The following is a 115,343-nucleotide window of genomic DNA, read 5'->3' as shown; positions in this document are numbered from 1 at the left end:
CAGGGCAACATCCCAGTTATCTCCCTGGTAGGTCAGACGAGCATTGACCAGTTCGTAGGCTGTGGATTTTTCGTCGTGGCTGTTTGAGAAGTAGAATTCGTCTTTACCCTCAAGCTCCAATCGCAAGATCAGGTTGGGAAGCAGATCGATTTCTGTACCGGTGAAGAACTGGTAGTTGGGGGCGTGAGCGATATCGCGGCCATCCAGATCAACCGCTGCCAACACTGTTCCTGCGTAGTCATCGCGGGCATCGACGTGGGAACTGCTTTCGTAGTCTTTAAATTCCGCATTCAGCCAGCCAGCAGAGGCGAAAAAGCGCAGGGCTTCGGTAGCCTGATAGTTCAGTTCCACCTCCAAACCAGTAGTACTTCCGCCGACTGCGTTGGCAAGGTAGTCACTAAACGAGTAGTCGGCAGGGTTAAAGATAGAAACCTTGGCCTGAACGTCATCCCGGTCCTGGTAGAAAGCCGCAACCTGGGCTTGCAAACGATTCTCCAGCCAGCTGCCCTTAATACCTAATTCATAGTTGAGCATATGTTCGGTATCGAACTCGAACATGTCACTGTTGATCTCAGTATTGCTTGTTGATTCTGAGATGATTCTGCCGTTTACACCGCCGGCTTTATAGCCCCGGGAAACCGTAGCGTAGAGCAGGGTGTTGTCGGTGTAATGGTATTGCAGGGAGATATTGCCGCCCCACAGGTTTTCTCCATTATCTGCATCGATGCTATAGGAATCAGAGTAATCGGCCTCGCGTCTTTCCAATCTCAGGCCGGTGATCAAGTTGATCGCTGGGGTGATTTCCGTAGAGAGCTGGCCGTAGATGGCAGAGTTTTCAGTATCAAAAGTGCTGCGGAAGCTCTGGTTGCGATTTAGGTCCTCGCGCTCCGTGCGGCCATAAAGGCCCACAACCCAGTGGCTGCGATCCCAGAATAACTTGGACTCTTCGGTAGAGAGTACGCGAAGGTCAATACTGATATTGTCTTTATCGCGCTGGTAATTATCCGTTGAGCTGTATTCCCAGGAATGAAAGCCGACATAGCTCCAATCCTCATCGTAGCCATATTCAGTATCTGAATCGGCGAGGCTGAGGGTGCCTTCAAGGGTAAAGTTCTCGTTACCAGACCATTGAGCAGTCAATGCGCCGGCAAAGGTTTCCTGGCGATCCCAGCCGGGCTGGTCAGATTGGGTTTCACGGGTATTATAGAGAGAGAAAGCATCGTAGCCGTTATCAACGTCGATATAGAAGAGGGTAACGCCCAGCTTTAAATCGTCGGACGGGGAGTAGGCCAGCTTACCGCGCAGTACAGACTCATCAATATTGCTGGTGTCATCGCGGTTGAGGTACACATTCTCGGTATAGCCGTCGGATTTGCGTTTGCTGGCAGCCAGTCGATAGCCAAGAGCATCGCTCAAAGAACCACTGGTAGCTGCGGACAGACTCTGTCCATTGTACTCACTCAGCTCGGCGGACACCTTGGTGGTCGACTCACTGGTGGGCGCTGCACTGGTCATGTTGATCAGGCCGGCCAGGGCATTAGCGCCGTACACCGTGCCCTGTGGGCCCCGCAGGATTTCCACTTGATCGATATCCAGGGTGCTGGCTGCGAGCCCCAGGCCAGTAAAGTCGATACCGTCGATGATCAGGCCAACTGAGGGGTTTACTGGATCGATAAACTGGCTGCGCTCACCAATGCCGCGAATCTGTACAAATCGTCCCCTGGAGGCGCCAGACGAAAAATTCACATTGGGCGCCATGTTCAAAAGCTGGTCCAGGTTGGCCGCGCCCCGCGCATCGATCGCGCTTTCATCCAGTACGGTAACACTGGAAGGTAGCTCCAAAAGGTTGGTTTCCCGTAGCTGTGCCGTAACCACCACTTCCTCAAGCCCGGTTTCTGCGGTATTAGCGGTGGCGATACCGGCGAACAGGCTGCTGGCAAGGCTGACAGACCAGGCAATAGGGTGGGTGGGAAACTGTTTTTTCATGGTTCTCTCTCGAATAACGGCAGTGAAAGAGACCCGGAGTGCGACGTGGGGAGGTTTTGCTTTGTCTACCTATTCCTACGCCGGTATTAACCGGATCAGGTTCAAGGGTTTGTCACGACAGACCAATTTGATCCCCGGACATCTCAGGCAAGGCCACCCCTTAGGTTTTGCGGGCGCGATGATAGCAGAAACTGGGGTATAAAGTGGTAAAAGCAAGGAAGGGAAAGCGCTTATGGATCAGGTATCTTACTTCAGTGGCAAGACGGCACTGATTACCGGTGGTGCTTCTGGAATCGGTGCGGCCTTGGCCTGTCGACTGGCAGCATTTGGGGCTCAAGTCATTATCGCGGATATCCAGCAGGACCTCGCTACGCAGGTTGTCAGCCAAATACAGGAGTCCGGTGGGAGAGCATCGTTTGTTCACTTGGATGTTCGTAACTATGATCAATTTTTTCAGGTCATTAGTGAAGTATCTCCGTTAGATTTCCTTTTTAACAATGCTGGCGTAGGAGTTGGAGGATATTTTTCCGATCATAATGTTGAAGATTGGAAAGCGGCGATTGATATCAATTTGTTTGGCGTTATTCATGGGCTCCAATGTGGTTTCCAGGCCATGAAGCGCCAGGGCTCTGGCCATATTATCAATACTGCCTCGATGGCGGCTTTAGTTCCGTCGCCAGCAATGGCTGCCTACTCAGCTTCCAAGAGTGCTGTGGTAGCAATATCAAAGGCTATTCGCCCTGAGGCCGAGTCCTGCGGTGTACGAGTGAGTGTTTTGTGTCCCGGGGCAGTATCAACGCCGATTTTGCAGGGAGGTGGCGTCAATGGGCGGATGCCAACTCCCATTCCTCCTCAACAGCAGGCAGAAATGTTCGAGCCTCTGGGGCCAATATCTGCTGATGCTTTTGCAGAAAAGGCTTTGTCTCAAATTGCAAAGAACAAAGAAATCATTGTTGTGCCAGCAAAACTTAAGTTGCTGTGGTGGCTGGAAAGATTGTTTCCTTCTTTGTTGTGTCGCCTTTCCTTTAAGCAGATGGAAAAAATACTTCAGCCTTTGGGACTAAAATAATTGTATCTTTGGAAAGGTGGAGTAAATTGGGAAATGATAATTTCCTGTGACCACTGTGGTGAAGTTTGGGAGTTTTCTGCTGAGACCCTGTCGAACATTCAAGGAATAGCACGGAATTTTCCTGAGGGGCGCATTACTGCAAGCTTACTAAAGGCGCTGAGAAGGGAACTTAAGCTGCCCATGCTCTACAGCAAAAATTTTGCTAATCATTTGACTATGAGAGAGGGATGCTGTTTTTACTGCCAGGAGCCCCTGGGCATAGAAGAAGCGTTTATAAAACACTGTCGGGGCTGTGGTGCCTTGAATTTGGATCGCAGATTTGCTTAATGGGGAGCAGCTTATTTAGAAGCACCCGGCGTGCCGAATTATCAGCATGCCGGGGTGGGGGCGGGGCAGCTTTATGCCGCTAATAGCAGAATCTAATATCCTGGTTTGGAGAAAGTATATCTATGAAGGGACTGGTGGTTGTATTGTACGACAACAATATGAAGCTCTGTTCAAATTATTCACAGATTAAGTATTATTTCTTTGCTAATAGAGCTGGCGGCTTACGCTTCCTATTTGGTACCCCCCTCAGAACTTGATTCGATTTTCTGTTTTTCTGGCTCTGAATGATAAATTGCTATTTTTCAGGGGCACAAGTTAAGTACTATCTAGTCTAGGCATCATGCCAGTACAGTCTCTGTCTCCAGCTACGCCAAAACCATTCACTTTTTTGTGTTAATAATCAGGGTAAGTAAAAAGGAATTTATTTTATGAGCAAGTTTAATTCTCTACTGTATTCGATTGTTTTAATTGTGGCTTCTCATTGTGTGTCTGCCGGTGCTATTAAGAAAGAGGTGAACAGCTTTGAGGACGTCCAGAATATAATTGAAGAATCAGCTACCCCAATAAATACGTTACTGGTTATGGATAATGATGACACCTTGAGTATGATGCCTTGCGCTGAAAAGTCTCAATGTCAATATCTTGGTGGCGCAGCTTGGTACTCATGGCAGGAAACTTTATTGGAAACCGATCCTAATTCAGGTTTCCTTGTGGCAAAAACAAAAGAGGAGTTGATTAATATATCCGGTTTGCTCTTCTCTGTGAGCAATATGGTTTATACAGATGACAATATTGTGCCGGTACTTGACAGTTTGAGGCAAAGTGGGGTGCGATTGATGGTTGAAACTGCAAGGGGTGATGCAGATGTTTCAGCTACCGAGAGACAGTTCAAACGCTTGCCAACCCCGAATACGTCCTACCAAAATTTATTAGAGCTTATTCGGTCAAATACTCTCAACTTCAGTCCAAATAATCAATTTAGCCTTGCAAGTCCGTTTAAGCCCTGTGATTTAAGTGAGGCAAGGCCAGTAAGCTATCGGCAAGGTATTATGTACTTAGCAGGGCAAGATAAAGGCTTTATGCTTGACTGCTTGCTGCGATCCTACAATTCTTCGGCTAATAGTAGTGAGCACTACCTAATTTCCAACATTATCTTCATTGATGACAGTTTTGAGAATGTCGAAAGTGTTTACCAGGCATTCAAGGACAATAAGAAATATGAGGTAATAGCCCTGCACTACACCCGTCTAAGTAAGCACAAGCAGGATTTTATGGACGGGCCTCAGAAAAAAGCATTACAAGAAACTGCGAAAAAGAGATGGGAAACCATCATGGCGAGTCTTAATAGTGCGCTATTAATGCCGGCTGTTGAAAACTAGTTTAACTTCCTTGTAACTAAGCTCAACGGCTCCATGTCTAAACTGTCATCCAAGTAAAAAGGGAAGTGTATACGTCTACCTCCAATATTTAATCGATTTTGGAGGTGCCGAGCACTCAGAAGAGATGGTAGTCGTTGTATAACGATTAATCGGTTATAACTCAGTTGAAGAGGGAGGAGCATTAACCGGCTGTAATTTCGCGAGCCACGCGCCTAGGTCTTTTTGGCAGAGTGCAGGCTTGCCGCACCATTGCTACTGAATCGATTTTTTAAGTTTTGATAAAAATAGAACACGTTATTTGCGGATGGACGTTTCTGTAAAAGCTTTGAATTTTTCCAGTGAACAATAACGTATATCTCCACCAGAAAGGTATCCAGCAAGCTATGACCTTAGCTGGATACCCTTGTGATTGGTTAGGTTATGGTTTACAGCGACTGTAAGAACTTGAGTAGCGAGTTTCGCTCTGAAGCCGACAGATCAATATAGTTCTGTTGGCTCTCAGCAGCTTCTCCCCCGTGCCAGAGAATGGCTTCTTCAATAGACCGGGCGCGACCATCATGCAACAAATTACTGTGACCATTCACTGCGCTATTAACACCCAATCCCCATAAGGGAGGCGTTCTCCACTCGCGGTTGTACTCCGCGCTAATCGTTAAGTTGTCTGCCAAACCTTCGCCCATATCATGCAGGAGTAAGTCTGTATAGGGGCGAATGACCTTGCCTCTCAACTCCTCAAGAGGGTGAGCGTGATTGGTGTTCATCTCTGGCCGGTGACAGGATGAGCAGTTGATCGATTCAAATAGAGCTTCACCCTGAGCCACGATGGATTCATTGATTAAATCGGGATTTCTGGGCGGTGCGCCCAGTGCCTGAAGATAAGTAGCTAGGTCGTCCAGGTGAGAATCAGTGAGCTCTTCGTCGTGATTACTGTGCTTTTTACATTCCAGCTGTTCGATACCACAGTTTGCATTGGGTTCCAGTGCTGTGTTCACGCCAATATCATTGTTCAACGCATCTGCTGAGAAGCTGCGCAAGCTCGGTTGGGTAGCTTTCCAACCAAAGCGTCCTACCTGGGGAAGAGGTGTTGAGCCCGTATCGACTAGTGATACTCGCCCAGAGATACCATCGCTATTGGAATCGTTAGGGTCGTGCCACTCAAGGATTTCTGTTTCGTCAACCGCCTCAAGTAAGCCCAAGCCAGTGATGTTTTGTGGCATACGTGGCGAAAAGTAATCAGCGGATGTGTTTTCACCTTCATTGGTTGTTACTACATAAGTGGGGGACTGTAGGGTGTAGCTATCCCCATTGGCATAGCTATCTTGAATGGGGCTATAGGTGACTTGAATAGATCCTTCTGGAGCTATGTCACTATTGAGTGAATGGGTTTGGAGGACAGGGCCAAAGTAGTGGTTTGGCAGGGGTTGTCCTGCTTGGGTTATTGCACCGGACGACAGCTTAAAGACCATCGAATTGGGAACACTAGCCTCTGAGGGGGCCGGGCCCCGGCCGTTATTGATATGGCACGCCAGACATGATTGCTCAATGGTTAAGCCTGCTGATAGGTTTGCCATTTGGTTGAAGTCTGGGTTCCCGAGTTCCTCGTGCTCTCCGGTATTAAACCGGGTGTGGAATATCCTGCGACCATCTAGAAACTCGTTGTGCGTCTCCCACTGGATGTTGAGGGCTTCTCTGAAGTAGGCTGTCCAGTCGGCGATTCCGCTATCCACGATGTAAGTATCATAGACATCAATACCATCCAGTATTGGGTAGGTGACTTCAACTGCATCAGCGTCGGAAGCCGTTGCCCATTTACCATCGCTGCCTGCGTAGTAGGTAAGAGTATTATCGTCAGTATTTACTGAAATGACTTCTGAAGCGGGTACCGGGTCAGTAGCCCTGATGTATGCTGCGGTTGCTTCACCGGCACTTTCAACAGCGGTCTCAGTTTCCAGGTCTGCAACCATATGAATACCAGGTTGGCCCAGGAGAATGCGGTAGGTGTCTGTGTAGTAAACTGTCTGCCCACTGACATTCTCATCGCCCTCCTCAATGCCAATGAATTGCTGAAACTCCACCTCCATCCATTCGCCGACTTCCAGCTGCCCGTCATCACCATCGTGAGCATCGTAGGTGATACGACATACCCAGACTTGGCCACTCCCATCTTCATCAGCTTCCCGGTAAGGGGTTTCATCAAATCTGGCGTTGCTATTAAAGTCAGCGCGGTGTTCATTTGAATAAGAGGAGCGGCATTCGGGTGGCCGATAAAGCGCGTATTCGGCAGAGTAAAAGATCTCAATCAGGTTCTCACCGGCGGGCGTATGGTCGTGAATCTCTATGCCAAAGGTTCTGTGTTCAAAGTAGAAGGTCGGGAACTCGTAAAAACTATCCTCGGATTCATGTCGCAGACGTGCTCGGCCACTTGCCAGTGTTACAATGGTGCCATCTTCCTGAATATACCAGTGTTGAGACTCTTCTTCTGGCTGCTCAGTATCAAATAGAGGGGTATATTCTATGGACGCGGTTTGATTAATTTCCTCTGCCGCACGATCAAAAACCATCAGTTCCCACAAACTATATTGCGAACTCCCCTCACTGAGTTCAGTTCCGTTTAGCTGGATATAGCGATACTCTCCACCAATTAGGTGAGAATCAATGCGTTGGCCATATTCTCCTGAATCAGCTGTTGCCAGGGTGGTCCATGTTGTGCCGTCGCTTGAGCCCAGTACCTCGTAAGATTTTGCGTTGTGGTCGCCCCAGTCTATGACCACTTTGCTGAGCAAGTGTGTAGATTTAAGGTCAAGGGTGAGGCTTGATGTGCTGGCAGTATCACCACTTTCCCAAAGTGTCCTTCTTAAGTCATCAATGGCAAGGACCCCGTTGCCAGAACTGGAAGAGATAGTTCCACTACCTGCAATGTTTTGTCCAACCTCTTTATCGGACTCAGCTGGATCACTGTTTGAATTTGGTGTCTCTTCGTCGGACTCATCCGGGTCACCGCTTGAAGTCGGTGTTTCATCAGTGGAGCCGTTGCCCTGAGAGTTGGGGGTAGCTTCTGTGGGGTCTTCATCAGAGCTATTATCCCCGCCTCCACCACCACATCCGGACAATACCATTATGAATAAGGCGAAAAATGCTGTTAAACAGATTTTTGCCAGTGGATTGATTGTTTTCTTGAAATACGGATCCATATATTTCTCTTTTTATCAACAGCTATTTATAGTAATAGTGATGAAATGAACTTTATCTGTAATTTAAAAGGAGAATTTTCAAAATTCCTGTTGAGGGTGCTTGGTTCGGGGTAAAAATAATTTAACTATTATTTTTGGTGTGTGTCCTTTTGTTTGTATGTGCTGCTGTCTTTTGGTGATGATTACTCTTGGCCAATATTGGATATGAATTTTCTAGCTTGATTTGTAGGACGACATAATAGTTATATTTTTTATTTGCATCGTTATGCTGCGTCCAGAAGGGATGAATTTAAGTTAAAAAGGACAGCGATATGAGCTTGTTCTCAGCTTTCTGTTTTACTTCGCATGAAGTATGTGATAAGGCGCACCTTATGTCTGTGATTTAGATCGGTGTATTTAATAGGTCTGGCTTATAGATTGATATCGTGTGTCAGTTGTGATGCTGGGTGCGTTAAACAGTTAATCTTAGGTCTTGTGTAAGATTTGGTACAACTAAAAATAGTTGTTTAAAGGTTGGTATTTAGTTTTCTACCCACAGTTACCTTTATTCCCTTGGGTGTTTTTATTAATTAACAAACTCACCAGCACTAGGTGTCACGCTCTAAGGAGCCTCTGAATAACTCCGTAATGCCTCTGCGGGTCTTGAAGGCTGCAGATGTTAGGCGCAGCTCGCCGTGAATGGCCGTAGTCCTTTGCAAGAGCTGCAACGCAGCAGCTGTGGCCTTCAAGGCCCGCCCTTCGGGGCTTGCAGAGCGATTCACACTCCGCGTTGCGACTTCTTGAAAGGTCTAGACATTCCTGCGAAGCCGCGCCTTGATTGTGAACCGCTCTGCATGCCAGAGGTATCACGGAGTTATTCAGAGGCTCCCTAAGTCTTGATAATTAATTTTTTATACGCGAAGGTGTTATGTATATTGAAAGGTGAGCCGTACTTTTTTATGAATGGTTGTCGAACATTGAGCATCGCTACGTCGAGCCTGCTTCGTGTAAAAAGCCCAAGCTTACTGGAGTGGCTGGTTTTGGCCATTGATTAATACAGCAATGACTTGAGCAGGGTGTGTAGATTATTTAATGGTGCTCATCGTTTGGAAAGTAAGCCGAAATCTCTTCGGCTCAGATAATATCGAGAAATGAGTATAGTTTTTAATAGCTACTTGTATTGCTGAGCTTTGAATCTTTATGGTGATTTTATAAATGGACTTAGGAAGGGCTCCAGCGTTCAATAGGATCAGAATGCTGGAGGCCTTCAGCTAGTGAGGCACTACTTCCTCACTAGCAATAACCCGGTTTCCGTATGATCTGTATAAGGGAACTGATCAAACAGAGCAAATCGTTCAATGCGATGGGTTTTGGTCAGCGACTCCAGGTTTTCCAATTGGGTTTCCGGATTGCAGGAGATATACAGGATTCTCGGGAAGCGGGCGACCATCGCACAGGTGTCTTCATCCAAGCCCGCTCGGGGGGGATCAACCAGGACGGTGGAGAAGTCGTAGCTATCCAGATCTATATCCTTAAGGCGACGAAAGGGGCGTACCTTATCGATGGCCTGGGTAAACTCTTCACTGGATAGACGTACGATATCCAGATTGGTGATCTGGTTGTTGGCGATATTCTCCTGGGCCGAATTTACCGATACCTTGGAGATTTCAGTGGCCAGGACCTTGCGGAATTTCTCGCTGAGCGGGATGGTGAAATTGCCATTGCCACAGTAGAGCTCCAGCAGATCGCTATCACTGTCTCCGCAGGCACTTCTCGCCCACTGGATCATGGAACGACAGATCTCTCCATTGGGTTGGGTAAAGCTGCCTTCTACCTGTTTGTACTGGTAAGTTTTCCCATCGATATCCAGTTTTTCGGTAACGAAGTCACGCTCCAAAACCACTTTTTGCTTGCGCGAGCGCCCCAAAATCGGGAATCCCAGCTGAGCCTGGAGTGCTTTGGCTTCCAGCTCCCAGGCTTCGTCCAGTTTCTTGTGGTATATCAGCGTAATCAGCGCATCACCACTCAGCGTGGTAAGAAACTCGGCAGAGAACAGGCGCTTGCGCAGGACTTCGCTATTATTGACAGCAGCCAGCACCTTCGGCATCAACTGGTTCATCAGCTCAGAGCCGACGGTAAACTCATCGATGATAAAGGGCTTCTTGTACTCACCCTGGCGGTACATGGCGTAATTGGCTACACCTCCCTCATGCCACACCTTGAATTCGGCGCGCAGGCGGTAGTGAATGGGTGGGGAGGGGAAGAGTTCCGGCTCCAGGTCAGTGAACTTGCTGTAAGCTTCTCGCAGGCGCTCGGCCTTGCTTTGAAGCTGTTGTGGGTAGTCGTCAGTATTAACGCGGTACAGTGCCATATTACAATGCGGTGTCAGTACAAAAAGCGGGCGCGAATTATATAGGAAACCGTATGGCAATAGGTGAGATAAAAATTCCGGTTCATGGGCAGGGGCTTCACGAGTTTACCGGCAGTGTAGTTGATTGGGTCAGTGAACAGGCTCCCGATGAGGGCCTGTGTACACTTTTCATACAGCACACCTCTGCAAGTTTACTGATCCAGGAAAATGCCGACCCCAGTGCGCGCCGTGACCTTGAGAACTGGCTCAATCGACTGGTGCCGGAAAATGACTCGCTTTATACCCATACCCTTGAAGGGCCAGATGATATGCCGGCCCATATCAAATGCAGCCTTACCGCGACCAGCTTGTCCATTCCAGTGCAAAAGGGGCGTCTGATGCTGGGTACCTGGCAGGGGATTTACCTTTGGGAGCACCGCCATCACCATGGGGCTCGGCACGTTATCCTGCATATCTGATTCAATACACCGCGTTGGTGGCGATAGCTAGACGGCTACGCTAACTGCCTGGCAGTACTGGTCGATCAATGACTGGGTTGTGCGGGCTCTTTCGATAGCCTGGATACGGTCAACTTGATTATCTGGTCCTGATAAGCAGCAGAAGTTTTCGATCATCTGTACCGTCTGCGATTGCTCTATTGGGACTTGTTGGTGCTCGAACTTATCTGGCGATGCCTGACCCCTGCGAACCACAAATTCTGGCGTATATTCAGGATTGTAAAAGGCAGCGCTGTCTCTCCAGTCGAGTACAAAGTCGTCTAGCTGGATCAGGCCGCTTTCACCCAGGATGTCCAAGTCCATTTGCCAAACGCCTGAGTCATATCCGAATTCAAAAGTTGAAGTCTGCCCGCTGGCAAATTCAATCAGGCCCGCACCGCTAATAATGGTCCCTGTTTGTGGGTCCCGCTTTATCGCTCCTGAAATTGTCTTTATTGCTCCTGTGGGGCGCATATATTCGACGATTGCACGCATGTTGTACCAGCCGATATCCCCGATTGCGCCAGTGGGTTCTTTTTGTGAATTGAAGCGAATATTGTTGTGGTCCATCATCGAGACAAAAAAGGCGCTGTGAATTCTGTTAACTGGGCCCAGATTCTTTTTTTGTTGCTGAATGATTTTGGCCGTGCGGGGGTGGTGGGTGAAATGTGTGGCATCCATAAATGCCAACCCTTCAGACTGAGCCCGAGCGGCAATTTTGTCGACCGAGGCAGTATTGAGAAAAGGTTTCTCGCAGAGAAGATGCTTATGGTTGGCCAGTGCCGCGAGGCAGATTTCCTCGCGGCTGGTGGTGGGGCTAGCCACATAAATGGCATCCGAATCTTGCGCTTCTAGCAGGGATTTCCAATCCTCGTAGGTATTGGGAATTTGATGCTCATGGGCAAACTCCTTGGCTTGCGAATACCGTCTGCTGGCAACGGATGAGAGGCAGGCATTGTTAGCACGACTGATTGCCTTGCAGGTAAAGTCGGCAATTGCGCCACTGCCGACTATTCCAAAGCGCAGCTTTAACATTGGATGACTCCTGGTGAGATTTAAAATTGAGAGCGATAGATTACGCTTCTACCAGAGTCTAGAGCAGGTGATTGATGGGGGCGGTCAGCCGGATATTTAGAGGGGAAATTGACCAGGCTGTTTCAAAGTGCGCCTGGCCGGCGGAGAAATTTACAGGCAATTAGTTGGTTTAGGTAAGCCGGCAACTTTACTGGCCACCCTTGCTGGGCTTGGGGGGAAAAGTTGCATCAAATAGATACTGCGGCCCTTTTCTGCGCCTAGATGCTGGCCAATATATTTCACCAGCGGGCGCATCGCGGGGGAGAGTTCAAACTCGCGGTAGAATTCTTGTAACAGCTCAATAACTTGCCAGTGTTCCTCGGTTAACTCGATGCCCTCAGCATTGGCTAGCTGAAGGGCGGCGTCCCGGCTCCAGTCGCTGAGGTTGCGCAGGTAACCCTCCTTGTCCAAAGGGATTTCCTGGCCATTGACTACTAGGTTGCTCATTTTTTGTTACCGAAACCAGCTGACTATGGGTTGATGCTGGGTACAGAGCTGTACCCAGCGCGCATCATCGATCATTTCCACTTTATCCATATTTGCTGCAAGTTGCTGCTGGCCACGGGCAGCGGTGTCTGCTTCAAGGCAGAAAATTTGAGTACTTGGCACCGTTTCCAGAGCCTTGTGCCTCAGCGCATAGACACCATCTTCAATAAGCAGGAACGAGTCATCCTGAGTAAAAGCACCCAGGCATTCCTTAAGGGCACTGCTGGTATAGGGGGATTTACTGACAATATGCAAAGTCATATCAGAAGCTCAATACGGTGGGGTAGGCGGCGATCAGTGAGCCAGTATCTTTTACGGCTTTAGTCTCGGCGCCGGCAACCTGGATCTGCTCCAGGGTGATATTGCGTTCAGCAAGGCTTTTCTCACAAACGAAAAACTGTTCAATGCCAAACATCGGCAGAGCCTGCAAATTGCGTCGCAGGCTTTTCTGGCCGATATCCGCAGGTGATTGCTGGTCCAGCAACTGGAATACCCCATCGCCGAGAAATAGCAGGTCCATGTCCTGTTCCATCGCGGCCGCTGCCAGTACGGCTTCGATACCTTCCCGCGCCAGGGCATTGCCGTAGGGGGCGGTGCGGCATAGGGCCAATGATTTAGTACTCATGCTTAGCCTCCAAAGGTAATCAGGCGATCGGAAATTAGAAATTATTCTGGACACCCATAGATTGGAGAAAGGCGTTAACAGTGTTGCTAGCGCTAACCCCAGTATCTATTTCTTTCTGTTTGCTAGGGAGCCTCTGAATAACTCCGTGATGTCTCTGGCATGCAGAGTGGTTCACAATCAAGGCGCGGCTTCGCAGGAATGTCTAGGCCTTTCAAGAAGTCGCAACGCGGAGTGTGAATCGCTCTGCAAGCCCCGAAGGGCGGGCCTTGAAGGCCGCATCTGCTGCGTTGCAGCTCTTGCAAAGGGCTACGGCCATTCGCGGCGAGCTGCGCCTAACATCTGCAGCCTTCAAGACCCGCAGAGGTATTACGTAGTTATTCAGAGGCTCCCTAGTTAAGTTGAGATGAAGTGCTGAAGGTCAATGCTGGCCTTAGGAAAACTGCGCTTATGGGCAAGTAAGGAAAACAGCATCGAGAGAATCGGGGGGGCTAGCAGGGTGTTGCAGAAAGGTGTAGCTGAGAATCGCCTATGCTGCGTACCTAGTTTTATTGAGTCACCTGCAAGCGTGTCGTACGGCCTCTTCTGTCGCTCACCGCCTACAAGTGGCAGTAGCTTTTTGGGTTGCACTTCTAAGATTACTGCACGAATACGCTGTAAAATGGGAGTGTGATCAGGATTTTCTGAAGTTTTTGCCATATTGGCTCGGATGAGTTTGAGGTCGATATAGCCCACACAGGCGGCAAGAGCCTTTTCATTCAATAAAGCTTGGGATTTAACGCGTCCTTCTCAGATGTGCTCCGTGCACTTATCTTCAGCGATAGACTCGCAGGGATCAAGAGTATCGCTGTTTAGATAGCGCTGGGCCAAATTAGGGGCCTTGAATATTCTTTGCCAGCGATCAATCACCTCGAAAAGAGACCACTTATCAGCAGTTTTTTTATCAATGTAGAGTACCACTTGGTAATGATTGCTCATTATTGCATAGGAGGCAAGATCCAGGGCAAAACCTCAGTCAAATTATGCATGCGATTTTCAATTCACTCGCGTCGATGCTCGTAATCTTTCCTGGATACACTATTCCGACCATAAAGAAATGCTCGCCGTACACAGCGGGATACGCAGTGGTAATAAGGTTTGCGTCAAGAGATATCTGGGTGCTTCGCGGTAGAGTCATCGGCTGTACGAGTATTAGTGTTTTGCAGATTTGTGCTTCTTTATCAATAATGTTAGCGATCTATACATTATGCTTGATGAGCGCCTGATAACTTGATGCTTAAATTATTATTTCTTGTTGTGTAGAACAGTGAACACTGCCACCACCAGAGGCAATTCCATCAATTGCTATTTGCTCAATATTATGATTTGGAAAGGCCTCTTGTAAAATAGCTCTGGCTTTCGCGTCTGCGTTTTTATCACCAAATTTTTGAGAGATTATTGCACCGTTACAAATATAGTAACCAATATAGCCTGCGGCAAAGTCTCTAGTGCCAAATCTTTCGTTAATAATTTCTGGTGTATCCAAAATATGTAGTTTAAGTGGGTTTTCATCTGCGTCGACACTATTGCTTAATGTTTTGATATTTTCACGAGTAACCCAATAGTCATAGGAGGATTGATAATTATCCCGGCTAACTATCACTTCACCTGGCTTAATAAAGCGTGCATAAAAATCGGTATGGCCATCTGTGATATCCTTACCCTTAATACCTTTGAGCCAAATAATCTTCCGTAATCCGAGTAGTACCTTGAGTTCCTCCTCAATATCAGACTTTGACCATCCTGGATTGCGATTCTCATTGAGAATGCAGCTCTCAGTCATTATTGCGGTGCCATTGCCGTCAACTTCAAAGCATCCACCCTCCAGTACGATATTTGCTCTCTCATGGATTGCTCCAGATCGATTAGCGATATACTTGGCGACATGTTTGTCTAGTGAGTGCTCCTGTTTGTTGCCCCAACCATTGAAATTGAAGTTTAAAGCGATTTTTTCTCCATAGTTGGATCTTACGAAGATAGGGGCAGTGTCACGGAGCCACAAGTCATCGATTTCAAAAGTGTGTAGCTCAATTTCATAATTTGAACCATCTAAATCCAGTAGTGTTTTCGCTTCATGTAAGTCCTTTCTGCTCACCAGGATAGATACAGGCTCATAATTGGCAATTGTATTCGCAATTAATGCCAGATTTCTTTTCACCTCAGGAATTTGCTTGTGTGACCAAATGTAATTGTTTGCAACAAAAGCCATCCATGTTCTTTTGTGTTGGCCACTTTCATCAGGCATGTGAAGCGAGCTATAGGCTAAGCTCTGCGAGGCTATTGTTTTTTTTGTGAGTAAGGAGCCTCCGAACAAAAGGGAACTCATCTTAATAAATAGTCGTCGGTCAATCATGATGGCTTACTGCAATTTTGAATGGTTAATTTCTGAGGTTTATTGGTTCAAGTCTAATGTCATTTTGCATTTAAGGCTATAAGTTCATGTGAAGTTTGCAGTCTAATTGCTATATAAAAATTATATTAAAATATATTTTCTTTTTAAGTGGGGTTGTCGTGTGTTTGAAGAGGATTTGTCCTATTTGAGTGCGCTCTATAGAGCCTTAATCTATCTTGTTGTTTAAAAGTATAATTAACTAATATTATATTAAATAATTTGTTTACATTAAGAGTGCCCGGTTGTTGCTGGGCGATACGACCTGTAGAGAGATTGTTGGGGGAAGCTTTACTGGCTAAGGCTCCAGCGACCCGTGCACTTGTCTTCAGCATTAGCTCGGTAAGCGATAGGCTCGTTTAAACAGCGCATGAACCGGCTGACACCTGTTAAGCGTTCTCGCCATATCGAAGCGACATGATCTAGTGTCTTAAGCTCGTAGCGTTCAAACTATGGCCGTTTAGATAGCGCCGGGCCAAATTAGAGGCCTTGAATATTTTTGCTAGCGATCAATCACCTCAAAAAGAGACCACTTATCGGCAGAGTTTTTGTCAATGTAGAGTGCCACATGGTAGTGGTTGCTCATTACTGTATAGGTGGCAAGGTCCAGGGCAAAAATCTCAGCCAAATTATGCATACGATTTTCAATCCACTTGCGTCGGTTCTCGCCGGATACACTATCCCGGCCGCAGAGGAATGCTCGCTGTACTTAGCGGGATAGGCAGTGGTAATAAGGCGTTGCGCCAAGAGATATTTGGGTGCTTCGCGGTAGAGTTATCGACTGCAAACGTATTGATATGGGGGGAATATCCAGTGTTTTGTGGACTTGCGCTCTTTTGTCAATGGTGTTGGTGGTTTATACTTTATGTTTGATGGGTGTCCAAAAATGTTGTTTGCCACTGCAGTTTTGATGCCGCTCAAGGGGCGCTCGAAGACGTAGGCTCTGAATTAATAAAAGAAGCATCTGAAGAATTTATCTTAGAAGGCTAAAATGTTCGAGAATTACCAGTTTAAAACCGAAAGAAATGCTCAGTGGGAAAGAATTGAGGTCTCTAAGCGGGAAGATGGAAGAGCGGAAGTTTATAATCAAAAAGATAAGGCGTTTTTCTATAACGGATTTGATGAAACTGATTGGCGTAAAGTTGAGCCTCATCATGTTGGCAACCTTGCGCTGTATCCAAAGAAGACGATTGCCGGCTGGAAAGACTACTTTAGCTATTTTAAAGACAACCCATTAAAGCTGTATCAGGTTGCTGACTTGCAACAAGCTTTATTGGAGGGGAGGGTTGGGGAGTATGCTCACCCTCAAGATGATGCCTATTATGTTTGGAACTTTTGGGGTGATACTTGGCTCCCAGATTCAATTATAGACATAGAGATTCCGATAAAAGAACCGATAGTCCCGCTTGACGCAAGCTTTGCCTATAGTTGTGCTATGCGAAACCTTACGGGCTGGTTAAAAGATACGGACAATAACAGTGTTGGAAGCTATTTAGAATATCTACCACGCTTTATGGATGCCATGCCGCCATTATTAGACGCCCGGTTATTTGATTTCAAGAATTATAAGATCAGGCAGACACTATCCCCTGAGTTGCCGGTGCGTATTGGGCCGGCTAAATCCCGTATGAAACAATTAATCCGTAATGCCCATGGTCTGATAGATCCGACCGATAAAAAACGTGATTATAAAGTGACAGTGGCTAAAAACTTTTTTGACGTATTTGATGCTCATAGTGACAAGCTGGGTGAAGATTTCCCGCGCTTTATCGCCGAAGCCTTGGAAGAAGAGTAGGGAGTTAGGTTGTGGAAGCTGATGGAACGCTGTTAATACTGAATCCTAAAGTGGTTTTACCCAAGCTATTGGTAACTTTCAATTGTATTAGCTGGTCAGCGCTGACCGAGCTTTATCAATTAGCGGGGCTTAAAGAACCGTTAGAAGAATTAGACTATTCCCTCCTCGTTAATGAACCACTGCCTACGCAGGGTGCCGAGGAGGTATTGGGTGGCGTAGCAATTTATAGCCTGTCCGATGCCTGGATGTACTTTGCCAAAAAGCTTGTAGAGCAGGGGAAAGGTATAGAGCTTTATGGCGTGATTGAGCGGGATGGCGGCAATATTGAATACTATGCCGTGCGAGATGGTCTGCGCTTTTGGGGGGAGTTTAGTCGGGAAGGTGATGATGAAAATACCGCTTTGGCTGAATGGTTAGCTGAATTGCCAAATGACGTGCGGGAGTATTTTTTAACTCAGGTTTCGGTGGGATGTGAAGAAGACTAATGCCAGGTTTTATCGAACGAAGTGATTAGTAGTTTAGCCAGTCTAGGCTTTGATGAAGTTGCTGATGTGGCCGTTGCAGAGGATTAGAAATGTCGAGCCAGCCTGATTTAGAATTCACCAAAGATTCTGAGTGGAATAACCAAAGAGAAAGATATTGGAAGCCACTTGAAACAGACTTAAAAGAGAATAACCGCAGTGCAAAGGTTGCTCAATTTAAGCAGCTATATATGACAGGAACTTGTGATGACATTCCAACGCTTAGAAATGCAGAGCGAAGTGGCGCCATCGTTATATATTACCCTTTGCAGACAGCTGAAGGTTGGGATTTTGCATTTCAAAATGAATACTTGAAGCCTGATCTCTTTAAGAAGTTTTTTTATGATTCGTTAGAAAATACTTATATAAACTGGATGCCAAGTGAAGAGGTTCAGCTTCGCTTCTTTGATTACTTTCACCCTGAAATCTATCAGCATGTGGTTAAAAGTCGTGTCCCTATAGGTCGAGATCAAAAAATTATAGAGTTAGAAGTTGATCTATGTGACTTATTGGGTAGGCAGCTGTCCAATTTGATTATGTATGTTAATGATGATTATTACACTCCCGTAATTGATAGGAGAGCCTATTTTTTCTCCTGCTTAGATAAAGTGGGTGATGTTGGACCTCATGCGGAAGAGCCGGCACCAAAGTGCGGGAGAATCATAAAGCGTCTATTAAAAGCTAGAGTTCAATTACTTGGCCAAAAGGTGGGTGAAAAAGAAGATAAAAAACTTGAGTTTTTAGATGAGCTGTACAGTCATATTGCTAATAAACCCGTAGACCCTAGTATTAAAAAAATCTGGCAAGAAGTGGTTGCTGAGTATGAGTGAAAATCAATTTGCTATTGATATCAGTGTCCCGCAGGCCCAATTGTCAGACTGGGTAGTTTTAATTCAAGGTTTGTGTGATGGACAGTTGGGCGCTTACCTCGAAGAGCGGTTGGAAGCTCTTAACCCAGACTCCCTGGCTTTAATGGATAAAGTGCTGGACGACTGGTGTAGCTATAGTCGTCCTACTTTTTATGAATTTGAACAGCAGGGTAATCGGCTACGCTGCCACGCTGAAGGCCCAACCGGATTTCACCGCGGTCTTGAAGTTTTTCGTGAGGCTTTGGTACTTTGTGGGGCAACGGTTAACGTGGATGATAAGAGTTTGTTGGAGCTTTAGGGATACACGATTTGGACACCCCGTGCGCCTAGTTAAATCGGCAAAAGATTGGAGATGGAAGCCCTCTGCCCGGTAAGGTTTAGCAAACCGCTGGGACCCTGAGTCATGGGCGTTGTTTGCAGCACATATGGATTTGAGCCTAAGGGGCAAATAACTCAAGAAAGAGAGCTGGCCTTATAGGTTGGTTAGATTAAGTTCACTTAGGTGGTCTGCCGGCCAGGTTGTTTCTAGCTTACCTGGCCAAGTGTAGTGAGGGGATTATAAGCAGTTGGTCGGCTTAGGTAAGCCGGCAATTTTACTGGCCACTTTCGCTGGGCTTGGGGGGAAGAGTTGCATCAAGTAAATACTGCGACCCTTTTCTGCGCCTAGATGCTGGCCAATATATTTTACCAGCGGGCGCATAGCGGGGGAGAGTTCAAATTCGCGGTAAAATTCTTGCAGCAGCTCAATAACTTGCCAGTGGTCCTCGGTTAACTCGATGCCCTCAGCACTGGCTAACTGAAGAGCGGCATTCCGGCTCCAGTCGCTGAGGTTGCGCAGGTAACCCTCTTTGTCCAAAGGGATTTCCTGGCCATTGACTACTAGATTGCTCATTTTCTGTTACCGAAACCAGCTGACTATGGGTTGATGCTCGGTACAGAGCTGTACCCAGCGCGCATCATCGATCATTTCCACTCTATCCATGTTTATTGCAAGTTGCTGATGGCCTCGGGCAGTGGCGTCTGCTTCAAGGCAGAAAATTTGGGTACTTGGCACTGTTTCCAGAGCCTCATGCCTCAGCGCATAGACACCATCTTCAATAAGCAGGAGCGAGTCATCCTGGGCAAAAGCACCCAGGCATTCCTTAAGGGCACTGCTGGTATAAGGGGATTTGCTGACAATATGCAAGGTCATATCAGAAGCTCAATACAGTGGGATAGGCGCTGATCAGTGAGCCGGTATCTTTAACGGCTTTAGTCTCGGCGCCGGCAACCTGGATCTGCTCCAGGGTGATATTGCGTTCAGCAAGGCTTTTTTCACAAACGAAAAACTGCTCAATGCCAAACATCGGCAGAGCCTGCAAATTGCGTCGCAGGCTTTTCTGGCCGATATCCGCAGGTGATTGCTGGTCCAGCAACTGGAATACCCCATCGCCGAGAAATAGCAGGTCCATGTCCTGTTCCATCGCCGCCGCTGCCAGTACGGCTTCGATACCTTCCCGCGCCAGGGCATTGCCGTAGGGGGCGGTGCGGCATAGGACCAATGATTTAGTACTCATGCTCAGCCTCCAAAGGTAATCAGGCGATCGGAGTTGGCGACAGCGTCGGTTAGTTGGCCGAGTCCAGCCAGCTCAAAACCTTCAGCCAAGTTGGCGGCGGGTCTTTCCAGGCGCTCGGCCTCTCTCTGATTCAGCACACCGCGCCGTTGCGCAGCGGCAATACAAACTACCAGGTCCAATTGGTGCTGGTGGCCCAGTGCCTGCCACTCTGAAGTCAGATCAGTTTCGTCCTGGGGAGGGGCGGCAATGGCATTGCTGTTTTGCACGCCGCCGCAGTAGAAAAACACTCGATAAATTTCGTGGCCTTGCTCTAGAAGGGCTTTGGCAAATCGGAGTGCACTGGATGAAGACTGGGTGCTGTGGGGGGCTGAGTAGATGGCTAGGGAAAACTTCATAGGGGGCCAAATAGTAAAATGCCCCGCAGTGCGGGGCATTGTGACTTGCTCAACAAAGCTGATGCTTAGTCGTCAGAAGATGCGAATCCAAAGATGTGCAGCAAGCTGGTGAACAGGTTGAAGATATTCAGGTACAGGGAGGCAGTCGCCATCAGGTAGTTGGTCTCGCCACCGTTGATGATGCGGCTGGTATCGTACAGGATGAAGCCAGACATCAGCAGGGCAACAACGCCGCTCAGGGCAACGCTAAACAGCGGCATGTGGATGCCGAAGAAGCCAGCGATGATAACGCCCAGGAAACATACCAGTACTGCGATCAGGCCAACAGCCAGGAAGCCGCCCATAAAGCTGAAGTCTTTGCGGGTAGTCAGTACGTAGGCAGACAGGGCAAAGAAGATCAGGGCAGTGGTGCCCAGGGCTTGCATAACGATCTGGCCGCCGCCAGCCATGCCCAGGAAGTGGTTAAGCATTGGACCAATGGAGGCACCCAGCAAGCCGGTAAATGCGAATACAACACCAACGCCTGCGGCGGAGTTTGCTGTGCGCGGTAATACGAACCAGATGAGGGCCAGGGCTCCCAGGGAGCAGATCAGGCTCATGCCACGACCCATGCCAATAGACATGGAAATGCCGGCGGTAATGGCACTGAAGAGAACGGTCATTGCCAGTAGGGCATAGGTATTGCGCAACACCTTCGCCGATTCCGAGCGATCCAGTGCGCGGGTTTGAGTATAAGCTTGCGGTTGCATTTAGCGACTCCTGCTATTAAGTGATAGAAGAATCATATAGCTCGCAGTGGGGACCTTCAAGTCGGGAAAACCCTTTTAGCGTCCGTCTGCCAGTCTCTATGAATTCACAAAAACCCTATATTTTTAAAGGATTTATTCAAATATTCTCCGCTTATTGTGGGGGCTGTGGGGCATTTTTCAAGTGTTATCGCTCGGGTTGGAGGGTGCGAAGAGAGTGGGGCTCGATAAACCGAGATCGATTACTTTCCACCCTTGATGGGTAGGTCGATATCCACGATCAATGGCAGGTGATCTGAGGCTTGGCGGGTCAGCGATGTCCTGGGCACCCGTACCCGTTTCACATTGAGCCCCGCACTTAGGAACATGTGATCAATACGGACCTTTAGGAAGGTCCCTTTGGGGTTGTGGCGGGGCGCCTGTTCCTGGGCATCCCTGAGATAGCCTCCGAGTCGCTTGCACTCGGCAGAGTTGGGTAGCGCGTTGAAGTCTCCCAGTAGCACTCGCTCTCCGGTGCAGCGGGGGTTGCTGAGCCATTCGGGGCCGAGAAGGGCATCCACCTGGCGCAGCCGCTCTGCACGGGATAACCCCAGGTGGGTGTTGATAATCTGGATAGGTTTGCCATTGGCTTCGATTTCCACCCAAACAGCTCCACGCGGTTCGTCTGCAGCGGGGTTAAAAAGTCCCCCTTTGCCAGAGGGAGGGCCGGGCAAAATCCCTTTCTTGATGAGCCGGGCGGGGAGATGGGTGAGGATCGCATCACCGTAGCGCTCCTCTTTCATATTTATGGTGGGCTGGAAGTGCAGGTCCATTGCCAGTAGACGAGCAAGTCTTTCGGCCTGGTCGAGGCCTCCGGTGCGTTTGCGCATGACATCCAGTTCTTGTAATGCCACCACATCCGGGCGATAGCGGGCAATTACCCGGGCAATTCGCTGTGGGGAGAGCTTGCCATCCAGCCCTCGGCAACTGTGCACGTTGTAGGTCATGATGCGCAAAACAGTTTTTGGCATCCTGTGGTTATCTACCTTCATGGGGCGGGCGCCACGGAGGTAGGCGCGGGCTGTGGAGCGCAGATCCTGTGGGCGCCAGTAGCCCCGACTGGGGTCTGGGGGCTGGATATCCTCTGGCATCAGGGCGAAGGCATGGGTTTCATTGGGGCCGGAGCCGCCGTGACTGCCATTTTCCATGGCGAAAGTCATGGGTTGCCGCATACCGGCACACCAGCCGTACATCATAAAGTCGCCAGAGTCCGGGTGCCGGCACAGGCTGGCCATATCCTCTGCGGCTTCAACCGGGTAGGGGTGTTCGTCCCCCATCAATTTGCGGCCGTCTTCAGGAAGCTTGATGGCGCCATCTTTCCACCACCCATGCACTGGTGAGGAAGCGGGGGAGGATGGGTCTTCCAGATAGAGTACTAGGGGCACTTTGGCTTGCTCCACCATCCTTTTGGCGGCATCTGCCCGGCTGGTACCGTTCAGATCAATGTTGTACAGCATCGCGATTGGGCCCAGGGCCGCTATGGCAGTGGGCGTTCTATCGCCCTCATGCGTGGATTCCTCTTCGATGCTGCTTTTGTCCATCCACTCACTGCCGAACAGTCGAGCTCGCTCGAAACGGACTTTTTTGGGGATGGTGGTAGATTTGATCTGCGGGGCTGAAGGTAAATTAGATAGAGCTTCCGAGAGAGCATCGCCAAGACTGCGGCCATTGACCTCTTCATAGGCCACTGTTTGTTCCTGGCCGTGGTCTGAAAAAATCCATACGTCGTAGTGCCGTCGCTCAGAGCCGTGAGCGGCCTTCCAGATTTTGGCTATCGCACTGTCTATCCCCTTCAATACCCAGTGGGCAAAGGCCGATTGCGGCCCGCGCCGGTGGGATTGTTCATCGTAACCGAGCAGGTTGATATAAATAACCGGCAGGCCGCGGGTGATATCAACTTTCACCCCCATGGTGCACAGCTCTCTAGTGAGAATGGTGATGGCGACCCTTGTGGGAATAAACATCAATTCCTTAATCAGGTTTTGGCCACCGATTATCCCGCGTACGCAGTCGACTAGAGATAAAACCAGCTCAATCAAAATTAACGCGGTAGTGCGAACAAGACTCCAAATATTGGTGACAATCAGAATGGCGATTGCCATGGGGCTGGCTTCGCGTAGGGCTGGGCCCCATCCCTGGTCGGCGGGGCAGAAGTGCGCTTCACCGGTTTTTGTTCCGGCTTTAAATAGGCTGAGATAACAGCTGCCCCCACGCAACAGTGGATCGCGGTGTTGAGTCTTAATTCTTTTTTCGACCAGGGCGGCAACCTCAGGATCGTACATCCGTCCGAGTTTTTGCGTTTCGTGGACGAGGAAGCCAAATGCAGGTACGGCCTGGCGCACTCCATAAAAAAGTTCGGCCTGTACTGCTGGAGTTGTCGATGGGACTCCCGGGTACATGTGCTCCAGGCGATAGTGCTCTTTTCTGATTAGCCGCTTCAGAAATGGCATTCGCCCTCGGGCCAGTGCTTTGAGAAGTTCGGGGTAGGCCAGTCCGTCAATCTGGATCAAAATTAGCCCCGGAGCATGGGGGCTATTTGGGTTGGTGGATAGTCCGAGCAAGCGAGTAATCCACTCGCTGCGACTGAGTCGGCGGCGCCAGCGTCTGATTGATAGTCCGATACGGCTTAACATAGTTTCTGGACTAACGCTTAGGTGGTTGATTCAAGGCTGCGCCTGCGGCTTCTGTGAAGCCCTCGAAAATCTCCCACTGTATGGTGATTAATTTTCCAGTGCGTATACATCGCGCATAAATAGAGTTATCAAGCGGCCAGTTGTAGTGCACGAGGGGTTGATAGAGATCCAGTGCACGTTGGGCACAGCTATTCATGGAAAAATCCTGGGCCGTAATTCTGGCTTCCTTGATCATCTGCTGGCGGCGGTCATCAGGCAGGTTGTGGAACCAACGTATCGCCGCCACAAAATCATTCAGCGATTCTTTGGTTACCAGGCAGCCGTTAATACCTTGCTTCAATATATCTCTCGATCCATTGGCTTCCAGGGCGATCACGGGAACTCCAGAGGCCATTGCCTCAGACAGCACTAGACCTTGGGTTTCAGTAGTGGAAGTAAATAGAAAGGTGTCCATCGCGCTGTAGACATCACGGCGGGCATCACCAATGACTTTCCCTGGCATATGTACACGTTGTATTAATTTTTTGTCGGTAAAAAACTGCTGGAGCTGATCTTCCAGTGGGCCGCTGCCAGCGAGAAGAAAGTGTGCGGATGGATATTCCTGTAAAAATTTGGCGACGGCCTGACAAAGAAAAACCAGGTTTTTTTCCTTCCCGAAGCGGCCCAGATGTCCCAACAAGAATGCTGATGCGGGTATTTTCAGTTTTTTCCTGAGCTTATTGCCTTCTCCATGGGCGTATTGCTCTGGGTGCACTCCCGTAGGGACTTCCGCGATTGGAGTTTGTACCCCTCGCTCCCGGAGAAGTCTCACAACACTCAGGCTTGGGGCTAAGACCAGATTTGCTTTATTGGCGAAGCGGGTGGCAACTTCCATTACAAAGCGTTTGAGCGCTTGTGAATCTCCCATCAAATTGTGGGTGTAGTGCTCGTACAATGTGTGATGGGTAAAAACGAGCGGTAGCTCGCGCTCCCGCGAAAGACGTAGGGCTGTCAGTCCCAGGAGAAAAGGGTGGTGGGCATGGAGGATATCCGGACGGAATTTATCCAGGGCATCATTCAAAACCCCTGAAAATGGCAGTGCCATGGAAAAGTCGGTGCCATTAAAATTCTGGATTGAGTGAATTCTCAGAACATGTTCTTCATCGTCAGACTTTTGCGGGAACTCAGGTGCGATCACCAGTACTTTGTGCCCACGTTTGCGATATTCCTTACTAAACGCGGCGACGGAGTGCGCAACGCCGCCCACGTGAGGCAAGTAGGTGTTGGTGAGCATCACGATATTCACTTGGGGCTCAACTCCGCACTCTGCGATTCGTCGGTGATCAGCACTGGCCGGAAGCCGATGGCCTTAATGGCGATAGGTGGGGGCTTACCATGCCAATCGGCAGCCCAAGAGACCGTTGGCGTGGAGCCTGGTTGAATCTCCAGGGTAACCAAGCCAAACCGGGTTGGCGCGGGCCCAAAGCGGATGGACTGATCTGAGTCAGTACCTTTGAGCCACTCGGGGGGAAGCCCGGAGATGAGAACCAGAGCGTCCTGCTCTTCGCGGACAAAGCAATTGCGTTGCATCGCCACCCACTCAGCCGCTGCCCAGGCGTGCTGTCCATCCCCCATGCATCCGCCGAGAGAATGGGGGTGGATGGCTTCCGGCCATTGCCCTGTTGGCGATGCCAGTTCTGCCACACTGCGCATAAGGTCAATACAACGGGCATCTCCAGCGCGAAGCAATACCTGGGCAATGTGGAGAGTGAGGTAGGCGTTAATGCCGGAATGGATCATGTCCTGGAAAAACCCGCCGCTTACAAAGCACTTTTCCATCAGGTATTCCGCCAGGTCTACCAACCTCGGGTCCTCTGGTGGGTAGAGTTGCAAGGGATAGCCTGCGGCGATCGACCCTACGGCACCGGCATCCAGGCGCCGGTTTGGTGAGGCTGGCATCGCGGGGCGGCCCAGGCGGCCCTGTGCATCCTGCAAGCTTTGATCAATAGTGCTCTGGAAGTCGCTGGCCGCGGTATTGAAGCGATGGGCGTTGTCATCCATACCTTCGCGCGTGCAAATACTGGCGGCACTCTGCAGGCCGGCGACGCCCCAGAAGTCGTCCCAGTAGTAGCAGTCGTTGGGCCCCAGGTGTTCTGCACTGAATCCCGCAGGGAGCAGGCCCCCACAGGGGCTGCCATCATTCGGCAGGCGCTTGTTGATAATCCATTTGGCACCCCTGACGACAGGCTCGCACCACGGCTGCTTTAAGGGTTTGCCGGTTAATTCACAATAGAGATTGAAGATCCACAGGGCTTCACCATTGGAGTCCCATTCGCCGTCCTGGGAGTGAAAAAAACCATCCCGCTTTTGCCGGTGGGGAAATTGCTCCAGAGCTCTTTCTGCGCGGTCTGTCAGTCCGGCATATAGCAGCGATTGAATCATAAATGCCGCGTCCCGAAACCAAAACCGTTTGTAGGTGTAAGGGCCTGGGTAGACATCTTTGGGAGAGTGGAGAATAAGGGTGCGTATTGCCGAGTCGTAGAGAAACTGAAACTTTTCGTCGGGAACGGTCAGGGCGCAGTGACCTTCCAGGACATGTTCCCAGCAAAGGGGAGAGCGCTGCTTACTCTCCTCTGTGACCAGGGGAATAGCAACCTCAATCTTGCGGGGTTTTCGGTCTTCGATGCGAAACATAGCGGCAGCGGAGGCCATGCCAATATCGCAGAGCCCCTCGCGATTGCTTTCTTTGTCCCGGAGATGGAGGTAGATATCGCCACGTTTGTAATTGGATGCCAGGTGTTTGTCTACCGGCTGACTGAACTCTACGGCGGCCTTGTCTTCAATAAGCCAATTGCGCCCGCTATCGCCCAGACGAACCTTGTGAACAAAGCTGACGCCTTCAGGATTGCAGGGTCGCAAGACCACCATTAGCCAGCCGCCTCCCGGGCATTGGGCATTGAGTTCAAGCACACAGCGGGGGTGGCCTTGGAGCAGGCTCGCTGAGGCCCTATTGTGCAACTTAAGACCCCGGCGATGGGATTCGGTAACTATTGCAATATCATCTCCCAGCTCCTGGTGCTGGTTGCAGAAGCCTAGGGTGGAGGGCATTAGCTCCTCACCGCTATCACCGATGACCCAGACATCGATAGACCAACCATCGTAGTGGGGTGTAAGCAGGCCTCGGGGATCGACAATCGGCAGTTCTTCGCAGTCGGGTATACCTACAGCAGTCCAGTTGCGGTGGCTCAAATTACAGTGGCTAATGGAAAAAGCCCGGGGGATAAACGACTTGTCATAGGGATCGAACTGGCGCTGAATCCAGTAGGGCCACACCCAGTCCAAGTTGTGTTGTATGACTTTACTGTTGATCAGTGCTCGAGCGTGAAATACCGCCCCTGCGCGTAGCAGCTCGATGGGTTCACTCACCTCTGAAGGCTCGGCAAAGCGCTGTAGATGCGCCATCAATGTGAGTGGATCAAGGAAACCGTGAGCGGTGGCAAAGCGGCGTACGAAGAAGCGCCAAGGTAGCCATTTCATCCAAGGCATCAGAGGTCCTCTTCTTTAATAATTCTTTTCAATGCACGACGAGCCATTCGAGTGAGCCCGATGAGTGCGATGACGGCCAGGGCGAATCCGGCAATATAAAATCCCCACTGAACTGGAGTGCGTTCCTCAACCTTGCCCAGGGAGGTGAGATCTGCTGCGATGGAGCCGATGTAAACGTTGTGCAACGTAAGGGGGATAATTCCCAGGGCATTTCCGATTACAAAGTCACGCAGTCGAACTGGAGTCAGTCCAAAGAAGTAGTTCGACAACTTGAAGGGAAATAGGGGCACCAGTCGGGTCAACATAATCATTTGCCAGCCCTCGCGACGAATCACTTCGCCAACAGTCGCGGGCTTGATATGAGACATAACCCACCGAGAGGGCTTCTCGCCGAGAAGGTAGCGGGCGATAAGAAATGCGAGGGTTGCTCCAAGTACGGTGCCGGCAATAACCAGTAGGGTTCCTTTTATAACGCCAAATACAAACCCCGCCCCCATGGTAAAAATGACGCCAGGGAGTAAAAAGACGATTGCTGCGGCCACAATTAAGATAAATAGCAAACTTGTCTGCCAGCCCTGCTCATTGAGCCACTGCATCAGCTCAATAATCTGATCATCCAGGTCAAAATAAACCAATAAGCTCAACACCCCAGCCACGGCGATAGTGCAAACCGCGAGAATCAATAGAGGAATAAACTTCACCGCCATAGGGTTTTCCACGGAACCAAAGAAATACGGTTTTGATTGCCGCCATTAACTAGCCTAGCTAAAGGATCGCGACAGGTGATGCTTCTTTATGGCGTCTACACAGTTTCTGTTCGGAAAACTGATGGGGGGGGCTGTCCGCTCTAAGAGGTGATGGTGTTTTCAAAAATGAATTTCTAGTCGCGAGTCGTTGGAATATAAATTTATTGAGTTATTAAAAATGTGAATATTGTCCAAGGGGACAAATAGGAATCCGCCAGTCTGGGGTCAGCAGTCCGGCCAGTGGCTGTCAACAGATATACTTACTCGATCCTAAATTTATTTGCGCAGTGAGCAGATTTAAATTGTTGCTGGAAATAGAGGTGGCCGTTGTTCGAGTGCGCGCTCGCAATACTGCTGACTGGCGGCGGAGCCTGGAGCTATGCCAGCGAGCCTGTTTTGACCCTGGAAGATGCCGTCGATTTGGCAGTGACAGCTAATTTACGGGTTCAGGCGGCTGCGCTGGAAGTTAATGAGGTTTGGGATGACGTCGAGGCATTAAAAACAAAGCGCTATCCCCGGCTGGAAATGAATGCAGGGATAATCGATAACTTAACACGCCAGAGGTACACCTTTGATCGTGGCGTTTTTGTGCAGAATTCTCCGATAGGCCCTATCCCCCCTAGGGATATAGAGATCACATCAGAGGAAGGTGTGACCAAGACCTTCTCTGTCAGCGCGACCCAACCTATCACACAGCTATACACAATAGAGCTAGAGATTTGTGAGGGGTATGTTGTCACTGAAATGGCGGAGGAAAAGGTTCGCTTGGTGCAGCAGGATATAGGCTACCTCACCAAGATCCAGTATTTTGAAATTGGCAGAATCCTTGGTGATTTACAGGCCGTGGATGAAGCCATTATCTTCCTTACTTCTTTGAGTGAACTTGTAGGGAATTATGTTGCACAACAAGTTGCCCTTGAATATGAACTTTTGGATGTGCGAGCACGCCTGGCCCAGCGCAGGCTGGAGCGCCAGCGCCTTACCGATGAGATGGCGACAGCGAAGGAGCGTCTCAATGCGTTGATGGCCCGGGATGTTGAGACCCCCTTCAATATTCAGAGCCTTCCAAACCCACATCATTTAGCGTTCGATGTCGAAACTTCTTTAGGGCTTGCCTTTGAACAGCGTCCAGATCTCGCTGAATCAGAGTTGTCTATTGAGCGGGCTGAATATAGTTACGATGTGAAGAAGTCTGAGTACATTCCCGATATCGATTTGAATATTGAGTACCTAAAGCTCTATGACGTCAGGTTGATACCTGATGCTGAAGCTTTTATCGCCCTGGAAATGCGCTGGGAGTTTTTTGATTGGGGGCGGAAACGGGATGAACTGTCCAGTCGTGCCAATAAAATTCTTGAAGCGGAAAAAAAGTCTGAGGAGGTTCGAAACCGAATAGAAATAGAGGTTCGTGAGAGTTTGCGTCGCTTGCGTACTTCTCAGGAGTCTGTGGGGGTTGCGCGGGAATTACAGGCAGCTTATCGGGAGAAAGTGCGGGTAATGACAAATCGTTACCGCGAACAAGCTGCCGTTCTGAGTGATGTCCTGGAGGCGGAAAAACAGCTTTTTCGGGCGAATAGCGACTACAACCGCGCGATACTGTCTGTATGGGGGTCCCTGGCGGAATATGAAAGGTCGGTGGGGGAGGTGTGATAAATGCGCGTTATCTGCCTCTGTATTATCGCTATATTAGTGGCCGCTAGTGGTTGCCACCGCCAACCTCCGGAGAGAAAACCCACGCCGGTAGAGGTTTTTGTTGCCCGCTCGCAAGACGCAGCAGCTGGTTACCCATACTCTGCAGTCGTCAATCCTTATACGCAAGTTGACGTAGCTTTTCGTACAGAAGGCTATGTACGTGTAATTCCCTCGCGAAAAGCGCTGGGGCAGACTCGTTTGCTGCAAGGAGGGGACTACGTTAAGCGTCACGAAGAATTGGCTAAGATTGATGACGAGCAATACAGAGATCGCGTGGTAGAAGCCGCTGCAAATGTGAGTAAAGCGGAAGCAGAACGGCGTAAAGCTGATCTCAATTACAAACGGGCAACTGCGCTTTTTGCCACGGCCAGTATTACCGCCCCTGATTATGATTCAGCCAGGGAAGAGTATGAAATTGCGCAAGCTGCGGTGGTCGGTACCAAGGCTCATTTAGATCGGGCAGAGGAAGAGTTGCGGGATACAGTGCTGCGCTCTCCACTTACGGGCATTATCCTGCAACGCAATATCGAAGTGGGTACATTGGTCCACTCGCAGTCGGTTGGCTTTGTTGTGGCCGATATTAGCCGAGTGAAAGTTGTGTTTTCAGTACCTGATATAGTTTTGAGTTACGCCCCTCTTGGCAGCGTGGTGTCGCTGCGTACAGAGTCATTACCGGATCTTACATTTAAGGGCATGATCACCGAAGTTTCTCCTATGGCAGATCCCCGCACCAGGGTATTTGCAATCACGGTTACCGTTGATAATCCCAAGGCGCAATTGCGGGTAGGAATGATTATGTCTCTGGCCTTGGACAAAATACCGATACCTCCAGATAGGGTTCTCATACCACTTTCCTGCTTAGTTGCTCACCCTGGAAAATCCAAAGGATTCGCTGTATTTGTGCTGGAGCGAGATAGTGAAGTTTTACGAGCAAAACTAAGAAAAGTGCTCCCGGGACAAGTAGTTGGCAATAATATTGTCATTATCCAGGGGTTAACTGAGGGCGAGGAGGTTGTATCAACGGGTGCTGCCCAGCTCAGTGATGGGAAAGCTATAATTGTCGTGCCTTGAGGGCTAGGGAATGACAGATCAGGAAGAAAAAAGACAGGCGGAAATTATTGAAGCGGAGAGCCACCATCGCTTTAATACTGCACGCTTTTTTGTAGACAACCCGAGTATTTCTGCTGCATTACTGGTTACTGTTCTGGTATGGGGGGTAGTTGCTTATCTCTTTATGCCGAAAAGCAAAGATCCAGATATTCCTGTGCGTATTGCTGTAGCAACAACTCACTGGCGTGGGCAATCTGCAGTAAGAGTTGAAGAGTTGGTAACTCGAAAGGTTGAGGAAGCTATAGCGCAGAGTGAATATCTTCACGAGCCAGACTCACGGACCTTTGCAATAAAGTCCCTTACATTAAATGGTGTCTCTATCGTACAAGCGCAGTTGGCACCGAAAACCGATGTTACAAAAGCATTTAATGATCTAAATCTGAAGCTGATTGATGCTCAGCAGCAATTGCCATCTGGAGCTAGCAAAATTTCTCTGAACTCGGAGTTTGGTGATACTGCAGCTATATTACTCAGTGTTGCTAGCCCCCGTGCTGGGCCTACTGAAATTACACTACGTGCGGAGGATATTAGGGAGGGTATTTCAGAGGTTCGAGGGCAAGAGTCAAATAGTAAGGGACGGGTGAGTATCGTTGTTGCCCTTCCTTTATCTTTAGCAGATACGTACTCTGCTACAGGCCTATGGATCTTTGCGAATTGGCTTGAAGCTCAGGGCTATGGAACAGGATTTGAAGTTTTAAATGGGGCCGGTTATTTGGGATTGGATTTTTTATCTGATAAAAGTAATAGTGAATTACTAGCGGCAACAAAAAGATACCTATCCGATAAGCTAAGTGCCCAGAGATTCTTTCCCGATGCTTGGGACCCTTTTGTGGTTCGTAATCTGGCCAATACTCGCGACCATTTAATGAAAGTGGCAGGTGCGAAATATAGCTATCGTCAACTTGATGATTTCTCTGATCTTATTGCAGCAAATATAAGGGCCATTCCGGAAGTAAAAAGAGTGCTAAGAACTGGTGTGCTGACTCAGGAAGTAAAATTACTGTATTCGCAGGAAAGGCTGGCCTCCTATGGGTTGCGACCTGACATGATTGCCCCTATTCTCAATGCCCGCAATACAACTATTCCCGGCGGTACCATTATTTCGGATGATTTGGGTATCGCTATTATGCCCAGTGGTGAATTTAATAATCACGAAGAAATTGCCAATGTTCCGGTGGCCTTAAGCGATACAGGAACGCCGGTATATTTGCGCGGAATTGTCGATATTATTATGGGGTATCAAGCGCCACCGCCCCTGTTAAATTACTACGTAAATAAAGATGAAAATGGAGACTGGCAGCGTAGCCGCAGCATTAACCTCTCTGTGCAGATGCTGGATGGCAAACAAATAGGCGAGCTTGGTCGCAATGTTAGCACAGTCTTGGAAAAGGTTAAGGTTGATTTACCCAAAGACCTTATTATTGAAAGAGTTTCTGATCAGCCGCGTCAAGTGCGAGAGAGTGTAAGCCTCTTTCTAGAAGCTTTGATAGAGGCGATTATTTTAGTTGTGATAATTGCATTTATCGGGTTTTCAGATTGGAGATCTGCTGTACTGTTAATGATATCTATACCAGTAACATTAACGATGACCTTTGGATTTATGCAGTTGCTGGGAATAGATATTCAGCAGGTGTCAATTGCTGCGTTAATAATAGCTCTGGGGCTTTTAGTCGATGACCCAGTAGTTGCGAGTGATGCGATCAAGCGGCAAATGGCATCCGGTAAACCCTCTATCATTGCTGCTTGGTTGGGGCCAACTTTGCTGGCTAAGGCGATTTTTTTTGCGACACTGACAAATATTGTTGCGTATTTACCGTTTTTATTGCTAACGGGGAATCAGGGGGATTTTCTACATAGTCTTCCTATCGTGATGGTTTGTGCATTGGTTGCATCCCGTATTGTCTCCATGACATTTATCCCTTTTCTTGGGAATACGTTACTACGTCCTCCGGAGCAAGCAGAGCGAAGTTTGGAGGTGCGGAGGAGAGAAGGGCTTACCGGACGCTACTATCGAGCAGCGGACTGGGCTATTAGCAACAGAAAAATTGTTATATTAATCGCTTTGGGTATTCTTGTATTGGGTGTGGTTATAAAAAGCCAGCTGAGGAATGCATTCTTTCCTGCTGATGTTCAGTATTTATTTTATGTTGATATCTGGTTGCAAAATGATGCGAGTATTGATGCAACGGATAGTGTGGCAAAAGTCGCTGAGGAAATAATTAGAGAAACTATTGAAGAGTATCAACGGAAGCATATAAAAAAGAGTGATGGACCCATTTTGGAGGGGATTAGCAGTACCTTAGGCGGTGGGGCACCACGCTTTTGGTACACATCTAATCCTCAACAAAAGCAATCTAATTATGGACAAATAATCGTTCGATTAAGTGATAAGTATCTGACTCCCATTCTGGTTCCAATTATCCAGACCGCTCTTTCTGAACGAATTCCTGGGGCGGAGTTGGATGTTCGCCAGCTACAAACGAGTACTGTTGATCATCCTGTCGAGATAAGAGTCTCGGGACGTGTGGCAGTAGGGTCTTTGGAGGAGGAGAAGGATATAGCACTTCTGCGAGAATATGCTGCAAAAGTTAAAGAAATTGTTGAGAAATCTCCCTATGCTCGAGTGGTTCGCGCTGATTGGGCTGGAAAAAGCCTAGTAATGAATATGAATGTGTTAGAAGATCGAGCTGAGATGTCGGGCGTTACCAATGCTGATATCGCTCTGGCATCGTCTTCTGGTTTTACTGGATCTACAGTGGATACCTTGCGTCAGGGAGATAAGGAAATACCTATTGTTGCTCAGCTTCGATTGGCGGAGCGTGGGCAGTTGGAGGATGTCAATAATCTATATGTATTCGCATCTGATAGCGATATTCATATTCCATTGAGACAAGTGGCAACCACTTCCATTCTCTTTTCGACAGAAAGAATATATAGATTGGAAAAGTTTCGAACGATTACTGTTTATGCATTTCCATATTCCGGATTTATTTCATCAGATATTATGTCTGGTGTTCAAAAAGAGTTAAAAGAACTCTCAAATTCTTTGCCTGCTGGATATCAATTGCAGATATCTGGAGATGCAGCCAGTACTCGTCATGGATTCCTGCAATTACTAATGATCATGGCTGTTTCCTCCAGTGCAATATACCTTGCTTTGGTATTCCAATTTAGTAGTTTGATAAAGCCTCTGGTAGTGTTCGCCACGGTTCCATTAGGTATGGTGGGTGCACTAGTAGCGTTGTTTATATCTGGTCAGCCATTTGGCTTTATGGCGTTTTTAGGGATAGTGAGCCTAATAGGCGTCATTGTCAGTCATATTATTGTCCTATTTGATTTTATTGAGATGCGTCATACTGCAGGAGATTCGCTTCGTCAGGCATTACTTGATGCAGGTATTCTTAGACTGCGCCCCATTTTAATCACTATTGCAGCGACGACCTTCGCCTTGATCCCCTTAGCTATTCACGGAGGCCCCCTCTGGCGGCCATTATGTTTTGCGCAAATTGGCGGCCTTATCTTGGCCACTTTTGGAACACTATTTTTGGTGCCGGTCATCTATACAACTATGGTAGAGGACTTAAAATGGATTAAGTGGATTGAGCGTAAGCCAAAGAAAGGGAGCGATCCCAGTGACTTGGTGACTACCTAAGTCATGTTTTCTCTTCCCTGGGGCATGCTGTAGAGATTCGATGGCGCCTTCAGGTAGTAATACTATTGGCCGGAAGGAAAAGGCTACTTACTGAATATCAGTTGTAAATCACCACTGATATGCTCTGAGAATTGTCACTTAATGCAGCGCAGCTGGATAGTGAAAAGGCTATGTTTTGATCCTGCAAACTCGACAACTGCTAGGATCAAAATGCGCCTATTAATGAAAATCCTGATACCGGCAAAGGCCGGCAACAAGTCCATTGCTGATGATAGTATGTCTGTAGCGATGAATGATTTTATCGCCTCAGCCAATCCTGAGGCTTCCTATTTCTTTTTGGAGCAAGGAAAGCGTGCAGCAATTTTTATCTTTGAGGAGAACTGTCAAGATCAGTTGATGACCTATAATGAAAAATTTTTTGCGGCCTTTGATGCTGAAATATGGATCACTCCGACCTTAAACCTTAAGGAGTTGCAGTTGAATTTATAGGCATTTTTTATGGTTGCAGTTTCTGACTTGAAAATCTGTCAGAACATCGCAATTTTGCCTGCTTAATTCTGTGGGATATTAGAAGGTAAATATATTATCGATTTTTTTATGTGTTCTGGTGGGGCTGTCAGCGTATTAAAGGGGTGCTTGTTACGCAGTGCTGAGAAGTAGGGCAGAGGGAGTTTGATGTTCGATGAGAACCCTATTTGAGAACGTATTTGAAGTTATTATTCCCGTATTTATCTGCGTCCTTATTGGATACCTGTTTGCAGCAAGTAAGCAAGAATTAAATTCCAAAATGGTATCCAAATTAATGGCTCATATTGGTTATCCGGCGCTGATATTGGATCATATGCTGGGCCAGCAGATAGTATTGGGTAGATTTCTATGGATGCTGTTGGCCGCCTTCCTGATGTACTCGTTGATGTCAGTGCTAGCCCTTCTATTCTTATCTTTATTTAGGCAAAATATACGTACTTACTTTTCTTGTCTAAGTATGAACAATGTAGGCAATATCGGCCTCGCAGTATGTGCGTTAGCATTTGGACATGCGGGAGTTCTATACGGAATTGCTTTTGTTGTTGTAGGAATGATTTTTTTCTTTGTGGTTGCTCCTGGAGTAACATCGGGTAGCTGGTCGGCCAAGGAAATTATGCTTAGCCCAGCAATTTACAGTGTGGTTTTTTCTATAGTCGCATTGATTTTCAATATAAGTTTACCAAAGCCCGTTATGTCATCTCTTAATATTTTGGGCGGTATGGCAATCCCTCTAATGTTGTTGACCCTCGGACATAGCTTGGCCCAAATTAAGCTGGGTGATACTAAGATTGGATTGGTCTTTGCTATTGGGCACATAATTCTCGGTGGCGCCGTCGCGCTTATTTTGATAAATCTGTTTAACTTTACGGGTGCTATGCGAGGGGTGCTTATTCTGCAATCCCTTATGCCATGCGCTGTTAGTACTTACCTCTGGATATCTATTTATCGCCCCCAAGATACCCCGAAGATATCCGGTATTATTTTCCTCTCAACTATTATGAGCATTTTTATTTTGCCTGTTGTGTTGACTTATTGGGTACAGTAGTTCATAGCTAGTGCCTGAGCTTCAGGCTATTTGGGAGTGATAAGGTGGTTCACTAAACTTCTGTGTGTTGTTCATTTGGCCTTCACAGTACGGAATTCACAGCCGTAGGTAGATCATTTAGGGAGGCTCCACACTTCAATGCCAACACAGACCCTGACTGGGCGGCCATTTTGGTTGCTATTGACTTTGCTACTTTTCCTGCTGGCAATGCCTCCCCGTGTTCTTGCGACCCCCAATCCCTTAGGGCTATTAACCAGCTCCGATCGTGATCAGTTTGCTATTAAAGAGTTTTTGGTTTTTACATCTTTTCGCGCGCTCTATCTGGATAGTGCTGCGGATAAGCAGGTTGGCCTGGATAGGAAAGTGCAAGCTCCACCGATCCGCCACTTTGAAGGTGCTACTGCCAAGAACTTTCAGGAAAAGATAGCCCATAAAAAATACCACCAGATTTGTGATCGTCAGTCACCCAAAGGGTTGTCTCTTTGCGAGGAGGCGAACTGGAAGTACAAGCAAGCGAAAGCCTGTTTACAAGCCAGGGAAGCCTGGGAGGCCCGCTGGGGCAGGCCGGATACTCAAGCTCCACATGGGAGAGCCCTGAAGAATGTCCGGGCTCGGCTTAAAAATGCTATTACTGACAAAGAACGCCTTTGTGGTATTGAATAGAGTTCTAATAGCCAGCGATGCTTTGATAGCTTGTCATGTTCGCTATGTAGTTGACGAGATAAAGGTGTGTCGAAAAAGTGGTCCGTGTAAACTAACGTGAATTCTACAGCTGAGAAATAGGCCTCCATTGAAAGGACGTATATTACTAACCGGCGCTAGTGGCTTTGTGGGAACCGCACTCTTGCCGCAGCTCCGCAAAGACGGTTACCAGGTTTTGCCGGTGTATCGCAGCGATGTTGAGGGCGGCTTTCAGATCGGTGACCTGTCAAGCAATACGGATTGGGCTCAGGCGCTTGTTGATATAGATACCGTCATTCACACTGCAGCACGTGTCCATGTAATGAGGGAGACCTCTGCAAACCCTCTGGAGGAATTCCGTCGGGTGAATGTTGGAGGCTCTATCAAGCTGGCACAGCAGGCGGCTTCATCCGGTGCTAGACGTTTTATTTATCTTAGTTCTATTAAGGTTAACGGGGAGTCAACCGACAACCGCTTACCATTTAATGCGGATGAACAATGTGATCCTACGGATCCCTATGGGATTTCAAAGAAGGAGGCCGAAGACGCACTGCTTGAGCTGGCTGAGTCTACGGAGATGGAAGTTGTTATTATCCGACCACCTCTGGTCTATGGGCCTGGGGTCAAGGCGAACTTCCAAGCGATGATGCGTTGGCTTACCAAGGGGATCCCGCTGCCACTAGGGGCTATTCATAATCGCCGAAGCTTGGTATCTATCGGCAATTTGATCGACCTGATCCGCGTTTGTATTTCTCATCCCAATGCGGCAAACCAGGTATTTCTGGTATCCGATGATATGGATGTATCGGTAACAGATTTGTTGCGTGGTTTATCCCATGCCATGGGTTGTGATGCTCGACTATTGCCTCTTCCCCAATTCGCACTCACCAGTGCGCTGAAGCTAATAGGAAAGGGGGCAGTTGCCAAGCGCTTGTGCGGTTCACTACAAGTGGATATCACTAAAACCAAAGAGTTGCTTGACTGGACCCCCCCAGTGGCCTTAGGTGAAGGTCTGGCGGAGACGGCACAGGCATATTGCCAGGCAGGAAGCTCTCAGACCCCGCAAAAGAGCACTTAGCCAACATTTATTGCCTACGGAGAGGGGTAGTCACCCCTCGTAATTGGCAACCGCAGCGTAAAAACCAAGCAAGTAGGTTACTGGAACCTCAATGGTAGAGCTGTGCCCGGATCTTGCTCTCAGTTTAAGTTTGAGTTTATCTCGATTGCGCACTGAAGCCTGTATTTGTTCCTCAGTGAGAGCAATATCCAGAATCTCTTCAAGCATACATTCATTGCCACTTACGCATTGAAGGACATTTTTGTTAATAGGAGCCGTCTCTACTGGCTGTCCGCCATTTAACTCCGCAGACTCATAGTGACGCCACGCCTTGCGATAGGTGATATGGATCTGTAGATGGTACTTCGTTGGCTCGTTAGCAGCGGGTTCAAATGCGCGGAGGTTGTAGTAGTAGAGGTTCAGGTCAGAGCCATCAGTAGTGGCCTGTAATTTCGGTCCTGAGAACTGAGTACCAGAATTTTCCCCACTAGCTTGGATAGATACGGCCTGCCTGATTTCCCCTGCCGTTTTTTCCGAGAGCTGAGTGACTGAGCTACAGCCAACCAATAAAATCGCTACCAGAGTTAGTGTGAATTTGGTCATGGGTCTTCCCTGTTTTCTTTTCACTTCTTTTGGGGGGAAAGTATCGCATAGTTGGGGTGCTGGCTGAAATTTTACGTAAATCTTTATACTCTAGGAGGGCAGTGGCATCAATTGACAACTTCGGAGGGAGCTTTTTAGTTGCAAATAATAGGGCGTATCAGAGGGTAATTGGCCGTCTATTCAGTATTCTAGATTTTGAAAATAGGAACATCAAAAGGCGGTATCTACCTTGCGATACTTTACGAGATACCGCCTTTGCAGTTGAGCTTGTATTTCACGCTGTGTAGATGGATTTTTTCCCAACAATGATAACCGAATCAGCTGGTACAGTTGTATTTTCAAAAGGAATTTGTTCTTCGTCAAAGTAATAGGACTCTACGGTATCAAAGCCCGCATTTTTCATAAGAGATTTAATTTCTTCCGTAGAGCGTATATGAAATTTAAATTGAGTGAAGGGTATTTTTTTGAGCGATTTATCTGAACGAATCCCGAAAACTGCTCGCCCTCCAGGTGAAAGCCAGTTGCTAATATGACTGAAAAAGCTTAATAAATCGTCGATAAAGTACAGAATATTAACTCCGATAACACCGTCAACGCTTCCATCTTTAAGCTGGACTTCCAGGCAATCACCACAAATTACTTCCGCTGCACACTGGCTGCCTCTTAGTGTTTCTTGAAGTTCACTGGCCATAACTTCTGACATTTCAATACCTAAATAGTGGCCATTAATGCCTAACCCGCTCAATATCGGTAGCGACAGCGATCCATTACCTGGTCCGATTTCGACGATTGACTCATCTTTTTGCGGCGATAACTTTTGAATGGTTTGATTGGTAATAAGCTGATTGAGCATACTCATTTTGTTGCCCATTTCAATGCCAGCCTCTCCCTCAGGGCATGAAAGCTGGTTTGCGATAGATTCTAGATCTTGGTTTTCCATTAGTAATTTCTTTGTTGTCGGTCTCAGTTATATTGCCAGGAGTATAACCCTGAAGTTTAAATAGTGTTTCCTTTTCTTAGTAGGGCTTTAGATTCACAAGAAATTGTGCCGAATGCCTGAGCCCCATTCACAGTCATACCCAAGAATGGTGATTGTGTGTTATTCCGCCTTAAAGGCAGGAGTGGACCGGGTAAAATCAAGCGATAGATTCTCAAGTGAGAAGCCTGAGGGGCGGAGTATAGCTCTGACGCTCCAGCTGATAATTGAGAGGTGTCATAGGTATGGGGGGCACTTTCTTTTCTGTAACACTTTGCGGAAAAATGCTAGTTAACAGGCTGGGATGTGGTTTCAACACTGCTTTTCTCCGTACATTTATTGAACTGGTAGTGAGAATCTTGCCAGGCAAGCTTGTTGAAACATTACTCAGGAAAGAATGCTGTTTATAGTGGATTTTGGTGGACGACTTAAGTGTCGTTTTTATGTTATCAAGAGTAGATATAGGTCGCAAATGGGTCGAGATATACATTTATATGTAGAAACAAGCTTTGGTCATAAAGAGCCTTTTTCGGATGTAGCATATATGCGAGCTTTAGCTGACGGAGGTAGGATTGATATTGCGAGAAATAGAGAGCTGTTCGGGCTGCTTTATTCAAATAAAGGATTGCCAAATATATTGTCTGATAAGATTTGCCGGGAATTCTATAACTATGTACGAGAGCCGGATGAAAATTTAAGAACTCTGGATTATATCGATAGGAAAGATGCAGATAAAATTATTGCAGAGGGGCGAGGGCACTATAGAAGTCTGTATGGCCAGGAAAATAAATGGATATCTGAAACCGATTGGCATAGCCCATCCTATTTAACTTTAGCTGAAGTCCTACAGACAGTAGAAACTACTGGTTTTCACTTCAATAGACTGCCGGCTGATTTTAGAGTTGTCATAAGGTTACTTGAGGCTTTGGAGGGTGAATATGATACCGTTTGCGCACGGATAGTATTTTGGTTTGATAATTGATTTCAATAGTACAGAGAATCCGAAAAGTGACACAGTAATTTGGGGATTAAGGACTTCTAGGGTTCGGTTCGATCGTTTAAAACCATTGATAACCTTTATTATTACTACTTGGACAATAGGCTGGTTTCCCGTAGTAAAGCCGCTGATCACTTGTCCGAGAATAAGAAGCCAAAGACTATTGCTTAGCAAAGAGAGAACAGTGATCGCGTACCCGGCCATGGCCCCCACCAAGCACAGCACCATGGCAGTTTTGCGTCCAATGCTGTCAGACAGTTTGGCGATATATACGGACCCAATAAACCACGCCAGAAAGAAGCTGCTGATCACAACTCCATAGTACAAGTGCCGAGTTGATTGTGGCGTATCAGTAGGTAGGAACTGGAATTTTGTCGACATAACCAATTCATTGATGATCGGGAACAGCAATCCCTGACCCATCAGATCTACAAAAACTACTGCCAAAAGGGCTAAACGGCACATGGCAGACATAACCACTTCCTCCCCCAGCTTCAGCTTTGCTGCCTAAAGCAAGATAGCAGGTGATGAATAGGTGACGGAGCCTGTCATTGAGCAGCGTAAGCCAGGTAAGAGCGATAGAGCTATTTGAGACTAAGCGCACGGTTAGTTACCCGGGAATAAAGGCGGTTAAGACAGTTGAGGCTTGCTCTATATATCAGAATTCAAGAGAAGCTTCTCCTATTTCTGGAAGTGACGATCTATCTCTTTGATTTTTATAGGGTTGATAATGTTATAAAGAGCAGAAAAAGCAGGTGGATATATAGCGCCTGCTTTATATCTACCTGTTGAGAATTATGTCAAAGCTCTTAACTTTTTGATATTATTGGGTTTTTGAGGTTATCTTGAAAGAAGTGAGTAGAATTATATAGAAGGGTGATATAAAGACGCTTCTTTTGAATTAACTGTTAGGCGTCCAAGAGGATTGAGTCCCTAATGGAAATTAGCGATATTAGAAAAACGTTTGAAGAGTTCGTTGGTACAGAAAGATATTTGAACTTTTTGGCTACTATCTGTTGCTCCAACAAAGAAAATGGTCGCCTTAAATTCAAACAAGAACTTGAATGGGAAAAATTCGTTAGTGAGTATGGGGTAGGCTATAAAACATACCAAGAAATATGGTCGTTGTTTCAATACTGCCATTTGCATCAAGTAGAGCTTGAGCTGGATCATGCTGAAATCATCTATGGTACAAGAAGATCTCCTACAGAAGCTGAGCGAAGAACTATTAATGAAAACTACCCTTATGCTAATGTTGTGGCTTATGGGCCTTGCTGGGTTGAAGATGCAAAGACAAAAGAGGTTCTTTACTGCAGCAAGTGCAGAGAAATCTATGGTAGCTAAGATGGGTTGTTCGCCTAAATCGGGTAGCCGGTAGTTTCTAACTACCGGCCCCCACACCACCCATCGTGCGGGTCCGCAATGGGCGGTTCCCTATCCGTAATGAATCTCTACCCAACGATCTCGCAATGAGATCAAGCCCATCTCTTCGAAGAACTCATTATTAAGCGCAATATGAATACCCTCAGTTTTTGCGCTTCGCCAGTAACTTTTAGCAGACGAGCCGCAGGTAACTGCCAGCGATTCACTCACACCCATGCGTAGCAAATTTCGAACTTTCGTTCTTACCCTACGCCAATTCTTCCAATAGCTCATTCTTAATCGCCGCCGTATCCAGCAGTCTAGATCAATACATTTTTGGTAGCCTTGTGCTATACCAAAATAATTAATCCAGCCACGGAGGAATACGGTAAGCTCTTTCATTCTCTTCTCCATCGAAATACCACGGGATCGCCCTGTAATCTGACGGACGTGATATTTAAATTGGCGCAGCGACTTATCATGCCAGACAAGCTTTGCTCCACGGAAAGAAAACCCCAGAAACTTACACCGGCTAACGGGGACTACTTGGCTTTTAGCATCGTTAACTTTGAGTTTAAGCTTGCGCTCAACAAAGCGTTTGATGCTGGCCATAACCCGTTCACCTGAGCGTTTAGAGGAAACGACAATCACGAAATCGTCCGCATAGCGGACGAAATTGTGTCGGCGTTTTTCCAGCTCTTTGTCGAGCAGATCGAGTACAATATTGGATAGCAGCGGCGATAAAGGGCCACCTTGCGGCACCCCCTCATAACACGCTTGCCAACATCCATCTTCTACCCAGCCTACGCGCAAGTAGCTTGCGATCAGTTTGAGTAAACGCTTATCGTTAATTCTTTGGCCGAGTAAGCTCATGAGAAAGTCATGATTCACTCGATCGAAGAACTTGGATAGATCGACATCCACCGCTATTCGCTTGCCACCCTCGATATACTTTTGTAGTTTTTTCACCGCGTGATGCTGTGATCGCTTTGGCCGGAAGCCATAGCTAAACTCTGAAAAAGTCACATCGAAAATAGGGTTGATGATTTGCGCGATAGCTTGCTGAATAACACGATCAAAAATCGTAGGTATCCCTAGCCCTCGCTGACCACCATCTGACTTGCGAATGTAGACGCGTCTAACAGGCAACGGCTGGTAATGACCTTGCCGAATGGCTTCGATAATTTCATTCCCAACTACCTTGAAGTGCTGCACAAAATCATCAACGGTGACCCCATCAATGCCTGCTGCACCTTTGTTGCTTCGCACGTGTTTCCATGCAGCATTAAGATTTTCTTTGCTGAGGATGACTTCAAGCAGATTTTCATTTGAGTTGAGTGTCATGGCAGTGCGCTACGTCAATTTTATATCCGGCTGGCAACACATCGGTAGGCTAGCCCTGTCTTTTAACTCGTGGATTTTGGGTTCAAGCCTTCACCGTATCCAAGGTATTAATCTTGGCATTAGGCTACTATGCCGTCGGCTGACTTCTGTTCAATCACCTTGGCCATTACTGGCCGAGGCGCCGCTGTGTTCCACCAATTTTGTTTACCCCCTCGATGGTGGCTAGCGGGCTGGGCCTACTTATGAGTCAGCGGCCACGCTGACAGCTTTACAGCAGCAGGTTGAACAGATCTCCCCAGATAAGAACGTGAACTTTCACTACACAACTGCATCATTTACTTTACCCGTTAGATCACATGGCTTCGGTGTTCTTGGCCACCTCGCCTCCAGGCTAAGCCTTATATGATGTTTCTGTCCGTCAGCTCGTAGCTTTGCTAGCGGCTTCCTCTCCACAAGACCTCACGGTGTTGCAGTTGCCATTCGCTAGTAGTTAGCATTTAATGGAATCCATTAAACGGTGATCCTCCTACAGAGGACTTTCACCCCATTAGTTCACGCCCATGCTGGGCGTACCAAGCGGCTGCATTTCGTTCCGGCCTTCGGCCTCCACCGGACTCGCTGCGCTCGCCGATGAGCCGGGCGTTAGCACTCATGAGTATGAAATTGAGTAAAGTCCAAAAATTAAGTTGCTGGGTAGGACTTGTTATGCTGCTCCTGCCTTATGCAATCTATTTCTATTCACGATCCATGGGCTTGCTACCGGCGGAATCAGATTGGTGGGCACAAGGTGTCAATCATGGTCCGTGGCGCTGGAAATGGCAAATGGCTTTCATACTTCCTAGCCTATATTCTCTATTGTTTGGCTCAATTTGCTTACTTTTAGTCGGTTTAGCGAAGTCGGTTATGAAAAGCTCTGTGCAACAATTAGTCATTTATGGATTTCTGGCATTGGCTTATTTCGGGGCATTTTATTTATTAGCTAAAACGGTATTTTGGACGATTGATTAATCCTAGTGCTAACAAGTCAATTAACTACGCGCCTTCGGCGCCCGACAGCTTACACTCCGCTTCGCTACGTACAGCTGCGGGTTATTGAGGCATTATTGTGGCGGTCATTTTTTAGATGGTTTGTAGTTGCTGCAAGTAACAATCTCTACCTGAACACGCTTCGCCAGAGAGTTCTCCTTCAAACTGGTACCGCAGTTTCGTTCAAGTGCCTTCGTTTAAAGCCAACAAGTTCTGCAAGCCAGCTGCACCATTGTGGAGTGCCAATCAGCTAGTTAACTGGTGGGGAAAGTATGGTATTTTTCCCTGTAAATTTATCGGGCAGTGGCCAGCCAAAGTTGGCTGGCAGAGAGCAAGTAGGTCGTTCAGAGCGCGCCAGCTATAACCAGGCCAGGCAAGATCGCCCAGCCGGTGGCTGGGCTGGACAGCCTACGCTTTGCTTCGGCTGCCCTTGCTGGCAACGTTAGTGCGTCAAGCTAAGCTTGATGCTTCTTGCAGGGTGGAAGTCCCTGTCGGGTAAGGCCTAACCAGCCACCTGTATCGAGTGTTGCGCGTAGGGCGGAACAGAAGGGAAAGAAAATATAATTATCTTTTTTTTTCAACTGTGAACAAACTATGTGAAGCGTACACAGAGAATTCTATAGGCCATAGGGATTATCGTGATCCTGAAGTGCTGGTATCGCTCCGATAATAAAGTGAGCTCCGATTGACGAGATGTGTAACGCCATCGAAGTCCAGGCAATGCAACCGTAATGGTAAGGTTGTTGCGGATCGGCGGGGTTATTAAGCCGTGGCATGTAGAAAGAGAAGTATTGAGAACTTGAGAGATCCGAGCAGGTTCCTGAAGGAGCAGGTAGAGACATTAAGCCTAATGGCGAAACCAACGAAGACCACTCGGAAGTCGGATCAGCTCATAGTAGTCCGAGAGCGGGAAAGCCGCTTACATGGCGAAGGGGCTGACAGTAATATCGGTGTGCAACAGAAACATAGTCCGGACAAAGTAGGGCTGGAGACACTATGACAACCGCCTTGCACGCCATCGCATTTAAAGCACAGAGCCACCCCAGACACAGGTTTCAGAATTTATACGGACTGCTAAATTCCAACCTGCTGTATCAAAGCTGGGGCCAGCTCAATAAGCAGGCCCGCCCCGGTATCGACGGAGTAACTACCGAAGTTTACCGGCAAAGACTGCCGCAAAATATTCAATGCCTACATCAACGGCTGTGTGACAAACGCTACCGCACCCAGGCGATTAAGCGGGTATTGATTCCCAAAGGCAACGGCAAGCAGCGCCCACTGGGGCTGCCTACGGTGGAAGACAAACTGGTGCAGCAGAGCGTAGCGCAGCTACTGCAAAGTATCTGGGAGCAGGATTTTCTGCCCTTCAGCTACGGTTACCGTCCCAGGAAAAGCGCCCACCAAGCCGTACACAGTCTTGGCTTAAATCTGCAATTCAAAGGCTACGGCTACATCGTTGAAGCCGATATTAAAGGCTTCTTTGATCAGCTGGATCACGACTGGTTACTGCGGATGCTAGCCCTTCGTATCGACGACAAAGCCCTGCTGACACTGATTAAGCAGTGGCTGAAAGTACGCGTGCAAACTCCAGATGGTAAGTTCAGTAAAGCGGCAGCAGGCACCCCGCAAGGAGGTGTGGTCAGTCCGGTACTGGCGAACATCTATCTGCACTACGTCCTGGATTTGTGGTTCGAGAAGAAAGTTAAGCCGCGTATGCGTGGCAGAGCCATGCTAATCCGGTACGCCGATGATTATGTAGTGGCTTTCCAATTGAAAACGGATGCAGAGCGCTTTTACCGGGTACTACCGCAACGGCTGAACAAGTTTGGCCTGCAGTTAGCCCCCGAGAAAACGCACCTGAAGCGCTTTAGCCGCTTCCATCCGGGCCGAAAACGGCAGTTCCAGTTTCTGGGTTTTGAGTTCTACTGGAGCTTGGACGTCAACAAACGCCCCAGGCTCAGGCGCCGGACTGCCGCACAGAAACAGAAGGGCGCAATGGAAGCGCTCTACCACTGGATCAAAGCCAAGCGCAGTGAGCGTCTGAGAGAATGGCTGCCCACACTGAAGCGCAAGCTACAGGGGTTCCAGAACTACTTCGGTCTACCAGGCAACAGTCGAAGCTTGTCCCGTTTGTACAGCTATGTTTTACACAGCATACACAAATGGCTCAACCGGCGGAGTCAGCGCAAGAGTTACAACTGGAATGGTCTAAAGGAAATGCTGGGATATTTTGGGCTAAAGCCACCGCGAGTATACAAACGCAGTATACTTGTGGACTGGTATTAGGGTTCGTGCTTTACACGAGCGAATATATTACTGAAGAGCCGGATGCGGTAGTTCCGCACGTCCGGATCTGCGTGGGGGCAGTTAGGGTAACCGGCTGTCCTACCACTACTGTCTGCATCAACATTAAATTTTTCTATTGATTATTCTAGATTTTTGTCGCCTGTTGCTGTGCTTGTTTCTGCCTGTATTGCAATATATATAGCTGTAGAAAATCTTGAAAAGGCTTCTGAGAAGGAGAAAATTAATAGAACTATTGATTATGTTTTTAGGCTAACTTCAGATCTGCCTCATCAAGAAAAAATAAACGAGAATGAGATATACAAAAAATTATTTTCTCAAAGCCATAAACTTAAAAACCCTCAAAATCCAGAAAATGGCTATAATATTCTGGGGGTTATTGAGGCAGTGAAGCGTTTGAGCGCTGAGGAGCAGGAGTATCTATCAGAGCGTGCTGGTAGGTTTGAAATAATTTTAGTCAATATCAAGTATGGCTTTTTTTCTGAAGAAATAATAAAAGCTCATTTTGGATCAAATTATATATTAACGTTCTGGGCTATGTTTTGGCCATATTTGATCCTCCAAAATGAAGGTTCCAGTCGTTTCGAGCTTAGTAGTGGTTTGATACCAAATCTAGAGGAGGGGCTTTTCTATTTGCTTAAAGAGTATGTGGTGGGTAATGGAGATATTAAAAACCCTTATCCCTTGATGAGAGAGGGGTTTGGTATTGTGGATACTATTGAGTTGGATGATGTTAGGAAGCGTATGTTCCCGAATTCAGTCTGGACTTCAACTCCTGAAGATGAAGAAAGTAAAGCATGATCTATTCTTTGATGTAGTTAATAATCTTACTTATTGATCTGCCGAATTTTCCAGAGGCGGTGAATACTTTCAATGCTTCTCTGGATATGTCTCTGCCACTCTTTCGGGAGTGATAAGTACATTCTTGCAACTAATGGCGGAAATGGAATCTGTGCAAAGTGGTGCAGGTTCTCCACCCCATACACCTCCGTTAAAGTAATCCCAACCGCCTCACACCAAACCGGCAGCAGGTCTGCCGGAATTCTTTGTACGCCTGTTTCCATTGTCGAAATTTGAGATGACACAAGCCCCAGCTACTTTGCCAGCTGTGCAATCGTTATCCTCTCCCGTTTCCGTGCGTTGCGCAGGCGATCGCCTAGTGATCCGGCCTCAATTATCAAGGTGCGCTTGGTGACTTGTCGTCATAAGGCAGTGCAGATATCTGGCGTTAGGTGACACAGGGTGGAGATAGGGCTAGCAGTTACAAAGGGTTGAGCATGCCTATAAAAGCACGAATGGAGCAATTGCAGCGGGTCGCAGGCCTGTGTGTGGCCCTGGAGTGGGTAACAGGTTGCCCCGATTTAGCGGGAAGGGATGCCGTATTAAAGCTGATAGGTGAGGAAGTGAGCACCACTATCCAGGGGGTGATTTATTCGGCTGAGTCAAAAGGAGGTGGCGGCGCCGAGATGGCTTGAGTACAAAATACCTGTGAGGCCCTGGAGTCGCACTGGCTACTTGTCTTTATTGGGTGCTCGCCACTACACTGTATAAAAATACAGTATATTGCTAGAGCACATGAAACTTTCCCCTCTATACGGCAGTGGCGTTAGCTGCGGCTTTCCTTCGCCAGCGGATGACCACAAAGAAGCAGCGCTGAGCCTGGATCAACACCTGATAACCAGCCCGGCGGCGACATTCCTCGCCCGCGCCAACGGCGACTCTATGCAGAACCTCGGCATCTTTGACCGGGACCTGTTGGTAGTTGACCGATCATTAACGCCAGTACACGGTGATGTGGTGGTGGTTGCCCTGGATGGGCAGTTAACGTGCAAGGTGCTCGACCGCCAACAGGGCCGCCTGCTATCAGCCAATGACAAATACGCACCGATTCCCATTTGGGAGGGACAGGAATTGATTGTTGAGGGGGTGGTCAAGGCTTCCGTGCGGTACCACCGGTCCTGCTGATGTTGGCACTGGTTGATTGCAACAGCTGCTATGCCAGCTGCGAACAGATATTCCGTCCCGACCTGCGTGGGCTTCCGGTGGTAGTCCTTTCCAACAACGATGGCTGCGTGGTGGCGCGCTCGAAAGAGGCCAAGGTTTTAGGAATTCCCGACTTGCAGCCGTTCTTCAAGATTGAGCACCTACTGCGCAAGCATGGGGTAAAGATCTTTTCGAGTAACTACGCCCTGTACGGCGATATCTCCCACCGGGTAATGACAACCCTAAAGCAGTACAGCCCAGAGGTTGAGGTCTATAGCATCGATGAGATGTTTCTGGATCTGCAAGGGTTGCAAGAGTGCTTGCTGGATTACGGGCAGCAGATACGGCAAACCCTCTGGCGGGATATTCGCATGCCGGTGGGCGTTGGCATCGCCCCCAGTAAAACCCTGGCTAAGCTGGCAAATAGAGCTGCCAAGAAGATCCCCAAGTGTGAGGGCGTCTGCGTCTTGGACTCCCCCGCAAAATGGCAATGGCTGCAACGGCGCACTGAGGTGGGTGATGTGTGGGGCGTAGGCAGGCGCCTATCAAAGCGACTCGGGCACATGGGTATCAAGACAGCCTATGACCTGGCGCAAGCCAACCCGAAAATCCTGCGCAGTCATACGAATGTAAATATTGAGCGAACGATAGAAGAGCTAAATGGCATTAGTTGCTTAAGCCTGGAAGAGCAGCCACCAGTCAAGAAACAGATCTATTGCACACGCTCATTCGGCGAAAAGCTCACCGATCTGCAGCCGATACTGCAGGCCGTTACCTTGTACACGAGCAGGGCAGCGGAGAAGCTGCGGGCCCAGGATTCCCTGGTGAAGTCTATCCATGTCTTCCTGCATACCTCACCCCATGAACCGCACTACTACAGCCGCAGCACTGTAGTGCAAACCCCATACCCCACGGATGACACACGGCTGATAGTGCAGCTGGTAAAGCGAGCGATTACAGAGCTGTTCCTGCAGGGGCACCGATTCCTGAAAGCGGGGGTAGGCCTGGTAGAGCTTATCCCCCGCTCACTGGGCCAGGGCGACATGTTCACCACGGGTCAGCCAATACGATCAGGTGAGACCATGCAGGCCATCGATCAGATCAATCAGAGGTTTGGTCGGGGTACCCTGTTCCTTGGGGCTGAAGGTATCAACAAGAAGTGGAAGATGCGGCAGGAGCATCGATCGCCAGCCTATACGACTCAGTGGGACCACCTGCCAGAGATTACGGTCTAGCTGCTGCGTAAGCGTATGAGGTTTTTGTAAAGTTAATGGGCGGGCTCTCGTGGAGCCTGCAAAAGAGCTAAATCGACCTAATGTTCACGGAAAGGGGTAGATGATAAAGACGTTGGTGCGCTGCCGCAGTTGGCGCGTATCGTATAGAGTTTGCGTCATCTGAAACGTTGCGGACTAGCAAAAGCTAAGTGGGGGAACAAGTGGGGGGATAAAAATAGCAGAAACAAAAAAGCCCTGAAAAATCAGGGCTTTCTGTATGAATAATGGCGGTGGGGCAGGGATTCGAACCCTGGGACCTGTTACAGTCAACGGTTTTCAAGACCGCCGCTTTCGACCACTCAGCCACCCCACCAAATTGTGCTGCGCATTATACATAGCTTCTCGGGATGTACAAGCGCCATTTTGATTTTTTTTATATAGTTCAATAAGTTAGGTGATTTATTGACCAGCTCAAGGCTTACTGTCAGGTTGATAAGGCCGCCCCGGCCATTGGCTGGGGCGGCTTGGCAGCTATCGCTTAGCTCGCTTCTGCAGAGTCGCGATCGATATCTGCGTTGGCATCAACTTCCACGGCCTTGCGGCTGATACGCGGGTCGTTGGTCGGGCGGGCGAGGGCGCGTGGATTGTGCTCAATCGCTGCCGGCTGCGCGGTATCCAGAGGCTGCTGGGAGCCCACTTCACGGCGCTCAGTAACAATTGAGAATTCACCCAGTGGTTTGGGGTTGATGCGCGGATCATTTACTGCGCGTCCCTGGCTGGGTGCGGTCGGTTCCTCTTCGGAAGCTGCCTGCTCGGCGGCAACAATTTCTTCCTGAACTTCCGGCTCGCTGGTGCCTGCCTGTTCCTGCAAAGCTTCAGCTGCAGCTTGTGCTTCTTCAAGCACGATTTCTTCTGCTGCTTCTACTTCTGGCTTGGCAGGAGTGGTTTCAGCTTTGGGGGCAGCCGGAACTTCTGTCGTGGTGGCTTTTTGTTCTGGCGCTTGCTCTACAGGCTTGGCCGGCTCGGCAGCTGGCGCAGCTGCTTTTTCTACCGGGGTAGCTTTGGGCTTGGGCTGAGTAGGCTGCTGTTGCTGCTCGGAGGCGGCTGCTTTGGCTGCCTGCGGGGCGCTTTGTGGTTGGGCTGCAGGCTTCTGGGTCTCTCGTGCTTCAGATTTTTCCTCGTGAGCAGTTCGCACCGGCATTGTGATGGCGGGCTGAGCTGCTTGCTTGGGGGCTCTCTGAGGCTTGTGAGAGTCTTTCGCCTTTGGCTTGGGCGCCTCGGTACGAGCCTCTTTTACGACTTCCTTGGTCTTGCGGGCTTCGCTTTCAGCTTCGTCGATGGCTTCGTGAACTTCGCGATTCAGCTCTTCCTGGCTGTGAGCTACCGCGGTTGCTGCGGTGTTCTCACTGCGGCGTCCGCCGCGACGGCGCGCCTGAGGGCGGCCGCGCACATTGCTCGGGCGGCGAGCTGGACGCTGCTGATCGGAAGTGTCTCCAGTCTGTTCGTTGGTATCAACGGTATTTTGGACTTCAGCAGTTTGAGTGCGGTTGTCGCTGCGGCGGTTGTCGTTGCGGCGACGGCGACGTCTGCGCTGACCTTCACCTTGGCGATCGGAGGCGCTGTCATGCTCGTCCAGCTTGGCGCTGCGCTTATCTTCGCGCTGGTCGTCGCGCTTATTGTCTTCGCGGCGATCATCCTTGCGGCGCGCGGGGCGGCCGCTGCGGTTGTTGCGATTTCCGCGCTGGTTGCGATTGCGGTTGCGCTGCTGGTAGTCCTTGCCACGGCCTTTGGACTTTTGATGCTTCTTCGGCTCTTCCTCTTCTGCGGTGAAGAAGGAGGCGATAGCGCTAATCAATCGGCTGAAGAGTCCAGGCTCTTCCTTTTTCTCCGGAGTGGGTGCTGGAGCGGTGTGGGCAATTTGCTGTACGGCCGCTTGCACTGGAGCTGGACGCTGTGGCTTTTCCTCTTTCTTGGTCACTGTCTCTTCGGCAGTGCCAGAAATCTTGTAGGAAGTTTCCAGGGTTGCAGTGTCATCGTCACGTAGGCGCTGAACTTCAAAGTGCGGCGTTTCCATTTCTGCGCTGGGCACAACTACTACGCGAGTGGAATTGCGGGATTCGATCTGGGAGATCGTTTTACGCTTTTCGTTCAGTAGGTAGGTTGCGACATTCACCGGGGTAATTGCACGGATCTCGGCGCTGCGCTCTTTCTTCGCTTCCTCTTCTACCAGGCGGAGAATGGAGAGGGCCAGAGACTTGGTGCCGCGAATAGTGCCTTGACCGCTACAGCGGGGGCAAACGCGGAAGGTGGTTTCACCCAGGGATGGGCGCAGGCGCTGGCGGGACATTTCCAATAGTCCGAAGCGGGAGATGCGGCCAACCTGAACGCGGGCGCGGTCCATGCTGAGGGCCTTTTCCATGCGCTTTTCAACTTCGCGTTGGTTGGACTTGCTCTGCATGTCGATAAAGTCGATTACAACCAGTCCACCCATATCGCGCAGGCGCAGCTGGCGAGCGATTTCGTCGGCGGCTTCCAGGTTGATATTGCGCGCGGTCTCTTCGATATCGCCGCCCTTGGTTGCGCGGGAGGAGTTGATATCGATAGATACCAGAGCCTCTGTCACATCGATAACAATGGAGCCACCGGAGGGGAGCTTCACTTCGCGCTCGAACGCTGTCTCAATCTGGCTTTCAATTTGATAGCGATTGAACAGCGGGATGGCGTCTTCGTAGTACTTCACCTTATTGGCGTAGTGGGGCATTACCTGGCGGGCAAACTCTGCGGCCAGCTCAAAGGCGCCTTTGTCGTCGACAATAACTTCGCCGATATCATCGCGCATGTAGTCGCGGATGGCGCGGATAATGACGTTGCTTTCCTGGAACAGGAAGTGTGGCGCTTTGGAGGTATCAGCTTCTTCTTTGATGGCGTTCCAAAGTTGCAGCAGGTAGTTGAGGTCCCATTGCAGCTCGTCACCGCTGCGGCCAACGCCGGCGGTGCGCACGATGATGCCCATGCCTGAGGGGACGTCTACACTGGCCAGTGCGTCGCGGAGCTCGGAGCGCTCATCACCTTCAATGCGGCGGGAAATGCCACCGGCACGAGGGTTGTTGGGCATTAACACCAAGTAGCGGCCGGCGAGGCTGACAAAGGTGGTGAGGGCGGCGCCTTTGTTGCCGCGCTCTTCTTTGTCCACCTGGACAATAACTTCCATGCCTTCTTTGACAACATCTTTGATTTTGATGCGGCCTTCGATGTCTTTGGGCTGCTTGAGGAAGTACTCGCGAGAGATTTCTTTCAGGGGGAGGAACCCGTGGCGCTCTTCGCCGTAGTCGACGAATGCAGCTTCGAGGGAGGGTTCTACACGGGTAATCTTACCTTTGTAGATGTTCGCTTTTTTCTGCTGGCGGGTTCGGTTCTCAATATCTAAATCATAGAGCCACTGGCCGTCGACCAGGGCAACACGCAACTCTTCAGGTTGGGTTGCGTTGATTAGCATTCTTTTCATGCGTGTCGTTTTCCTTGCGTTGCGCAAAGGTGTGACACCGCTACTCACAGGCTTGCTTGTTGGCTGTCCGGTGGAGAGGACCACCAGGCAGGGCAGGGAAAATAAGGTATGCCAGCTCTACCGCGCCATGGATCTATGCGGCTTGTTGAGACTGGCATTTGCCTATTATTCGCTCTGCAAAAACTCCGGATACGCGCTGTTATTGTGCTATCCGTTGGTACCTTTAATACCTTTTGTTAGTACTGCCCTGTACCTGTGCTGCAGGCTTCTGCAGCAGGGTTGGGCGCCGCCCCTTGGTTTGTTTCATGCTGGGCGGCAAGGTTTGCGTCAATCATCAGAGGTTCTGCAGTTCAGCTTTTGGCTGATACCCATTCTTCTTAATTTTTTTACCAGGCTTGCGGAAGCTGTGCTGCCCTGGTTGCCAGTTCGGTTGCTGGCTCGTCGTATTCTGCAAAACCGGACGCAAGTTTGAGTCGTCCTTTCAAGCGCTGCGGGTCACGGCCCGTCTTACCTTCGCGATAATTACCCGCATAACCGCGGGCTGTTGTTGCCGGTGAGCTCCCCTCTGGTTCTGGTAATTGGGGGACATCTCAACGGCTAAGTTTTATCAATGACGCGGCATCCCCGCGCACCGACCGAATGGGGTATTTTCGTTGGGGTCACGGCTATCTCTTCATGTGGGAAGTCGCCTTTGACCGAAAATACGCCGAATTCAGGCCGGCCGAATATAGCATGGGCAGGGAGGTGCTTCAATTGTATCCCTGGCAACGCTATGATGCGCGTCATGCGAAGTATACCCCACCCTAAGAAGGCTCCGGCCGAGACCCCATCAAAGACCTCGAATCCATCTGGCGGCGTGCAGCTTTTAACTGTACCTGAAGAGCTGGCGGGACAGAGGATCGACAATTTCCTCCAGGCGCGCCTCAAGGGTGTGCCACGTTCACGTATATACCGAATCCTGCGTAAGGGTGAGGTTAGAGTAAATAAAGGACGAATAAAGGCTGAATACAAGTTAAAGGCGGGCGATGTGGTGCGAGTGCCGCCAATTCGTGTTGCCGAGCAGGCTGAGGCCCCTCTCGCTGGTGAATCTCTGCGCCAGCTGATCCAAGAGTCCATACTTTACGACAAGCACGGGCTTATGGTGATCAATAAACCGTCGGGCCTTGCGGTCCATGGCGGCAGCGGTGTCAGATTGGGCCTGATTGAAGTTTTGCGCCAGATGTTTCCGCAAAGCCCGTTTATTGAGTTGGTGCACCGCCTTGACCGGGATACCAGTGGCGCCATCATGGTGGCCCGCAAGCGCGCGGTATTGCAGCATGTTCAGTCGGAGTTGCGTGCGGGAAAGATCGGTAAATCGTATCAGGCATTGGCGGTGGGCAAGTGGCCCCGAGGTCGCCGCGTTGTTGAGGCACCTTTGCGCAAGAACACTTTGAAAAGCGGCGAGAGAATGGTGTCAGTGCACCCTGAGGGGAAGCCTTCAGAGACCCGCTTTAAGTTGATTGAGAGATTTAAGGCGGCGACTCTGCTTTCCGCAGAGCCGGTCACCGGGCGAACACACCAAATTCGAGTTCACGCTCAGTTTGTTGGTTGCCCTCTGGCGGGCGACAACAAGTACACCTCGGACGAAGTCAATCGTGACTTTCGTGGTCGCGGTCTGAAGCGTCTCTTTTTGCACTCGGCTTCAGTGCGCTGCTCTTTGCCAGATGGTTCCAAGGTTGAGGTGGAGGCTCCACTCCCTGCGGAGCTGAGTGCAGTGCTGAATAGGTTAAGGGAAGAGTAGGGCGTTCTTTTGTTATGTTGGTAATCCTCGATTGGGATGGGACGGTTTGTAATTCTGAGGCGCGTATCGTCGATTGTATGTTGCGGGCAGCAGATAGAGCCGGTTTGCCGGTGCTTGCCCCGGAAGCGGTTAGCAACATCATCGGGCTTGGTCTGCCGGAGGCGATATCCTCTCTGTTTCCGGAGGCTGCCAGTGAGGAAAAACTCACGTTGCGCCAACTTTACTTTGATGAGTGGATGGCGGCCCGGGTTGAACCCCTGCCGTTATTTGAGGGGGTCCTGGATACCTTGGACCAGTTGCTGTGCGGTGGTCACCAGTTGGCGGTAGCGACTGGGAAGAGTCGGCAGGGGCTCAATCGGGAATTTGAGGAGCACGGCCTCGGCCACTTGTTTGCCGCCAGTCGTTGTGCGGATGAGACCGCTTCCAAGCCTGACCCGCTGATGCTGAATGAGTTGCTACATGAGACCGGAACCGGTCCGGAGCAGGCGGTAATGGTAGGGGATACCGTATACGACCTGGAAATGGCGGCGGCGATCGGTATGCCCTCTATTGGGGTGAGCTATGGCGCTCATTGCCCAACCCGACTGCAGGGGTGTGGCCCCAAGGTTGTTATCGATCGTTTCTCTGAGCTGCTCCGCTGGCCGCCACTCCTTTAAGTGGCCTGCGGGCCCAATGGATCTATGCCAAAGTGGTTCAGCATATCGGTAAGGCGGATTAGTGGCAGCCCAACCAGGGTGTTGAGATCTGCCCCTTCAAGCCTCTCAAACAGGGCGATACCTAGCCCTTCCACCTTGAAAGAGCCGGCGCAATCGTAAGGTTGTTCCAGCTCTACATATCGTTCAATTTGCTCTGTGCTCAACTGCCGAAAGTAGACGGTGAAGGTTTCCGTATCGCCCAACTGCTCTCCGCTTGCGCTATTCAGCAGGCTCAAGCCGGTGTGGAATATCACTTTTTTGCCGTTGCAGGCTTGCAGCTGGGCGATGGCGCGCTCCCTGCTGCCTGGCTTGCCAAGTATTTGGCCGTCGCAAGAGGCAACCTGGTCCGAACCGATAATCAGTGATTTCGGGTGGCGGCCTGCCAGGGTGCGCGCTTTCTCTGTGGCGAGGCGCAGGGCGAGTGCGGCTGGCGCTTCCCCCGCCTGCGGTGCTTCATCTATATGGGGCGAATCCTGCTGAAAGGGGATGCCAAGCTGTTGTAGTAGGGTTCTGCGGTAAGGAGAGCTGGAGGCTAGTATCAGAGGGTGGGGCATTCTGGTGGATTTTCCGCTGGGTCGAATAGTGGTTTGTGACCGGGCGATACTGCAATGCCTGATTTGTTTTGACAAGGCTAAGGTGAGTCCATAGAATTGCGCGCTTATGTCGATAGCCCCCTCTAAATCAGTATTGCCAAAGAGCATTGATGCTCGGAAATTGGTACAGCGAGAGCAGTTGCTCGATGGTGTTTTGCCGTTGGAGTCCCTGCCTCGGGTTGGTAGCGCAGTTGAGTCTGTCCACGGAGAGATTTCTGCTGAATTGCAGTTTGAGCGAGACTTGCAAGGTCACCAAACGGTGAGCGGCAAGGTTCAACTTGCAGTTGACCTCTTGTGTCAGCGCTGTTTGTCACCGGTCCATGAGCAGATCGAGGCACAGTTTAGCTGGGGTATCGTATGGACTGAGGAGCAGGGTAAGGCCCTGCCCAAAGATCTGGACCCGGTGATCCAGGACGGCGATGAGCTGGACTTGCACCAGATCCTTGAAGATGAAATTTTGCTCAATTTGCCAATGGTGGCTTATCACCAGGAAGAATGTGTCTCCAAGGAGAGCTTTCATTTTGGTGATGAGGTTGCCGAGGCGGATGAGCAACAGGCAAACCCCTTTAAAGTGCTGGAGCAGTTGAAGGGTTCGTCGGGTAAATCCTAGGTTTCCCGATGAGTTTGGGCTCGCCGGTAGGCGCCCCGGTTCCAGCGAAATTTGTTTATTTTAGGAGCTAGCAATGGCTGTTCAACAAAACAAGAAGACTCGTTCCCGTCGCGGTATGCGCCGTTCCCACGATGCGCTGGGCGCAGGTGCTACCCTTTCCGTCGATCCGACTACCGGTGAAAAGCACCGTCGTCACCACGTGACCAAAGACGGTTTCTACCGTGGTCGCAAAGTGATCGAAGTTAGCGGCGGCTCTGAAGAAGAGTAAGCTTTGTCCAGCCAATTGCGATTGGCCGTGGATGCAATGGGCGGGGACTTAGGTCCCCGCTCTGTCGTTCCGGCATGTATTAGATTTCTTCAAAACTTCCCTGAAGCGCAGCTAAAGCTATTTGGTCCGCGCGCAGAGCTTCAAGCTCTGGTTCATCAAGAGCTGCAGCGCCATCGCCGCCGCGTTACCCGCCGTCTCGAAATTATCCATTGCGAGCAAGTCATCACTCAAGAGTGCAATCCGTTGCAGGCTGTTCGCCATAAGCGCGATTCAACCATGGCGATGGCCTTGAAGAGTGTTGCATCGGGAGATGTGCAAGCTGCAGTTACCTCCGGCAATACCGGCGCCTTGTTGGCGTTGAGTCGCAGTATTCTCGGTAATATCCAAGGTGTTAGGAAGCCGGCGCTCGGTAAGTCTGTACCTTCGGGTATGGGTTCCTGCTATCTTTTGGACCTTGGTGCCAATGTGGATTGCAGTGCTGAGGATTTGCTTCAGTTCGCCCGTATGGGGATTGAGGCTCAGCGGATTCATACTGCCCGAAAGAGTGTGAAGGATATAAAGGTGGCACTGCTCAATATTGGGGCGGAAGCACATAAGGGTAGCGCCGAAATACGCCGTGCAGCGGAGCTGCTCGATGCGGACCCCGGGGTCAATTATGTAGGCTTTGTTGAGGGGCATGATATTTTTACCGGCTCGGTAGATGTGGTTGTTTGCGACGGCCTGATGGGTAATGTCGCGATGAAATCTGCCGAGGGTGTGATTCGACTAATGGGTCAAAAAGCGTTCACAATCGAGAAAAGAGGGTGTTTCAAGCGTTTTTTTGGCCAATTGGCCATAAAGCTGTTGCGAAAATGGCGTACACAGGTGGAACCTGCTCGCTATAATGGCGCCAGCTTTGTAGGGGTAAAGGGCAACGTGATCAAGAGTCACGGCGGTGCCAGCAGCGAAGCTTTTTATCGGGCGATGGTTACGGCGAAGGAGTGTGCCGATGCTGACCTGGCAGCCAGGGTCGATGCCGCTATGGCACAATCCGGCGAAAGACGCTCCATGGATGAAGGGTAAAAAGCAGTTTTCCCTTACTGAAATCAGCCACATTTAGGTTAAGGATATCTTATGACCAATGCCGCACTCGCATTTGTCTTTCCGGGGCAGGGTTCCCAGAAAATAGGTATGCTCTCTGAGATTGCCCAAGAGGCGCCTGAAATTCAGGCCACTTTTGCCGAAGCATCCAATGTGCTCGGCTATGACCTCTGGGACCTGTGCCAGAATGGCGAGCAGGAAGCCATTAATCTCACCCAGCGTACCCAGCCTCTCTTACTGACTTCCAGTGTTGCCCTTTATCGCATGTGGCGCTCTCGCGGCGGTGCCCAGCCTGCATTTATGGCCGGTCACAGTTTGGGCGAGTGGTCAGCACTGGTGTGCTCTGGCGTTCTGGCATTTAAAGATGCGGTTCATTTAGTTCGCGAGCGCGGCCGCTTGATGCAAGAGGCGGTTCCCGTAGGGGAGGGCGCTATGGCTGCGATCATCGGTCTTGATGATGCAGCTGTTGAAGAAGCTTGTGCTGCTTCTGCTGAGAGTGAAATAGTTGCTGCGGTGAATTACAACTCTCCCGGCCAGATTGTTATTGCGGGAAGTAGCGCGGCGGTGCAGCGCGCCATCGAAGCCTGTAAAGCTGCCGGTGCAAAGAAGGCTATGTCTCTTCCGGTCAGTGCCCCATTCCACACTGAGCTGATGCGTCCTGCGGCGGAAAAGCTGACCCCTCAAATAGAGGCGACAGAATTTAACGCGCCAGAAATACCCATCGTGCACAATGTCCACGCTGAGCTTGAAGCGGATCCGGAAAAAATTAAGACCCTGATGATCGAGCAGGTTTATCGCCCGGTTCGCTGGACTGCCTGCGCACAAAAAATTATTGGCTCCGGAGTGGAGCAAATGGTTGAGTGTGGTCCGGGTAAGGTTTTATCTGGCCTGATCAAACGTGTCGACCGAAGTGTTTCCTGTCACGCAATCGATAGCCCCAGTAACTTTAATGAAGCTCTGCGAGCTACAGCGGTATAAATCGCTCAAAAAGTAGTCCAGTAGTCGAATAAGGATAAGTGAGAATGACCTTACAGATGTCCCTTGAGGGTAAAGTTGCCTTAGTGACAGGTGCAAGTCGCGGTATTGGTGCGGCAATTGCAGATATGCTCGGTGGAATGGGTGCCACAGTTATTGGTACTGCCACCAGCGAATCCGGTGCTGAAAAAATAAGCGCCCGCTTCGCAGAAGCCGGTATCGCAGGTGCTGGTAAAGTTCTGGATGTGGGCAATGCGGAAAGTATTTCCGAGCTTCATGCAGCGATAAAAAATGAGTTTGGTGCTCCTGCGATATTGGTTAATAATGCTGGCATCACCAAGGACAACTTGTTGATGCGCATGAAGGATGACGAGTGGGATTCAGTCGTCAATACGAATTTGACCGCGGTCTATCGCATGAGTAAGGCTTGCCTGCGCGATATGACCAAGGCGCGATGGGGGCGGATTATTAATATCAGCTCCGTCGTAGGTAGTATGGGTAATGCCGGTCAGAGCAATTATGCGGCGACCAAAGCTGGTGTGGGAGGATTTGCCCGCTCCCTGGCTTCAGAGGTGGGCTCCCGAGGAATCACGGTTAATACCGTAGCCCCCGGCTTTATTGATACTGATATGACAAAAGTCTTGCCTGAAGCGCAACGCGAGTTGCTTCTGGGTAAGATTCCTCTCGCGAGGCTCGGGAAGCCGGAAGAAATTGCTTCGGTGGTTTCCTTCCTGGCGAGTGATGCGGGAGGCTATGTCACCGGCGAGACAATTCATGTCAATGGCGGTATGTACATGGCGTAGTTTGTGTTTCAAAATGTCTCTTTAACTTATTGATTTTAGAGATATTTATGTTTTTGCTGATGGTGTTGAGGGGCCGCACATTACATCCCGAAAAACTTGGGGTACAATGGCCTCTGAATTATCCAAAAGCTGTGTGAGCCGGTCGTTATCACCAACAACATTGGATACGGTGAAAAACAATAGCGACTAAAACAGATTTTTACCCACTAGGAGTTAAATTGAATCATGAGCAGCATTGAAGAGCGCGTTAAAAAGATCGTTGCTGAACAACTGGGCGTTAAGGAAGAAGACGTTAAGCCTGAAGCCTCTTTTGTTGAAGATCTGGGCGCTGACTCACTCGACACAGTTGAGCTGGTTATGGCTTTGGAAGAGGAATTCGAAACTGAAATTCCCGATGAAGAAGCTGAAAAAATCACTACTGTTCAGCTGGCAATGGATTACATCAAGGATAACCTTGGTTAATTCCTGCTGGGTAGTTTAGGCACGGGCAGCTCAATATGCTGTACCTAGCCGAGCGATTCTGAAAGCCGTTCTATGTTTCATAGCGCGGCTTTCTTGTTATTGGTACTACGGAATTGTGACTGTTGGCCGGATGTTGTTCTTTTAACTACATTGGTGAAGGACGGTAGCAGAAAATTTCAGGGGGGAGCGCAGTGTCGCAAAGAAGAGTTGTTGTAACCGGAATGGGAGTCGTTAGCCCGTTAGGTAACACCCTAGAGGATACTTGGTCTGGGGTACTACAGGGAGCTAATGGTGCTGCTCCGATTGAGACATTTGATGTCTCGGCTTTTTCAACCCGCTTCGCCGCTACTGTAAAGGATTTTGATCCCACGCCATACATGCCCGCAAAAGAAGCGCGCAAGATGGATACTTTCTTGCAGTACGGACTGGTTGCCGGTATTCAGGCTATGCAAGATAGCGGCCTGGAGGTAACCGAAGAGCTGGGTCCGCGCGTGGGTACCTGTATTGGCTCTGGTATGGGCGGTATCCTGGCTATCGAAGATAATTCATTGCTGATTGCCGAAAAAGGCCCTCGCCGTGTATCACCTTTCTTTGTACCTGGCGCCATCATTAATATGGTTGCGGGTAACCTCTCGATTAAATATGGCCTCAAAGGCCCCAATCTGGCAGTGACAACAGCCTGTACCACAGGAACCCATGCGATTGGTCTCGGAGTGCGTGCGATTCAGCACGGTGATGCCGATGTGATGGTATGTGGTGGTGCAGAAATGGTTACCACCCCGGTAGGGCTCGGCGGTTTCTGTGCGGCAAGGGCGCTGTCCACCCGCAATGATGATCCGCAATCAGCAAGCCGCCCCTGGGATAAAGACCGTGATGGTTTTGTACTGGGCGAAGGGTCTGCGGTACTCGTTTTGGAAGAGTACGAAAATGCAATCGCTCGCGGAGCCAAGATTTATGCAGAAGTAGCCGGCTTTGGTATGAGTGGTGATGCCCACCACATGACCTCTCCTCCGGAAGATGGCGCTGGCGCTGCTCTCTCAATGGAAAATGCCTTGAGAGATTCCGGTATGAGCCCAAGTGATATCCAGTATATCAATGCTCATGGTACTTCTACTCTGCTGGGAGACACAGCTGAGATCCTGGCGGTTAAAAAAGTATTCGCGGGGGTGACGGACTCCCTCGCTGTGAGTTCTACCAAGTCGATGACCGGTCACCTGCTGGGGGCTGCCGGTGCTATTGAAGCCGTTTTCTCGGTATTGTCATTGCGCGACCAGGTTGCGCCCCCCACTATCAATCTCTTCTCCCCGGATGAGGCCTGTGCCGGTATTAACCTGGTGCCCCAAGAGGCCCAGCCGATGGCAATCAATGCAGTCCTATCCAATTCCTTTGGTTTCGGTGGCACCAATGGGTCACTGATATTCAAGCGAGTCTGATTCCCGTGCCCACCGCGAGGTGGGCGCACCTGCCTTGGGAGCTCCATGTACCAGTTACCTCAAATGTACTTTCGGGGGCTGGCCGTTGATCAGTTGCCAGATGATGCTGATTACTCGGGTGGAATCCTCGAAACAATGCGCTGTCACAACAAAGGTCTACCGCTTTGGTCTTTCCACCGCGCTCGCCTGGAGCGTTCGGGAGTGTTGGATGAGGCCTGTCTGGGAGAAATTGAGCAGTCGACGTTAAAATTGACAGCCGGCTGTCGCTGGCCTGAGGCGATTGCGCGCCTGCGTGTTGGCAGTGTGCGCGGGCAGCAATGTTGGGATTTGGTGCTGCGGCCGCTGATTGAAACTGCTGAGGGGCAGGTGGGCACTAGCCTTTTTCCTTGTTCGACGAGCTTGCCGATCGGTAGTAATTCGAACCAGGGCTGCAAAACTTTACTCCGTAACCGATATAATGCGGCAAAAGCAGAGCTGCCGGTGGGTCAATTTCTCGATGGATTGATGCTGGATTCGGCGGGAAGGGTCATCGAAACCCTGCGCTGTAATATCCTGGCCCGATTTGGTGGGAAGTGGATGACTCCATCCCTGCACCGGTGTGGTGTTCATGGTGTGATGCGGCAGTGGCTCTCGAGCCATATCCACTGGCAAGAGGAAGACATGGAGCTTTCCGAGCTCTGTGAGGCCGATGAGCTGGCTCTCTGTAACAGTGTTCGAGGTGTATTACCGGTAGTAGAGGTAATCGGTTACAAAAATTGGCCTGTGGGTGTCGAGACCCGCAAGCTACAGAAGCTGATATTGGATAAATTGTGGTGAAGAAAAAGCAAGCGAGTTTCGCTTGGAGAGTGTTGAAGCTGTTATTTGGCGGGCTGGTATTAGCCTGCTTGGTAGCAGTTGCCTCTCTATACGTGGCAAAGGAAGCCTTGGAATCCCCCCTGCCGATTGCACAAGATGGGCTTACGCTTCAGGTGGAAAAGGGCGGAAGTTTGTCCCGGACGCTGCGAAGCCTGCAGGGCGAAGGGGTAATCCAGTGGCCGCAAATACTTCTCGCCTATGCCTATTGGGAGGGCACAACAGAAATCCATTCCGGCGAGTATTTAGTTCCCTTTGGCAGTAACGCGCGGGACTTGATTGCGCGCCTGAATCGCGGTGAAGTTACCCGCTATCGCATTACGCTATTAGAGGGCTGGACCTTTCGCCAGGCCCTGCGACAAATCCGCTCCGGTGAAAGAATCGTTCAGTCCGAAGAGGGGAGCAATGTCAGTGCCGCTGCCCGGGCCCTGGGTCTAAAGGAAGATGAGGTTGAGGGTTGGATTTTCCCGGATACTTACGTCTACCGGTCCGGTACCACAGATATTGAACTGCTGCGTCAGGCCTATGATCGGATGCAAAAGGTACTGGATGAGGAGTGGCAATCAAAAGGGGATGATCTGCCCTACAAGTCGCCCTATGAAGCCTTAATCATGGCTTCGATTATCGAGAAAGAGACAGGGCAGCCATCTGAGCGCAGTGAAATAGCCGGTGTTTTTGTACGCCGGCTCAATAAAGGTATGCGCTTGCAGACCGACCCCACCGTAATTTATGGCTTGGGTGAGGACTTTGACGGAAATCTGACCCGTACACACCTGCGCCAGGCAACACCTTATAATACTTATGTTATCAATGGCCTTCCCCCTACGCCGATTGCCCTACCTGGCCGAGCGGCAATTCGGGCCGCTTTAAATCCAAAGCCCGGCAAGAGCTTGTATTTTGTTGGCAAAGGGGATGGATCTCATCATTTCTCAGCGACTCTGACAGAGCACAACCGTGCGGTGCGGGAGTATCAGCTGAAAAGGCGCGCGGATTACCGCTCGAGTCCGGCAAAAGGAAAGAATTAGTGTCGCACGGCAAGTTCATCACCCTCGAGGGTGTAGAGGGGGTGGGGAAATCTACCAATTTACTCTTCATCACCGAGTGGCTCAAAAAGCACAATATTAACTTTATCCAAACCCGGGAGCCGGGAGGCACCCCATTGGCAGAACAGCTGCGCGAGCTGTTATTGGCCAAACGGGATGAATCCGTTGATCCCACGGCGGAATTATTGATGGTGTTTGCCGCCCGCGCGCAACATCTGTCTCAGGTTATACTGCCCGCCTTAAAACGTGGGGATTGGGTGATCTGTGATCGCTTCACCGATGCTACCTATGCCTACCAAGGCGGTGGTCGCAGACTGGATCGACAGTTGATCGAGCAGTTGGAGCAGACAGTTCAAGGGGATTTGCGTCCAGATAAAGTGCTTTTATTGGATCTCGACCCAGAAGTGGGGCTACAGCGAGCTGCACGCACTGGGGAAGCGGATCGGTTTGAGAGTGAGCACCTGGAGTTCTTCCAGCGGGTGCGTGCGGCTTATCGCGATCGAGCTGAAGCTGCGCCTGCCCGTTACGCGGTTGTGGATGCCGGCCAATCTCTGGAACAGGTGCAGATGGATCTAGCCAAGCAATTGGAGCTGTTGCTTTAAGCTATCTTGCCCCAGAATCTATTTTTAAATGATAAGAATTGTGGCTGATGTCTGTGCCTGAAACTTTTGAGTATAAATCGATACCGGTACCTCTTCCCTGGCACTCCGAGCAATGGCAGCGGTTGGGGTTGCAGTTGCAGGCGGGTCGCTGCCCGCACGCTTTGCTGTTGACTGGCCCGGAGGGGTTGGGAAAGCGACAATTCGCAGCTGCTTTTACCGCGTTGGCCCTATGTGAACAGCCGAGGGCAGGTCAGGCCTGTGGGGAGTGTAAGGATTGTCGGTTGTGGATGGCTGGCTCGCATCCTGATTTCCTACAAGTTGAACCCGAAAAGCCCGGTGGCCCACTGAAAGTGGAACAGATCCGTCAGCTGGGCAACTTTGTTTCCCGCACCAGTGGGCGGGGCGGGGCGCGTCTGGTTTGTTTGTCGCCGGCGGAGGCGATGAATGTCAACGCAGCCAATGCCCTGTTGAAAAACCTGGAAGAGCCGGCACCCTCCGTTATCTTTGTGTTGATCACCGATGCCCCCACAGGCCTTTTGCCAACCATTCGAAGTCGCTGTCAATCTATAGCTTTTCCGCCCCCAACTGGAGAGGTGGCGCTACAGTGGCTATACAGCAATGGGCTGGAAGAGCCGCTGGCACAGCGTGTCTTAACTCTGGCAGGCGGGGCACCATTATTGGCGGCGGAGCTGGCCGAGCCCAAGTCGAGAGAAGTACGCGAGCAGTTTTTTAAAGATTTGGTTGCTGTAGCTCAGGGTACGGCAAGTTCAGTCTCTACAGCGGGCCGTTGGGAAACACCGGCCGAGGGTGTTGAATTGGTTCAACTACTGCTTTTCTGGCAGCACTGGTTAACCCAGATGGTGCAGATTCGCAGTTGTGATCTTAGTGGAGATGCCCAGCTAATGGTTCTTTTGCAGAGGTTGCCGGGGTCGAGTGAGCAAAGCTTGCAGCCAGTATTTGCGTTCTACGATCATTTGCTTCAGGCGCGGAAAGGGTTACTGGGCACAGCTAACCCCAATCGTCGTTTGCTGCTGGAAGAATTATTTATTCGTTGGGCGAAGCTTTTTGCTTAGGCGTCTTGCACAAGTCGGGTAGGGTAATTGACGTTGCCTGGACACAGGCAGCGGGCTTAGATAAGTTAGCGCATCATTTAGAAATATAAACATTGAGGTTGTCCATGAAAGCCATGGGAGGCGGTGCCCGCAACGGCATCCTGTCACTGAAAATCCAGGATAAATCTGTGCTCTATGCGGCCTATATGCCCTTCGTAAAGAATGGTGGCTTATTTATCAGTACGGATAAATCGTACAACCTTGGCGATGAGGTTTTTCTGCTTCTGAGCTTAATGGATGAGCCGGAAAAGATTCCGGTTGCCGGTAAAGTGATCTGGATTACGCCCAATGGTGCTCAAGGCAACCGCACTCCCGGAATCGGAGTTCAATTTGGCGATAAGGACAATATCGCGCAAAACAAGATTGAAACCCACTTGGCGGGAACCTTAGAATCCAGCCGCCCAACCCATACGTTGTAACTCTCTAATGCTTGTTGATTCTCACTGTCACCTGGACAGACTTAAGCTCGATAAATTTGATGGCGATCTGGATGCTGTATTGGACCTGGCCCGCAGTCGCGGTGTTGGCAAGTTCCTCTGTGTCGGTATCAGTTTGGAAAACGCCGATGCGGTTGTTGAAATCGCATCCCGCTACGAGGACGTAGTCTGTTCCGTTGGTGTGCACCCGCTGGATGTCGACTCCGGCATGGCGGATGTTGAGCGACTGGTAGAAATGGCTAACCAGCCCAATGTTGTTGCATTGGGGGAGACAGGCCTGGATTACTACTACAGCACTGACACCCAGGAAATCCAGCAGCAGAGCTTTATTGCACACCTGAAAGCGGCGGGGCAGGCAGAGCTTCCGGTTATTGTGCATACGAGAGATGCGCGGGAAGATACTATCGCTCTCATTAAAGAGCACGGTAATACCAATACCGCAGGTGTTCTGCACTGTTTTACCGAGAGCTGGGATATGGCCAAGGCTGCCCTGGATCTCAATTATTATATTTCTTTGTCCGGCATCGTGACCTTTAAAAATGCCGAGGAGCTGCGGGATGTCGCCCGCAGGCTGCCTTTGGATCGGTTGCTCGTTGAGACTGACTCCCCTTATTTGGCTCCAGTGCCCTATCGGGGTAAGCCCAATATTCCGGCCTATGTGCGTGAAGTGGCAGAATTTATCGCTGATTTACGCGGTATTCCCTACGAAGAGCTGGCCGAAATCACCTCAGAAAACTTTTTCAGATTATTCCCCCGGGCAGTTTGATCCGGGTCTATTGGATGTTCCCCTATGATGAAGCAGCAGTTGCAAGTCATGCTGACTCTGCAAGACCAGATTAATACAGTAGTAAATGAAAACTGGCGTGAGCAAAACTTTGCCTGGTACCGCGCTATTTGGGTAGAAAGTGCAGAGTTGTTAGACCATTACGGTTGGAAGTGGTGGAAGAAGCAGCTTCCAGAAATGGATCAGGTGAAGCTTGAATTGGTGGATATCTGGCATTTCGGTTTGAGCCTTGAGTTGCAAAAAGGCTCTCCGCAGGAAGTGGCTGGGATCATGCTGAAGGAGTTTGCCGGTTCCGAGCGTACGGCGGGTGATTTCCGTGAAAACCTCGAGTCTTTCACCTTGAACACCCTGGCCACCAAACAGTTTGATGTTGCTGGCTTTGCTCAACTATTGGCCGATGCAGAAATGTCTTTTGCTGAGTTGTACCAGCGATATGTTGGTAAAAATGTACTCAACCGATTCCGCCAGGATAACGGTTACAAAGATGGCAGCTATGTAAAAAACTGGGCGGGCCGTGAAGACAATGAACATCTAGCGGAAATTGCCGGACTTTTGGACCCATCTGCTGCTGATTACAGTGACCAGGTTTACAAGGCACTGCAGACGCGTTACCGGGAATTGGCGCTGACATAATCACTCGCAAAGAGTGTCCAATACAGTCTGAGAGGTTTTGTCATACAAATTGAGCCGCTATTTCGCTTGTGTAAGATGAAATTTACTCGCGAGGCCCTATAATGCGGCCGCTTACAAACGAGGGAGAACTATCGTGAAAGCACCTGTACGTGTTGCTGTTACCGGCGCTGCCGGTCAGATTAGCTATTCGTTGCTGTTCCGCATCGCCTCTGGCGAAATGCTGGGCAAAGATCAGCCGGTTATTCTGCAATTGCTGGAAATCACTCCGGCATTGGAAGCGCTGAAAGGCGTTGCTATGGAGCTTGAAGACTGCGCTTTCCCGCTGCTCGCGGGTATCGTTCAGTCCGATGATGCTACTGTTGCGTTCAAAGATGCAGATTACGCTTTGCTGGTAGGCGCGCGTCCCCGTGGACCGGGTATGGAGCGTAAGGACCTGCTGGAAGCTAACGCTGCTATCTTCTCTGCACAGGGTAAAGCCCTGAACGACGTTGCTTCTCGTAACGTAAAAGTACTGGTTGTTGGCAACCCGGCTAACACCAATGCCCTGATCGCTCAGCGCAATGCTCCAGACCTGGACCCGCGTAACTTCACCGCGATGACCCGTCTGGATCACAACCGCGCTCTGTCTCAGCTGGCAAACAAAACTGATTCCAGCGTTAACGACATCACCCATATGACCATTTGGGGCAACCACTCTTCCACCCAGTACCCAGACCTGCACCAAGTGAAGGTTTCCGGTGCTGCAGCCATGGATAAAGTGGAGCAGGAATGGTACGAAAACGACTTCATCCCGACTGTTCAACAGCGCGGTGCAGCTATCATCAAGGCGCGCGGTGCTTCCTCTGCGGCTTCCGCTGCCAACGCTGCCATCGACCATATGCGCGATTGGGCTCTGGGCACCGCTGAAGGTGACTGGACCAGCATGGCTGTATTCAGCGATGGTTCTTACGGTATTCAGGAAGGCCTGATTTACTCTTTCCCTTGCACTTGCAAAGACGGCGACTGGGAAATTGTTCAAGGCGTTGACATCAACGACTTCTCCCGCGAGAAAATGTCTGCTACCGAGCAGGAGCTGGCGGAAGAGCGTGATGCAGTAGCACACCTGCTGCCGTAATAGGGAGTGACAGGTCCCAGGCCTTGGCCGCAGACCTCTCCCAAAAACCCACACTGAGGTGTGGGTTTTTTTATGCCTGAATTTTGTAAACCCCGGCCCGGACCAGGAAACTTTCCCGGTCAGTATCTTCGTGTGAGCTGCCGCCATCGGCACTACACTGATTTTATATATCTGCCGGATGTCCCTGCTATGGTCACTGAAGTTGGCCGCAACACCGCCCGTTGCGCCTGTATCCTGCTGCAGCCTAACCAGTCCCTGTCCCTCTCCGGCAATCTGTGGGTGTTTTTCTCCCTGGTTGGGGTATCCCTTGGAATCAGCCTCGCTTTTGCGATGGCGGGAGCCTGGATGATTCTTCCCTTTGCCGGGCTTGAAATGATCCTGCTGGGCATCCTGTTTACCTACGTGTACCTCGAAGGGACCCGCAGAGAAGTAATACGCATCAATGAGGAGTTGGTAATTCTGGATTGCTGTAAGGGGTTCAGGCAGCAAACGGTGTATCACCGGGAGTTCGCCCGCGATAAGTTGGCAGTACTCGTAAGGATGGGGAGCAGTGCTACCGAAATGGCTTCGGTAAACTTTAGTGGTCCTGAGGGGTGCCTTGAAGTCGGGGAGTTCCTCACCGAAGCTGAAAAGGCGGAGCTGGTGCAGAAGTTAGGTCGTTTTGGCATTTGTGCCAGGAAAGAGAAAGAGTTTCGTCTGCAGCAGTTCTGATTTCTCTATAGAACTGGCGTCTCGTTTGTTTCTTTTCGCTATAATCCCCGCTTTACTCTTAACTGTTCCATAGGGGATATCAGATGGCTTTTCCGAAGATCGGTAATTTGGCTCCGGCTTTTACGCTGACCAACCAAAGTGGCGAGAAAGTGTCACTTAAGGATTTTCGTGACAAAAGTAATGTCGTCCTCTACTTTTACCCGAAAGCACTTACCCCCGGTTGTACCACTCAGGCATGTGGGATTCGCGATAGTGCGGCTGAATTTAAAAAAGCCAATACTGTTGTGTTGGGGGTGAGCCCGGATCCAGAAGCAAAGTTGCAGCGCTTTATCGACAAGCACGAACTGAATTTTGATTTGCTATCTGATGAAGAACACAAGATTGCTGATAAATATGGCTGCTGGGGCTTGAAGAAATTTATGGGCAAGGAGTACATGGGGCTTCTGCGAACAACTTTTATTATTGATAAGAGTGGGCGCCTTCGCCATATTATCGACAAAGTTAAAACCAAGACCCATGACACTGATGTTTTGAATTGGATTGGCGAGAACCTGGATTAATTGCCAGACTCTGAGGGGCGGGGCTGGACTGGTGCTTGGTCTGCTGTAGCCCCTACCTTTCGGACTCAAAGGCGACACGTGGGTACCGAAAGTAAGTATTTTTGGCCCTTGGTACACAATAAGATGAAAAAAAGCACTGTCGCCCCTTGCTTTCTTAATTCTTGGTCTATACTGGCAGTTGTAAAGGAAAGGTGCGCCGGCTAGAGAGAGTCTCTCTGCGGGAATTGCCGGAGCGGTTAGTTTAAAAATTGTACATCTCTGTGAAGGATTCGATGTCTGTTTTTTGGTGCATCCCGCATCACGTAGTCGTCCGCCGAAGTTGATGTTGTGTTGGTGTGGGCAGGGGCAACCGGGATTCGCTGGATGCGGACATAGAAAAATAACTGCGGCTCACGGAACTCAATAGGAGCAGCTCGATGAACCATACTCAGCCCGACCAGACTTCGCTCTCTGAAGACAAATCACTTCAGCAGGCCAGAATATCCGGAGACCCGAATATTCTCGACCAGCTGCTGGCCCCCCCCGAAGCAACCAGTTTTGGTATTGCCGCACGGGTAATAGATGTGCTGGAGCAGCGTATCGGTAAGGCCTCTCTCGCTATTCGCCCGGTAGCGTCCGACCTAAGTATGTCCACCCGGACTCTGCAACGCCGGTTGCAGGAACACAACCTCAGTTTTGCATCTTTACGTGACCATGTTCGTTTTCGTCACGCGGTGCATTTCCTCAAAGATACTGCGCTGAGCGTTGATGGTATCTCACGAATTCTCGATTTCTCTGATCGAACCAGTTTTACCAGCGCGTTCAAACGCTGGACCGGGATGTCTCCCACTGGCTACCGCCGGCAGGTCCGCCAGAGGTTCTGAGTGTGGATTGGTTTGGCCGGTCTCTACGGGATCGGCCCAATCCGTTGCCTCGGCGGGGCAAACCCGTTAGAGTTGGCGGCAATTTAATAGGCTGACTCTTTGAGGTTTTGCATGAGCTTTTTTATCCCCTCCGCCATGGCACAGGAAGCGGCGCCGGCAGCACAGGGTAATCCGATGATAACCCTGCTGATGTTTGCGGGTTTGTTTGCATTCATGTGGTTTTTTATTATTCGCCCACAGCGCAAGCGCCAGAAAGAGCATCAAGAGCTGGTTGGCGCTCTGAAAAAGGGTGACGAAGTTGTAATGAGCAGCGGGATGCTGGGCCGCGTCGACAAGGTCGATGAGGACTACATCGTATTGGAAGTTGCAGACAGCATGTCTTTGAAGTTCCAAAAAGTAGCTGTGCACGCAGTATTACCCAAAGGTACGATTAAAAAGATCTAATCCTATTCAGGGTTTATCTTTGAATGTCGTAACTAAAAAAGCCTGGCAATTGCCGGGCTTTTTTTTGGTTACTATTTTTGAGCGGGCAGTATTTATTGTGCCTTGAAAGCCCACAGAAAAATTGCGGAATTAATCAAAGGCTGGACTAATTTGTCTGATTAATTTTTCAATAAAAAAACAGGTTAGGCAAATAGCAATAAATAGCACTGAAAGGCATGCTTATGTTCATTTTTCAAAGCTAGTCCTCTATCCGCTTACTCAGCAAGCTTGGTTCTACCTCTGCGGAAACTTTTTGCTAGAGGTGTCCTCTTACTGAGTCACATCGATAAAACTAATAATTAGACATAACAGGTTTAATTCACCGTGCTTAAGAGCCTGCCAATAGAGTTGCCTAAGCGGTTGCGCCTGGCGAACCTGCCCACACCTCTGCAGTCGTTAGACCGAATCAGTGATCTTTACTCCCTTCCTTATGGAGGGCCCAGGATTTGGATAAAGAGAGATGATCTTACCGAGTCCGGTATGTCGGGAAATAAACTGCGCAAGCTAGAGTTTGTTGCCGCTGAGGCCCGGGCCCAAGGGGCTCAGGTTTTGATCACTTGTGGCGGAGTGCAGTCCAATCATTGTCGCACCACTGCATTGGTGGGGGCTCGATTGGGATTTAAGGTTCAGTTGATTTTACGTGGCGAGCGCACTGCAAACCCCGATGGCAACCTTTTACTGGATGAGTTGGCAGGCGCTGAAATTGCGGTTTACTCATCGGAAGAATACTCTCGGAATTTACAGGGCCTCTTTGACAGCTGGGCTGCTGAGTATCTGTCCAGAGGGCAGAAGTCTTTCTGTATCCCCACTGGTGCCAGCGACGGTTTAGGCATTTGGGGTTATATCTCGGCCTCTCAGGAATTATTGGCAGACTGTGCTGATAGGGGCTTCTCGCCTGATCATATTTTATGCGCTACTGGCAGCGGTGGGACCCAAGCGGGTTTGACCTTGGGGTGCCATTTGCTGGAAGCCGGTACGAATGTTACGGGTTTCGCCGTTTGCGACAGTGCAAATTATTTCCAAGTGAAAGTGCGTGAGGATATTTCGCAGTGGATGGCACAGTCTGGTGTATCGCTTGATTTTGAGTCTCTCAAGATTTTGGTTAATGCCGACTATAAAGGTCCCGCTTACGGGGTGGCGGAGCCAGAGGTTTACCAGACTATTAAAGAGTTGGCTTGTCTGGAGGGGATTCTTCTCGATCCTGTCTACACCGGCAAAGCATTTCATGGTCTGCTACAGGAGTTAAAAAAAGGAAATTACCAGGGCTCAGACAACCTGGTTTTTATTCATACCGGAGGGCAATTTGGCCTCTTCCCCCACCGAACTCACTTCTTCCCAGTGGCCGAATAATACGACATTACTGTTCTCGTGCCGCGTAAGCTGCTAACCTGCGCAACAAATTACAGTTGTATCTGTATATAAAACAAACAGAAATAAGTCAGAGTAGTGGGGGGTTAGTTTGGATTCCTTTAACAATCTGCTGTTGTTAATAGACGGCATGCTCGGCTCAGCACCTTGGTTCCCCTGGGTGTTACTTGGAGTCGGTTTCTTTTTCACCATTTATCTTGGTTTTCCGCAGCTTCGTTATTTTGGGCATGCGATCAAGATTGTACGCGGTAAGTACGACAAGCCCGGAGACCCGGGTGATACCTCCCACTTCCAGGCATTGGCCACAGCACTGTCGGGTACCGTAGGTACCGGTAATATCGGTGGCGTTGGCTTGGCTATTTTCCTCGGTGGTCCGGCTGCGCTGTTTTGGATGTGGATGACCGCATTCCTGGGTATGACCACAAAGTTTGTGGAAGTGACCCTGTCACACAAATACCGTATTAAAGCAGCGGATGGTTACTACGCAGGTGGCCCCATGTTTTACATGGAGCGCCGTTTGAATATGAAATGGCTTGCGGTGCTCTTTGCAATCGCGACCGTTATCTGTTCATTCGGTACCGGCAGCTTGCCCCAGGTCAACAACATTGCCCAGGCAATGCACGATTCTTTCGGTGTTGAGAAGGCTCTGACGGGTGGCATCCTGGCGATTTTGCTGGGCATGGTGATTATTGGCGGTATTACCCGAATCGCTAAAGTGACCTCCACCATTGTTCCCACCATGGCAGTTATCTACGTAATAGGTGCCTTGGGCGTTATCATCTACAACTACGAAAATATTCTGCCGTCCTTTGGGGCTGTTTTCCGCGATGCCTTCACCGGCAGTGCGGCTGTAGGTGGATTCCTGGGTGCGAGCTTTGCCTATGCCTTTAACCGTGGTGTGAACCGCGGCCTCTTCTCGAACGAAGCGGGTCAGGGCTCTGCACCTATTGCTCACGCCGCTGCTCGCGCGGACGAGCCGGTTTCTGAAGGTATGGTTTCCCTGCTGGAACCCTTTATCGACACCATTATCATTTGTACCTTAACCGGACTTGTGATTCTTTCTTCTGGCGTCTGGACTGAGAAACACGAGAACCTGTTTGAAGGTGCAGATACTTACGTTGTAGCGGGTAGCTACGATGAGAAGAATACCCAGGATGTTGAGCAGCTGTTCAAGTATTTGAGCGGTCAGGAGAGTGATGTTAAGGCCTATAACGGCTCCATTGTTGTGACTGACGGCCACCCGCTGAACAGCCAGGACTTTACCCTCATCCACGCCCGTTCTATTGCTGAAGACCTGGACTTCCGTGTGGGGGATGACAGCTTCAGCGGTGTTCTGGATGTGAAAGATGGTAAGTTTGCCAATGAAGATGTGGATATTTGGGGTAAGTCCCTGGTGCACTCTGTGGCCCTGACCAATCTTGCCTTCCAGCGCGGTTACTTTGGTGAATACGGTGGTCTGATTGTAACTCTGGGAATTCTGCTGTTTGCTTTCTCTACAGCAATTGCCTGGTCATACTACGGCGACCGCTCAATGATTTACCTTTTCGGCCCCAAGGCAGTAATGCCTTACCGAATCGTTTACGTTATTGCATTCTTCTGGGCTGCGATTGAGGACACCACAGTTATTTGGAACCTCTCTGCGGTGGCCATTGTGATAATGACCTTGCCCAACCTGTTTGGTATTACTGTGTTGGCCAAGGAGATGAAAGATACCGTGAAGGACTACTGGAAAGACCCAAGCCATAAATAATTTGTCTGGGTTTGATTAAAAAAGGCGGCCAATATGGCCGCCTTTTTTGTTTGTGCACCACCGATCCTTTGATCGATCTAGAGCTTGCCCACCCAGCAGAGACCTGCTGGGTGGAAATCAGCTCAATTACTCAGTGCTTGCACTCAGGGTAACGCCAGAGTAGGCAGAGTAAGCGCGGATACTGATATACCAGGTTCCAGCATCTGGATTACTGATGGTGCAGCTTTCGTCATTGCCCCACTGGTAGGGGCGGCAGTCGTACGCTGTACGGGTAGGCTCTTGGCTGTGGCGGACATAGAGATCTGCATCTCCGCTGCCACCTTCCATTACGGCGCTCAGGGTAGAAGCTCCAGCGTCAACCTCAATGGTGAAGTGCTGCCAGCTGTTGCGGGAACCAGAAAGGTTGGTTTCTTCCCAGCTGTCGCTACCACCACCGCCACCACCACCGGTGTAACTGCCTACCAGGGTGACATCGGAGAAGGAGGAGTAGCCGCGCACCATGACGTAATAGGTTCCGCCCTGTAGGTCAGCGTCAGCGATATCACAAGTTTCATTGTTGCCTGAAGTGTACGGACGGCAATCATAAGTGCTGGTGGTTGGAGCATTGCCGAAGCGAACATAGAGGTCGGCATCACCGCTTCCGCCTGACATTGCAAAAGACAGGCCTGTGGCATCTGCGGGTACATCCAGGGTGAAGTGAACTTCATCACCACTGCTGCCCTCAATATCAGTCTCGGTAACCCCGTTTTCGAGTTCTCCGCCTTCATTACCACCACCGCCACCACCACCGCCGCCACCGCAGCTGCTGGTGGAAACGCCTACCGTGGAGAATGCGGCAACAACGTCATCAGTGTCGTAGCCTAAATCTGATGCTGCAGAGAAAACACCACAGGCACCATCTTCAAAATCAGTATTGGCACTCCAATACATCTGGTTGGCAAGAACAAAGGGGTCGAATGCTGTGCGGGTATTCCAGCCGCTGGTATTCGCCAGTAGGTAGAAGGCCCGGTTAAAGACGCCGGAGCTGTAGTGCACGTCCATGCCGTTGTAGTAATCATCGGCATGACCGATGGAGCTGCCATCGTCAGTTGGATCTTCAAAGTAGCGGAGTGCTCCGCTGGACTTAAAGATTTCGGCCCCTACCAACCAGTCATTGCTGCCGCGCATATAGTACTCGGCAGCTTCACCGGCAATATCAGAGAAGGCTTCATTGATACCGCCGGACTGATTGTAGTAATTCAAGTCCGAATTTTGCTCGGTAAAGCCGTGGCTGACTTCGTGAGCGGAAACATCGAGGCTAACCAGTGGATAGAAGTAGCTCTGGCCATCACCAAATGTCATCTGGCTGCCATCCCAGAAGGCATTCTCGTAGTTGTTGCTGTAGTGCACCCGCATTCTCAGTTTTTGTGTGAGAGGGGATGTGTTGTACCAGTCGCTATAGAGATCAAAGACCACACCGCCAAAGAAGTGTGCGTCATTGAGTGGTGAGTAAGCGCCGTTGATTGACTTATAGTCATTGTCCGGGCAGGTGAACGAGTGGATGCTACCGCCACTCGTGCTGTGGTTCATATCAACGGTTTCGACATTGTCCGTATTCATGGCACAGCTGTCGTCAACAATCATGTGGGGGTAATCGGTACCATACTCGTAGCGCCCGGTCTTTGAATTGCCCCCTGGGCCTGTTGCATTTTGTGCAAAGTTCAAGCCGTCCCAATGCTTGAGAACTTCGCCAGTCATTGCATCGATAAAGTAGAAGGGGCGTGTGGGTTCATCGCCGTACTCAACCCAGTTGACCAGGTAAGCCAAGCGGGCATTGTCTTGCTCATCGATATAGACGTAGAGTTTCTTTTTGGGGTTATGTGCTTCCAGCTTCAAAGCCTGAACTGACAAGGCTCCCTGGATAACGCCCTGCTGCGTGCGCCAGTTGATCTGGTGGTCCATTGCCCGCTCAATAGCATTATCTTCATTGATAAATGCTTTGATATTGGGTACTTCCAGTTCCAGCCCAGTGATGACATTGCCGCGAACCTCAGTAATCAGACCCTGCCCGGAGCTGGTTACTGTTTGGCCGTAGACAGGAATGCCTTTGTGAGTCTGTTGGTAGCGGGCTACGGTTTTGCCGTTGACGAGAGTGCGCTCACGAACTTTTTCGAGCGCCATATCCGATCCGCCGGTGGCAGCTAAAGTTTGTGGTGAGAGCATGTCCGCCGTGGCGGGGACGCGCTCAACAGCATGTGCACTAATAGCCAAGGCTAAAGTGCAGCTTAGTCCTACAAAATGCTTCATTGCTAGCTTTCCCTTTTATAGCTTTTTTATATATGAATCCGCCGGTATACAGCCGTATTTCCCTTGTGGGGACCGTATTAAATCTGGTTGGCCAATACAGGCTGGATTTTTATGTGGTAAGACAGCAGAAGATAACCGTCGCCAGGAAGGGACCGCGGTAGCGGCAGTGGCGTTCGCTTTCTCAAACCGGTTGCCCTAATTAATTGGGCAACTTGAGATTACCCTGCATACGCATCTAGGCAACAAAAAGGTGATGGCAAACTAATATATTTGAATTGTTTTCGATATTTTTGCTCGGATGGTCACAAATTAGGAAGTGATGTTCTGCCTCTGGGGAGGGAAAGATGAGTTGTTTTTTCCGAAAAAATAAATTTGGCGATAACAGTTTATTATTTCTGTTAGCTTTTAGTGGAACGGTTATTTATACATTTAATAATAGAAATTCCCTCTCCCACGAACTGATCACACGATTAAACTCCTCATATTCATTTCTCTTAATTGCGCTCCAGGCTTTTACGAATTTTCTGCCAAACATTTCTGTTGCTTCATCACAATCTGATAGGAGTGTCAGGGCATGTTCCTGGGTGCGGGGAAGTGTAATTGACTCTTTGGAGCAGTCGCCCTGATAAGGTGCGCTCGGTGCGACTTTATTGGTCATTCCTAAATACCCGCAGGCAAGAGAAGCTGCTATGGCAAGGTAGGGATTACAGTCTGCTCCGGGAAAACGATTTTCAAGACGTTTACTTTGTGGCGAGCTGTCGGGAACCCGAAGGCCTGTTGTTCGGTTGTCGTAACCCCAGTGGAGACTGGTGGGTGCGGCCATTTCAGGTGTAAAGCGGCGATAGGAGTTTACATTTGGAGCAAAAAAACTAATAAAACCGGGGGTGTATTTCTGCATGCCGCCAATAAAATGCAAGAAATTATTGCTCTCTTTTCCTGTATTATCGACAAAAATATTTTCACCAGTTTTTCTATCCGCCACACTCTGGTGTAAGTGCAGAGCGCTTCCAGGTTCGTCTTCCATCGGTTTTGCCATGAAGGTTGCATAAATACCGTGGCGCAGAGCCGTTTCGCGCACTGTGCGTTTAAAGGTAAAGACCTGGTCAGCTAAATGAAGTGGATCTCCATGTAGAAAGTTAATTTCCATCTGGGCAGTGCCTGATTCGTGGATCAGTGTGTCGACATCAAGCCCCTGAGCTTCACAAAAATCATACATGTCTTCAATGATGGGCTCGTATTCATTGGCTGCATCAATGCTGTAGGATTGTCGGGTTTTTTCTGTGCGTCCCGATCTTCCCACAGGCGCGGATAGCTTTTCATCCGGATCCAGGTTTCTTTTTACAAGATAAAACTCTACCTCAGGGGCGACAATAGGCTTCCATCCTCTGTCTGCATATTTTTCGAGGACAAATTTTAAAATATTACGGGTGCTGATAGGGTGAGGGTCCCCATCTCGAGAATGGCAGTCATGAATGATTTGTGCTGTCGGATCATTGGCCCAAGGGTTTAGGCGCACTGAGTTGGGGTCAGGGATTAGGAGCATGTCGGTGTCTGCTGGATCAACAAGCTCATTGTGTTCGTCGACATAATCCCCCGTGACAGTTTGCACCAAAATGCTTTCCGGTAAACGGCTGTCTTGAGTTAAGAACTTATCGGTGGGGGTGAACTTTCCTCTGGCGTTACCTGACATGTCGGGAACAAGGCATTCAACTTCTGCAATATTGTGATTTGCCAGCCAGTTTGTAATTTTATCCATTGGATAGCCATTGCTTACTTTTTCTTCCTGAGTGAAATTCTATGATCAGTGCCGGAAAGCGTTGCGCTGAAAATAATTCCTCCTGTGTAAAGGAACTATATACTGCCGATTGGAACAGGGCCGTTTATTTAAATGGCATTGAGGGTATCTGGTAGAAATATGAAGGTGATGAATAGGTTGGATGAGCACACGGAATCCTATTATGCCGCTACAGCTAACGACCTTCAGGAGTATCCATGCCTGGAAGGTAACGTGGAGGCAGATGTCTGCATCATTGGTGGTGGTTATACGGGACTCTCCAGTGCTTTGCACTTGGCAGAGCGCGGCTACCGTGTGGTGCTTCTGGAGGCTAATAGGATTGGTTGGGGCGCATCAGGAAGGAATGGAGGACATGTCGGTGTTGGACAAAGGCGAAGTCAGGGTGATCTGGAAGCCATGTTCGGGTTCGACACCGCTAAGCAGCTCTGGGATTTGAGTATCAACGCTGTTCAACTGGTGGAAAGTCTTATAGTCAGGCACCAGATTCAATGTGATTTAAAACGCGGGATCATGCATCTTGCAGCGAAATCCAGTCACGATAAATATCTGCAGGATGAAACTGAAGAGCTCAGAGAGAAATATGATTACAGGCAAGTTGAGTATATAGATAAAGAAGAAGTTCGACAGCTTGTAAGTAGCAAACGATATCTCGGCGCACAGCTGGATTTTGGTTCGCTACATCTTCATCCTCTCAATTTTGCATTAGGTCTTGCCCGCGCAGCAGTTTCTGCCGGTGCCAGGTTTTTTGAGTGTAGTGGTGTGCAAGGGTATTCGAGCTCTTCTCCCTTTACGGTGAAAACTGCACGAGGAAAGGTGAAGGCCGAAAAGTTGATTTTAGCTTGCAATGGTTACTTGAAAGATCTTGAGCCCCGCTTAGCGGGGCGCATAATGCCAATAAATAATTTTGTGCTGGCAACAGAGCCCTTACCGGAGGGGCTCGCTAGGGAAATCATAGCCAATGACTTCGCACTGCAAGATACTCTATTTGTTATAAATTATTGGAAATTATCTGGCGATAACCGCTTAATTTTTGGGGGAGGGGAAAATTACACCAGGCATTTCCCTAAAGATATTCGCAGTTTCGTCCGCAAGTATATGTTGAGGGTTTACCCGCAGCTGGGAAATACTGCTGTTGATTTCGGCTGGGGGGGTACGCTGGCCATTACTATGAATCGGATGCCCTGTATAGGACAGTTGCAGTCGGGCCTATATTACAGTCAGGGGTATTCTGGACATGGAGTGCCTACGGCAACTTTTGCCGGCAAGCTTCTGGCTGATGCAATTTATGGGGAGAGTGAGGGTTATAACGAGTTTTCTTCTCTTCCTAAAGTAGAGTTTCCAGGTGGCACTTTATTGAGGTGGCCGGGGTTGGTGTTGGGGATGCTTTACCACAGTTTGTTAGATAGGTTTGGGAGCTAGTCTTTGAATGATGTGATAGAGAATGCCGACACACTAATGTGTCGGCACCGGCCTTAAATATTATTGGCTCTGGGCGGAAAGAGTTACGCCTCTGTACGAAATATAGCCCTGTACACTGATGTGCCAGGTACCTGCAGCTGGATTGCTAAAGCTACAGAATTCATTATTGCCGTTTACGTAAGGGCGACAATCCCAGTTGTCGGTGGTTGGGGTGGCACCATAACGAACGTACAAATCGGCATCGCCATTGCCACCGAGCATTTCGACAGTCAAAGATGATGAGCCTGATGGTACATCCAGGGTGAAGTGCTGCCAGCTGTTGCGGCGGCCTGATAAGTTGGTTTCTTCCCAGCCTTCTGAGTTTGAACCGCCATCATCGCCACAGTTACTGGTAGATACCCCTACGGTGTCGAACGCTGCGATTACTGTTGCAGTATCGTATCCGAGATCTTCAGTAGCTGACAGGGCTCCGCAAGCACCTTCAATGTAATCAGTGCTTTGATTCCAATAAGTTTGGTTAGCAAGCACAAAGATATCGAAAGCAGTTTGGGTGTTCCAGCCGCTTGAGTTGGCGATCAGGTAGAAAGCCCGGTTGAATACGCCGGAGCTGTAGTGCACGTCCATGCCGCTATAGTAGTCGGAAGCATGGCCAATGGATCTGCCATCTTTGGTGGGGTCATCCATATAGCGAAGAGCGCCATCAGCCTTGTATATATCGGCCCCCACCATCCAGTCGTTAGTGCCCTTCATGTAGAACTCGGCAGCTTCACCGGCCATGTCAGAGAAGGCTTCGTTTATGCCGCCGGATTGGTTGGCGTAGGTCAGGTTGGAGTTTTGCTCAGTAAAGCCATGGCTCACCTCATGAGAGGATACATCCAAGCTGACAAGTGGGTGGAAGGTTGTGAAGCCATCACCAAATGTCATTTGGCTGCCATCCCAGAAGGCGTTCTCGTAGTTGTTGCTGTAGTGAACTCGCATTCTCAATTTTTGTGTGAGGGGCGATGTTCCATACCAGTCACTGTACATATTGAAGACGACGTTGCCGAAGAAGTGGGCATCATTCAATGGAGAATAAGCGCCATTGATTTCTTTGTAATCATTTTCCGGACAGGTGAAGGAGAAAACGCTACCTCCGCTTGTACCGTGATTTAAATCCACGGTTTCTACGTTAGCAGTGTTCATGGAGCAGTTATTGTCAACTTCGAGGGCAGGGAAGTCTGTTCCATATTCATAAAGCCCGGTTTTTTCATTGCCACCGGGGCCTGTGGCATCCTGGAAGGCAAGGCCGTCCCATTGTTTGATAACTTCACCAGTAAGTGCGTCTACAAAATAGAACGGTCTGCTCGGCTCATCTCCGTATTCGACCCAGTTAACCAAATAAGCTAATCGCGCCTGGTCGTTTTCATCGACATAGACATAGAGCTCTTTTTTCTGGTTTTGTGCGTTGAAGCGCATGGACGACATTGAGAGAGCTTTTTTACTGTCACCATCCTGAGTGCGCAGATTCAGCTGATGGTTCATGGCTCGATCAATAGCATTATCGGCATCAATCGTTGCGCGGGCGGTAGGTACCTCCAACTCTAGGCCTGAGAGTACGTGGCCTTTCACTTTTTCAGTTAAGCCTTGCCTGGAACTGGTTATGGTTCTCCCCCAAACGGGTATGCCTTTGTGAGTTTGCCGATATCGGGCAACCGTTCTCCCGTTGGCGAGCGTGCGCTCGCGAACCTTTTCCAGCTTCATATCTGAGCCAGCGATTGAGGCTAGGGACTGATTGGAAAGTAACTCTGGTGTGACATTAATACGCTCCGCCGCTTGGGCGCTAATAGCGAGTGCGAGTGTGCTAGCGGCTCCTAACAAATATTTCATTAAGTAATTCTCTTTATGATTATAATTTAATGGCCATAGTTAACCGGGAGCATAAATTAAACGCTCAGTAGTTAATGCTGTCTGGTTAAGCGGCCAATTGAATCACACCCCAAGAATATCTCGCGCTATGAGCTGAGAGCTGTATGGAGTTTATGTGCAAAATTTTCTTGGGGGTTGTTTGCCGTTGTCAGGCGAAATAACGATATCCCTTGTTGTTATTCCTGACAATAATTTTTTTGTAGTGGATGTAAACTTGAAAGCTCAAATTGTTTTTTTGATGTGTATGTCACGAATTCAGATATTTGCAACTTTGGTTATTTGATGGGTTTTAATTGGTTAGTTTATAGCTTTTTCTGAGTGGCAAACTTTTTTTGAGTTGTATTTAAACGGTAAATCTTTCTGTGGTTTTGTTATTTTTGTTTGTTTCTGGTGCGAAATTCTTCAATTTAATTCAATTTGCATGAAGAGGGTGCTATATGTTTGTTAAGTTTGAAGGGGTGTATTAATCTGGGTTCTTTAAGGGGTTGTCAAACTAAAGGATTAAAGTATTAATCCTTTCTGAATTTGACGGGGGTGGATATTAACTCTACCAAAACTTTACTGTAGAAAAATGCACGCGGTAGTTTGGGGCTGTTTCAATTTCGAGTTTTGAAATGTTTTGCTCCATCGTCTTAATCCCGCAGTCAAAGCAACTTTGACTCCCTGGACACTTGTGCAGCGCTATGGAGGTAATCTCGGGAAGGGTTGGCATTCTTATCTGTACATATCGCTCAATTTGTGGAATATAAGTTTGAGATTTGTCGTAGACTCTCACTGCCCTCAGTGAAGCTGCGGTGTCGGTGGATTAACGATGTAGAGGCTCTCTAATGGCTGTGCGTCCAGATAAGTTAGTAATCGCTATTTCCTCTCGCGCTCTGTTTAACCTTAGCGATAGCCACAAGGTTTTTGAGGAGCAGGGATTGCACGCCTTTTCTCATTATCAAGTTGAGCGTGAGAACGATGTTCTGGAAAAAGGGGACGCATTCCCTCTGGTTGAGAAGTTTCTAAAGATCAATGAGCTTCTTGGCGGGGAGCCACGGGTGGAGGTGATCCTGCTATCAAGGAATAGTGCCGATACCGGATTAAGGGTATTTAACTCGATAGAGCACTATGGACTCAATATTACTCGTGCGGCCTTTTGTAATGGTGGGAGCCCTTACCGTTATATTGGCCCATTTGGATGCAACCTGTTTTTGTCTGCTGATGGTGTAGATGTCCGCCAAGCGTTGGAGCAGGGGGTTGCTGCGGCAACCTTGGTTGCCGGAGGAAGTCGCGAATATCGTGATGATGTGTTGCGATTTGCCTTTGACGGTGATGCGGTAATCTTCTCTGATGAGGCTGAGCGAGTCTACAAAACGGAAGGCCTGGCTGCTTTTACTGAGGCAGAGCGTGCCTCAGCACAGAAGCCACTGGGGGGAGGGCCCTTTAAGGGGTTCCTTGAAGCTTTGCAGAGGTTGCAGGCTGAATTTGAGATGGATACCTGCCCGATACGAACGGCTTTGGTAACGGCACGTTCCGCTCCGGCCCATGAGCGGGTCATCAGGACATTGCGCGCCTGGGATATTAGAGTGGATGAGTCAGTTTTTCTCGGCGGGCTTCCTAAAGGTGAGTTCCTGCGGGCTTTTGGCGCCGATGTCTTTTTTGATGATCAGCCTAGTCACTGTGTTTCTGCAGGTGAGCATGTGGCTACGGGCCATGTTCCTCATGGAATCGCAAATGCAGAGGTATAAAAAGTTCAAAAGTGATAAAGGTGTACGTTATCACTCAGTGCTCTCTATGCCGATAATGTTTGAACTTTTCCCGGTCCTCATCCGAGAGGCTTAGCTCTAATTATTAGAAAATAAAGCCGACAGAAAGTCCGGGATCCCCCAAAGTTGATTGACACTTTCGTCTCTACCACGGATATTCAACCGTCCATTGGCCCTGGCTTTGATTCACTGCTATTCTTTTCTCGTATAACTCAAGATAGTTTTTATAACTATCGATCAAAAAATGGTATTACTCGCTCTCGGCCATGAGCGAACTTAATGAAAGGGAGGATCTATGAAGCTGCAGCAGTTGAGATATATCTGGGAAGTGGCACATCACGACCTCAATGTTTCTGCTACAGCGCAGAGCCTCTATACCTCCCAGCCGGGAATCAGTAAACAAATTCGCCTTCTGGAGGATGAGCTTGGCGTAGAAATCTTTGCGCGCAGTGGCAAGCATCTCACGAGGGTGACCCCGGCAGGGGAGGCAATCTTAAAGACTGCCGGCGAAATTATGCGCAAAGTGGAGAATATCAAACAGGTTGCGCAAGAGTTCAGCAATGATAAAAAAGGTAGTCTCGCTGTAGCTACCACTCACACCCAGGCGCGCTATGCCTTGCCCCCGATTATTAAGTTGTTTATAGGTCGTTATCCGGAGGTTTCCCTGCACATGCATCAGGGAACCCCTATGCAAATTTCTGAGATGGCGGCAGATGGCACTGCAGACTTTGCTATCGCTACCGAAGCTCTGGAGCTTTTCAGCGATTTGGTGATGATGCCTGTCTACCGCTGGAACCGCTGCATTCTGGTACCGAAAGATCACCCGCTTTGCCAGGTGAGTAAGCTATCCCTTGAGGACGTGGCGAAGTACCCGATAGTTACTTATGTATTTGGGTTTACCGGCCGCTCCAAGTTAGATGAAGCTTTCTTGGAGAAAGGGTTGTCACCTAAGGTAGTCTTTACCGCCGCCGATGCTGATGTAATCAAAACTTACGTGCGTCTGGGATTGGGAATTGGCATTGTGGCTGATATGGCCGTTGATGGCGAAGATGAGGACCTTGTGGCTCTCGATGCCAGTGATCTATTTGAATCGAGTGTTACGAAAATTGGCTTCCGTAAGGGGATTTTCTTGCGGGGCTTTATGTATGAGTTTATCCAGCAATTTGCCCCCCATCTCAGCCGTGAGCTGATTGACCAAGCGGCACAGGCGACATCCCGTTCTGAGGTCGATGCGCTGTTCGCCGATATGGAGTTGCCGGTTTACTAGAGGTGCTGTTGAAGGGGGAGTGCCGAAATAAAGGTAAGGGATGGAGGCTATGAAGCCTCCATCTCGATCAGGGGGCGCAGCACTTCTTTGGCGAACTTGAAGTAAACAGTAAAAATTTCTGCTTCCTTACCTTCGCGCTCTACGACAAAGAAGGGCGCTCGCTCCACCTTGTACTGCTGAGCCAGCTGTAAACCCGGGCTTTGCGGGTCACGCAGGTCGGCGATAAGTGTCTGGTCGATAAATTGCATTTGGCCATTTTCTTCCAGCTTTTCTTCAACGTCGCGACACTTGGCGCAGGGCGAGCCGTCGGCGAGAATTTTCTTGACCAGTGTGATCTTCACGATAATTTCCTTGATCCAGTGCAATGCCATTAAAGGCAAGATGGACTGAATCTATCAGAACCCCTAATAACTTTGAAATATCAATCGCCGATACCTTTATAACTAAAATTTGTAGTGATGCTACAAAAGGCGCCAAAACAGGCTAATTTTTGGTCGCTTTTCGGCAGTTTGATACCTACTGCAAAAATTGTTCAGTTGTTTCCAGTAGTAAGCGCACCTTGGCCAAGCACTCCTGATGCTCTGAGGTGGGATCGGAATCTGCAACGATCCCACCACCTGCCGCGCAGGTTAGATGTCCATCGTTGGCACTGAAGGTCCGGATGGCGATATTGGTGTCAGCGCGGCCGCAGCTGCTGATGTAGCCAATACTGCCGCAATAAATCCCCCGGGGACTGGATTCCAGCTCCCGGATCACTTCCATTGAGCGTCGCTTTGGAGCACCTGTGATAGACCCGCCGGGGAAACAAGCTTCGAGTAATTCGCTATAAACTGACTCTTCGGGTAGCTCACCAGTTACTACGCTGACCAAGTGGTGGACATTGGCAAAGCTTGCCAATTGGAATAGCTCGGGAACACGTACGGTGCCACTGCGACACAGCTTGCTCAAATCATTGCGCAGTAAATCGACGATCATCAGATTTTCCGCCCGGTCCTTGGGGCTTCTCTGCAGCGAGAAGGCGGCGCGCTGATCTGCCATCTTGTCAGCGTGTCTTGCTGCAGTGCCTTTAATCGGTTCCGTGCGTAAACTGGCGCCATCAGCTCGGATAAATCGCTCCGGCGACATACTGAGCAGGCTGCCATGGGGCAGGGCCATATAAGCAGAAAAGGGACCGGCAGCTTGAGAGCGCAATGCCAGGTAAGCTGTTAGCAGATCGCCGCTGTAGGGGGCCCTGAAACGCTGGGTAAAGTTTGCCTGATAGATATCGCCGGCGGCGATATATTCCAATATCTGCTCAATTTGTGCCCGATAATCATCTGCACTCAGTTCGTGCTCAAATGGTGAAAGCAGCCGGAAGTCTCCGGGTGTAAGCGGAGTCTCCCAATTGATAGCTTTAAATCGCTGTATCAATTCGCGAACTTGCTGTGGGGGGCAGGCGGGGTGGAAAACCAGGTGATTGCTACCCAGTTGGTGGTCGGCAATAAAGGCCCATGTGTAGAGCCCGAAAAAGCCTGCGGGCAAGTCCGTAGGGCGCATATCTGCCGGCAGATAATTGCCCTCTACACCGAGTTCATAGCCAGCGTAACCAATAACCCCGCCGCAAAAAGGCAGTTGTGAGTCCCTGTCCTGAGGGCAGAGTTCGCACGCCAGGTCATCCAGCCGGGCAAATGGCTCGGGCGTGTCGGCACTTAACTCGAGGGTATTTATCGGGTCGGCACTAATGATGTCATAGCGCCCACCCTCCGCGAGAGGTCGACCGCTGTCGAGCCAAACGGGGATAGGTAAATCCGCTATCGCCGCAAATGCAGCGGGCGTGTTTAATGAGTAGGGCAGAGAGACAATTTGCATATCAAGCTACAGCAGTCCGGAAGACGGCGCACACTACACATTTTGCGGCGGCAATTAAAGGGTGTGTGGCTCTTTAGTCAATCCTGCGCTCAATACCGGCCTGAGACATCAGGCGGGTGGCGAGTTCCTCCACCGAAAGTTGGGTTGCATTGAGGAAAGGCACCTGGGCCCGCCTCAGCATTTGCTCAACTTGGCGCACCTCGAATTCACATTGTTCCTTAGAAGCGTAGCGGCTGTTGGCGCGCCTTTCCTGTCTAATTTGCATCAGGCGCTCGGGCTCGATTGTCAGGCCAAATAGCTTGTTGCGAAACGGGCGCAGGATCTTGGGCAGGGTGGTGGAGTCCATATCCTCTTCTGTGATGGGGTAGTTTGCCGCGCGCAGGCCAAACTGGAGTGCCAGGTACAAGCAGGTAGGCGTTTTGCCGGAGCGGGAAACGCCCAACAGGATCACATCGGCTTGCTGGAATTCGCTGACTCTGCGGCCATCGTCATTGTCCATGGCGAAGTGCACTGCATCAATCCGGTCGGTGTAGCGGCGGTTGTCGTCAATGCCGTGAGAGACGTTGACCATCTGCGCTGGATCTCGGTTAAACAGATTGGCCAGTGGCGTGAGGTAGTTCTCGAAGATATCGAGCATCAGCGCAGAGCTTTGGTGCAGCTGTTCCCGGATCTTGTCGGAAACAATGCTGGTAATAATGATCGGCTGTAAACCGGATTCATCGGCTGCTTTTTCTATGCGTTGCAGGGCCTGTTTAACTTTTTCGGCGGAGTCGATATAGGGAAGCGTGACCTGCTCAACTTGTTGATCGCGGAACTGTGCGAGTAGGCTGTGGCCAATCGCTTCGACGGTGAGACCGGTTCCATCGGAGATAAAAAAAGCCGTGCGCTTGTCTTTTGCCATGTTTGTTCTCAGTTTGTCGGCGTGAGGGGGCTATTGTAGGGGAGGAATGGGGCAAAGGTCTTTTATTCTGGCGTTTTGCAATTTTTGTAGAAAATTTACAACATTTTGGCCAATTTTTACGGGCTATTTTTTACAAAACTCATCCTTATAATCTGCCGCCACTCAACCTGAATTTTAGAGGGCCTTCACTTGACGAACTTCACGATCGACTTCGCAAAACTGGGCATGGCCGATGTCGACAAAGTCGGCGGCAAGAACGCATCACTGGGCGAGATGATCTCCTCTCTCGCCGGTGCCGGCGTGAGCGTACCCGGTGGCTTCGCTACCACCGCAGAAGCCTTTAGGGCTTTCCTGGCTCACGAACAGCTGGAGCAGCGTATAGCCGAGCGTTTGCAAGGATTGGATGTTGGTAATGTCACCGAGCTGGCCCAGGCGGGAGATGAAATCCGCAACTGGATTTTACAGACTCCGTTCCCCGAGCAGCTGGAAAAAGAGATTCGCGAGGGCTATGAGGCCCTGGGTGGTGCGGAAACTGCTGTTGCAGTTCGCTCCTCTGCAACCGCCGAAGACTTGCCGGATGCGTCCTTCGCTGGTCAGCAGGAGACCTTCCTGAATATCCGCGGTATCGACGCTGTATTGAAGGCAGTAAAAGAAGTTTTTGCTTCCCTCTACAACGATCGTGCTATCGCCTACCGCGTGCACACCGGTTATGCGGATGTGGGCGTTGCCCTGTCTGCCGGTATCCAGCACATGGTGCGCAGTGAGACTGGTGCAGCGGGTGTGATGTTTACCCTGGACACAGAGAGTGGCTTCCGCGATGTGATCTTTATCACCGCTGCCTTTGGTTTGGGCGAAACCGTTGTTCAAGGTGCAGTTAACCCGGACGAATTTTACCTCTACAAGCCAGCCCTGGATGCGGGCCGTCCTGCGATTCTGCGCCGCAATCGCGGCAGTAAAGCGATCAAGATGGTTTACGACGAGAGCGGTGAATGTGGTCGTTCCGTAAAAACTATCCCGGTGGCAGACGAAGACCGTCAGCGCTTTGCCCTCAGCGATGCAGAGCTGACAGACCTGGCAATCCAGGCCCGCAAGATTGAAGAGCACTACGGACGCCCGATGGATATCGAGTGGGCCAAAGACGGCGACAGCGGTAAGTTGTTTATCGTACAGGCACGCCCGGAAACTGTACGCTCCCGCGATCAGGGAACCAGCATTGAGCGCTACAGCTTGCAGGAACGCAGTGACGTTCTATGTGAAGGCCGCGCAATCGGCCAGCGCATTGGCGCGGGCCCCGTTCGCAAGCTTGAATCCGTAGAAGATATGGCGCTGATGCAGGATGGTGAAGTCCTGGTTACCGATATGACCGACCCGGATTGGGAGCCGGTCCTGAAAAAAGCGAGTGCTATTGTTACCAATCGCGGCGGCCGTACTTGTCACGCGGCAATTATCGCCCGTGAACTGGGCATCCCCGCAGTAGTAGGTTGTGGTAATGCAACCGAGCTGCTGGAAACCGGCACCCCGGTAACTGTTTCCTGTGCGGAAGGCGACACCGGTTTTGTAATGGGTGGAGAGCTGGAGTTCCAGCGCGAGGAAACTGAAGTTGGGGAAATGCCGGAGCTGCCGTTCAAAATTATGTTGAACGTGGGCAACCCGGATCGAGCATTCGCTTTCAGCCATCTGCCGAACCAGGGCGTTGGCCTTGCGCGCCTCGAGTTTATCCTCAACCGCATGATCGGTATTCACCCGAAAGCACTGCTCGAACTGGATAACCTACCGGAAGACCTGCAGCAGAATATTCGCGAGCGTATCGGTGGATACGATTCACCAGAAGACTTTATTGTCGAAAAACTGGTGGAAGGCATCGCTACCTTGGCTGCAGCCTTCGCACCGAATCGCGTCATCGTACGCTTGTCCGACTTTAAATCTAATGAGTATGCGCACCTTGTGGGTGGCCAGTTGTACGAGCCAAGCGAAGAAAACCCAATGCTGGGCTTCCGTGGTGCAGCTCGCTACCGCTCTGAAGATTTCCGCCAGTGCTTTGCCCTGGAGTGCCGTGCACTGAAGAAAGTCCGCGATGAAATGGGACTGACCAATGTGGAAATCATGGTGCCCTTCGTTCGCACCCCGGAAGAAGCTGAGGAAGTAGTCGGTCTGCTGGCTGAAAACGGCCTGCGCCGTGGAGAAGGTGGCCTTAAGGTCATTATGATGTGCGAACTGCCGTCCAACGCTTTGCTGGCGGAAGACTTCCTACAGCACTTTGATGGCTTTTCCATCGGTTCCAATGACCTGACCCAGCTAACGCTTGGTCTGGACCGCGACTCCGGACTGGTTGCCGATTTGTTTGATGAGCGCAACCCAGCGGTCAAGGCACTGCTTTCCAGGGCGATCCAAGCCTGTAAGAAAGCGGGTAAATATGTAGGTATTTGTGGTCAGGGTCCTTCTGACCATAAAGACTTCGCCCGCTGGTTGATGGATGAGGGGATCGACAGTGTGTCCCTGAACCCGGATACCGCAGTAGATACCTGGCTATTCCTGGCCAACGAGGAAGGTTAATTTTCCTCCTAAAGCGGCCCAATTGTGGGCCGCTTTCCCAATTATTCCCTCGCTATATTTAACTGTAATTTTTCTGCTGAAGCGGTGTTTGCCTTGGTGGAAAATGAGTCCGTTGTTGCAGTTAAATCCGGAAACACCTGATTTTGTTCTGCTAATTGTGTTTGAAAAATTTAAACGACACATTACCCAAAAAATACAAACCTCTATCAGCTGATCCACACAGAAGAATTCATTCTAAATCTTTCCGCTCGCCTCAATAGAATCGGAAGAGTCTTAAGGTTGCGTGTAAATCGAAAAACAGATTGCGCAATGTGCTCCGTAAAAATGTTCGCCGTGGGCCCTGGCCCCACTGGCGCGCACCTGAAAATTACCGACAGACTGTTTATCTGTTGGATTCAGGGCAGGGTACCCAGACTCGGTGAGGTGAGCTATGCAAACGAGTAGACAGTTTCAAATCCCCATACTTCATGTCTTTTTGATGATGTGCCTTATGGCTTTAATGGCAGCGCCACCGGCAGATGCAAAGCCACGCGCATCTAATTGGTTTGATGATCGCGCCGCAGCCAGGGGTGGTAGTCCATCAATTAGAATTGATTTAAGTGAGCAGCGCGCATATCTGTATAAAGGTGGGAAATTAGTTGGTGTCTCCCGTATTTCTTCGGGGAAGCGCGGTTACAGCACACGCCCCGGACATTTTCGTGTGTTGTCCAAACACCCTTATCACCGCTCGTCTATTTATGGCAGTTTTGTTGATAGACGCACTGGCAGAGTCGTGAGATCGAATGTAAATACTCGAAAGCATCGTCGCCCTGCGGGTACTGTGTATCGCGGTGCAAAAATGAATAATTACATTCGTTTTAATGGCGGTATCGGTCTGCATGCCTCTGGCCACGTGCCCGGCTATCCCGCTTCTCATGGTTGTGTACGTATGCCCCCACATATGGCGAGAAAGTTCTATCAGCATGTGCGTGTAGGCACACCGGTTCGTGTAACACACTAGTTTCAATTTCGTGGCAGCGAAGGCTTGGCCGGGTATTATCCATCGTGGTGATACCCGGTATTTATTTGCCTCTTAGCTCTTCTACTTTTTTCCCGCTATTATCCTTCTCTTCCATAGATTGCTGCGAGAATATTGATGCTCAAGTCAACCCCCGATTTATGTGATGCCTACCCTGATGAGGTGCGAGTAGTTGATCCTATGTTTATCAATTACGGTGGCCGAGATCGTTTTGGTGGGCAGATTGTCACTATCAAATGTTTTGAAGATAACTCCCTGGTGCGAGAACTGGTGGCTGAACCGGGGCAAGGCAAGGTTTTGGTAGTAGATGCCGGTGGATCTATGCGGCGGGCTTGTCTTGGCGATATGTTGGCAGAAAAGGCGGTTGCCAACGGTTGGGAAGGTATCCTGATGTATGGCTGCATTCGCGATGTAGATGAAATCGCGGAACTGGACTTGGGGGTGCAGGCACTTGGTAGCCATCCAATGAAAACAGAAAAAAAGGGAATTGGTGAAAGAGACCTGGCGGTGGGCTTTGCCGGAGTGGATTTCCGCCCGGGGGAGTACCTCTACGCGGATAACAACGGTGTGATTGTGGCGGGTAAGGCACTGACTTAAAAGCGCCAGTAAGTCCATTGGGTCTGGAAACTGGCAGCCCAAAAGCGCTGCCAGTTGTTGAGAATCAACTCAGTGGGGATCAATTAGATCATCAGCGGGGTTCTCCGGCATTCTCAGGGACATCAAAAATGCCAAGATCTTATTCTGATCATTTTCACTTAAATACTTGAAATTCTGTGCTGCATTACTGGCCTCGCTTCCGGGGCTGTCGTGGAGAAAAATGGCTTCTGCCAACGTAGTGGCTCTGCCGTCGTGTAAATAGGGTGCGGTATCGGCCACTCCCCAAAGGCGTGCGGTAATAAACTCACGGTTTTGCTGGTCTGTTTGGAAGAAGGCGTTCTCAGCCAGCCCCTCGCCCATGTCGTGGCGCTTGAGATCAGAGAACATCGCGACCTCTATTCCGCCATTGCGGGTTTGGCGAAAATTTGTCGGTTGCTTGGTGAGGTCCACTTCGTAAAAAATGTCTTCAAAGGGAGTTTCTGGAGAGCCGGTAAGTTTATAAGGGAGGGTCCTTCTCTGGGTGGCCATCGTTGGGCGGTGGCAGTCGGCGCAGCCAATATCGGAGAAAAGCCTCCGGCCGTCACGGTGTTCTCTGTCATCGATATCGAAAGGTGGTTCCAGGGTGGTAATAAAGATACTCAGTGCGGATAAGTCCCCAACGGTGATTTCGTTGACGACTCCGTCATTATCAGCATCTGCTGTTGCTCCGCCAAAGGCTTCCGAGGCCTGCATCCCCATGTGAAATGCCAAGGCGGAGACATCGAACTCCCTGACTGAGGCGTTGTCACCTTTTCGACCAAATGGCCTGACAACCAAATCGTGCTCGACGCCTTCGACATTGGTTGTATCCAAATTGCCGTACTCGTCGGCAATGATGCTCCCAAAACTGACTGATTTTGTTTCCAGCTCAACGATGGTGCCGGGGTTGTTGAGGGCGTGTTGTTTAAGATTTTGTAATTCATGGGTCATCTCACGACCAACCAATTCAATCCCCCCAGCGCCAAATAAAAATACAGGATTAATCAGCCGCCCATCAAACTCTGCGATACCGTCAAAATTTTCATCGATAACATCGATGTTGGCGGGACGGAATAATACGCTGGTTCCGAATCCTCCACCTCCGCCAATGCCCAATCTGGGTGGCGTTGTTCGATTGCTGATAACGGTGTGGCACTCCAGGCAATTTTGCGCATCGAGTCCATTGACCCGCAAAAATGTGCCATTACCTTGCAGAGTGGGCCTGTTACCTCCGGTGGGGGAGTGGTTGTCCGGTTCAGAAAAATCGTGAGGGCCATCACCAAAGCCGTCGTAACGATTGAAAGGCGTGCTGAAAATAATCAGCCCCGCTTCACGTATTTCGTCGAGGTGAAGTTGTCCTTGGGAAATTTCATCCTGGCTAATCCTATCTGCAGGGTCTAAGCGCGGTGCTTCGCCGATAAGATCTGCGTAAATTAATGAAGGGAGCATCAGGCTGATGCTGGTGAGAGATATTGCCGTTAATCGCTTCATGTCAAAATCCTTGTTTATTTTTCTTTCCCTTTCAAAAAGTTATAAGGCTAAGTCCCTGGAAAAATGGTTATTTAATTGAAAGGGGGTGAGGGAGTCTCACAATACGAATTGCTGTGGACGGAGTGAGAAAAAGCTAATCTCAATAACTTTTCAATGGCCCTAAAAAAAACAACGCCGGTTTTGTTGAAAAATAAAATGTCTATCCGGGTAGGGGCATGGATTTCTTCAGTGAATTCTTACCTGCAATCAAACGTCTCCTATTATTGTGCATTGATGACTCTCTCGACCCTGCGGGAATTGGCAGCGTTTGTTGCAACGGCTGCCGCTATGGAAGGTGAAAATGAGCGAATTGCGCAAAAAATTCTTTACCGCGCCTCTTTTAAAAATTATTAAACGGGTACTTCCGCCAATTTCTGAAACAGAAAGGGAGGCGATGGAAGCGGGTGAAGTTTGGTGGGACGCTGAGTTATTGTCAGGTAAACCACATTGGGATCAATTGTTGGGGATGGGGCCACCTGCGCTCAATGAAGAGGAGCAGGCTTTCCTGGAGGGACCAGTCGAAGAGCTGTGCCGAATGATCAACGATTGGCAAATTAGCTATGTGGATCGCAATATTCCGGAGCATGTTTGGGATTTCCTTCGGAAAAATCGCTTTTTTGGCATTATTATTCCCAAGAAATATGGCGGCCTTGGCTTTTCCCCGACAGCTCATGCGGAGATAGTGACCAAAATTACCACCCGCAGTACCTGTGTGGGTGTCACAGTAATGGTGCCTAACTCATTGGGCCCGGGAGAGCTGCTACTGGCTCACGGTACGCAAGAGCAAAAGGACTACTATTTGCCACGTCTGGCAGATGGCACTGATATTCCCTGCTTTGCGCTGACCAGTCCGGAGGCCGGATCTGATGCGGCATCTATGATTGACCGTGGCGTAGTCTGTTACGGCGAATATCAAGGCGAAAAGGTCCTTGGTATGCGTGTTAATTGGCACAAGCGCTATATCACCTTGGGCCCGATAGCTACGGTGTTAGGTTTGGCCTTCAAACTCTATGACCCGGACCATATTCTCGGCGATGAAGAAGAGCTGGGTATTACGGTTGCCCTGGTGCCCACAGATACACCGGGAGTTTCCATTGGTCAGAGGCATCTCCCAGCGCTGCAAGCATTTCAGAATGGGCCCAACTGGGGAAAAGATGTTTTTATGCCCATGGATTGGATTATTGGCGGCGAGGAGAATGTCGGCAAAGGTTGGGAGATGCTGATGAGTGCCCTTGCCGCAGGCCGAGGAATTTCTCTGCCATCCCTGTCTACCGGTGGGGCAAAAATGGCCGCGCGCATGACCGGCGCTTACGCCCGGGTTCGAGAGCAATTTAATGTGCCCGTTGGCCGCTTTGAAGGCGTGCAACGCCGCTTGGCTGAAATTGCTTCTATCGCCTTTGTATTGGACAGCGCCCATAAAACGACTACCCGTGCCCTGGATGAGGGGCGAAAGCCAGCGGTGATCACCGCAATTATGAAAGCCAATGCTACTTGTGGTCTACGCCAGGCCATTATTGATGCAATGGATATTCATGCGGGCAAGGCCATTATGGATGGTCCATTAAATTACCTGGGTAATGTTTATCGAGCGATACCGGTAGCAATTACGGTAGAGGGGGCCAATCTTCTCACTCGCAGTTTGATGATCTTTGGTCAGGGCGCAATTCGCTGTCACCCCTATATCTTGCAGGAAATGTTGGCGGCAGAAAATCCGGATCATGAAGCGGGTTTGGACGAACTGGATAAGTTGCTGCCCAAGCATATGTGGTTTCAATTCAAAACCCTGTGTCGGGGTATTTTTCACGGCTGGACGGTGGGCTTGTTTGCCAGCAGCCCTCGCAACGTAGGGCACGCCGCTAAGTACTACCGGCAATTGAATCGGTATTCGGCGGTGCTATCTCTGGTCACCGAATTTTCCTTGATGACCCTGGGAGGAGAACTCAAGCGAAAAGAATTGATTTCTTCCCGATTGGGCGATGTCTTGAGTCAGCTGTATCTGCTCAGCTGCACCCTGAAGCGCTTTTATGATGATGGCAACCCTAAGGATGACCTCCCTCTGCTGGAATTTGCCATGCGAGATGGATTGCATAAGATCGAAGTCAACTTGTTGGAGGTGTTTCAAAATTTCCCCCGGCCATTTATTGGCCAAGTAATGCACTTCCTCACCATGCCTTGGGGTCACAGTGTCCACACCGCATCGGATCGGCAAGCCAAGGCCTGTGCGGAATTACTGTTGACGCCGTCGGCGACTCGCGACCGGCTGACGAGTGGAGTCTTTCTCGGAACTCCCGGGGATGGAGTGGATATTGTTGAGCAGGCGTTTGATCGGGTATGCGCTTCCGAGCGGGCTCGTGAAAAATTAAAAAAAGGCGGTATTCGCAACCTGAGCAGGGATAGCGTGGAAGAAGGGTTAAAGAAAAATCTAATCAGCGATGAAGAGGCTGAGATACTCTACGATGCAGCGGATGCTGTGGAGAAGGCAATTCAGGTGGATCACTTTGAGCACTTGGGTGGGTGTGCGGGCACAGTCCAATAAGGTTTGAGGAAAGCTACCTCCGATGGAATCTGCGCACAAGAATTCTCCAGAGAGCTTTACCAGTGCCGAGGAATGTGTCGATAAGCTTTTAGAAGTCGTCGGCAAGAAAATAGTTCTGGCATTACCGCTGGGGCTTGGTAAGGCAAACCATTTCGCTAATACGCTATACGCTCGAGCGGCAGAAGATCATACGATTTCTCTGACGATATTTACGGCCCTGACGCTGGAGCGCCCCCGTGGGGATAGTGATATTTCCCGGCGCTTTATCCAGCCACTTCTGGATACCCATTACAGTCAATACCAAGACCTTGCTTATGTTCCCGCGAGGAGGAAAGGGCACCTGCCAGGTAATATCCAGGTTATTGAATTCTTTATGGAGCCCGGTTCGCTGCTTGGCAACAACTATGCGCAGCAACACTACGTGAGTGCAAATTATACCCAGGTACCCGGTGAGCTGATCAGTCGGGGGGTTAACGTTATTGCGCAAATGGTGGCGCCTTCAGAGTGTGGAGGTAAGTTCAGTTTAAGTTGCAACCCAGACCTGACACTGCCTGTTCTAAAGCTGGCTGCTCAGCGCAAGGACTACCCCCTGTTTTTATTGGGTGAAGTAAATACACAGCTGCCCTATATCCATGGAAGCAGTGAGCTACCGGCCAGTGCTTTTGACTTTTTGCTGAAAGGCGAAACTTTTGATACGCCGCTGTTTGCGGCTCCGGCCCTGCCAGTAACCTTTACCGAATACAGCATCGCCTACCATATCGCCAGTCTGGTTGAAGATGGAGGAACCCTTCAAGTAGGTATCGGCGCCCTGGGAGATGCGGTTTGCCATGTACTGCGCTTGAGGCATAAGGAAAACGCCCTCTTTTGCCGGATTCTGGATGACTTGGTGGAAGAGGATGCTAAGCGCTACCGAGAGGAACTGCCTCTATGTACTGGCACCTTTAAGCGGGGCCTTTATGGGGCCAGTGAAATGGTGCCCCACGGTTTTCTCCATTTGCGCAGAGCGGGGGTTCTGACCCGTAGAGTCTACGCTGATGTGACAATTCAACATCTGCTCGATAGCGATCAGATTACTGATACTGTGCAGGAAGAAACGCTGCTTGCATTAAAGAATGCTGGCCGTATCAGTTGCCCTTTAACCGTGGCAGATACAGATTTTTTACAGCAGCTTGGCATTGTGGACCCCAGCTACAGTTGGCGGGGCCATAAGTTGCTGACTCCTGATGGTGAAGAAGAGGAGTGTGATCTTCACAGCGAACATGGGCGCCGCCGTCTAATTGGTAGTTGCCTGAATAAAAAGATCGCTGGGGGGATCTGGTTACATGGCGGCTTCTATCTGGGGCCGGAACTTATGTATCGAGAGTTGCGGGATCTAGACCCTAAGGAGGGTGCAGGTCTCGATATGATTGACATCAGTTTTACCAATGACCTCCAATCCCAAAGAGACCTAAAGCTGGCGCAGCGACAGCATGCGCGCTTTGTAAATTCGGCCATGATGGTGACTCTTGGGGGAGCGGTTGTCTCGGATGCCTTGGTGGATAACCACGTGGTGAGTGGGGTGGGAGGGCAATATAACTTTGTCGCCCAGGCTTGGGACTTGCCTGGGGCCCGATCCATTATTGCGCTCCCCAGTGTGCGAATGCGCGATGGTATCTGCGAGAGTAATATTGTGTGGGAATATCCTCACACGACCATTCCCCGGCATTTGCGCGATGTGGTTGTGACGGAATATGGCGCAGTCGATTTGCGTGGTAAAACAGACCGGGATGTAATGGTGGCCATGCTCAGTATCTGTGATACCCGCTTTCAAGCTGTATTGCTAGAGCAGGCCAAGCACGCGGGGAAGATAGAAAAAAGCTTTTCGATTCCCGAGAGTTTTAATAAAAACACACCTGAACACCTCGCCAGTGTATTCAATGACGAAAAATGCCTGGCGGAACTGCCTCACTATCCACTGGGTACCGATTTCTCTGATGAGGAAGCCCTGCTAGCGGTAGCCTTACAGCACTTGCGCTCCGCCGATAAAAGTTGGTGGAAAGTGTTGGCCAATATTTTTAAAGGTCGTCGGGTCTGGCACGATAAATCCTCAAGTGCCGACTATATCCAGCGCTGCTTACAGCGAATGGGGTACGATCATACAGAGACCTATGAGCACAGGCTGGAAGCCTATACCGTTGCGGCCGCGTTACAAGAGTATATCGACCAGCGAAGGCCCCTGCGCCGTGAGTAAATAAAATTAGTGAAGTTTGCCCTGGGCCTGGATGGCGGTGAGGGCAATGGTATACACAATATCATCCACGAGTGCGCCCCGTGATAGGTCGTTAACCGGCTTGCGCAATCCCTGCAACATTGGCCCAATACTCACTAAGTCAGCGCTGCGTTGAACGGCTTTGTAGGTAGTGTTGCCGGTATTCAGGTCGGGAAAGATAAAAACTGTGGCCCTGCCGGCCACGGGGCTGTGCGGGGCTTTTTGGGCAGCGACATTGCGGATTAAGGCGGCATCGTATTGAAGGGGGCCATCAATAATTAGCTGCGGTCTCTTCTGTTTGGCCAGCTGGGTGGCCTCGCGGACTTTATCGACATCGCTGCCGCTGCCGGATGTGCCGGTGGAGTAACTGATCATTGCGACTCGGGGTTCTATACCAAATGCCGCTGCAGAATCTGCTGATTGAATGGCTATAGCGGCGAGTTGCTGTGCATCGGGATCGGGATTGATCGCGCAATCTCCGTAGACCAGTACCTGTTCAGGGAGCAGCATAAAAAATATCGAGGAAACCAGCTCTTCATCCGGGGCGGTTTTGATCAGTTGCAGGGCGGGCCGAATGGTATTGGCTGTTGTGTGAATAGCGCCGGACACCAGTCCATCCACTTCACCCAATGCCAACATCATGGTTCCGAGAACCACATTATCCTGTAGCTGCTCAAGTGCCACTACTTGAGTGAGTCCCTTGTTTTTACGCAGGGCAACCATGGGCTCCACATAGTGTGCCCTCACCGCCTTGGGATCGACAATTTCCAACTTTTTATTGAGCTTTAACCCCTGCTGCTCAGCAATTTTGAAAATATCTTTTTCTTCGCCCAGTAAAACCGGGTGTGCAATCTCTCTCTCCAGGCAGAGCTGGGCGGCGCGAATGGTGCGGGGTTCGGTTCCTTCGGGTAGGACAATCCGCATAGTGCGGCGCCGGGCCAGTTCCGTGAGGTGGTAGCGGAATGCCGGGGGTGAAAGGCGTTTGGGGATTTCACTTTGTTGGCTCAGTGATTCCACCCACTCCTCATCCAGGCGACTGGCGAAAAATTCCTGCACCCGGTCCACGCGATTTCTGTCATCTGATGGGGTGCGCAAATTAAAAGTCTGCAGTGACATCACCGTGTGCCAGGTATTGGAAGGCACCAGTAAAATGGGTAGGCCTGTTTCCATGGCCGGGGTGCACAGCTTCAAAATGGCTTTGTCCAAATGGTAGCCGCCGGTTAATAGCAGGCATCCAATTTTGACTCCATTCATCACGGCTAAACATGCGCCCACAACCACATCGGGCCTATCGGCAGAAGTTACCAGCATGGCCCCAGGCTTAAATCTTCTCAACATATTGGGCAGTGAGCGGGAGCAGAAAGTGACGGTATGCAACCTGCGTGTTTCCAGCTCTCCTTTATTGAGTATCTTTGCGTTAAAGTGCCGCGCCAGGTCGAGTGCACGGGGGGAGAGCAGTTCTGCATTCCAGGGAATAAAACCGACAATACGCAGTGGAATCTGCTTTGAAAGTATCTCAGGGGTCAGACTAGGGGGGCTTTCTTTGCTAGATTCCAGTTGTGAATGCAGTCCAATTAAATGAGCTCCGGGAGTATCCATAATTTCCGCTGGCAGACCCACTTTATTGATGATGCAGCCCACTACGCGCTTTGCATCCTCGCCGCCATAAAGACGAACGGCAAATTCCAGTCTCTCGCGAAGTTGCTTGATTGAATCGCTGGCACCGGGAGATGGACAGGCGACGAGTACCACTTCCGCATCTAGGGTTTTGGCAATTTGATAATTCAGCTGGTTAGTCACGGGATTGTCGCGGCTGGGTAGCACGCCTTCGATTACATTAACTTCAGCCTTCGCCGAGATTCGTCTGAAGCGGGCGAGAATCTCTTCCAGTAAATCCGCCATTTTTCCGGTGGATACCATCGAGTCCGCATATTCGGCACTCAGCGAGCTGGGGATGGCCAGGTTGGATGTTTGCCGCAAGATTTCGGTGGTGCGCTCTATAGTGCCGTCTGGTGGTGGGGGTTCGGCGACGGGTTTAAAAAATTGAAGCTCAATACTTTTTCGGTCTAGCGCCCGAATTAAACCCAGGCTTACAGAGGTGATGCCGGCCCCCGCTTCCAGGGGAACCAGCATCAGGGTTCTGGCGTTACTGTGTCGCAGCATGTTTAAGACTGCACCAAGCGCGATGTATCTCGGGCAATAATCCAGTCTTCCTTAGTGGGGATTACCAGGATGTTGGGAGTTTCCTGCGCAGAGATTAAGCCCTCCACTTGCGACTTGGTTTTCTGATTGGCTTCGGGGTTGAGCTGGTAACCTAAGGGTTTGAGCCATTCGATGGTCCGGCTTCGCACCCCGGAGGAGTTCTCCCCGATACCGCCTGTGAATACCAAAGCATCGACGCTACCCAAGGGGATGGTGTAAGCAGCAATATATTTGGCCAGGCGGTAACAGAATATTTCCAGGGCGAGTTTGGCTCCCTGATGATCTTTCTCGGCAGCTTGCTCCAGTGCGCGGCAATCACTGCTCAGGGTGGATATGCCCAACATACCGCTTTCTCTATTTAGCAGCTGCTCAAGTGAGGCTTGGGTATATCCCAGCGCTTGCTGTAAGTAGAGGAGTATTCCCGGGTCCAGATCGCCGCAGCGACTCCCCATTACCAGTCCTTCAAGAGGTGTAAGCCCCATGCTTGTATCTACACTGCAACCCTGTTTGATGGCGCAAATAGAGGCGCCGCCACCGAGGTGGGCAGCAATGATATTGAGTTCAGCCGTCTGTTTTCCCAGTAGTTCGGCGCACCGCTCGCCAATGTACTGATAGCTACTGCCATGCATGCCATAGCGGCGGATCTTGTGCTCTTCGTACAGTGGGTAGGGGAGCCCGTATAGATACGCATACTTCGGCATTTGCTGATGAAAGGCGGTATCAAAAACGGCGACTTGGGGGAGTTGGGGGAATGCATCGAGGGCGGCGTAGATCCCCTTGAGAGCAGCGGGGTTATGCAAGGGGGCCAAGTCACAGCACTCTTCGATACAGGCCATCACCTTCTGATTGATCAGAACGGAGCTGGAGAAATGCTCGCCGCCATGGACGACTCGGTGACCTATCGCTTTTAACCCGTCCTGTAACTCTGACCAGGCTCGGTCAAACTGTGTTACCAGCTCATTAATTACCGCCGCGTGGTCGCTATCCAGCGCGAGCCGATGGGAGTCTTCTGTTCCTTGATAGTGCCACTTCAGTTTGGCTTTGGGGGTGCCAAGGGCTTCCGCGATACCAGCAAGATGTTCTGCACCCGAATCTGGGTCCAGCACGGAAAACTTCACTGACGAGCTGCCGCAATTGAATATCAGAATTAAATTTTGATCGCTCATGATGCGCGAATTTCAACGAGGGTGCTTTAAGGCTAGCCGAGGAGTTGTCTTTGCGAGGGAAAGAACCGGAGTAGTTCAGTTTCGGAATAAAAAAGGGCCGCAGTAGCGGCCCAAGTAATAAAAATTGCAGAGATCAAAGCATAGGCAAACTTGCGGTGCTTTGAGATGAACCCAATAGGTTCAAAAAAAGAGGCGGCAAGTGCCGCCTCAAATTTACTGAAACCGTACCGGTCGATTAACCGAACTGGTTCATGGTGTTGTCTTTACCACCAGCCTTCAGGGCAGCATCACCAGCAAAGTATTCTTTGTGGTCGTCGCCGATGTCGGAACCAGCCATGTTCTGGTGCTTAACGCAGGCGATGCTCTGGCGGATCTCTTTGCGCTGTACGCCTTTCACATAGCCCAGCATACCTTGCTCACCGAAGTACTCTTTGGCCAGGTTGTCGGTAGACAGGGCCGCAGTGTGGTAAGTCGGCAGAGTGATCAGGTGGTGGAAGATACCAGCTTCGCGAGCTGCGTCGGCCTGGAAGGTACGGATCTTCTCGTCGGCCGCTGCAGACAGCTCAGAGTCGTCGTACTCGGCGCTCATCAGGTTGGCGCGGTCGTATGCGGATACGTCTTTACCTTCTTCGGACCAAGCATCGAATACCTGCTGGCGGAAGTTCAGGGTCCAGTTGAAGGACGGGCTGTTGTTGTAAACCAGCTTCGCATCGGGAACGACTTTGCGGATTTCGTCCATCATGCCGCCGATCTGGCGAACGTGAGGCTTCTCGGTTTCGATCCAGATCAGGTCTGCACCGTTCTGCAAAGAGGTGATGCTGTCCAGGATGCAGCGCGCTTCGCCAGTGCCCTTGCGGAACTGGAACAGGTTGGAAGCCAGACGCTTAGGACGCAGCAGCTTGCCTTCGCGGTTGATGATTACGTCGCCGTTGGCCAGCTCGGAAGCATCGATTTCTTCGCAATCCAGGAAGGAGTTGTACTGGTCACCCAGGTCACCCGGCTTATTGGTTACAGCGATTTGCTTGGTCAGGCCAGCGCCCAGGGAGTCGGTACGGGCAACGATAACACCGTTGTCTACGCCCAGTTCCAGGAACGCGTAGCGAACTGCGCGGATCTTGGCCAGGAAGTCTTCGTGAGGAACGGTTACTTTACCGTCCTGGTGACCACACTGCTTCTCGTCAGAAACCTGGTTTTCGATTTGGATACAGCAAGCACCCGCTTCGATCATTTTCTTGGCCAGCAGGTAAGTTGCTTCGGCGTTACCGAAACCTGCATCGATGTCGGCGATGATCGGTACAATGTGAGTCTTGTGGTTGTCGATCTTGTCCTGTGCAGCTTTCTCAGCTTCTTTATCGCCAGCTTCGCGAGCGGCGTCCACTTCGCGGAACAGGTCGTTCAGTTCGCGGGCATCAGCCTGGCGCAGGAAGGTGTAGAGCTCTTCGATCAGAGCAGCTACGGAAGTTTTTTCGTGCATGGACTGGTCGGGCAGAGGACCGAATTCGCTGCGCAGAGCGGCAACCATCCAGCCGGACAGGTACAAGTAGCGGCGGTCAGTGTTGCCTTCGAAGTGCTTCTTAATAGAAATCATCTTCTGCTGACCGATGAAACCGTGCCAGCAACCCAGGGACTGGGTGTACTTGGACGTGTCCTTGTCGTAGTTTTCCATGTCGGCGCGCATGATATCAGCGGTGTACTTGGCGATATCCAGGCCGTGCTTGAATTTGTTCTGGGCACGCATACGGGCAACAGATTCGGGATCGATGGCGTCCCAGGAGCTGCCATGGCTTTCACGGAGCTTTGCTACCGCGTCGATGTCTTGAGTGTAAGTGGACATGACTGTAAATCCTTAAACGGTGACTGCGATTAGGTGTTGAGTATCTTAGGAGGAGTGGCATAATTTGCCTAATTTATTGATTTTATTTTCACTATCGATTTGGCGAATAGATGTATGCAACTGGAAAGAGCTGACCTGAACCTGCTGGTTTACCTCGATGTGCTGCTGCGCGAACGCAATGTGACCCGTGCAGCCAATTACCTGGGACTGTCCCAGCCGGCCATGAGTAATGGCTTGAAGCGCCTGCGGGAACTGTTTGACGATCCGTTGCTGGTGCGCACCCGTGAGGGCATGATGCCCACGGAAAGGGCTTTGGAATTGCAGCCGATGGTGCGTGAAGCACTCTCCTCCATTGATCGGGTTATCCAGCCAAATCGGGATTTTGACCCCGCCAATACCCGCCGCACCTTCCGCATTATGGCCAGTGACTACGCCGAGTCCACCCTGATACCGCCGCTGTTGAAGCAGCTTCGGGATGACGCTCCGGGTATCAGCCTGGATATCATGACGCCCAGTGATGTGAGCTTTGTGGATGTAGAGCAGGGCAAAGTGGATATGGTGATCAACCGCTTTGACAGCATGCCGCAGAGCTTTCACCAGGCCACCGTATGGCGCGACAGCTTCTCCTGTGTGATGCGCGCCGATAACCCGATACTCCGGGATTACAATCTGCAGAGCTACCTAGAAGCCCAGCATATCTGGGTGAGCAAGACCGGTATGGGGGTGGGTGTCGGAGTTAACCCGGAAGATGTACAGCGCTTGGGCTGGGTGGATGAGGCCATAGGTCGTTTGGGAGAGAAGCGGGATATCTCCGTTTTCACCCGTCACTACCAGGTAGCTATGCTGCTGGCTGAACAGAGCGATCTAATCGTAACGGTGCCCACTCGCTTGGCCCAACTGGCCAGTGATAATCCCCGCGTGGTGAGGCGTGATCCGCCACTGGATATTCCCAACTTGGAGTTAAAAATGGCTTGGAGCCCGCTGTTGCAACAGAGCGCCCCGCACCGCTGGCTGCGCCGTTTAATTCTCGATATTGGCCGCGCTTTGTAACGATGTTGCAGTAAGGTGATGTGTCTGCGTGGTTTTGTCCGAGCAATCGCACATCAGCCACTTCTTCATAAAAATTCGATCTATGAATAGTGGGAATTGTGTCTATAAATTAGCGGTATGTGGAAATGGCTGTTTAGAATGCCGCTATTCCAACAATCTGATGAGAGGCCCTGGGTATGACGGAACGAGTCCAAATCGGCGATCTGCAAATCGCGCCAGAACTATATAACCTGGTTTGCGAAGAAGTGATTCCAGGAACTGGAGTTAGCGCCGAAGCTTTCTGGGCCAAATTGGAATCTATTGTCCACGATCTGGCTCCGGTAAACCGCGCCTTGCTGGAAAAACGCGATGAACTGCAGGAGACCCTGGATCGCTGGCACACGGACAACCCCGAAGGTTTCCGCGATCTGGAAGGCTATCAGACTTTCCTGCGAGAGATCGGCTACCTCGCCGACGAGCCTGCTGAATTCAGCGCAACTACCGAAAATGTCGATGAAGAGATCGCCATCCTGGCGGGACCTCAGCTGGTTGTGCCGGTAATGAATGCACGCTACGCGCTCAATGCGGCAAACGCGCGCTGGGGCAGCCTTTACGACGCACTTTACGGTACTGATGTGATCAGTGAAGAGGGTGGCGCGGAAAAAGGTACGGAATACAACCCGGTTCGCGGCGCTAAAGTGATCGAATATGCACGCAACTTCCTCGATCAGTCGGCCCCGCTTACCTGTGGCAGTCATGCTGAGGCGGTGCAATACCGCATCAATGGCTCGCTGCTAGAAGTGGTACAGGCCAATGGCGACATCGCCACCTTAAAAGATGCCAAGCAGTTTATTGGTTATTTGGGTGACAGTGAAGAGCCCTCCAGCATCCTGCTGAAGCAGCACGGTTTGCACTTTGAGATCCAGGTGGATCGCGAGAGCCCCATCGGCAAAACCGATGATGCCGGTGTGAAAGATGTGCTAATGGAATCTGCGCTGACCACCATTATGGATTGCGAAGATTCGGTAGCGGCTGTCGATGCTGAAGATAAGGTAGTGGTTTACCGCAACTGGCTCGGTCTGATGAAGGGTGACCTGAAGGAAATCATTAGCAAAGGCGGTAAGTCCTTTGAGCGTAAGCTCAATGCAGATCGTGAATACACCTCCCCGAATGGCAACCAGGTTACCTTGCCGGGGCGCAGTCTGATGTTTGTACGCAACGTCGGCCACCTGATGACCAACGATGCAGTGCTGTTCGGCGATGGCCAGGAAATCCCCGAAGGGATTCTCGACGGCATGATCACCAGCTTGATCGCTTTGCATGACCTCCGTGGTGAGAGCCCGATCAAGAATTCCCGTGAAGGCAGTATCTATATCGTAAAACCAAAGATGCACGGCCCGGAGGAAGTGGCTTTCGCCAATACTCTGTTTAACCGAATCGAAGATGCGCTCGATCTGCCCCGTTACACAGTAAAAATGGGCATTATGGACGAAGAGCGTCGCACCACTGTGAACCTCAAAGCTTGTATTGCCGAAGCGAAAGAGCGTGTAGTCTTTATTAATACTGGCTTCCTCGATCGCACCGGTGACGAGATCCATACTTCCATGCTTGCGGGCCCCATGATTCGCAAGGGTGATATGAAGCAATCCACATGGATTAACGCCTACGAAGAATGGAATGTGGATGTTGGCCTGAACAGTGGCCTGAAAGGCAGAGCGCAAATTGGTAAAGGCATGTGGCCAATTCCAGACCAGATGTCAGCCATGATGCACGCTAAGTTGGCCCACCCAATGGCCGGTGCCAATACGGCGTGGGTACCGTCGCCCACGGCTGCTACCTTGCATGCCTTGCACTACCACAAAGTGGATGTGAATCGCCGCCAGGAAGAGATTCAACATCGCCATCATGCCAAGCTGGAAGATATTCTGACAGTTCCGGTAGCGGCTGAAACCAACTGGAGTGCTAAAGATATCCAGCTTGAGTTGGACAACAATGCCCAAGGTATTCTCGGCTATGTAGTACGCTGGGTAGAGCAGGGCGTGGGTTGCTCCAAGGTGCCGGATATCAATGATGTAGGCCTGATGGAAGACCGTGCAACCCTGAGAATTTCCTCTCAGCATATCGCCAACTGGCTCAAGCAGGGTATCGTTAGCGAAAAGCAAGTGCGTGAAACCATGGAGCGTATGGCTGCTGTGGTAGACCGCCAGAATGCCGGCGACTCCAATTATAACGATATGGCACCGAACTTTGATAAGAGCGTTGCCTTCCAGGCTGCTTGTGAGCTGGTATTCGAAGGTTGTGCCCAGCCGAATGGTTATACCGAGCCGGTTCTGCACCGTCGTAGACGCGAGTTTAAAGCTCTAAATGCATAATTGCTGAGCTAGTTGAGTTCGAGAAGGCCCCATTGGGGGCCTTTTTTATTTTGGGGGTCATTGGATTATTAATTAATTGGCACGAGCTTGATTGTTCCGCGTTAACCCACTTTGCTGCGGGTAATCCTGTAGCTTCTCTATTGGCTCTTAAGTTAAATTATGGAACTCTAACTTGCAGAGTTTTTCATCTTTGTTATTCGTTATTGGGTTGGGTGACCAAGGCAAAATAAGCAGTGCACCTTAGAGGGGCTGATGAAGAAGGAAGAATTCTTTTTATGTGTGTTTGGGGATTGGTCTGTGCAAGCATGTTATTTTCTATGGATTGAGATGATGTTCCTATGGCAGGGTAATACGGACAGGCGATACTGAGGTGATATTTTTTACATTCTTACTAGGGCTCAATCCATGTTTAATTACCCAAAGGATATCTACGCGACTGGATTAGTGATGCTGTTTTCATGTGTTTATTCTACCGGTAGTTTTGCTGTCCAGTGCGGAGATATTATTGCCAATTCTCAAGTTCTCACTGACGCATTATCTTGCAATGATGATCCAGCGCTAACTATTGAGGGGCCGGAGGGTTTCCTTGTAATAGAAGGTGAGGGTTCTATTGAGTGCACAACTAATGGTATAGGAATCCATATGCTGGGGAGATCTGGGGTTGTCATGGGCGGGGTTGTCACTAATTGTGATTTAGGGTTGTTGTTGGATGGAGATGGTTCCCATAAAGTGATTGGTGTAACAGTTGAAGAATCCTCTAGCGCAGCAATTTTTGCACAAAGTGACGGTAATCTAATTCGTCAAAGCACGGTGTCGAACACTACTAACGTAATAGCATCTGGTTTGGAGCTAGATGGTGAGAGAAATGTTGCCGTTGGTAATAATGTGTCCGGATTTTTAGAATATGGAATAGCTGGCTTTGGTTTCTATTCATATATTGGAAATAATTATGTAGAGAATAGTGAGTTGGGGATTATATTGGGTGCATTAGTAGTTGATGGAGAGAGTATAGGTGCTTCGTATTGCGTAATTGAAAGTAATACAGTGGTAGGCAGTCTACGTACGGGGATTGGAATAGGCGCACCCTATACATATCCTAACATGGATAATTTAGTGACAGGGAATACTGTAGCTGGAAGTGGTAATGATGATATTTTGGATGATAATGAAGAGTCAGATTGTAGTGATGGTTTAAATGTGTGGTCTAACAATGCTGCTGATACATCATTTCCATCCTGCCTTAAAAATCTTTAGAAGTTAAGAAAATATTCCTATAGTGGGTTGATCGTAAAGAGGCGACACTTTGGTGAAGCTATACTCTACTTGCTGAGGTTCCATCAATGTCCTTCTCTCCAAAAACACTCCTTGCTCCTGGGGTGGTGATGTCAACTCTATACTTTTCTTCAGTCTGCATTGCAGATGTTGAATGTGGCGATACTATTACTGACGCGCAGACTCTTACTGGTGAGCTTTCTTGCAGCGAAGATCCAGCAATAACGGTTGAAGGCCCTGACGGTAGTCTTGTAATGTCTGGTGAAGGCGCAATTGAATGCACTACCGATGGGGTTGGGGTACTTATGTTGGGAACTTCAGGAGTTGTGACGGGTGGAGTTGTTAGTAATTGTGAAACTGGATTGGAGTTGGCGGGGAGTGGCCTACATAGAGTATTCAGTGTAACCGTCGAGGAATCCAGTGGCGCAGGCGTTTTTGCAGAAAGTGATAGTAACCTTATCCGACAGAATACCTTGTCAAACACCACTAATGTTCAGGCATCGGGTATTGTGCTGGAAGGGGTGGCTAATGTTGCAATTGGAAATAGTGTCTCTGGTTTTTTTGAAAATGGAATAGGTGGCTTTGGTTTCTTTTCTTATATTGGGAATAATTATTTAGAAGGTAATGCTGTTGCTATAAGCCTGGGAGCAAGAATAATTGATGGTGTGACTGTAGGTGCTTCTTTTTGTGTTATTGCCAGTAATAATGTCCAGAATAATGAAATTTGGGGCATAGCGATTGGAGGTCCATATGTCATTCAGAATATGGACAATGTAGTTAGTGGAAATACAGTAGCAGGCAGTGGTTTTGATGACCTTTTAGATGACAACGAGGCTTCAGATTGTAGTTCTGGGACCAATATTTGGTCTGGCAATACAGCAAATACTTCGTTCCCTTCATGCCTTAAAGATTTATAAGTAGTGTATTTTGGGTGTGGCTCAGTTAGTCATAATCTTGATCTTTAGGCTTGCAGAAAGGAAAAGTCTATAAGGATGTACCTGCATGTTTGGGGGGTTTAGGCGTTTATTTTTATTGTTTGTCAGCTTTTATATTTCATATTATTTGGATTGATTCTTAGATCTGGGGCTGGTTTAGAGAAGCTCGCCGATAGCGAATTTCTTTAGCTCTTGGTATGCCATACTTCCTTTTGGTTATCCAGTATATATTCGGGGTGAATATATATTGCTGTGTCATAGATCAAAATGACGAATTAATAGTATGTAGAAATGGTCGGAGAAAGCTTTGCAGTTGTCTCGTAATGTTAAAGAGTCGATTAAGCTAGCAACAGCTTTAGTGATCGTTTATGCCATTGCCTTGGGCCTGAATTGGGAAAAACCTTTTTGGGGTGGATTTGCTGTTATTGTTTGCAGCCAGGCAAATCTTGGGCAGTCGCTAAATCGAGCTATTTTGTGGATTTTAGGGACGCTATTTGCCTTGCTGGCTGGCTGGATAATCGTCGCGTTATTTCCACAGGATCGCTGGTTGTTTATGATCGCCCTATCTATTTGGGTGTCTATCTGTGTTTATTTTTTACAGAGGTCGAACTACCAGTACTTTTGGCTTACAAGTGGTTATGTCATCTTTTTATTGTGGGATGTGACCGGTGGTGACTTTTCTATCTCCTACAAGGCTGGGGTATTACGTATTCAGGAGTCCCTGCTCGGAATAATTGTCTACGGATTGGTAGCCGTTTTGATCTGGCCTAACTGTAGTCGTGGTGAGTTAAGAAGAGCATCTCTGGAATTATTGAGAGAGCATCGTCGGTTTGCGGATAATTGTTTTTCCCGGGTTAGAAGTGGCGAGAAAATAAAAATTAGGCGTAAAAAGCGTGTTGCTCTTTTAGAGCTTGATACGCGCTTACAAACAGCCATTGGCGATGCGAGCTCAGATAGTTATGAGGTGTGGGAATGTCGAAAGCAGTGGGGTCACTTTGGTCAATCTGCGACAGCCGTCACGCAATCCCTCTTGAAGTTGGAAGAAAGCTTAGCCCTCTCTGGTGATCTTGGTATATCAAAATTCCTTATTGGTGTCGACGAATACATGCCCGACATTGAGGGGCGTCTCGCGCAAGTGGAAACTGCCCTTTCAGAGGAAATGCCTGTAGATAGTGCCAATGGGAGAGTGGTTCGAGGAAATATTGAAGAAGTAAAGAGGTTGTCAACCTTTGAAACCGCTGCTTTAGCCGTTACTAGAAAATCCTTAAATGACTTGGAGGTAGAAACCCGATCTCTGATTGATTCAGTAAATGATATACAAACCCGGGGTGACTCCTATTCGAGACAGGTAAGTAGTGATGGTATAGGGTGGCTTGGAGCTTTGATGCCCGACCCAGACAGGTTGACTAATATTGTCCGTGTTCAGATGGGAATGTGGATCGCTTATCTGGCATATCTTTTTATCCCTGATATGATTGGTGGATTGCTGGTTATATTACTGATAACAGTAATAGGTATTCTCGCCTCAATGACCCCCAAAATTCAATTGTTTGAAACCTGTGTTTTCACGATTTTAGTATGCATATTATCGGCACCTATATATTTCTTTTTAATGCCGAAATTGCATGGATTTTATTCGTTGGCTGTCGTGATCTTTGTATGGACGTTTGTAGTAAGCTTTTCCTCAAATAAGGTCTTTGGGCCCCAGTCGATGATTCGAACCTTGGTTCTTATCTTTCCTCAGATTATTTTCAATTTCAACAACTCTCAAGAGTATAGTTTTGTGGTTTACACAAATTATCTATTTGTGTTAGCAATAATTTTTTGTATTTTGGCCGTTTCAAGAAATATCCCCTTCACTGCCCACCCAGAAATAAACCTGAAGAGAAGTATTGATAGAATTCTCAATAGTGCCGCATGGCTGGTGGTGGAGGGCGATATTCCGAAAAAGAAGAGGAAGTCATTGTTTTTCCGGTTATATATATTGTACCACCTGAATATTATTATGATCTCAAGGAAGAGAGTGTTCTATTGGGTGGAGGGTATTTCTGATAAAAAAATGCGGGGTATGACCAGAAGCCAGATGCAAAGCCTTATAGGTTTGGCTATGTTGATATCCAACCAGGTTAAGCTGTTATATAAGATAGATAAAAAGAAAATCAATTTTGTGGCTCCTAAAAGATTACTTCGCGAGGCATTCATATGGAGGCGGCTTGCAAGCAAAATACTTATCTATTTTTCTGGTGGAAACCAAAAGGTTGATATTGAATCCCTGCGAAGAGGTTATAGGAGGATATTTGAAAGGGCAAATATTGATGTCGGTGAGTTGATGGAGCTGAGGGAGTGTAGTGAAAAATCCAGAGAGGGTGTAACAAACTTTCTTTATTTCTTGGGTGTTACCCACTGCATCAATAACTATCTGGTAGAGTTTCGTCGCGTTTCAGAATCTGTGGATTGGAAGGCTTTCTGTGAGGAAAGGTGTCTTTAATGTCTGTAGGGTTTTAAATGGAAAGAGTACCGCACGATATATCAATAGGCAGTTTCTATCTATCACCAATATTGGTGATAGCTTTGTTTGGTGTTGTTGCAGCCTTGTTAACCGCTAGGCTTTTGGATCGGTATCGTTTATCCCGATATTTTGCCAATCCACCGGTTGTTATTATCTCCCTCAGTGTAATTTATTCAATTTTTATAGGAAGGATATTCTTGGGAATATAGTAGTGGCTAGGTATAGAAAATATATTTTTACTGGAACAATAGTGCTTGTAGCACTGCTGTTACTTATTGTCCAGTTCTGGAGGTATCTCAATAATCCCTGGACCAGGGATGGAAAGGTGCAGGCGGATATTATTCAAGTGACTCCCAGGGTAACTGGACAGGTAGTTGAGTTGCCTATTAAGAATAATCAGTTTATTAAAGCAGGGGAACTACTGTTTCAGATTGATCCGAGAATATATGAAGCAGCCTTGGAAGAGGCCAAGGCAGAGTACGAGGAAGCTCTCGATACATACCGAGCGCAAAATAAGAATGTTCTCGCTTATGAGGCCAGGATTAGGGAATCAATAGCAAATATTGATCTGGCAAAAAGTAATATTGGCGCGCTTGATGCGGAAATTGCAAGAACCAAAGCTGAATATGATCGGCAGAGAGAACTGCTACCCCAGAGAGCGACATCAGTAAGGGCATTGCAAGCAGCTCAGGCTGAGTATGAATCCACAATTGAGTATCGAGCGGGTGCAGAAGCCAGCTTGGTGGAATCTATGGCTACGTTGGAGCAGTCGCAAGCGGAGCTGGAGCAGGTTAGAGCACAGCTGGGTGCGCTTGGAGCCGATAACCCGGGCGTTCGTGCGGCTTATGCGCTGCTAGAGCAGGCGCGGCTAAATCTGGAGTATACAACGGTTGTTGCTCCGGTTTCTGGTTATGTAACGAATATTGATTTTCGTTACGGTGATCAGGCCGTCGCCAATCAACCCGCACTCTCGGTAGTTGATATAAGCACTTTTCGCATTGATGGTTTCTTTCGTGAAACTTTTGTTCGTCGAATTGCTCCGGGGGACAAAGCTTTCATGAAGCTGATGGCTTATCCTCATCTAGAGCTGGAAGGGTATGTTGAAAGTATTGGCTGGGGGATTGCTCGCAAAGATGGAACTGCGGGTAATGACTTATTGCCAATGGTAGATCCCACATTTGATTGGATTCGCCTTGCACAGCGTATTCCCGTTAGGATTCATCTGACAGAAGTTCCCGAATCTGTAAAGCTTCGTGTTGGATTTACCAGCTCGGTGCTAGTAATGAGCAATTCTGCGGGCACCGAGCAAGATGAACCGGTGCAATCTCAATAGTTTCAGGAAAGGGTTAATACGGAGCCTACAGGGGTGTCTGTTGGCATTGCTACTCATCTTCGGTAGTAGTTGTATGCTGGGGCCAGATTACCATCCCCCGCCGGTAGAGGTCGAAAATGAGTGGATCTATCAAACCAGCTCAAAACTGGATACCTTGGAAGCCGTTAACCCATTGTGGTGGCAGTGGGCATTTTCAGATGTAACGCTGGACGAATTAGTCTCACTTGCGATTGAGAATAATCTGGAGCTGCGCTCAGCAGCCCTTAGAGCTCTTCAGGCCCAGCAACAGCTTGCAATTGCAATCGGCAACCAATACCCGCAAACGCAACAGCTTGAAGGACTTATTGATCGTTCAAAGTATGTTCGATCGGGTATCACAGGTAATCTGCAGACTGAATACTACCCGAACTTTAACTTAACTTGGGAGTTAGATACTTGGGGGCAGTTGAGACGGTTGGTTAATTCGGCCGCAGCAGATTTTGAGGCCAGCATAGCGGACTATGATGGTGTGCTGGTTTCTATTATTGCCCAAGTGGCACAAACCTATATCAATGTTCGTACGACGAAACGCAGACTGGAAGTTGCCCGGGAGAATATTCGTGTGCAGCGTGAAGGTTTAAGGATCGCTAGAGTCAAATTTCTTGCAGGTGAAGTCAGTGCATTGGATGCAGAGCAAGCACTGGCGCTGCTAAGTAACACAGAAGCCAGCGTACCGGGTCTGGAGATAAATTTGCAGCAGTTTGAAAATGCCCTGGCAATTCTTCTGGGAATACCTCCTAATAGTTTGAGGTACATAGTCTCTTTTCCCTCATCCATACCTATGATTCCCAAAGTCGTTACTGTTGGGATGCCACAGGATCTATTAAGGCAACGTCCCGATATTCGTGCAGCAGAACGACGGCTGGCAGCTCAAGGTGAGTTAATAGGTGTTGCGAGGGCGGAACTCTATCCAAATTTTAGTATCGGTGGAGAAATAGGGGCTATAGATATTAATGGTGGTCAACTCAATGGCAGTAGTAGTGCCTGGGATCTGTTCATTGAATTTGACTGGAATCTCTTTAACTACGGAAGGCTCCGTAGCAATGTCAGGCTACAGGATGCGATTTTCCAGCAGTTAGTATCAGACTATCAGCAAATAGTTCTGTTAGCGCAAGCTGATGTGGAGAACGCTATTGTCGCTTATATAAAGTCTCAAAGGCAATTGGTTCATTATGAGGTGGCTGCCCAGGCCTCCCAGCGATCTGTCGATATTTCCTTGTCTCAATATACCAATGGTCAGGTTGAATTCGATACTGTGATAACTACTCTGGTATCGGACGTTCAACAGCAGGATATTTTGGCGGTAGCGCGAGGCGCCGTGGCAGCGAATCTAGTGCAGGTATATCTATCGCTCGGAGGTGGATGGCAGATACAGCAGGGAATTCCACCATTTCAACTTCTTCCGGAAGACATTCAGCAGGAAATGCTAGAAAGAACACCGTATTGGAATAAAGTTGAATAAAATTGGTTGAAGATTCTTAGTTTGATGGTGGTACTAGATATATGAATTTAAGTAACCGTATTGTAAGTGCTTTATCTGCACACAGCTTATTCAAGCGATAATTGTCCCGTCAAATTCTATTTAGGTTTTGGTTATGGTGGCTAACACTTCGTTCGACAAAGATACAAATTTGATGGCAAAAGCTCTGGTAGAGACTATTCCAGAGCGGGGTAGATACTTAGAGTCCCTAACTGGTAAAAGTCTTATATCGAGCAGTCAGCTTAATAGAGATGGGGTATTGCAGTTACTCAGACTTGCTGCTCGTTGTGAGCTGGATAACAGAAAGTTCTCATGTCATTTAAACAATAAAATCTTAATCAGCGCATTCTTTGAGTCGAGCACCAGGACGAGGCTATCTTTTGAAAGCGCTTGGCTGCGACTTGGAGGGAGCACCGTTTCAATTACAGATAAAGGGACAACACGTATTGGTGTCGGAGAGAGCTTAAGAGACGTTGCAGAGATGGTAAGTAATTATGGTGACTGTGTTGTTTTAAGGGATTCTTCTGAAGAATCAGTAAAAATTATGTCCAATAATTTAAGTATACCAATTATCAATGCTGGCAATGGGATAGATGAACACCCCACACAGTCCCTTATCGATCTATATGCACTGCTAAAGTGGAATCCCAACATTCTATCAGGAAAAGAACGAAAATTCTCCATTGGCTTAATTGGAGCGCCAGCTCGAATGCGAGCGGCGAGAAGCCTATTGATACTCATGAGCTGTTTCCCTGAGTTTTTCTCAGAGGTTTTTGTGCTTTGTGATGAGGAGGAGCAAGAACCGTTTCGGCAAGCGCAATTATCAATGCTTCAGGAAAAAGGTCTAAAAATAAGGTTAACGGATAAGGTTGGAGATATTCTTCCCCGACTCGATGTGGTCTATATGAATTCTATATCCCTAAAAACAATGGGGCATAGAGATTTTGGGTCTGGATATTTTATAGATAATAATTCTCCTTTGAAAAAACAAGCCATCGTGCTGCATCCTTTACCCCGAATGGGGGAGCTTGATAGTGATCTGGATGATACGTCCCATAATTGGTATTTTATACAGGCAAAAGGTGGTGTGTACGTCAGGATGGCGCTGGCAATGGCTATCTGTGGTCGCCCTAGTGAGGTCGTAGACATTATCTAGCCTCTCCAGTTTCGAAATGATCCCAATAAAGGGTGTCGTCTATG

100 protein-coding genes, 1 tRNA gene and 1 riboswitch (2 of these 102 cut by a window edge) are annotated in these 115,343 nt (G+C 49.5%); of the genes, 65 read left to right on the top strand and 36 right to left on the bottom strand.

Annotated elements, in window-relative coordinates; translation table 11 throughout:
• Nucleotides 1-1,986, bottom strand: the 5' portion of a protein-coding gene (locus ACJJI4_RS11400) for a TonB-dependent receptor (protein ID WP_444928145.1). Its footprint begins 156 nt before the window's first position; the window shows 1,986 of its 2,142 coding nt (coding positions 1-1,986); the start codon lies at nt 1,984-1,986; its stop codon lies beyond the left edge, outside the window.
• 55 nt (nt 1,987-2,041) lie between these two features.
• Nucleotides 2,042-2,157, bottom strand: a riboswitch (TPP riboswitch).
• A 61-nt stretch (nt 2,158-2,218) separates the two neighbouring features.
• On the opposite strand from ACJJI4_RS11400, the gene ACJJI4_RS11395 reads away from it, so the two are divergent.
• From ACJJI4_RS11395 to ACJJI4_RS11385, 3 genes are all read left to right on the top strand, one after another.
• Entirely contained in the window at nt 2,219-3,055 is an 837-nt protein-coding gene (locus ACJJI4_RS11395) for an SDR family NAD(P)-dependent oxidoreductase (RefSeq protein WP_444897649.1), read from the top strand.
• A gap of 33 nt (nt 3,056-3,088) precedes the next feature.
• Entirely contained in the window at nt 3,089-3,382 is a 294-nt protein-coding gene (locus ACJJI4_RS11390; RefSeq protein WP_444928144.1) for a hypothetical protein, read from the top strand.
• A gap of 428 nt (nt 3,383-3,810) precedes the next feature.
• The gene (locus ACJJI4_RS11385; RefSeq protein ID WP_282932393.1) at nt 3,811-4,761 is read left to right on the top strand and encodes a DUF2608 domain-containing protein; all 951 of its coding nucleotides are present in this window, start codon (nt 3,811-3,813) and stop codon (nt 4,759-4,761) included.
• Nucleotides 4,762-5,186: 425 nt separating this feature from the next.
• On the opposite strand, the gene ACJJI4_RS11380 is transcribed toward ACJJI4_RS11385, so the two are convergent.
• Both ACJJI4_RS11380 and trmA read right to left on the bottom strand, forming a co-directional pair.
• The gene (locus ACJJI4_RS11380; protein WP_444928143.1) at nt 5,187-7,952 is read right to left on the bottom strand and encodes a di-heme oxidoredictase family protein; all 2,766 of its coding nucleotides are present in this window, start codon (nt 7,950-7,952) and stop codon (nt 5,187-5,189) included.
• A gap of 1,261 nt (nt 7,953-9,213) precedes the next feature.
• Nucleotides 9,214-10,302: a tRNA (uridine(54)-C5)-methyltransferase TrmA gene (trmA, locus tag ACJJI4_RS11375; protein ID WP_444928142.1), complete on the bottom strand. Its 1,089-nt coding sequence runs from the start codon at nt 10,300-10,302 to the stop codon at nt 9,214-9,216.
• Nucleotides 10,303-10,355: 53 nt separating this feature from the next.
• On the opposite strand from trmA, the gene ACJJI4_RS11370 reads away from it, so the two are divergent.
• Entirely contained in the window at nt 10,356-10,760 is a 405-nt protein-coding gene (locus ACJJI4_RS11370; protein WP_108733595.1) for a secondary thiamine-phosphate synthase enzyme YjbQ, read from the top strand.
• Nucleotides 10,761-10,787: 27 nt separating this feature from the next.
• Here the strand turns inward: ACJJI4_RS11370 and ACJJI4_RS11365 are convergent, their stop codons facing one another.
• From ACJJI4_RS11365 to ACJJI4_RS11340, 6 genes are all read right to left on the bottom strand, one after another.
• Nucleotides 10,788-11,813, bottom strand: a complete 1,026-nt coding sequence (locus ACJJI4_RS11365) for a Gfo/Idh/MocA family protein (protein WP_444928141.1) — start codon at nt 11,811-11,813, stop codon at nt 10,788-10,790.
• A gap of 150 nt (nt 11,814-11,963) precedes the next feature.
• The gene (locus ACJJI4_RS11360; protein ID WP_444928140.1) at nt 11,964-12,299 is read right to left on the bottom strand and encodes a TusE/DsrC/DsvC family sulfur relay protein; all 336 of its coding nucleotides are present in this window, start codon (nt 12,297-12,299) and stop codon (nt 11,964-11,966) included.
• A 6-nt stretch (nt 12,300-12,305) separates the two neighbouring features.
• Entirely contained in the window at nt 12,306-12,599 is a 294-nt protein-coding gene (gene tusB, locus ACJJI4_RS11355; protein WP_444928139.1) for a sulfurtransferase complex subunit TusB, read from the bottom strand.
• A gap of 1 nt (nt 12,600) precedes the next feature.
• A complete protein-coding gene (gene tusC / locus ACJJI4_RS11350) occupies nt 12,601-12,963 on the bottom strand; it encodes a sulfurtransferase complex subunit TusC (RefSeq protein ID WP_444907989.1) in 363 nt (120 codons plus the stop codon).
• Nucleotides 12,964-14,236: 1,273 nt separating this feature from the next.
• The gene (locus tag ACJJI4_RS11345) at nt 14,237-15,244 is read right to left on the bottom strand and encodes an agmatine deiminase family protein (RefSeq protein ID WP_444928138.1); all 1,008 of its coding nucleotides are present in this window, start codon (nt 15,242-15,244) and stop codon (nt 14,237-14,239) included.
• Between the two features lie 646 nt (nt 15,245-15,890).
• Nucleotides 15,891-16,025, bottom strand: a complete 135-nt coding sequence (locus ACJJI4_RS11340) for a hypothetical protein (RefSeq protein WP_444928137.1) — start codon at nt 16,023-16,025, stop codon at nt 15,891-15,893.
• Nucleotides 16,026-16,379: 354 nt separating this feature from the next.
• On the opposite strand from ACJJI4_RS11340, the gene ACJJI4_RS11335 reads away from it, so the two are divergent.
• From ACJJI4_RS11335 to ACJJI4_RS11320, 4 genes are all read left to right on the top strand, one after another.
• The gene (locus ACJJI4_RS11335) at nt 16,380-17,183 is read left to right on the top strand and encodes a hypothetical protein (protein WP_444928136.1); all 804 of its coding nucleotides are present in this window, start codon (nt 16,380-16,382) and stop codon (nt 17,181-17,183) included.
• An 11-nt stretch (nt 17,184-17,194) separates the two neighbouring features.
• A complete protein-coding gene (locus ACJJI4_RS11330; RefSeq protein ID WP_444928135.1) occupies nt 17,195-17,668 on the top strand; it encodes a hypothetical protein in 474 nt (157 codons plus the stop codon).
• Between the two features lie 89 nt (nt 17,669-17,757).
• Entirely contained in the window at nt 17,758-18,534 is a 777-nt protein-coding gene (locus ACJJI4_RS11325) for a hypothetical protein (protein WP_444928134.1), read from the top strand.
• Complete coding sequence (locus ACJJI4_RS11320; RefSeq protein ID WP_444928133.1) at nt 18,527-18,871, top strand: hypothetical protein; 345 nt, start codon at nt 18,527-18,529, stop codon at nt 18,869-18,871. Before ACJJI4_RS11325 ends, ACJJI4_RS11320 begins: the two co-directional genes overlap by 8 nt.
• A 258-nt stretch (nt 18,872-19,129) precedes the next feature.
• Here the strand turns inward: ACJJI4_RS11320 and ACJJI4_RS11315 are convergent, their stop codons facing one another.
• The 9 genes from ACJJI4_RS11315 to ACJJI4_RS11275 all read right to left on the bottom strand — a co-directional run bounded on the left by ACJJI4_RS11315 (nt 19,130) and on the right by ACJJI4_RS11275 (nt 28,174).
• Complete coding sequence (locus tag ACJJI4_RS11315; protein WP_444928132.1) at nt 19,130-19,465, bottom strand: TusE/DsrC/DsvC family sulfur relay protein; 336 nt, start codon at nt 19,463-19,465, stop codon at nt 19,130-19,132.
• A 6-nt stretch (nt 19,466-19,471) separates the two neighbouring features.
• Nucleotides 19,472-19,765 carry a sulfurtransferase complex subunit TusB gene (gene tusB, locus ACJJI4_RS11310; RefSeq protein WP_444928131.1) on the bottom strand — a complete coding sequence of 98 codons (294 nt, stop codon included), beginning with the start codon at nt 19,763-19,765 and terminating at the stop codon, nt 19,472-19,474.
• 1 nt (nt 19,766) lies between these two features.
• Nucleotides 19,767-20,129 carry a sulfurtransferase complex subunit TusC gene (tusC, locus tag ACJJI4_RS11305; protein ID WP_444928130.1) on the bottom strand — a complete coding sequence of 121 codons (363 nt, stop codon included), beginning with the start codon at nt 20,127-20,129 and terminating at the stop codon, nt 19,767-19,769.
• Nucleotides 20,130-20,131: 2 nt separating this feature from the next.
• Nucleotides 20,132-20,524 (bottom strand): sulfurtransferase complex subunit TusD, encoded by a 393-nt coding sequence (tusD, locus tag ACJJI4_RS11300; RefSeq protein ID WP_444928129.1) that lies wholly within the window; start codon nt 20,522-20,524, stop codon nt 20,132-20,134.
• 65 nt (nt 20,525-20,589) lie between these two features.
• Entirely contained in the window at nt 20,590-21,273 is a 684-nt protein-coding gene (locus ACJJI4_RS11295; RefSeq protein ID WP_444928128.1) for a Bax inhibitor-1/YccA family protein, read from the bottom strand.
• Between the two features lie 239 nt (nt 21,274-21,512).
• Nucleotides 21,513-23,942, bottom strand: coding sequence for an endonuclease/exonuclease/phosphatase family protein (locus ACJJI4_RS11290; RefSeq protein ID WP_444928127.1), 2,430 nt, complete (start codon nt 23,940-23,942; stop codon nt 21,513-21,515).
• Nucleotides 23,943-23,952: 10 nt separating this feature from the next.
• Entirely contained in the window at nt 23,953-25,227 is a 1,275-nt protein-coding gene (locus ACJJI4_RS11285; RefSeq protein ID WP_444928126.1) for a glycosyltransferase, read from the bottom strand.
• Nucleotides 25,224-27,467, bottom strand: coding sequence for a hypothetical protein (locus ACJJI4_RS11280; protein ID WP_444928125.1), 2,244 nt, complete (start codon nt 27,465-27,467; stop codon nt 25,224-25,226). Before ACJJI4_RS11280 ends, ACJJI4_RS11285 begins: the two co-directional genes overlap by 4 nt.
• Entirely contained in the window at nt 27,467-28,174 is a 708-nt protein-coding gene (locus ACJJI4_RS11275) for a TVP38/TMEM64 family protein (protein WP_444917499.1), read from the bottom strand. Before ACJJI4_RS11275 ends, ACJJI4_RS11280 begins: the two co-directional genes overlap by 1 nt.
• Before the next feature lie 366 nt (nt 28,175-28,540).
• Here ACJJI4_RS11275 and ACJJI4_RS11270 point away from each other — a divergent pair, with 366 nt between their 5' ends.
• The 7 genes from ACJJI4_RS11270 (at nt 28,541) to ACJJI4_RS11240 (ending at nt 37,999) form a co-directional block, all read left to right on the top strand.
• Nucleotides 28,541-29,863 (top strand): TolC family protein, encoded by a 1,323-nt coding sequence (locus tag ACJJI4_RS11270; protein WP_444928124.1) that lies wholly within the window; start codon nt 28,541-28,543, stop codon nt 29,861-29,863.
• A 3-nt stretch (nt 29,864-29,866) separates the two neighbouring features.
• Nucleotides 29,867-30,976, top strand: a complete 1,110-nt coding sequence (locus ACJJI4_RS11265; RefSeq protein WP_444928123.1) for an efflux RND transporter periplasmic adaptor subunit — start codon at nt 29,867-29,869, stop codon at nt 30,974-30,976.
• Between the two features lie 10 nt (nt 30,977-30,986).
• Complete coding sequence (locus ACJJI4_RS11260) at nt 30,987-34,667, top strand: efflux RND transporter permease subunit (RefSeq protein WP_444928122.1); 3,681 nt, start codon at nt 30,987-30,989, stop codon at nt 34,665-34,667.
• Nucleotides 34,668-34,808: 141 nt separating this feature from the next.
• A complete protein-coding gene (locus ACJJI4_RS11255; RefSeq protein WP_444907997.1) occupies nt 34,809-35,156 on the top strand; it encodes a hypothetical protein in 348 nt (115 codons plus the stop codon).
• Nucleotides 35,157-35,349: 193 nt separating this feature from the next.
• Complete coding sequence (locus ACJJI4_RS11250; RefSeq protein WP_444907998.1) at nt 35,350-36,240, top strand: AEC family transporter; 891 nt, start codon at nt 35,350-35,352, stop codon at nt 36,238-36,240.
• A gap of 138 nt (nt 36,241-36,378) precedes the next feature.
• Nucleotides 36,379-36,903, top strand: a complete 525-nt coding sequence (locus ACJJI4_RS11245; RefSeq protein ID WP_444928121.1) for a hypothetical protein — start codon at nt 36,379-36,381, stop codon at nt 36,901-36,903.
• A 127-nt stretch (nt 36,904-37,030) separates the two neighbouring features.
• Nucleotides 37,031-37,999 carry a UDP-glucose 4-epimerase family protein gene (locus ACJJI4_RS11240; protein WP_444928120.1) on the top strand — a complete coding sequence of 323 codons (969 nt, stop codon included), beginning with the start codon at nt 37,031-37,033 and terminating at the stop codon, nt 37,997-37,999.
• 30 nt (nt 38,000-38,029) lie between these two features.
• On the opposite strand, the gene ACJJI4_RS11235 is transcribed toward ACJJI4_RS11240, so the two are convergent.
• Both ACJJI4_RS11235 and ACJJI4_RS11230 read right to left on the bottom strand, forming a co-directional pair.
• Nucleotides 38,030-38,581, bottom strand: coding sequence for a hypothetical protein (locus tag ACJJI4_RS11235; RefSeq protein WP_444928119.1), 552 nt, complete (start codon nt 38,579-38,581; stop codon nt 38,030-38,032).
• 274 nt (nt 38,582-38,855) lie between these two features.
• Complete coding sequence (locus ACJJI4_RS11230) at nt 38,856-39,521, bottom strand: class I SAM-dependent methyltransferase (RefSeq protein WP_444928118.1); 666 nt, start codon at nt 39,519-39,521, stop codon at nt 38,856-38,858.
• A gap of 508 nt (nt 39,522-40,029) precedes the next feature.
• Here ACJJI4_RS11230 and ACJJI4_RS11225 point away from each other — a divergent pair.
• Nucleotides 40,030-40,539 (top strand): hypothetical protein, encoded by a 510-nt coding sequence (locus tag ACJJI4_RS11225; protein WP_444928117.1) that lies wholly within the window; start codon nt 40,030-40,032, stop codon nt 40,537-40,539.
• Here the strand turns inward: ACJJI4_RS11225 and ACJJI4_RS11220 are convergent.
• Nucleotides 40,471-40,977 (bottom strand): MFS transporter, encoded by a 507-nt coding sequence (locus ACJJI4_RS11220; protein WP_444928227.1) that lies wholly within the window; start codon nt 40,975-40,977, stop codon nt 40,471-40,473. The genes ACJJI4_RS11225 and ACJJI4_RS11220 overlap by 69 nt on opposite strands.
• A gap of 513 nt (nt 40,978-41,490) precedes the next feature.
• Here ACJJI4_RS11220 and ACJJI4_RS11215 point away from each other — a divergent pair.
• On the top strand, nt 41,491-41,898 hold the full coding sequence (locus tag ACJJI4_RS11215) for a hypothetical protein (protein WP_444928116.1): 408 nt from the start codon (nt 41,491-41,493) through the stop codon (nt 41,896-41,898).
• A gap of 90 nt (nt 41,899-41,988) precedes the next feature.
• Here ACJJI4_RS11215 and ltrA (ACJJI4_RS11210) read toward each other — a convergent pair whose 3' ends face one another.
• Entirely contained in the window at nt 41,989-43,260 is a 1,272-nt protein-coding gene (ltrA, locus tag ACJJI4_RS11210) for a group II intron reverse transcriptase/maturase (protein WP_444926033.1), read from the bottom strand.
• A 651-nt stretch (nt 43,261-43,911) separates the two neighbouring features.
• Here ltrA (ACJJI4_RS11210) and ACJJI4_RS11205 point away from each other — a divergent pair.
• The 3 genes from ACJJI4_RS11205 to ACJJI4_RS11195 all read left to right on the top strand — a co-directional run bounded on the left by ACJJI4_RS11205 (nt 43,912) and on the right by ACJJI4_RS11195 (nt 47,391).
• Nucleotides 43,912-44,268 carry a hypothetical protein gene (locus tag ACJJI4_RS11205; protein WP_444928115.1) on the top strand — a complete coding sequence of 119 codons (357 nt, stop codon included), beginning with the start codon at nt 43,912-43,914 and terminating at the stop codon, nt 44,266-44,268.
• A gap of 1,014 nt (nt 44,269-45,282) precedes the next feature.
• Nucleotides 45,283-46,572: a group II intron reverse transcriptase/maturase gene (gene ltrA / locus ACJJI4_RS11200; protein WP_444926114.1), complete on the top strand. Its 1,290-nt coding sequence runs from the start codon at nt 45,283-45,285 to the stop codon at nt 46,570-46,572.
• A 153-nt stretch (nt 46,573-46,725) separates the two neighbouring features.
• Entirely contained in the window at nt 46,726-47,391 is a 666-nt protein-coding gene (locus ACJJI4_RS11195; protein ID WP_444928114.1) for a DUF4760 domain-containing protein, read from the top strand.
• Between the two features lie 26 nt (nt 47,392-47,417).
• Here ACJJI4_RS11195 and ACJJI4_RS11190 read toward each other — a convergent pair whose 3' ends face one another.
• Nucleotides 47,418-47,675 carry a helix-turn-helix domain-containing protein gene (locus tag ACJJI4_RS11190; protein WP_444928113.1) on the bottom strand — a complete coding sequence of 86 codons (258 nt, stop codon included), beginning with the start codon at nt 47,673-47,675 and terminating at the stop codon, nt 47,418-47,420.
• Nucleotides 47,676-47,867: 192 nt separating this feature from the next.
• Between ACJJI4_RS11190 and ACJJI4_RS11185 the strand changes: the two genes are divergently transcribed.
• From ACJJI4_RS11185 to ACJJI4_RS11175, 3 genes are all read left to right on the top strand, one after another.
• On the top strand, nt 47,868-48,065 hold the full coding sequence (locus ACJJI4_RS11185; protein ID WP_444928112.1) for a hypothetical protein: 198 nt from the start codon (nt 47,868-47,870) through the stop codon (nt 48,063-48,065).
• A 100-nt stretch (nt 48,066-48,165) separates the two neighbouring features.
• A complete protein-coding gene (locus ACJJI4_RS11180; RefSeq protein ID WP_444928111.1) occupies nt 48,166-48,555 on the top strand; it encodes a LexA family protein in 390 nt (129 codons plus the stop codon).
• Entirely contained in the window at nt 48,555-49,808 is a 1,254-nt protein-coding gene (locus tag ACJJI4_RS11175; protein WP_444928110.1) for a Y-family DNA polymerase, read from the top strand. The genes ACJJI4_RS11180 and ACJJI4_RS11175 overlap by 1 nt, the downstream gene beginning before the upstream one ends.
• A gap of 264 nt (nt 49,809-50,072) precedes the next feature.
• On the opposite strand, the gene ACJJI4_RS11170 is transcribed toward ACJJI4_RS11175, so the two are convergent.
• Nucleotides 50,073-50,160: transfer RNA gene (locus ACJJI4_RS11170), tRNA-Ser, on the bottom strand.
• Between the two features lie 165 nt (nt 50,161-50,325).
• Nucleotides 50,326-53,292, bottom strand: coding sequence for an Rne/Rng family ribonuclease (locus ACJJI4_RS11165; protein WP_444928109.1), 2,967 nt, complete (start codon nt 53,290-53,292; stop codon nt 50,326-50,328).
• A gap of 784 nt (nt 53,293-54,076) precedes the next feature.
• Here ACJJI4_RS11165 and rluC point away from each other — a divergent pair.
• On the top strand, nt 54,077-55,072 hold the full coding sequence (gene rluC / locus ACJJI4_RS11160) for a 23S rRNA pseudouridine(955/2504/2580) synthase RluC (protein ID WP_444928108.1): 996 nt from the start codon (nt 54,077-54,079) through the stop codon (nt 55,070-55,072).
• Nucleotides 55,073-55,086: 14 nt separating this feature from the next.
• The gene (locus ACJJI4_RS11155; RefSeq protein ID WP_282932471.1) at nt 55,087-55,728 is read left to right on the top strand and encodes an HAD-IA family hydrolase; all 642 of its coding nucleotides are present in this window, start codon (nt 55,087-55,089) and stop codon (nt 55,726-55,728) included.
• On the opposite strand, the gene ACJJI4_RS11150 is transcribed toward ACJJI4_RS11155, so the two are convergent.
• Nucleotides 55,725-56,321, bottom strand: a complete 597-nt coding sequence (locus ACJJI4_RS11150) for a Maf family protein (RefSeq protein WP_444893643.1) — start codon at nt 56,319-56,321, stop codon at nt 55,725-55,727. The genes ACJJI4_RS11155 and ACJJI4_RS11150 overlap by 4 nt on opposite strands.
• Before the next feature lie 106 nt (nt 56,322-56,427).
• Between ACJJI4_RS11150 and ACJJI4_RS11145 the strand changes: the two genes are divergently transcribed.
• From ACJJI4_RS11145 to ACJJI4_RS11045, 21 genes are all read left to right on the top strand, one after another.
• Entirely contained in the window at nt 56,428-56,970 is a 543-nt protein-coding gene (locus ACJJI4_RS11145; RefSeq protein WP_444896972.1) for a YceD family protein, read from the top strand.
• Nucleotides 56,971-57,043: 73 nt separating this feature from the next.
• Nucleotides 57,044-57,238 (top strand): 50S ribosomal protein L32, encoded by a 195-nt coding sequence (rpmF, locus tag ACJJI4_RS11140; protein ID WP_108733564.1) that lies wholly within the window; start codon nt 57,044-57,046, stop codon nt 57,236-57,238.
• A gap of 3 nt (nt 57,239-57,241) precedes the next feature.
• Complete coding sequence (gene plsX, locus ACJJI4_RS11135) at nt 57,242-58,300, top strand: phosphate acyltransferase PlsX (protein WP_282932473.1); 1,059 nt, start codon at nt 57,242-57,244, stop codon at nt 58,298-58,300.
• A gap of 51 nt (nt 58,301-58,351) precedes the next feature.
• Nucleotides 58,352-59,296, top strand: a complete 945-nt coding sequence (fabD, locus tag ACJJI4_RS11130; protein ID WP_444928107.1) for an ACP S-malonyltransferase — start codon at nt 58,352-58,354, stop codon at nt 59,294-59,296.
• A gap of 56 nt (nt 59,297-59,352) precedes the next feature.
• Complete coding sequence (fabG, locus tag ACJJI4_RS11125) at nt 59,353-60,096, top strand: 3-oxoacyl-ACP reductase FabG (protein ID WP_282934677.1); 744 nt, start codon at nt 59,353-59,355, stop codon at nt 60,094-60,096.
• A 225-nt stretch (nt 60,097-60,321) separates the two neighbouring features.
• Nucleotides 60,322-60,558 carry an acyl carrier protein gene (gene acpP / locus ACJJI4_RS11120; protein ID WP_020415205.1) on the top strand — a complete coding sequence of 79 codons (237 nt, stop codon included), beginning with the start codon at nt 60,322-60,324 and terminating at the stop codon, nt 60,556-60,558.
• Nucleotides 60,559-60,749: 191 nt separating this feature from the next.
• Nucleotides 60,750-61,991, top strand: a complete 1,242-nt coding sequence (fabF, locus tag ACJJI4_RS11115; protein WP_413662282.1) for a beta-ketoacyl-ACP synthase II — start codon at nt 60,750-60,752, stop codon at nt 61,989-61,991.
• A 45-nt stretch (nt 61,992-62,036) separates the two neighbouring features.
• The gene (locus ACJJI4_RS11110) at nt 62,037-62,807 is read left to right on the top strand and encodes an aminotransferase class IV (RefSeq protein ID WP_444896975.1); all 771 of its coding nucleotides are present in this window, start codon (nt 62,037-62,039) and stop codon (nt 62,805-62,807) included.
• A 29-nt stretch (nt 62,808-62,836) separates the two neighbouring features.
• Entirely contained in the window at nt 62,837-63,868 is a 1,032-nt protein-coding gene (gene mltG, locus ACJJI4_RS11105; protein WP_444928226.1) for an endolytic transglycosylase MltG, read from the top strand.
• Nucleotides 63,868-64,488, top strand: coding sequence for a dTMP kinase (tmk, locus tag ACJJI4_RS11100; protein WP_282932477.1), 621 nt, complete (start codon nt 63,868-63,870; stop codon nt 64,486-64,488). Before mltG ends, tmk begins: the two co-directional genes overlap by 1 nt.
• A 47-nt stretch (nt 64,489-64,535) precedes the next feature.
• The gene (locus tag ACJJI4_RS11095) at nt 64,536-65,561 is read left to right on the top strand and encodes a DNA polymerase III subunit delta' (protein ID WP_413662280.1); all 1,026 of its coding nucleotides are present in this window, start codon (nt 64,536-64,538) and stop codon (nt 65,559-65,561) included.
• A gap of 104 nt (nt 65,562-65,665) precedes the next feature.
• A complete protein-coding gene (locus tag ACJJI4_RS11090; protein ID WP_413662279.1) occupies nt 65,666-66,019 on the top strand; it encodes a PilZ domain-containing protein in 354 nt (117 codons plus the stop codon).
• A 7-nt stretch (nt 66,020-66,026) separates the two neighbouring features.
• Nucleotides 66,027-66,803 (top strand): TatD family hydrolase, encoded by a 777-nt coding sequence (locus ACJJI4_RS11085; RefSeq protein ID WP_444914004.1) that lies wholly within the window; start codon nt 66,027-66,029, stop codon nt 66,801-66,803.
• Nucleotides 66,804-66,830: 27 nt separating this feature from the next.
• Complete coding sequence (locus ACJJI4_RS11080) at nt 66,831-67,454, top strand: dUTP diphosphatase (RefSeq protein WP_444928225.1); 624 nt, start codon at nt 66,831-66,833, stop codon at nt 67,452-67,454.
• A 133-nt stretch (nt 67,455-67,587) separates the two neighbouring features.
• Nucleotides 67,588-68,568 carry a malate dehydrogenase gene (locus ACJJI4_RS11075; RefSeq protein ID WP_282932481.1) on the top strand — a complete coding sequence of 327 codons (981 nt, stop codon included), beginning with the start codon at nt 67,588-67,590 and terminating at the stop codon, nt 68,566-68,568.
• 72 nt (nt 68,569-68,640) lie between these two features.
• Nucleotides 68,641-69,279: a DUF2244 domain-containing protein gene (locus ACJJI4_RS11070; RefSeq protein ID WP_413662277.1), complete on the top strand. Its 639-nt coding sequence runs from the start codon at nt 68,641-68,643 to the stop codon at nt 69,277-69,279.
• A gap of 83 nt (nt 69,280-69,362) precedes the next feature.
• Complete coding sequence (gene bcp, locus ACJJI4_RS11065) at nt 69,363-69,839, top strand: thioredoxin-dependent thiol peroxidase (protein WP_282932483.1); 477 nt, start codon at nt 69,363-69,365, stop codon at nt 69,837-69,839.
• 416 nt (nt 69,840-70,255) lie between these two features.
• Nucleotides 70,256-70,702 (top strand): helix-turn-helix domain-containing protein, encoded by a 447-nt coding sequence (locus ACJJI4_RS11060; protein ID WP_020415217.1) that lies wholly within the window; start codon nt 70,256-70,258, stop codon nt 70,700-70,702.
• A gap of 111 nt (nt 70,703-70,813) precedes the next feature.
• Nucleotides 70,814-71,146 (top strand): preprotein translocase subunit YajC, encoded by a 333-nt coding sequence (gene yajC, locus ACJJI4_RS11055; RefSeq protein WP_282932486.1) that lies wholly within the window; start codon nt 70,814-70,816, stop codon nt 71,144-71,146.
• Nucleotides 71,147-71,509: 363 nt separating this feature from the next.
• Nucleotides 71,510-72,535: a D-cysteine desulfhydrase family protein gene (locus ACJJI4_RS11050; protein WP_444928106.1), complete on the top strand. Its 1,026-nt coding sequence runs from the start codon at nt 71,510-71,512 to the stop codon at nt 72,533-72,535.
• Between the two features lie 109 nt (nt 72,536-72,644).
• On the top strand, nt 72,645-74,303 hold the full coding sequence (locus ACJJI4_RS11045; RefSeq protein ID WP_413662275.1) for an alanine/glycine:cation symporter family protein: 1,659 nt from the start codon (nt 72,645-72,647) through the stop codon (nt 74,301-74,303).
• 126 nt (nt 74,304-74,429) lie between these two features.
• Here the strand turns inward: ACJJI4_RS11045 and ACJJI4_RS11040 are convergent, their stop codons facing one another.
• A complete protein-coding gene (locus tag ACJJI4_RS11040) occupies nt 74,430-76,589 on the bottom strand; it encodes a M4 family metallopeptidase (protein WP_444928105.1) in 2,160 nt (719 codons plus the stop codon).
• 421 nt (nt 76,590-77,010) lie between these two features.
• Nucleotides 77,011-78,345, bottom strand: a complete 1,335-nt coding sequence (locus ACJJI4_RS11035; RefSeq protein ID WP_444917466.1) for a glutamine synthetase family protein — start codon at nt 78,343-78,345, stop codon at nt 77,011-77,013.
• 168 nt (nt 78,346-78,513) lie between these two features.
• On the opposite strand from ACJJI4_RS11035, the gene ACJJI4_RS11030 reads away from it, so the two are divergent.
• Entirely contained in the window at nt 78,514-79,803 is a 1,290-nt protein-coding gene (locus ACJJI4_RS11030) for an NAD(P)/FAD-dependent oxidoreductase (protein WP_444928224.1), read from the top strand.
• Between the two features lie 60 nt (nt 79,804-79,863).
• Here ACJJI4_RS11030 and ACJJI4_RS11025 read toward each other — a convergent pair whose 3' ends face one another.
• Nucleotides 79,864-81,669, bottom strand: a complete 1,806-nt coding sequence (locus tag ACJJI4_RS11025) for a M4 family metallopeptidase (protein ID WP_444928104.1) — start codon at nt 81,667-81,669, stop codon at nt 79,864-79,866.
• 866 nt (nt 81,670-82,535) lie between these two features.
• On the opposite strand from ACJJI4_RS11025, the gene ACJJI4_RS11020 reads away from it, so the two are divergent.
• A complete protein-coding gene (locus ACJJI4_RS11020; RefSeq protein WP_444928103.1) occupies nt 82,536-83,438 on the top strand; it encodes a 5'-nucleotidase in 903 nt (300 codons plus the stop codon).
• A gap of 313 nt (nt 83,439-83,751) precedes the next feature.
• A complete protein-coding gene (cysB, locus tag ACJJI4_RS11015; RefSeq protein WP_282932493.1) occupies nt 83,752-84,723 on the top strand; it encodes an HTH-type transcriptional regulator CysB in 972 nt (323 codons plus the stop codon).
• A 47-nt stretch (nt 84,724-84,770) separates the two neighbouring features.
• On the opposite strand, the gene ACJJI4_RS11010 is transcribed toward cysB, so the two are convergent.
• The 3 genes from ACJJI4_RS11010 to ppsR all read right to left on the bottom strand — a co-directional run bounded on the left by ACJJI4_RS11010 (nt 84,771) and on the right by ppsR (nt 87,472).
• Complete coding sequence (locus tag ACJJI4_RS11010) at nt 84,771-85,064, bottom strand: hypothetical protein (RefSeq protein ID WP_444893650.1); 294 nt, start codon at nt 85,062-85,064, stop codon at nt 84,771-84,773.
• Nucleotides 85,065-85,239: 175 nt separating this feature from the next.
• On the bottom strand, nt 85,240-86,571 hold the full coding sequence (pabB, locus tag ACJJI4_RS11005) for an aminodeoxychorismate synthase component I (protein ID WP_444928102.1): 1,332 nt from the start codon (nt 86,569-86,571) through the stop codon (nt 85,240-85,242).
• A 73-nt stretch (nt 86,572-86,644) separates the two neighbouring features.
• Nucleotides 86,645-87,472, bottom strand: coding sequence for a phosphoenolpyruvate synthetase regulatory kinase/phosphorylase PpsR (gene ppsR, locus ACJJI4_RS11000; protein ID WP_444928101.1), 828 nt, complete (start codon nt 87,470-87,472; stop codon nt 86,645-86,647).
• 189 nt (nt 87,473-87,661) lie between these two features.
• Here ppsR and ppsA point away from each other — a divergent pair, with 189 nt between their 5' ends.
• From ppsA to rraA, 3 genes are all read left to right on the top strand, one after another.
• Complete coding sequence (gene ppsA, locus ACJJI4_RS10995; protein ID WP_444928100.1) at nt 87,662-90,025, top strand: phosphoenolpyruvate synthase; 2,364 nt, start codon at nt 87,662-87,664, stop codon at nt 90,023-90,025.
• A gap of 430 nt (nt 90,026-90,455) precedes the next feature.
• Nucleotides 90,456-91,025: a L,D-transpeptidase family protein gene (locus ACJJI4_RS10990; RefSeq protein ID WP_444928099.1), complete on the top strand. Its 570-nt coding sequence runs from the start codon at nt 90,456-90,458 to the stop codon at nt 91,023-91,025.
• 135 nt (nt 91,026-91,160) lie between these two features.
• Entirely contained in the window at nt 91,161-91,640 is a 480-nt protein-coding gene (rraA, locus tag ACJJI4_RS10985) for a ribonuclease E activity regulator RraA (RefSeq protein WP_444928098.1), read from the top strand.
• Nucleotides 91,641-91,709: 69 nt separating this feature from the next.
• Here rraA and ACJJI4_RS10980 read toward each other — a convergent pair whose 3' ends face one another.
• Entirely contained in the window at nt 91,710-93,149 is a 1,440-nt protein-coding gene (locus tag ACJJI4_RS10980) for a di-heme oxidoredictase family protein (protein WP_444928097.1), read from the bottom strand.
• Between the two features lie 153 nt (nt 93,150-93,302).
• Here ACJJI4_RS10980 and ACJJI4_RS10975 point away from each other — a divergent pair, with 153 nt between their 5' ends.
• From ACJJI4_RS10975 to ACJJI4_RS10965, 3 genes are read left to right on the top strand one after another with little or no spacing between them, the layout of a single operon-like run.
• Entirely contained in the window at nt 93,303-93,542 is a 240-nt protein-coding gene (locus ACJJI4_RS10975; RefSeq protein ID WP_444913998.1) for a hypothetical protein, read from the top strand.
• On the top strand, nt 93,490-95,724 hold the full coding sequence (locus ACJJI4_RS10970) for an acyl-CoA dehydrogenase (protein WP_413662260.1): 2,235 nt from the start codon (nt 93,490-93,492) through the stop codon (nt 95,722-95,724). Before ACJJI4_RS10975 ends, ACJJI4_RS10970 begins: the two co-directional genes overlap by 53 nt.
• A 22-nt stretch (nt 95,725-95,746) precedes the next feature.
• Nucleotides 95,747-97,954: an acetyl-CoA hydrolase/transferase C-terminal domain-containing protein gene (locus ACJJI4_RS10965; protein WP_444928096.1), complete on the top strand. Its 2,208-nt coding sequence runs from the start codon at nt 95,747-95,749 to the stop codon at nt 97,952-97,954.
• A gap of 6 nt (nt 97,955-97,960) precedes the next feature.
• On the opposite strand, the gene pta is transcribed toward ACJJI4_RS10965, so the two are convergent.
• From pta to ACJJI4_RS10950, 3 genes are all read right to left on the bottom strand, one after another.
• The gene (gene pta, locus ACJJI4_RS10960) at nt 97,961-100,135 is read right to left on the bottom strand and encodes a phosphate acetyltransferase (RefSeq protein ID WP_444928095.1); all 2,175 of its coding nucleotides are present in this window, start codon (nt 100,133-100,135) and stop codon (nt 97,961-97,963) included.
• A 2-nt stretch (nt 100,136-100,137) separates the two neighbouring features.
• Nucleotides 100,138-101,340, bottom strand: a complete 1,203-nt coding sequence (locus ACJJI4_RS10955) for an acetate/propionate family kinase (protein ID WP_444928094.1) — start codon at nt 101,338-101,340, stop codon at nt 100,138-100,140.
• Between the two features lie 235 nt (nt 101,341-101,575).
• Nucleotides 101,576-103,174 carry an isocitrate lyase gene (locus ACJJI4_RS10950; protein ID WP_282932507.1) on the bottom strand — a complete coding sequence of 533 codons (1,599 nt, stop codon included), beginning with the start codon at nt 103,172-103,174 and terminating at the stop codon, nt 101,576-101,578.
• Between the two features lie 114 nt (nt 103,175-103,288).
• Between ACJJI4_RS10950 and ACJJI4_RS10945 the strand changes: the two genes are divergently transcribed.
• The 10 genes from ACJJI4_RS10945 to asnB all read left to right on the top strand — a co-directional run.
• A complete protein-coding gene (locus ACJJI4_RS10945) occupies nt 103,289-104,224 on the top strand; it encodes a LysR family transcriptional regulator (RefSeq protein WP_108733532.1) in 936 nt (311 codons plus the stop codon).
• A gap of 176 nt (nt 104,225-104,400) precedes the next feature.
• The gene (locus ACJJI4_RS10940) at nt 104,401-106,575 is read left to right on the top strand and encodes a malate synthase G (RefSeq protein ID WP_444928093.1); all 2,175 of its coding nucleotides are present in this window, start codon (nt 104,401-104,403) and stop codon (nt 106,573-106,575) included.
• A gap of 405 nt (nt 106,576-106,980) precedes the next feature.
• The gene (locus tag ACJJI4_RS10935; protein WP_444928092.1) at nt 106,981-107,829 is read left to right on the top strand and encodes a right-handed parallel beta-helix repeat-containing protein; all 849 of its coding nucleotides are present in this window, start codon (nt 106,981-106,983) and stop codon (nt 107,827-107,829) included.
• 86 nt (nt 107,830-107,915) lie between these two features.
• The gene (locus ACJJI4_RS10930; protein WP_444928091.1) at nt 107,916-108,764 is read left to right on the top strand and encodes a NosD domain-containing protein; all 849 of its coding nucleotides are present in this window, start codon (nt 107,916-107,918) and stop codon (nt 108,762-108,764) included.
• Nucleotides 108,765-109,089: 325 nt separating this feature from the next.
• On the top strand, nt 109,090-111,270 hold the full coding sequence (locus ACJJI4_RS10925; protein WP_444928090.1) for an FUSC family protein: 2,181 nt from the start codon (nt 109,090-109,092) through the stop codon (nt 111,268-111,270).
• A gap of 17 nt (nt 111,271-111,287) precedes the next feature.
• On the top strand, nt 111,288-111,500 hold the full coding sequence (locus ACJJI4_RS10920) for a DUF1656 domain-containing protein (RefSeq protein WP_353057030.1): 213 nt from the start codon (nt 111,288-111,290) through the stop codon (nt 111,498-111,500).
• 41 nt (nt 111,501-111,541) lie between these two features.
• A complete protein-coding gene (locus ACJJI4_RS10915) occupies nt 111,542-112,624 on the top strand; it encodes an HlyD family secretion protein (RefSeq protein ID WP_413662253.1) in 1,083 nt (360 codons plus the stop codon).
• Nucleotides 112,625-112,664: 40 nt separating this feature from the next.
• On the top strand, nt 112,665-114,125 hold the full coding sequence (locus ACJJI4_RS10910; protein WP_444928089.1) for an efflux transporter outer membrane subunit: 1,461 nt from the start codon (nt 112,665-112,667) through the stop codon (nt 114,123-114,125).
• Between the two features lie 172 nt (nt 114,126-114,297).
• Complete coding sequence (locus tag ACJJI4_RS10905) at nt 114,298-115,299, top strand: aspartate/ornithine carbamoyltransferase family protein (protein WP_444928088.1); 1,002 nt, start codon at nt 114,298-114,300, stop codon at nt 115,297-115,299.
• Between the two features lie 41 nt (nt 115,300-115,340).
• On the top strand, nt 115,341-115,343 hold the 5' portion of the coding sequence (gene asnB, locus ACJJI4_RS10900; RefSeq protein WP_444928087.1) for an asparagine synthase (glutamine-hydrolyzing). The gene runs 2,037 nt beyond the window's last position; only the first 3 of its 2,040 coding nucleotides appear in the window; the start codon lies at nt 115,341-115,343; its stop codon lies beyond the right edge, outside the window.

This window comes from Microbulbifer maximicatervae (SeqCode) (assembly GCF_052467305.1).
The sequence above is the reverse complement of the archived record's forward strand: the minus strand, read 5'-3'. Positions and strand labels throughout refer to the sequence as shown.

Coding starts and splice junctions, on each gene's coding strand:
- pabB (WP_444928102.1), bottom strand. CDS start 86,571: ATGCAAATTGTCTCTCTGCCCTACTCATTAAACACGCCCGCTGCATTT.
- ltrA (WP_444926114.1), top strand. CDS start 45,283: ATGACAACCGCCTTGCACGCCATCGCATTTAAAGCACAGAGCCACCCC.
- ACJJI4_RS10945 (WP_108733532.1), top strand. CDS start 103,289: ATGCAACTGGAAAGAGCTGACCTGAACCTGCTGGTTTACCTCGATGTG.
- ACJJI4_RS11215 (WP_444928116.1), top strand. CDS start 41,491: ATGGAAATTAGCGATATTAGAAAAACGTTTGAAGAGTTCGTTGGTACA.
- ACJJI4_RS11090 (WP_413662279.1), top strand. CDS start 65,666: ATGAAAGCCATGGGAGGCGGTGCCCGCAACGGCATCCTGTCACTGAAA.
- ACJJI4_RS11060 (WP_020415217.1), top strand. CDS start 70,256: ATGAACCATACTCAGCCCGACCAGACTTCGCTCTCTGAAGACAAATCA.
- ACJJI4_RS11180 (WP_444928111.1), top strand. CDS start 48,166: ATGAAACTTTCCCCTCTATACGGCAGTGGCGTTAGCTGCGGCTTTCCT.
- ACJJI4_RS11095 (WP_413662280.1), top strand. CDS start 64,536: ATGTCTGTGCCTGAAACTTTTGAGTATAAATCGATACCGGTACCTCTT.
- ACJJI4_RS11225 (WP_444928117.1), top strand. CDS start 40,030: ATGGGTCGAGATATACATTTATATGTAGAAACAAGCTTTGGTCATAAA.
- ACJJI4_RS10980 (WP_444928097.1), bottom strand. CDS start 93,149: ATGAAGCGATTAACGGCAATATCTCTCACCAGCATCAGCCTGATGCTC.
- ACJJI4_RS11035 (WP_444917466.1), bottom strand. CDS start 78,345: ATGGATAAAATTACAAACTGGCTGGCAAATCACAATATTGCAGAAGTT.
- ACJJI4_RS11085 (WP_444914004.1), top strand. CDS start 66,027: ATGCTTGTTGATTCTCACTGTCACCTGGACAGACTTAAGCTCGATAAA.
- ACJJI4_RS10905 (WP_444928088.1), top strand. CDS start 114,298: ATGGCAAAAGCTCTGGTAGAGACTATTCCAGAGCGGGGTAGATACTTA.
- ACJJI4_RS11250 (WP_444907998.1), top strand. CDS start 35,350: ATGAGAACCCTATTTGAGAACGTATTTGAAGTTATTATTCCCGTATTT.
- bcp (WP_282932483.1), top strand. CDS start 69,363: ATGGCTTTTCCGAAGATCGGTAATTTGGCTCCGGCTTTTACGCTGACC.
- ACJJI4_RS11040 (WP_444928105.1), bottom strand. CDS start 76,589: ATGAAGCATTTTGTAGGACTAAGCTGCACTTTAGCCTTGGCTATTAGT.
- ltrA (WP_444926033.1), bottom strand. CDS start 43,260: ATGACACTCAACTCAAATGAAAATCTGCTTGAAGTCATCCTCAGCAAA.
- ACJJI4_RS11325 (WP_444928134.1), top strand. CDS start 17,758: ATGTCGAGCCAGCCTGATTTAGAATTCACCAAAGATTCTGAGTGGAAT.
- ACJJI4_RS11280 (WP_444928125.1), bottom strand. CDS start 27,467: ATGCCTTGGATGAAATGGCTACCTTGGCGCTTCTTCGTACGCCGCTTT.
- cysB (WP_282932493.1), top strand. CDS start 83,752: ATGAAGCTGCAGCAGTTGAGATATATCTGGGAAGTGGCACATCACGAC.
- ACJJI4_RS11235 (WP_444928119.1), bottom strand. CDS start 38,581: ATGACCAAATTCACACTAACTCTGGTAGCGATTTTATTGGTTGGCTGT.
- ACJJI4_RS11370 (WP_108733595.1), top strand. CDS start 10,356: ATGGCAATAGGTGAGATAAAAATTCCGGTTCATGGGCAGGGGCTTCAC.
- ACJJI4_RS11205 (WP_444928115.1), top strand. CDS start 43,912: ATGAGTATGAAATTGAGTAAAGTCCAAAAATTAAGTTGCTGGGTAGGA.
- ACJJI4_RS10940 (WP_444928093.1), top strand. CDS start 104,401: ATGACGGAACGAGTCCAAATCGGCGATCTGCAAATCGCGCCAGAACTA.
- ACJJI4_RS11295 (WP_444928128.1), bottom strand. CDS start 21,273: ATGCAACCGCAAGCTTATACTCAAACCCGCGCACTGGATCGCTCGGAA.
- trmA (WP_444928142.1), bottom strand. CDS start 10,302: ATGGCACTGTACCGCGTTAATACTGACGACTACCCACAACAGCTTCAA.
- ppsR (WP_444928101.1), bottom strand. CDS start 87,472: ATGGCAAAAGACAAGCGCACGGCTTTTTTTATCTCCGATGGAACCGGT.
- tusB (WP_444928131.1), bottom strand. CDS start 19,765: ATGACCTTGCATATTGTCAGCAAATCCCCTTATACCAGCAGTGCCCTT.
- tusD (WP_444928129.1), bottom strand. CDS start 20,524: ATGAAGTTTTCCCTAGCCATCTACTCAGCCCCCCACAGCACCCAGTCT.
- ACJJI4_RS11275 (WP_444917499.1), bottom strand. CDS start 28,174: ATGGCGGTGAAGTTTATTCCTCTATTGATTCTCGCGGTTTGCACTATC.
- tusB (WP_444928139.1), bottom strand. CDS start 12,599: ATGACTTTGCATATTGTCAGTAAATCCCCCTATACCAGCAGTGCCCTT.
- ACJJI4_RS11110 (WP_444896975.1), top strand. CDS start 62,037: ATGTACCAGTTACCTCAAATGTACTTTCGGGGGCTGGCCGTTGATCAG.
- ACJJI4_RS10965 (WP_444928096.1), top strand. CDS start 95,747: ATGGAATCTGCGCACAAGAATTCTCCAGAGAGCTTTACCAGTGCCGAG.
- ACJJI4_RS11335 (WP_444928136.1), top strand. CDS start 16,380: ATGTTCGAGAATTACCAGTTTAAAACCGAAAGAAATGCTCAGTGGGAA.
- rpmF (WP_108733564.1), top strand. CDS start 57,044: ATGGCTGTTCAACAAAACAAGAAGACTCGTTCCCGTCGCGGTATGCGC.
- ACJJI4_RS11385 (WP_282932393.1), top strand. CDS start 3,811: ATGAGCAAGTTTAATTCTCTACTGTATTCGATTGTTTTAATTGTGGCT.
- ACJJI4_RS10930 (WP_444928091.1), top strand. CDS start 107,916: ATGTCCTTCTCTCCAAAAACACTCCTTGCTCCTGGGGTGGTGATGTCA.
- ACJJI4_RS11340 (WP_444928137.1), bottom strand. CDS start 16,025: ATGCATAATTTGGCTGAGATTTTTGCCCTGGACCTTGCCACCTATACA.
- rraA (WP_444928098.1), top strand. CDS start 91,161: ATGCTCAAGTCAACCCCCGATTTATGTGATGCCTACCCTGATGAGGTG.
- pta (WP_444928095.1), bottom strand. CDS start 100,135: ATGCTGCGACACAGTAACGCCAGAACCCTGATGCTGGTTCCCCTGGAA.
- ACJJI4_RS11360 (WP_444928140.1), bottom strand. CDS start 12,299: ATGAGCAACCTAGTAGTCAATGGCCAGGAAATCCCTTTGGACAAGGAG.
- ACJJI4_RS11380 (WP_444928143.1), bottom strand. CDS start 7,952: ATGGATCCGTATTTCAAGAAAACAATCAATCCACTGGCAAAAATCTGT.
- ACJJI4_RS11025 (WP_444928104.1), bottom strand. CDS start 81,669: ATGAAATATTTGTTAGGAGCCGCTAGCACACTCGCACTCGCTATTAGC.
- ACJJI4_RS11320 (WP_444928133.1), top strand. CDS start 18,527: ATGAGTGAAAATCAATTTGCTATTGATATCAGTGTCCCGCAGGCCCAA.
- ACJJI4_RS11185 (WP_444928112.1), top strand. CDS start 47,868: ATGCCTATAAAAGCACGAATGGAGCAATTGCAGCGGGTCGCAGGCCTG.
- ACJJI4_RS10935 (WP_444928092.1), top strand. CDS start 106,981: ATGTTTAATTACCCAAAGGATATCTACGCGACTGGATTAGTGATGCTG.
- tusC (WP_444907989.1), bottom strand. CDS start 12,963: ATGAGTACTAAATCATTGGCCCTATGCCGCACCGCCCCCTACGGCAAT.
- ACJJI4_RS10920 (WP_353057030.1), top strand. CDS start 111,288: ATGGAAAGAGTACCGCACGATATATCAATAGGCAGTTTCTATCTATCA.
- ACJJI4_RS10970 (WP_413662260.1), top strand. CDS start 93,490: ATGAGCGAATTGCGCAAAAAATTCTTTACCGCGCCTCTTTTAAAAATT.
- ACJJI4_RS11220 (WP_444928227.1), bottom strand. CDS start 40,977: ATGGGTCAGGGATTGCTGTTCCCGATCATCAATGAATTGGTTATGTCG.
- yajC (WP_282932486.1), top strand. CDS start 70,814: ATGAGCTTTTTTATCCCCTCCGCCATGGCACAGGAAGCGGCGCCGGCA.
- ACJJI4_RS10975 (WP_444913998.1), top strand. CDS start 93,303: ATGGCCCTAAAAAAAACAACGCCGGTTTTGTTGAAAAATAAAATGTCT.
- tusC (WP_444928130.1), bottom strand. CDS start 20,129: ATGAGTACTAAATCATTGGTCCTATGCCGCACCGCCCCCTACGGCAAT.
- ACJJI4_RS11365 (WP_444928141.1), bottom strand. CDS start 11,813: ATGTTAAAGCTGCGCTTTGGAATAGTCGGCAGTGGCGCAATTGCCGAC.
- ACJJI4_RS11080 (WP_444928225.1), top strand. CDS start 66,831: ATGAAGCAGCAGTTGCAAGTCATGCTGACTCTGCAAGACCAGATTAAT.
- ACJJI4_RS11165 (WP_444928109.1), bottom strand. CDS start 53,292: ATGAAAAGAATGCTAATCAACGCAACCCAACCTGAAGAGTTGCGTGTT.
- fabD (WP_444928107.1), top strand. CDS start 58,352: ATGACCAATGCCGCACTCGCATTTGTCTTTCCGGGGCAGGGTTCCCAG.
- ACJJI4_RS11150 (WP_444893643.1), bottom strand. CDS start 56,321: ATGCCCCACCCTCTGATACTAGCCTCCAGCTCTCCTTACCGCAGAACC.
- ACJJI4_RS11155 (WP_282932471.1), top strand. CDS start 55,087: ATGTTGGTAATCCTCGATTGGGATGGGACGGTTTGTAATTCTGAGGCG.
- ACJJI4_RS11260 (WP_444928122.1), top strand. CDS start 30,987: ATGACAGATCAGGAAGAAAAAAGACAGGCGGAAATTATTGAAGCGGAG.
- ACJJI4_RS10990 (WP_444928099.1), top strand. CDS start 90,456: ATGCAAACGAGTAGACAGTTTCAAATCCCCATACTTCATGTCTTTTTG.
- fabG (WP_282934677.1), top strand. CDS start 59,353: ATGTCCCTTGAGGGTAAAGTTGCCTTAGTGACAGGTGCAAGTCGCGGT.
- ACJJI4_RS11030 (WP_444928224.1), top strand. CDS start 78,514: ATGAATAGGTTGGATGAGCACACGGAATCCTATTATGCCGCTACAGCT.
- ACJJI4_RS11230 (WP_444928118.1), bottom strand. CDS start 39,521: ATGGAAAACCAAGATCTAGAATCTATCGCAAACCAGCTTTCATGCCCT.
- ACJJI4_RS11290 (WP_444928127.1), bottom strand. CDS start 23,942: ATGTTAAGCCGTATCGGACTATCAATCAGACGCTGGCGCCGCCGACTC.
- ACJJI4_RS11255 (WP_444907997.1), top strand. CDS start 34,809: ATGCAGCGCAGCTGGATAGTGAAAAGGCTATGTTTTGATCCTGCAAAC.
- ACJJI4_RS10950 (WP_282932507.1), bottom strand. CDS start 103,174: ATGTCCACTTACACTCAAGACATCGACGCGGTAGCAAAGCTCCGTGAA.
- ACJJI4_RS11345 (WP_444928138.1), bottom strand. CDS start 15,244: ATGCCTGATGAAAGTGGCCAACACAAAAGAACATGGATGGCTTTTGTT.
- ACJJI4_RS11395 (WP_444897649.1), top strand. CDS start 2,219: ATGGATCAGGTATCTTACTTCAGTGGCAAGACGGCACTGATTACCGGT.
- ACJJI4_RS10955 (WP_444928094.1), bottom strand. CDS start 101,340: ATGAGCGATCAAAATTTAATTCTGATATTCAATTGCGGCAGCTCGTCA.
- ACJJI4_RS11175 (WP_444928110.1), top strand. CDS start 48,555: ATGTTGGCACTGGTTGATTGCAACAGCTGCTATGCCAGCTGCGAACAG.
- rluC (WP_444928108.1), top strand. CDS start 54,077: ATGCGAAGTATACCCCACCCTAAGAAGGCTCCGGCCGAGACCCCATCA.
- ACJJI4_RS11020 (WP_444928103.1), top strand. CDS start 82,536: ATGGCTGTGCGTCCAGATAAGTTAGTAATCGCTATTTCCTCTCGCGCT.
- ACJJI4_RS11315 (WP_444928132.1), bottom strand. CDS start 19,465: ATGAGCAATCTAGTAGTCAATGGCCAGGAAATCCCTTTGGACAAAGAG.
- ACJJI4_RS11245 (WP_444928121.1), top strand. CDS start 36,379: ATGCCAACACAGACCCTGACTGGGCGGCCATTTTGGTTGCTATTGACT.
- ACJJI4_RS11070 (WP_413662277.1), top strand. CDS start 68,641: ATGCCTGAATTTTGTAAACCCCGGCCCGGACCAGGAAACTTTCCCGGT.
- acpP (WP_020415205.1), top strand. CDS start 60,322: ATGAGCAGCATTGAAGAGCGCGTTAAAAAGATCGTTGCTGAACAACTG.
- ACJJI4_RS11390 (WP_444928144.1), top strand. CDS start 3,089: ATGATAATTTCCTGTGACCACTGTGGTGAAGTTTGGGAGTTTTCTGCT.
- ACJJI4_RS11145 (WP_444896972.1), top strand. CDS start 56,428: ATGTCGATAGCCCCCTCTAAATCAGTATTGCCAAAGAGCATTGATGCT.
- ACJJI4_RS11265 (WP_444928123.1), top strand. CDS start 29,867: ATGCGCGTTATCTGCCTCTGTATTATCGCTATATTAGTGGCCGCTAGT.